The 115,343-nt window shown below is 63.1% G+C and carries 90 protein-coding genes, 1 tRNA gene and 10 pseudogenes (2 of these 101 running past the window's edge); 51 read left to right on the top strand and 50 right to left on the bottom strand.

Annotated elements, in window-relative coordinates; all coding sequences use genetic code 11:
- On the top strand, positions 1 to 881 hold the 3' portion of the coding sequence (locus EJ074_RS11450) for an acetoacetate--CoA ligase (RefSeq protein ID WP_129553375.1). Its footprint begins 1,078 nt before the window's first position; only the last 881 of its 1,959 coding nucleotides appear in the window; the start codon falls outside the window, past its left edge; it ends in the stop codon at positions 879 to 881.
- Positions 882 to 1,202: 321 nt separating this feature from the next.
- On the opposite strand, the gene EJ074_RS11445 is transcribed toward EJ074_RS11450, so the two are convergent.
- Complete coding sequence (locus tag EJ074_RS11445; RefSeq protein ID WP_129553374.1) at positions 1,203 to 4,961, bottom strand: PAS domain S-box protein; 3,759 nt, start codon at positions 4,959 to 4,961, stop codon at positions 1,203 to 1,205.
- Positions 4,962 to 5,207: 246 nt separating this feature from the next.
- Here EJ074_RS11445 and EJ074_RS11440 point away from each other — a divergent pair, with 246 nt between their 5' ends.
- The 3 genes from EJ074_RS11440 (at position 5,208) to EJ074_RS11430 (ending at position 6,550) form a co-directional block, all read left to right on the top strand.
- A complete protein-coding gene (locus tag EJ074_RS11440) occupies positions 5,208 to 5,666 on the top strand; it encodes a phasin (protein ID WP_095809269.1) in 459 nt (152 codons plus the stop codon).
- Between the two features lie 343 nt (positions 5,667 to 6,009).
- A tRNA-His gene (locus tag EJ074_RS11435) sits at positions 6,010 to 6,086 on the top strand.
- Between the two features lie 158 nt (positions 6,087 to 6,244).
- Positions 6,245 to 6,550 carry a hypothetical protein gene (locus EJ074_RS11430; RefSeq protein ID WP_245454837.1) on the top strand — a complete coding sequence of 102 codons (306 nt, stop codon included), beginning with the start codon at positions 6,245 to 6,247 and terminating at the stop codon, positions 6,548 to 6,550.
- A gap of 363 nt (positions 6,551 to 6,913) precedes the next feature.
- Here EJ074_RS11430 and EJ074_RS11425 read toward each other — a convergent pair whose 3' ends face one another.
- Entirely contained in the window at positions 6,914 to 7,909 is a 996-nt protein-coding gene (locus EJ074_RS11425) for a LacI family DNA-binding transcriptional regulator (RefSeq protein ID WP_095809270.1), read from the bottom strand.
- Between the two features lie 184 nt (positions 7,910 to 8,093).
- Between EJ074_RS11425 and EJ074_RS11420 the strand changes: the two genes are divergently transcribed.
- From EJ074_RS11420 to otnC, 5 genes and pseudogenes are all read left to right on the top strand, one after another.
- Positions 8,094 to 9,410: an MFS transporter gene (locus EJ074_RS11420; RefSeq protein WP_095809271.1), complete on the top strand. Its 1,317-nt coding sequence runs from the start codon at positions 8,094 to 8,096 to the stop codon at positions 9,408 to 9,410.
- Positions 9,411 to 9,461: 51 nt separating this feature from the next.
- Positions 9,462 to 10,400: pseudogene (gene ltnD, locus EJ074_RS11415) on the top strand (L-threonate dehydrogenase); the annotation flags it as partial.
- A gap of 3 nt (positions 10,401 to 10,403) precedes the next feature.
- A complete protein-coding gene (gene otnI, locus EJ074_RS11410; protein ID WP_095809273.1) occupies positions 10,404 to 11,180 on the top strand; it encodes a 2-oxo-tetronate isomerase in 777 nt (258 codons plus the stop codon).
- Positions 11,181 to 11,183: 3 nt separating this feature from the next.
- Positions 11,184 to 12,446 (top strand): 3-oxo-tetronate kinase, encoded by a 1,263-nt coding sequence (gene otnK, locus EJ074_RS11405; RefSeq protein ID WP_095809274.1) that lies wholly within the window; start codon positions 11,184 to 11,186, stop codon positions 12,444 to 12,446.
- The gene (otnC, locus tag EJ074_RS11400) at positions 12,443 to 13,081 is read left to right on the top strand and encodes a 3-oxo-tetronate 4-phosphate decarboxylase (protein WP_095809275.1); all 639 of its coding nucleotides are present in this window, start codon (positions 12,443 to 12,445) and stop codon (positions 13,079 to 13,081) included. The genes otnK and otnC overlap by 4 nt, the downstream gene beginning before the upstream one ends.
- Positions 13,082 to 13,139: 58 nt before the next feature.
- On the opposite strand, the gene EJ074_RS11395 is transcribed toward otnC, so the two are convergent.
- The 5 genes from EJ074_RS11395 to EJ074_RS11375 all read right to left on the bottom strand — a co-directional run bounded on the left by EJ074_RS11395 (position 13,140) and on the right by EJ074_RS11375 (position 22,984).
- Entirely contained in the window at positions 13,140 to 14,762 is a 1,623-nt protein-coding gene (locus EJ074_RS11395; RefSeq protein ID WP_095809276.1) for a GNAT family N-acetyltransferase, read from the bottom strand.
- Between the two features lie 23 nt (positions 14,763 to 14,785).
- Positions 14,786 to 16,126 (bottom strand): HlyD family type I secretion periplasmic adaptor subunit, encoded by a 1,341-nt coding sequence (locus tag EJ074_RS11390; RefSeq protein WP_095809277.1) that lies wholly within the window; start codon positions 16,124 to 16,126, stop codon positions 14,786 to 14,788.
- A gap of 12 nt (positions 16,127 to 16,138) precedes the next feature.
- The gene (locus tag EJ074_RS11385) at positions 16,139 to 18,937 is read right to left on the bottom strand and encodes a type I secretion system permease/ATPase (protein ID WP_095809278.1); all 2,799 of its coding nucleotides are present in this window, start codon (positions 18,935 to 18,937) and stop codon (positions 16,139 to 16,141) included.
- Between the two features lie 21 nt (positions 18,938 to 18,958).
- A complete protein-coding gene (locus EJ074_RS11380; RefSeq protein WP_129553373.1) occupies positions 18,959 to 21,001 on the bottom strand; it encodes a type I secretion protein in 2,043 nt (680 codons plus the stop codon).
- Positions 21,002 to 21,136: 135 nt separating this feature from the next.
- Positions 21,137 to 22,984 carry a hypothetical protein gene (locus EJ074_RS11375; protein WP_095809280.1) on the bottom strand — a complete coding sequence of 616 codons (1,848 nt, stop codon included), beginning with the start codon at positions 22,982 to 22,984 and terminating at the stop codon, positions 21,137 to 21,139.
- Between the two features lie 610 nt (positions 22,985 to 23,594).
- On the opposite strand from EJ074_RS11375, the gene EJ074_RS11370 reads away from it, so the two are divergent.
- A complete protein-coding gene (locus EJ074_RS11370; protein ID WP_245420694.1) occupies positions 23,595 to 24,362 on the top strand; it encodes a response regulator transcription factor in 768 nt (255 codons plus the stop codon).
- 7 nt (positions 24,363 to 24,369) lie between these two features.
- Positions 24,370 to 24,852 carry a hypothetical protein gene (locus EJ074_RS11365; protein WP_095809281.1) on the top strand — a complete coding sequence of 161 codons (483 nt, stop codon included), beginning with the start codon at positions 24,370 to 24,372 and terminating at the stop codon, positions 24,850 to 24,852.
- Positions 24,853 to 24,938: 86 nt separating this feature from the next.
- On the opposite strand, the gene EJ074_RS11360 is transcribed toward EJ074_RS11365, so the two are convergent.
- Both EJ074_RS11360 and EJ074_RS11355 read right to left on the bottom strand, forming a co-directional pair.
- The gene (locus tag EJ074_RS11360) at positions 24,939 to 26,558 is read right to left on the bottom strand and encodes a GNAT family N-acetyltransferase (protein ID WP_129553372.1); all 1,620 of its coding nucleotides are present in this window, start codon (positions 26,556 to 26,558) and stop codon (positions 24,939 to 24,941) included.
- 193 nt (positions 26,559 to 26,751) lie between these two features.
- The gene (locus tag EJ074_RS11355) at positions 26,752 to 27,228 is read right to left on the bottom strand and encodes a transglutaminase-like cysteine peptidase (protein ID WP_095809291.1); all 477 of its coding nucleotides are present in this window, start codon (positions 27,226 to 27,228) and stop codon (positions 26,752 to 26,754) included.
- Between the two features lie 388 nt (positions 27,229 to 27,616).
- Between EJ074_RS11355 and EJ074_RS29665 the strand changes: the two genes are divergently transcribed.
- Complete coding sequence (locus EJ074_RS29665; RefSeq protein ID WP_165349910.1) at positions 27,617 to 28,030, top strand: hypothetical protein; 414 nt, start codon at positions 27,617 to 27,619, stop codon at positions 28,028 to 28,030.
- A gap of 344 nt (positions 28,031 to 28,374) precedes the next feature.
- Here EJ074_RS29665 and EJ074_RS11345 read toward each other — a convergent pair whose 3' ends face one another.
- Positions 28,375 to 28,557 (bottom strand): hypothetical protein, encoded by a 183-nt coding sequence (locus tag EJ074_RS11345; protein WP_129553371.1) that lies wholly within the window; start codon positions 28,555 to 28,557, stop codon positions 28,375 to 28,377.
- 925 nt (positions 28,558 to 29,482) lie between these two features.
- Here EJ074_RS11345 and EJ074_RS11340 point away from each other — a divergent pair.
- Complete coding sequence (locus EJ074_RS11340; protein ID WP_095808970.1) at positions 29,483 to 29,737, top strand: DUF768 domain-containing protein; 255 nt, start codon at positions 29,483 to 29,485, stop codon at positions 29,735 to 29,737.
- Between the two features lie 43 nt (positions 29,738 to 29,780).
- On the opposite strand, the gene EJ074_RS11335 is transcribed toward EJ074_RS11340, so the two are convergent.
- Positions 29,781 to 30,899, bottom strand: coding sequence for a P1 family peptidase (locus EJ074_RS11335; protein ID WP_095808971.1), 1,119 nt, complete (start codon positions 30,897 to 30,899; stop codon positions 29,781 to 29,783).
- A gap of 7 nt (positions 30,900 to 30,906) precedes the next feature.
- A complete protein-coding gene (gene xseA, locus EJ074_RS11330; protein WP_095809057.1) occupies positions 30,907 to 32,472 on the bottom strand; it encodes an exodeoxyribonuclease VII large subunit in 1,566 nt (521 codons plus the stop codon).
- Between the two features lie 132 nt (positions 32,473 to 32,604).
- Between xseA and EJ074_RS11325 the strand changes: the two genes are divergently transcribed.
- Positions 32,605 to 34,818, top strand: a complete 2,214-nt coding sequence (locus EJ074_RS11325; RefSeq protein WP_095808972.1) for an EAL domain-containing protein — start codon at positions 32,605 to 32,607, stop codon at positions 34,816 to 34,818.
- 4 nt (positions 34,819 to 34,822) lie between these two features.
- Here the strand turns inward: EJ074_RS11325 and EJ074_RS11320 are convergent, their stop codons facing one another.
- Entirely contained in the window at positions 34,823 to 35,779 is a 957-nt protein-coding gene (locus EJ074_RS11320; RefSeq protein WP_095808973.1) for a LysR substrate-binding domain-containing protein, read from the bottom strand.
- 177 nt (positions 35,780 to 35,956) lie between these two features.
- Here EJ074_RS11320 and EJ074_RS11315 point away from each other — a divergent pair, with 177 nt between their 5' ends.
- Complete coding sequence (locus tag EJ074_RS11315; protein WP_095808974.1) at positions 35,957 to 36,247, top strand: DUF1127 domain-containing protein; 291 nt, start codon at positions 35,957 to 35,959, stop codon at positions 36,245 to 36,247.
- A gap of 163 nt (positions 36,248 to 36,410) precedes the next feature.
- On the opposite strand, the gene EJ074_RS11310 is transcribed toward EJ074_RS11315, so the two are convergent.
- From EJ074_RS11310 to EJ074_RS11295, 4 genes are all read right to left on the bottom strand, one after another.
- The gene (locus tag EJ074_RS11310) at positions 36,411 to 37,388 is read right to left on the bottom strand and encodes a DUF937 domain-containing protein (RefSeq protein ID WP_095808975.1); all 978 of its coding nucleotides are present in this window, start codon (positions 37,386 to 37,388) and stop codon (positions 36,411 to 36,413) included.
- 139 nt (positions 37,389 to 37,527) lie between these two features.
- The gene (locus tag EJ074_RS11305) at positions 37,528 to 38,901 is read right to left on the bottom strand and encodes a glutamate--cysteine ligase (RefSeq protein WP_095808976.1); all 1,374 of its coding nucleotides are present in this window, start codon (positions 38,899 to 38,901) and stop codon (positions 37,528 to 37,530) included.
- Between the two features lie 104 nt (positions 38,902 to 39,005).
- Complete coding sequence (locus EJ074_RS11300; protein WP_095808977.1) at positions 39,006 to 39,740, bottom strand: 16S rRNA (uracil(1498)-N(3))-methyltransferase; 735 nt, start codon at positions 39,738 to 39,740, stop codon at positions 39,006 to 39,008.
- 31 nt (positions 39,741 to 39,771) lie between these two features.
- Positions 39,772 to 40,419: a hypothetical protein gene (locus tag EJ074_RS11295; protein WP_129553370.1), complete on the bottom strand. Its 648-nt coding sequence runs from the start codon at positions 40,417 to 40,419 to the stop codon at positions 39,772 to 39,774.
- Between the two features lie 85 nt (positions 40,420 to 40,504).
- Here EJ074_RS11295 and EJ074_RS11290 point away from each other — a divergent pair, with 85 nt between their 5' ends.
- Together EJ074_RS11290 and EJ074_RS11285 are read left to right on the top strand one after the other, a co-directional pair.
- Positions 40,505 to 41,203, top strand: coding sequence for a type 1 glutamine amidotransferase (locus EJ074_RS11290; protein WP_095808978.1), 699 nt, complete (start codon positions 40,505 to 40,507; stop codon positions 41,201 to 41,203).
- A gap of 284 nt (positions 41,204 to 41,487) precedes the next feature.
- A complete protein-coding gene (locus EJ074_RS11285) occupies positions 41,488 to 41,628 on the top strand; it encodes a hypothetical protein (RefSeq protein ID WP_124997890.1) in 141 nt (46 codons plus the stop codon).
- Here EJ074_RS11285 and EJ074_RS11280 read toward each other — a convergent pair.
- Positions 41,625 to 42,395 carry a metallophosphoesterase gene (locus tag EJ074_RS11280; RefSeq protein WP_095808979.1) on the bottom strand — a complete coding sequence of 257 codons (771 nt, stop codon included), beginning with the start codon at positions 42,393 to 42,395 and terminating at the stop codon, positions 41,625 to 41,627. The two genes, EJ074_RS11285 and EJ074_RS11280, sit on opposite strands and share 4 nt — an antisense overlap.
- A gap of 489 nt (positions 42,396 to 42,884) precedes the next feature.
- Here EJ074_RS11280 and EJ074_RS11275 point away from each other — a divergent pair, with 489 nt between their 5' ends.
- On the top strand, positions 42,885 to 43,475 hold the full coding sequence (locus tag EJ074_RS11275; RefSeq protein ID WP_129553369.1) for a flavodoxin family protein: 591 nt from the start codon (positions 42,885 to 42,887) through the stop codon (positions 43,473 to 43,475).
- Positions 43,476 to 43,634: 159 nt separating this feature from the next.
- Here EJ074_RS11275 and EJ074_RS11270 read toward each other — a convergent pair whose 3' ends face one another.
- Together EJ074_RS11270 and EJ074_RS11265 are read right to left on the bottom strand one after the other, a co-directional pair.
- Positions 43,635 to 44,771 (bottom strand): alpha-hydroxy acid oxidase, encoded by a 1,137-nt coding sequence (locus EJ074_RS11270; protein WP_129553368.1) that lies wholly within the window; start codon positions 44,769 to 44,771, stop codon positions 43,635 to 43,637.
- A 23-nt stretch (positions 44,772 to 44,794) separates the two neighbouring features.
- The gene (locus EJ074_RS11265) at positions 44,795 to 45,598 is read right to left on the bottom strand and encodes an FCD domain-containing protein (RefSeq protein ID WP_095808982.1); all 804 of its coding nucleotides are present in this window, start codon (positions 45,596 to 45,598) and stop codon (positions 44,795 to 44,797) included.
- A 209-nt stretch (positions 45,599 to 45,807) separates the two neighbouring features.
- Here EJ074_RS11265 and EJ074_RS11260 point away from each other — a divergent pair, with 209 nt between their 5' ends.
- The 5 genes from EJ074_RS11260 to glcF all read left to right on the top strand — a co-directional run bounded on the left by EJ074_RS11260 (position 45,808) and on the right by glcF (position 52,121).
- Complete coding sequence (locus EJ074_RS11260) at positions 45,808 to 47,130, top strand: DUF3422 family protein (RefSeq protein ID WP_095808983.1); 1,323 nt, start codon at positions 45,808 to 45,810, stop codon at positions 47,128 to 47,130.
- Positions 47,131 to 47,359: 229 nt separating this feature from the next.
- A complete protein-coding gene (locus EJ074_RS11255) occupies positions 47,360 to 48,856 on the top strand; it encodes an FAD-linked oxidase C-terminal domain-containing protein (RefSeq protein ID WP_095808984.1) in 1,497 nt (498 codons plus the stop codon).
- A gap of 208 nt (positions 48,857 to 49,064) precedes the next feature.
- Entirely contained in the window at positions 49,065 to 50,321 is a 1,257-nt protein-coding gene (gene glcE / locus EJ074_RS11250; RefSeq protein ID WP_095808985.1) for a glycolate oxidase subunit GlcE, read from the top strand.
- The gene (locus tag EJ074_RS11245) at positions 50,318 to 50,707 is read left to right on the top strand and encodes a DUF4870 domain-containing protein (RefSeq protein ID WP_095808986.1); all 390 of its coding nucleotides are present in this window, start codon (positions 50,318 to 50,320) and stop codon (positions 50,705 to 50,707) included. The genes glcE and EJ074_RS11245 overlap by 4 nt, the downstream gene beginning before the upstream one ends.
- An 88-nt stretch (positions 50,708 to 50,795) precedes the next feature.
- Positions 50,796 to 52,121, top strand: coding sequence for a glycolate oxidase subunit GlcF (glcF, locus tag EJ074_RS11240; protein ID WP_095808987.1), 1,326 nt, complete (start codon positions 50,796 to 50,798; stop codon positions 52,119 to 52,121).
- A 212-nt stretch (positions 52,122 to 52,333) separates the two neighbouring features.
- Here the strand turns inward: glcF and EJ074_RS11235 are convergent, their stop codons facing one another.
- Complete coding sequence (locus EJ074_RS11235; protein ID WP_095809060.1) at positions 52,334 to 53,074, bottom strand: L,D-transpeptidase; 741 nt, start codon at positions 53,072 to 53,074, stop codon at positions 52,334 to 52,336.
- Positions 53,075 to 53,287: 213 nt separating this feature from the next.
- Between EJ074_RS11235 and EJ074_RS11230 the strand changes: the two genes are divergently transcribed.
- Entirely contained in the window at positions 53,288 to 53,926 is a 639-nt protein-coding gene (locus EJ074_RS11230) for a DNA-3-methyladenine glycosylase I (protein WP_095808988.1), read from the top strand.
- A 95-nt stretch (positions 53,927 to 54,021) separates the two neighbouring features.
- Here the strand turns inward: EJ074_RS11230 and EJ074_RS11225 are convergent, their stop codons facing one another.
- The gene (locus EJ074_RS11225) at positions 54,022 to 54,261 is read right to left on the bottom strand and encodes a hypothetical protein (RefSeq protein ID WP_095808989.1); all 240 of its coding nucleotides are present in this window, start codon (positions 54,259 to 54,261) and stop codon (positions 54,022 to 54,024) included.
- Positions 54,262 to 54,468: 207 nt separating this feature from the next.
- On the opposite strand from EJ074_RS11225, the gene hisS reads away from it, so the two are divergent.
- From hisS to EJ074_RS11200, 5 genes and pseudogenes are all read left to right on the top strand, one after another.
- On the top strand, positions 54,469 to 55,974 hold the full coding sequence (hisS, locus tag EJ074_RS11220; RefSeq protein ID WP_095808990.1) for a histidine--tRNA ligase: 1,506 nt from the start codon (positions 54,469 to 54,471) through the stop codon (positions 55,972 to 55,974).
- Between the two features lie 178 nt (positions 55,975 to 56,152).
- Positions 56,153 to 57,274, top strand: a complete 1,122-nt coding sequence (locus EJ074_RS11210; RefSeq protein ID WP_095808991.1) for an ATP phosphoribosyltransferase regulatory subunit — start codon at positions 56,153 to 56,155, stop codon at positions 57,272 to 57,274.
- A pseudogene (gene hisG / locus EJ074_RS29890) lies at positions 57,271 to 57,957 on the top strand (ATP phosphoribosyltransferase); the annotation flags it as partial. The gene EJ074_RS11210 and the pseudogene hisG, both read left to right, overlap by 4 nt.
- Before the next feature lie 195 nt (positions 57,958 to 58,152).
- The gene (locus EJ074_RS11205) at positions 58,153 to 59,913 is read left to right on the top strand and encodes an AMP-binding protein (protein ID WP_150828321.1); all 1,761 of its coding nucleotides are present in this window, start codon (positions 58,153 to 58,155) and stop codon (positions 59,911 to 59,913) included.
- A gap of 166 nt (positions 59,914 to 60,079) precedes the next feature.
- Positions 60,080 to 60,703, top strand: coding sequence for a poly-gamma-glutamate hydrolase family protein (locus EJ074_RS11200; RefSeq protein ID WP_095808994.1), 624 nt, complete (start codon positions 60,080 to 60,082; stop codon positions 60,701 to 60,703).
- A 33-nt stretch (positions 60,704 to 60,736) separates the two neighbouring features.
- Here EJ074_RS11200 and EJ074_RS11195 read toward each other — a convergent pair whose 3' ends face one another.
- Positions 60,737 to 63,877 carry a multidrug efflux RND transporter permease subunit gene (locus EJ074_RS11195; protein ID WP_095808995.1) on the bottom strand — a complete coding sequence of 1,047 codons (3,141 nt, stop codon included), beginning with the start codon at positions 63,875 to 63,877 and terminating at the stop codon, positions 60,737 to 60,739.
- Positions 63,874 to 65,043: an efflux RND transporter periplasmic adaptor subunit gene (locus EJ074_RS11190; protein ID WP_095808996.1), complete on the bottom strand. Its 1,170-nt coding sequence runs from the start codon at positions 65,041 to 65,043 to the stop codon at positions 63,874 to 63,876. Before EJ074_RS11190 ends, EJ074_RS11195 begins: the two co-directional genes overlap by 4 nt.
- Before the next feature lie 80 nt (positions 65,044 to 65,123).
- On the opposite strand from EJ074_RS11190, the gene EJ074_RS11185 reads away from it, so the two are divergent.
- Together EJ074_RS11185 and EJ074_RS11180 are read left to right on the top strand one after the other, a co-directional pair.
- A complete protein-coding gene (locus tag EJ074_RS11185) occupies positions 65,124 to 65,345 on the top strand; it encodes a cysteine rich repeat-containing protein (RefSeq protein WP_095809061.1) in 222 nt (73 codons plus the stop codon).
- Positions 65,346 to 65,475: 130 nt separating this feature from the next.
- Positions 65,476 to 66,579: a calcium:proton antiporter gene (locus tag EJ074_RS11180; RefSeq protein WP_129553366.1), complete on the top strand. Its 1,104-nt coding sequence runs from the start codon at positions 65,476 to 65,478 to the stop codon at positions 66,577 to 66,579.
- Positions 66,580 to 66,655: 76 nt separating this feature from the next.
- Here the strand turns inward: EJ074_RS11180 and EJ074_RS11175 are convergent, their stop codons facing one another.
- Positions 66,656 to 67,564: a hydrogen peroxide-inducible genes activator gene (locus EJ074_RS11175; protein WP_129553365.1), complete on the bottom strand. Its 909-nt coding sequence runs from the start codon at positions 67,562 to 67,564 to the stop codon at positions 66,656 to 66,658.
- A 129-nt stretch (positions 67,565 to 67,693) separates the two neighbouring features.
- Between EJ074_RS11175 and katG the strand changes: the two genes are divergently transcribed.
- The 11 genes and pseudogenes from katG to EJ074_RS11120 form a co-directional block, all read left to right on the top strand.
- Positions 67,694 to 69,901: a catalase/peroxidase HPI gene (gene katG, locus EJ074_RS11170; RefSeq protein WP_129553364.1), complete on the top strand. Its 2,208-nt coding sequence runs from the start codon at positions 67,694 to 67,696 to the stop codon at positions 69,899 to 69,901.
- 286 nt (positions 69,902 to 70,187) lie between these two features.
- A complete protein-coding gene (locus EJ074_RS11165; RefSeq protein ID WP_129553363.1) occupies positions 70,188 to 71,477 on the top strand; it encodes an RsmB/NOP family class I SAM-dependent RNA methyltransferase in 1,290 nt (429 codons plus the stop codon).
- Positions 71,478 to 71,572: 95 nt separating this feature from the next.
- Positions 71,573 to 72,031 carry a PaaI family thioesterase gene (locus tag EJ074_RS11160; protein WP_095809001.1) on the top strand — a complete coding sequence of 153 codons (459 nt, stop codon included), beginning with the start codon at positions 71,573 to 71,575 and terminating at the stop codon, positions 72,029 to 72,031.
- Between the two features lie 4 nt (positions 72,032 to 72,035).
- A complete protein-coding gene (locus EJ074_RS11155; protein ID WP_129553362.1) occupies positions 72,036 to 72,674 on the top strand; it encodes a 5'-methylthioadenosine/S-adenosylhomocysteine nucleosidase in 639 nt (212 codons plus the stop codon).
- 71 nt (positions 72,675 to 72,745) lie between these two features.
- Positions 72,746 to 74,308 (top strand): glutamine-hydrolyzing GMP synthase, encoded by a 1,563-nt coding sequence (gene guaA, locus EJ074_RS11150; RefSeq protein ID WP_129553361.1) that lies wholly within the window; start codon positions 72,746 to 72,748, stop codon positions 74,306 to 74,308.
- 292 nt (positions 74,309 to 74,600) lie between these two features.
- Positions 74,601 to 75,085 (top strand): annotated as a pseudogene (locus EJ074_RS11145) (Arm DNA-binding domain-containing protein); the annotation flags it as partial.
- A gap of 39 nt (positions 75,086 to 75,124) precedes the next feature.
- Positions 75,125 to 76,114, top strand: a pseudogene (locus EJ074_RS11140) (CapA family protein); the annotation flags it as partial.
- 57 nt (positions 76,115 to 76,171) lie between these two features.
- Entirely contained in the window at positions 76,172 to 76,666 is a 495-nt protein-coding gene (locus tag EJ074_RS11135) for a helix-turn-helix transcriptional regulator (protein WP_129553359.1), read from the top strand.
- Between the two features lie 161 nt (positions 76,667 to 76,827).
- A pseudogene (locus EJ074_RS11130) lies at positions 76,828 to 77,778 on the top strand (DUF1403 family protein).
- A 2-nt stretch (positions 77,779 to 77,780) separates the two neighbouring features.
- Positions 77,781 to 78,002 (top strand): annotated as a pseudogene (locus tag EJ074_RS11125) (segregation and condensation protein B); the annotation flags it as partial.
- A gap of 182 nt (positions 78,003 to 78,184) precedes the next feature.
- Positions 78,185 to 80,947 (top strand): annotated as a pseudogene (locus EJ074_RS11120) (Tn3 family transposase); the annotation flags it as partial.
- On the opposite strand, the gene EJ074_RS30735 reads toward EJ074_RS11120, so the two are convergent.
- The 6 genes from EJ074_RS30735 to rnz form a co-directional block, all read right to left on the bottom strand.
- On the bottom strand, positions 80,940 to 81,581 hold the full coding sequence (locus tag EJ074_RS30735) for a hypothetical protein (RefSeq protein ID WP_348627027.1): 642 nt from the start codon (positions 81,579 to 81,581) through the stop codon (positions 80,940 to 80,942). The pseudogene EJ074_RS11120 and the gene EJ074_RS30735 overlap by 8 nt on opposite strands.
- A 46-nt stretch (positions 81,582 to 81,627) precedes the next feature.
- Complete coding sequence (locus tag EJ074_RS30730) at positions 81,628 to 82,155, bottom strand: hypothetical protein (RefSeq protein WP_348627007.1); 528 nt, start codon at positions 82,153 to 82,155, stop codon at positions 81,628 to 81,630.
- A gap of 69 nt (positions 82,156 to 82,224) precedes the next feature.
- Positions 82,225 to 83,457, bottom strand: coding sequence for a DNA ligase D (gene ligD, locus EJ074_RS11110; protein WP_245454874.1), 1,233 nt, complete (start codon positions 83,455 to 83,457; stop codon positions 82,225 to 82,227).
- Positions 83,376 to 83,996, bottom strand: a complete 621-nt coding sequence (locus EJ074_RS29885; RefSeq protein WP_207210067.1) for a hypothetical protein — start codon at positions 83,994 to 83,996, stop codon at positions 83,376 to 83,378. Before EJ074_RS29885 ends, ligD begins: the two co-directional genes overlap by 82 nt.
- A 427-nt stretch (positions 83,997 to 84,423) precedes the next feature.
- Complete coding sequence (locus EJ074_RS11105) at positions 84,424 to 84,891, bottom strand: metallophosphoesterase family protein (protein WP_129553358.1); 468 nt, start codon at positions 84,889 to 84,891, stop codon at positions 84,424 to 84,426.
- 9 nt (positions 84,892 to 84,900) lie between these two features.
- Positions 84,901 to 85,803: a ribonuclease Z gene (gene rnz, locus EJ074_RS11100; protein ID WP_129554041.1), complete on the bottom strand. Its 903-nt coding sequence runs from the start codon at positions 85,801 to 85,803 to the stop codon at positions 84,901 to 84,903.
- 527 nt (positions 85,804 to 86,330) lie between these two features.
- On the opposite strand from rnz, the gene EJ074_RS11090 reads away from it, so the two are divergent.
- Positions 86,331 to 86,573, top strand: a complete 243-nt coding sequence (locus EJ074_RS11090) for a hypothetical protein (protein WP_129553356.1) — start codon at positions 86,331 to 86,333, stop codon at positions 86,571 to 86,573.
- A 2-nt stretch (positions 86,574 to 86,575) separates the two neighbouring features.
- On the opposite strand, the gene EJ074_RS11085 is transcribed toward EJ074_RS11090, so the two are convergent.
- Entirely contained in the window at positions 86,576 to 87,025 is a 450-nt protein-coding gene (locus EJ074_RS11085) for a cupin domain-containing protein (protein ID WP_129553355.1), read from the bottom strand.
- A 175-nt stretch (positions 87,026 to 87,200) separates the two neighbouring features.
- On the opposite strand from EJ074_RS11085, the gene EJ074_RS11080 reads away from it, so the two are divergent.
- A complete protein-coding gene (locus EJ074_RS11080) occupies positions 87,201 to 88,307 on the top strand; it encodes a LuxR C-terminal-related transcriptional regulator (protein ID WP_129553354.1) in 1,107 nt (368 codons plus the stop codon).
- A gap of 171 nt (positions 88,308 to 88,478) precedes the next feature.
- On the opposite strand, the gene EJ074_RS11075 is transcribed toward EJ074_RS11080, so the two are convergent.
- The 8 genes and pseudogenes from EJ074_RS11075 to groES form a co-directional block, all read right to left on the bottom strand.
- A complete protein-coding gene (locus tag EJ074_RS11075; RefSeq protein ID WP_129553353.1) occupies positions 88,479 to 88,922 on the bottom strand; it encodes a hypothetical protein in 444 nt (147 codons plus the stop codon).
- Positions 88,923 to 89,359: 437 nt separating this feature from the next.
- Positions 89,360 to 89,863, bottom strand: a complete 504-nt coding sequence (locus EJ074_RS11070) for an Hsp20/alpha crystallin family protein (protein ID WP_129553352.1) — start codon at positions 89,861 to 89,863, stop codon at positions 89,360 to 89,362.
- 26 nt (positions 89,864 to 89,889) lie between these two features.
- The gene (locus EJ074_RS11065; RefSeq protein WP_129553351.1) at positions 89,890 to 90,294 is read right to left on the bottom strand and encodes an Hsp20/alpha crystallin family protein; all 405 of its coding nucleotides are present in this window, start codon (positions 90,292 to 90,294) and stop codon (positions 89,890 to 89,892) included.
- 10 nt (positions 90,295 to 90,304) lie between these two features.
- Positions 90,305 to 90,742, bottom strand: coding sequence for an Hsp20/alpha crystallin family protein (locus EJ074_RS11060; protein WP_129553350.1), 438 nt, complete (start codon positions 90,740 to 90,742; stop codon positions 90,305 to 90,307).
- Between the two features lie 797 nt (positions 90,743 to 91,539).
- Positions 91,540 to 92,869, bottom strand: a pseudogene (locus EJ074_RS11055) (Do family serine endopeptidase).
- Positions 92,870 to 93,025: 156 nt separating this feature from the next.
- Positions 93,026 to 93,256 carry a hypothetical protein gene (locus EJ074_RS11050; RefSeq protein WP_095809072.1) on the bottom strand — a complete coding sequence of 77 codons (231 nt, stop codon included), beginning with the start codon at positions 93,254 to 93,256 and terminating at the stop codon, positions 93,026 to 93,028.
- Positions 93,257 to 93,316: 60 nt separating this feature from the next.
- A complete protein-coding gene (gene groL, locus EJ074_RS11045) occupies positions 93,317 to 94,945 on the bottom strand; it encodes a chaperonin GroEL (protein WP_129553349.1) in 1,629 nt (542 codons plus the stop codon).
- A gap of 61 nt (positions 94,946 to 95,006) precedes the next feature.
- Positions 95,007 to 95,321 carry a co-chaperone GroES gene (gene groES, locus EJ074_RS11040; RefSeq protein ID WP_129553348.1) on the bottom strand — a complete coding sequence of 105 codons (315 nt, stop codon included), beginning with the start codon at positions 95,319 to 95,321 and terminating at the stop codon, positions 95,007 to 95,009.
- Between the two features lie 339 nt (positions 95,322 to 95,660).
- On the opposite strand from groES, the gene EJ074_RS11035 reads away from it, so the two are divergent.
- The 3 genes from EJ074_RS11035 to EJ074_RS11025 all read left to right on the top strand — a co-directional run bounded on the left by EJ074_RS11035 (position 95,661) and on the right by EJ074_RS11025 (position 97,960).
- Positions 95,661 to 95,993 (top strand): hypothetical protein, encoded by a 333-nt coding sequence (locus tag EJ074_RS11035; RefSeq protein WP_129554040.1) that lies wholly within the window; start codon positions 95,661 to 95,663, stop codon positions 95,991 to 95,993.
- Between the two features lie 26 nt (positions 95,994 to 96,019).
- Complete coding sequence (locus tag EJ074_RS11030) at positions 96,020 to 96,289, top strand: usg protein (protein ID WP_129553347.1); 270 nt, start codon at positions 96,020 to 96,022, stop codon at positions 96,287 to 96,289.
- A gap of 1,401 nt (positions 96,290 to 97,690) precedes the next feature.
- On the top strand, positions 97,691 to 97,960 hold the full coding sequence (locus tag EJ074_RS11025; protein ID WP_245454835.1) for a DUF982 domain-containing protein: 270 nt from the start codon (positions 97,691 to 97,693) through the stop codon (positions 97,958 to 97,960).
- 46 nt (positions 97,961 to 98,006) lie between these two features.
- Here EJ074_RS11025 and EJ074_RS30215 read toward each other — a convergent pair.
- Positions 98,007 to 98,263, bottom strand: a pseudogene (locus EJ074_RS30215) (hypothetical protein).
- A 216-nt stretch (positions 98,264 to 98,479) separates the two neighbouring features.
- Here EJ074_RS30215 and EJ074_RS11015 point away from each other — a divergent pair.
- The 3 genes from EJ074_RS11015 to EJ074_RS11005 are packed head-to-tail and all read left to right on the top strand — an operon-like array spanning position 98,480 to position 99,829.
- Positions 98,480 to 98,947: an Hsp20 family protein gene (locus EJ074_RS11015; RefSeq protein WP_129553346.1), complete on the top strand. Its 468-nt coding sequence runs from the start codon at positions 98,480 to 98,482 to the stop codon at positions 98,945 to 98,947.
- Entirely contained in the window at positions 98,928 to 99,497 is a 570-nt protein-coding gene (locus EJ074_RS11010) for an NADH dehydrogenase ubiquinone Fe-S protein 4 (protein WP_348627006.1), read from the top strand. The genes EJ074_RS11015 and EJ074_RS11010 overlap by 20 nt, the downstream gene beginning before the upstream one ends.
- 26 nt (positions 99,498 to 99,523) lie before the next feature.
- Positions 99,524 to 99,829: a DUF982 domain-containing protein gene (locus tag EJ074_RS11005; protein WP_129553344.1), complete on the top strand. Its 306-nt coding sequence runs from the start codon at positions 99,524 to 99,526 to the stop codon at positions 99,827 to 99,829.
- A gap of 460 nt (positions 99,830 to 100,289) precedes the next feature.
- Here EJ074_RS11005 and EJ074_RS11000 read toward each other — a convergent pair whose 3' ends face one another.
- Positions 100,290 to 100,961 carry an outer membrane protein gene (locus tag EJ074_RS11000; protein WP_129553343.1) on the bottom strand — a complete coding sequence of 224 codons (672 nt, stop codon included), beginning with the start codon at positions 100,959 to 100,961 and terminating at the stop codon, positions 100,290 to 100,292.
- A 387-nt stretch (positions 100,962 to 101,348) separates the two neighbouring features.
- Between EJ074_RS11000 and EJ074_RS10995 the strand changes: the two genes are divergently transcribed.
- Positions 101,349 to 101,567: a hypothetical protein gene (locus tag EJ074_RS10995; protein ID WP_129553342.1), complete on the top strand. Its 219-nt coding sequence runs from the start codon at positions 101,349 to 101,351 to the stop codon at positions 101,565 to 101,567.
- An 819-nt stretch (positions 101,568 to 102,386) separates the two neighbouring features.
- Here EJ074_RS10995 and EJ074_RS10990 read toward each other — a convergent pair.
- The 8 genes and pseudogenes from EJ074_RS10990 to EJ074_RS10955 form a co-directional block, all read right to left on the bottom strand.
- Positions 102,387 to 103,397 carry an IS110 family transposase gene (locus EJ074_RS10990; protein ID WP_129553341.1) on the bottom strand — a complete coding sequence of 337 codons (1,011 nt, stop codon included), beginning with the start codon at positions 103,395 to 103,397 and terminating at the stop codon, positions 102,387 to 102,389.
- A gap of 73 nt (positions 103,398 to 103,470) precedes the next feature.
- Positions 103,471 to 104,012: pseudogene (locus tag EJ074_RS10985) on the bottom strand (MBL fold metallo-hydrolase); the annotation flags it as partial.
- A 208-nt stretch (positions 104,013 to 104,220) separates the two neighbouring features.
- Positions 104,221 to 105,720, bottom strand: a complete 1,500-nt coding sequence (locus EJ074_RS10980; RefSeq protein WP_129553340.1) for an efflux transporter outer membrane subunit — start codon at positions 105,718 to 105,720, stop codon at positions 104,221 to 104,223.
- Positions 105,721 to 105,732: 12 nt separating this feature from the next.
- Positions 105,733 to 108,876 carry an efflux RND transporter permease subunit gene (locus EJ074_RS10975; RefSeq protein ID WP_129553339.1) on the bottom strand — a complete coding sequence of 1,048 codons (3,144 nt, stop codon included), beginning with the start codon at positions 108,874 to 108,876 and terminating at the stop codon, positions 105,733 to 105,735.
- A 4-nt stretch (positions 108,877 to 108,880) separates the two neighbouring features.
- On the bottom strand, positions 108,881 to 113,302 hold the full coding sequence (locus EJ074_RS10970) for an efflux RND transporter permease subunit (protein ID WP_165349908.1): 4,422 nt from the start codon (positions 113,300 to 113,302) through the stop codon (positions 108,881 to 108,883).
- Complete coding sequence (locus EJ074_RS10965; protein WP_129553338.1) at positions 113,299 to 114,450, bottom strand: efflux RND transporter periplasmic adaptor subunit; 1,152 nt, start codon at positions 114,448 to 114,450, stop codon at positions 113,299 to 113,301. Before EJ074_RS10965 ends, EJ074_RS10970 begins: the two co-directional genes overlap by 4 nt.
- Entirely contained in the window at positions 114,431 to 114,634 is a 204-nt protein-coding gene (locus EJ074_RS10960; RefSeq protein WP_245426243.1) for a hypothetical protein, read from the bottom strand. The genes EJ074_RS10965 and EJ074_RS10960 overlap by 20 nt, the downstream gene beginning before the upstream one ends.
- 106 nt (positions 114,635 to 114,740) lie before the next feature.
- Positions 114,741 to 115,343: the 3' portion of a hypothetical protein gene (locus EJ074_RS10955; RefSeq protein ID WP_129553337.1), read on the bottom strand. It continues 78 nt past the right edge of the window; only the last 603 of its 681 coding nucleotides appear in the window; its start codon lies off the right edge, out of view; the stop codon is at positions 114,741 to 114,743.

Raw genomic sequence — 115,343 nt, 5'->3', positions numbered from 1 at the left:
ATTTCGGCACCTCGGCGAAGTTCATCGATTCCGTCCGCAAGTCCGGTCTGAAGCCGATCGGCAGTCATGACCTTTCCAGCGTGCGCACCATCTCGTCCACCGGCTCGCCGCTGTCGCCGGAGGATTTCCGCTTCGTCTATGACGGGATCAAGAAGGACGTGCATCTGGCCTCGATTTCGGGGGGCACCGACATCGTCTCCTGCTTTGTGCTCGGCGTGCCGATAGAGCCGGTCTGGATCGGCGAGATCCAGGGGGCGGGCCTCGGCCTTGCCGTCGACGTCTGGAACGATGACGGCCAGCCGGTCCGGCAGGAAAAGGGCGAGCTCGTCTGCACCAGGGCGTTCCCCTCGATGCCGGTTGGTTTCTGGAACGATCCCGAGGCAAAGAAATACCAGGCTGCCTATTTCGAGCGCTTCGACAATGTCTGGTGCCATGGCGACTTCGCCGAATGGACGGCCCATGGCGGCATGATCATCCATGGCCGCTCCGACGCCACGCTCAATCCGGGCGGTGTCAGGATTGGCACGGCCGAGATCTACAACCAGGTCGAGCAGATGCCGGAGATCCTGGAGGCGCTGTGCATCGGCCAGGATTTCGACAATGACGTTCGCGTCGTGCTGTTCGTGCGGCTGGCCGCCGGGGTGAAGCTGGACGAGGATCTCGAGAAGCGCATCCGCGCCAGGATCCGCAGCGGCGCCAGCCCGCGCCACGTGCCGGCGAAGATCGTCGCGGTCACCGACATTCCGAGGACCAAATCGGGCAAGATAACCGAGCTTGCGGTGCGCGACGTCGTGCATGGCCGCGCCATCAAGAACAAGGAGGCGCTCGCCAACCCGGAAGCGCTCGAGCTGTTCAGGAACCTGCCGCAATTGGCGAGTTGACGTCGCCTCGGTATGGCTAACGAAATCTATCTGCCGAATTTACCTAGATTTCACGAGTGGTACACATTCGTAAATTTTTTCGCGGTCTGGTAAGGATTTGTTAACGGACGGCGCCGATAGTCGCGAGTAACTTGAGGGAGTAATCCCGTTCCTCGTCCCCCCGAGGATCAGATTCGCTCAAGCCCCGTTGTGACAGCAATCCCATTTTTCAAGGCGTCCACTGGACGCCTTTTTCTTTGCGCGCGATCTCCAGCCGAAGCGGGGTATTGCTTTTACGCAATTCCGGACGGAAAACCGCAAAGCACTTTTCCTGGAATTGCTCTATTCGGCCAGCACCCGCGTCGAAGGAAAGGCGACCTCCACCAGCGTGCCTTCGCCCGGCGTCGAGGTGATGCTGAAGCGGGCGCGGTTCGCCTCCACCATCGCCTTTGTCAGCGGCAGGCCGAGGCCGGTGCCGTCGCCGCGCCCGCGCTTCAGCGCGTTGATCTGCTTGAAGGGTTTCAGTGCCTGCTCGATCTCGGCCTGGGTCATGCCGATGCCGGTGTCGCGCACGCGCATGACCACGTCGCCCGAGGCCTCATAGGCGGTCGACACGATCACCTGACCGCCGGCCTGCGTGTAGCGGATGGCATTCGACAGGATGTTGAGGGCGATTTGGCGCACGCTGCGCAGATCCGCAACCACTTCCGGCAGGCGCGAGGCGAGGCTCGAGCGGATGATGACGCGCTCGCGGTTGGCCTGCGGCTGCATCATCGCCACCGTTTCGGCTAGCGTGTCGTTGAGCGACACCGCCTCGTAATCCATCTCCTGCTGGCCGGCCTCGATCTTCGAGATATCGAGCAGGTCGTTGACAAGATCGAGCACGTGATTGCCGGAACGGTTGATGTCGCGCAGATAGTCACGGTAGCGGTCGTTGGCGACCGGGCCGAACTTCTCGTCCACCATCAGCTCGGAAAAGCCGATGATGGCGTTGAGCGGCGTGCGGATCTCGTGGCTGATACGGGCGAGGAAATCCGTCTTCTGCGAGGACGCGCGCTCGGCCACGGCACGCGCCTGGGTAAGATCCTCCTCCGCCCGTTTCCACTGCGTGATATCGCGCACGACGGCGCAGAAGCCGCTGTCGTTGGGAAGACTGCCGATGGTCATGAACAGCGGAATGAAACGCCCCTGCGCTTCGCGCCCGATGACCTCGCGGCCGTCATTGAGCACGCTCGCCACGCCCGGCTCGGAAAGTCCGGTGAGGTAATCGCGCGCCGCGCGCTGACTCTCGATGGCAAACAGCGACGCGAATGGCTTGCCGGCGACCTCGTCGCTGTCAAAGCCGAACAGCGCTTCCGCCGGCCGGCTGATCGAGCGGATATTGCCGTCGCGGCCGATCAGCACAACGCCGTCGGTTGCGGTGTCGATGATGGTGCGCATTTCGGCGATGCGAGCCTTCAGCTCGGAAACATCCGGCTGCTGGCTCGGCTCGTCATTGGCGGCGCTCAAATGCGGCGCCTCATCCTCGCCCGAGCGACGCACCACCAGCATCAGCGCCTTGCCGCCGCGCCATGGCACCGAGCGCAAGAGCGCATCGATCGGGAATTCCTGGCCTTGGCGCGTCCTGAGCTTCAGCGATCGGTCGCTTTCGTCAGCCTCGCCATCGTCCGTGTAGTGGTCGGCGAAGAGCGCGCCCAGTCCGCCAGCATCGGCAAGATCCTCCAGTGCATCGTAGCCGGTGAGCTCCAGGAACGCTTCATTGGCGTAGTGCATCGCGTCACCGGAATGGATCAGCAACGGTACCGGCAGTCTTGCGATGATGGAGGTGTCGGGAGCCTTGGCTTCCTCTCCGGTGGCGAGGGCGGACGGCACGATGCCTTCGAGCTTCAGCGGCGGCACCTCGAGCCGCGGCTGCTCGGCCGGGGGCGCTTCCATTTCGGCCGGCTGCGCAGCGGCAGGTGAGGAGCCGTCGGCGTCGGCGCCGGACCAGTCCTCGCTGTCTTCGGCATCGCGAAAATCGTCGGCGGCCATGCTGTCGTCGTCAGCGCCTGCATCAGGCGCGCGGCGGCCGGCCGCTTCGCCGGTTGCTTTCTGGCCTGCATAGCTGAGCAGCGAGCCGGAGGCGGGCACCGCTCCGTCCTGGCCGGTGGATGTTTCGGCAGCATCCTCGGCGCCGTCGAGCCGCGCCAGATCCTTCTGATCTTCCGCCTCGGTTTCCGCTTCGGCTGTCTCGACGGGCTCGGGTTGCGCCTGGTCGCCGTCCGCTATGGGGGATTCCCGTTCAACCGCATCGGGCGCCGGTGCGCCGGGTTCGCGGGTGGTCGATTGCTCCGGAGCTGCCACTTTCCCTTGGGCGGCCTCGGCTTCACTTTCAACGCCAGACGCTTCGGCGGCGGCCGGCTCGGCCGGCAGGGAACTGTCCTTTTTCAGACGCTCGCCGATCTCTCGAAAGGCGCTGCGCTCCAGAACCGACAAGCCTTTTTCGATTGCTGGCTGCTTGTCGTTGGCCGGCTGCCGGTGCTCCGCCAGCCGGATCACCTTGTCGGCGAAGCGCCGCTCCGGCTTCGGCACGATTGTCAGCGCCGGCACCTCGCCCTCGAACGGATCGGCGGACGTCGTCGCCTCCGGTGCCGGCTGCTCGTCGGTCGGTTCGGCGGCGACAGGCGCTTCGCCGTTAGGGACAAGCGCCATGCCGAGCCCCTCCGGATCGACCACGGCGTCGCCGCTGCGTGCGACGCCGAAGCCGCGGAACCCCTCGAAGACGCGGCTGCGGCCGTAGACCGGCAACGCCGCCAGGTCGACAGGGATCTTCAGATCGGTGCCAGCCACCGGCCAGAGCACCGAACGCCCGGACCAGGTGTCGCGCCGTTCGAGCAGGCCGGCGATCTCGCCCGCCGCGTCAAGGCCGAAGGTGGTCGCCACATCCCTGAAATGGCGACCGATCACATCCGCGGCAGTCTTGCCGACGAGATCGGCGAATTCCGGCGACAGGGCGCTGAATCTGCCTTCGGCGTCGGTTCGCCAGACGAAGCGCAGCGGCGGCGCCGAGCGGTCGATTGTCCGGCTCGGGCCCGACTCGGACGATGGCCTGGTCTCGGCGTTCGAGGCCGGGGCGGCTCGTTCGGGCCGCCTGGCATCGTCGCCGCCCGCGTTGAAATACCAATGGTCGTGGGCGGGACCGGCATTTGCTGCCGTTTGTCCGGCCTCCGCCGCAGGCGGTGCATGGCTGGCCGAGCCTATCGGGCGGCTCGCGCCGGCGGGCTGCGCGTCCGTCGCGGATGGCTGCGGCACTGCATCGCCCTTTTCGCCGGCCGTTTCCGCCGCTGGTGTCTGGTCCCGAACCGGCTCGGCTTCCAGCCGGGCGCCCCCGGTTGCGCCAGACGCGGTTTCTGTCGCACTTTGGCCCTGATCGCCGCGAGCCTGATCGTCCTCGTGGTCGAGTTGAGCCTCGTCGATCACCACCAGCAGGTGGCGTTCGTCGGTCAGTCGTGCAAAGCCGGCCGGGTAGGAGGTGCCGGCGCCCGGAACAAGGCGCTTGACGATACGATCGCCAGCGCTCGCTACGTCCGCAACCAGCGCAGCCAGCGTTTCCGGTTTGATGCCGAGTGCATCGAAACCCTCGGAAGCCGCTTCGACGCCGCCTCCGGCGTCGATGAACGCGATGAAATGGCCGGCTTCGGTGAAGCCGCCAATGGCGCGGCTGGCGATTTCGGCTGCGCTGCGCGAATTGGTCTGCGCGGCCGGCAGCGCCAGCATGATTGCCCGTTCACCATCCGGCATCGTCACCGTGCTGGCGAGGAAGCCGACGGCGCGGCTCACCACGCCGCTCGCCAGCCTGACGGTGATGGCCCGGTCGCTGCCGATCTCGGGAAAGCCGCTGGTCGCCATGATCTGCCGCCGGGCGATCAGCGGCAGCCGCGCCGAGGAACCGATGATGGCCTCGATGTCGGGATAGCCGAATATCGCCGCGCCCGGTCCGTTGGCCCAGATCACCTGCTCGAGGTCTGCCGACAATATCGCGAGGGCGTCGCCGGCGGCGAAGCGCTGGCGAACCGCGTCAAGCACGGCGACGTCGAGGAAGGAGTAGCTTTCAGGCGGCATGCGCTGGCGAACCCTTCGAAGCGGGCATTTCAGTTAACGCTTTGTTAATAAAAGCGCAGGGGACGAAGGTCCACAATCCATGCGGTGCAACCGCCGAAATCTCTGGCCTCGTGGTTAACGGCAGGAGGGATTTTATGGTGCGCTGCAACAAAGATGTTGCAATGCACAAAAAAACCTCTATATTGCCACCATACATGAACGAGACGGCTTTCTGTCAAAGCCGCTACCCCTGAAAGGTTGGAAGAAATGTCCAAGATCAAGACTGCTGATACCCTCGGCAACGTTGAATTCCCGAGCTTCGATGCTTCCAAGGCCACCGACCAGATCCGCGCCTTCGCCGAGAAGGGCGTTGAGCAGTCGAAAGAAGCCTATGCCAAGCTGAAGACCGGCGCCGAGGAGACCCAGAAGGTTCTGGAGTCGACCTACGAGACCGCCAAGACCGTTTCCAACGACCTTTCGCTGAAGACCATCGCCGTGGCTCGCGCCAACGCCGAGGCCGGCTTCTCGCATCTGGAAGCGCTGATCGGCGCCAAGACGCTGTCGGAGGTCGTCGAACTGCAGACCGCTTTCCTGCGCAAGCGTGCGGAGATGACCGTCGAGCAGGCCAAGGAATTCCAGGCTGCCGCTTCGAAGGCCGTCGAGGACGTTTCCAAGCCGATCAAGACCGCGTTCGACAAGGCGGTGAAGGACATCAAGGCCGCCTGATCTCAGGCGCCAACGGCCAATGCATCAAAAGGTCGCATTTCGTCAGACAAATAGAAGTGCGATGAATTGATGCGATGAATACCCGATGGGCGGAACCTCCTCCCTCTGCTCTTCGGGGTGACCAGCCAGCACCTCCTCCCGCTGGCTTGTAACAGGAAAAGGCCGGCACCTCCTCCCGCCGGCCTTTTCTTTTGCCTTTGCCCCGCTTCTTGATCGGAGGCTGGCGCGGATGAGGACAACCGACCCTTTGCCTTGTTAAGGGCCTTGAATTAAAATTCGATAGCCCGTATTGGACGCATCGCCGAAGGACGGAGCGCAAAGCTTCCTCTCCACAGGCAGGCGTGCCGTTGTAGCTCAGTTGGTTAGAGCACCAGATTGTGGATCTGGGGGTCGCTGGTTCGAGCCCAGCCAACGGTACCATCGGCTTCCTGAATCCTCCGCACGCAGCCGCTCTCGAACCTGCGCGCCGCGCGGGCTCGCTATGGCGGCTGCTGGACGCTTCAGCAAACTGTCTGCGACCACAACGAGCGGCGGCTCAAGCCTTTCCTATGCGTCGAGAACCAGATACGCTTAGCTAGATGCGTGCCCAGGGTATCGACACCCCGATGACCACGATCGATCTCGGCCTGCAGTCGGCAATCGAGATCGCCAAGGGCGACCAGCTCAAGGCCACCGGCTCGCAGCGGCCCTATGACCAGGGCGTTGCGGAAGCGCTCGCCATCATGAACGCGCTGATCGGCAAGGAGACGCCGCCCTGGATCGCGGTTCAGTCGCTGCCCGTGGTGCAGTCCAACGTGCTCGAATCCTACAAGATCGTGTTCAAGAAGGATCCGCCGCCGGAATTGCTGGATGCCTGCAACAAGGCTAAGCCAGCCTGCAACTGACACCTCGCAAAGGCGGGTCCGGCCTGACCGGGCCCGCAACACAGGACGGATGAAGAAGACAACCGCGGACGGCGCGGGGTCCGGTCGGGCTCCCGAGTGGACGCACCGTCCGCGCTCCGCCTGGCAGCCGGCAGCTTTCGACCCGCGCGACCCAGGACCTGTCTGAGGCCGCGCTCTTCACCACGAGCCCCACGATGTTCGGACGCACAGCGGTCGTCTTTCCACCGGTTGGAAGGCCGGGCCGAAGCGGCGCGACAAAGCGCGTCGCTCTGAAAGCGATTCAGGCGACGCGCTTTAAGTTTTTGTTTGGATGCATGTCGTTGCCCCAGAACCGCTACACACGTCTGGGCGACATGCATTAGGTCAAACCGTTTCACCCGGCACAAGCAGGAAGCCGACATCGACCGTCTGAGCCGGCGCATCTTCCAATAGGAGTTGCGCCGCCAACTTTCCTATTTCCACACGCCGCGTGAGGATGCTGGCGATGGGCTGCGGGGTGTGGCGGCAGATATCGAGGGCATTGAACCCGATGATCGCGAGTTGGTCCGGCACGGAAATTCCCTTTGTCAGGCAATGGAAGTAGCCCCCCAGCGCAACGTCGTCGTTGGAAAAATACACGGCCTGGATGTCAGGGGATCGGTTTAAGATGCTCGCCAGCCCTTCTTTTCCCACGCTGACGGAGGAGGGCGCATTGCGGATTTGCAGATCTGTCAGCGCGAGCCCCGCCTGATTGAGCTGATCGACAAACCCCTCGAAGCGTTTTGCGCTGCGGGTATCGCGGTCCATGTCGTGCCCGACATAAGCGATACGGGTGTAGCCTCTCTCGACCAGATAAGCCGCGGTAGCCCTGCCAGCCGAGCGATGCGAGAACCCGACCGCGATGTCGAGGGGTTCCCCGTCGATGTCGAGCAATTCAAGGACGCGACAGCCCGAGGCGCGAAGCAGTTTGCGCGTTCCTTCGGTGTGTTCCAGGCCGATAAGCATGACCGCTGCGGGCCGCCATGCCAGAACGGCCGCGACAAGGGCCTCCTCGCGTGCCAGATCATATTCGGTAACGGCAAACACCGCCTGCCTCTGCCGCAGCTCGAGCGCCCGGGTTACGCCGCTGAGGACGTCGGCGAATACGATGTTCGACAGCGAGGGCACGATGATGGCAACCAACGGCGTGCCCGTCGATGCCAATGCTCCCGCGATCTTGTTGGGAACGTAGCCGAGCTTGTCGACCGCCGCCATGACGCGGGCACGCGTCTTCTCGGAAAATGACCCATGATTGCGCAGCACGCGCGAGACCGTGCTTTCGCCCACCCCCGCCGCGTCGGCAACCTCGGCCAATGTGATCGGAGTGGTTTTCAGGTCCATTTGTCCCCCTTTGCGCGCCCAACGCAACGTTCGCAGGCATTCTAGAAAAAGGATTCGATTATTCAATGGCAGCGCTGCCAAAAACCGCTTGGCAGCGCTGCCAAAATTGTCTTAGAAAATGGCAGCGCTGCCAAAACGGGGCGCCGGAGGCGGGGACAGACCCCAATTTTATCGGAGGAGAGCAATGACGGTGCTGGATCAGGCATCGGCTGCCCGAACGGGCATGTCCGAGACCTTGGAGAATGCTGCTTACAAGAAAGTCTTCTGGAGGATCATACCACTTCTCATTATCTGCTATGTGGTCGCCTATCTCGACCGCGTGAATGTCGGCTTCGCCAAATTGCAGATGTCCGGCGAACTCGGCCTTTCGGACGCCGCATATGGCTTCGGCGCAGGCGTCTTTTTCCTGGGCTACTTTCTTTTCGAAGTGCCCAGCAATCTGCTCATGAACAAGATCGGAGCGCGGATATGGATCGCCCGCGTCATGATCAGCTGGGGCATCATTTCCGCCGCCTTCGCGTTCACTAGCTCGGAAACGATGTTCTACATCCTGCGCTTCCTGCTTGGTCTGGCCGAAGCCGGCTTTTTCCCGGGCATCATTCTCTATTTGACGTCCTGGTACCCGTCCCATCGGCGCGCCAAGATCATCACGACCTTCATGTCGGCCATCCCGGTGTCGTCCATTTTCGGCAATCCGCTCTCGGGCTGGATCATGGATGGCCTCCACACCTTCCACGGCATTTCCGGCTGGCAGTGGATGTTCCTGATCGAGGCCGTTCCCGCTGTCTTGCTGGGCTTTGTGGTTCTTTCCTATCTCGACAACGGCATCGAAGAGGCAAAGTGGTTGGACCGAGCCGAGAAAGATGTGCTGCTGGCCAATATGGAGGCCGAGAACCGGACCAAGACGGACAGCCCGCATAGCCTCGGCTCAACCTTGCGCGATGGTCGCGTCTGGCTGATGAGCCTCATCTACTTCTGCTTCGTGTTCGGCCAATACGGCTTGAACTTCTGGATGCCGTCTCTCGTCAAGGCTTCGGGGGTTGTCGGCAATTTCAACGTCGGCCTGGTCTCGGCCATTCCCTACATCTGCACGTTCGTTGCCATGCTTGTTCTTGGACGTTCGTCCGACCACTTCCGCGAACGCCGCTGGCATCTCGTCGTTCCGGCTATGTTCGCTGGTGTCGGTTTCATCGCCGCAACCACCGCGTCGAGCACCGGGTTTGCCATCGCGGCGCTCTCGTTGGCCGCTGCCGGTGTGATTACCTGCGCGCCCCTGTTCTGGTCCTTGCCGACCGCATTCCTGGCCGGCACCGGCGCCGCGGCAGGCATCGCCTGGATCAATTCGGTCGGCAATCTCGCCGGTTTCCTTGGACCGTTCATCATCGGCTACCTCAAGGACGCCACAGGCAGCAATGCCATTGGCATGTACGTTCTGGCCGCAGGGTTGGTTGTCGGCTGCATTGCAACGCTTTGCGTGCCGGCCAAGACTGTGAACCGCTGAACAAGCGCCTCCCCGCCGCCTGGCGCCGGGGAGGCAGCCCACTCGTCATTCAAGGATCATCATATGACAAGCCTTCAGGGAAATGGACAAACAGCCCAGGTGGTGGTGGTAATCGGCCTTGGAGCCATGGGCATGGGCATGGCCCTCTCGCTCAAGAGGGCCGGTCTCGATGTGATCGGCATCGATATTTCCGAGGATGCCGTTTCGCGCTTCGTGCAAGCGGGCGGCCGCTCTGCCCCGATCGCGGACGCCGCGAAGCAGGCCGACATCGTCGTTGCGGTGGTCGTCAACGCGGCGCAGACCGAAAGCGTCCTGTTCGGCGCGGACGGCATTGCGGATATCCTGCGTCCCGGCACCGTATTTGTCGCCTCCGCGACGATGGATCCAGCCGCTGCCCGCAAGCTTGCTTCGCAGCTCGAGGCCAAGGGCGTTCACTATCTCGATGCACCAATCTCGGGCGGAGCGGCGCGCGCCGCCAAGGGCGAACTGACGATCATGGCTTCCGGGACAAGAGCTGCCTTCGGCAGCGCGCGTCGCGCGCTCGATGCCATGGCCGCCAAGGTCTATGAACTTGGCGACGCCGCTGGCGGAGGCGCTGCCTTCAAGATGATCAACCAGCTGCTGGCCGGCGTTCACATCGCCGCCGCCTGCGAGGCAATCTCGCTCGCCGCGAAACTGGGGCTCGACCTCGACAAGGTCTATGAGGTGATCACCGGATCGGCCGGCAATTCATGGATGTTCGAAAACCGCATTCCCCATGTGCTCGCCGGCGACTACACCCCGCTCAGCGCTGTCGACATTTTCGTCAAGGATCTTGGCATCATCCAGGACATGGCGCGGTCCGAACGCTATCCCGTGCCGGTGAGCGCTGCTGCGTTGCAAATGTATCTCGCTGCCAGTGGCGCCGGCATGGGGCGCGACGACGATTCTTCGCTGGCGCGCCTTTATGCGCAGCTTTCCGGCGCCACGCTGCCGGAAAAGACGAGGTGAGCCATGCCTGCCTTCGCTGCCAACCTGACGATGATGTTCAACGAATGGTCGTTCCTTGATCGGTTCGACGCTGCCGCCGAGGCCGGCTTCTCCGCTGTCGAGTATCTGTTTCCCTACGATTTCAAGCCCGAAGATATCCAGGATCGGCTTGTCCGCAACGGCTTGACCCAGGCGCTGTTCAACATGCCGCCGGGCGACTGGGCTGCCGGTGAGCGCGGCCTCGCGTCCCTGTCGGGTCGCTTCGACGACGTCGCCGCAGGCGTGACCCGCGCGCTTGCCTATGCCGAGGCCACCGGCGTGAAGAACATTCACCTGATGGCCGGCCTGGCGGATGCCGGCGATCCTCAGGCACGGTTCAACTATCGTCGCGCGGTCGAGCATGCCGCTGATCGGCTCGCCGAAAGGGGCTTGAATCTACTGCTGGAACCGATCAATGGGCGCAACATGCCCGGCTATTTCCTTAACGATTTCAATGCGGCGGCGCAGTGGATCGGCGAGCTCGGCCTCGCCAACGTGAAGCTGCAGTTCGATATCTATCACTGCCAGATCATTCATGGCGACGTGACGACACGCCTGCGCACGCTGATGCCGATCAGCGGGCACGTGCAGATCGCCAGCGTGCCGTCCAGGCAGGAGCCCGACAGCGAAGAACTCAACTATCCTTTCCTGTTCGCCGAACTCGACCGGCTCGGTTACAGGGGCTATGTCGGCTGCGAGTATCTTCCTCGCGGTCGAACGACCGACGGCCTGGGCTGGTTCGAACCTTACAAACGGGGATGATCGATGGGCATTCTTCTTGGCGTCATCGCAGACGACTTCACCGGCGCGACCGACATCGCCAGCATTCTCGTCCGCGAGGGAATGCGCACCGTCATGTCGATCGGCGTGCCCGCGGCAACATTCGACGTTCATGACGCCGACGCCGTCGTCGTTGCGCTGAAGTCCCGCACCACCCCTGTAGCGGATGCCGTTGCGCAATCCCTCGATGCGCTCCGGTGGCTTCAGACGCGCGGCGCTGAGCAGATATTCTTCAAATACTGCTCGACCTTCGACTCTACCGCGAAAGGCAACATCGGTCCCGTTGCCGACGCGTTGAGCGACGCCCTCGGGGCCGCAATTGCGGTCGTGTGTCCGGCCTTTCCCAAGAACGGCCGGTCAGTGTTCAACGGTCATCTTTTCGTCGGGCGTCAACTGTTGCAGGATTCGCCGATGAAGGATCATCCGCTGACGCCGATGCGCCGCTCCGACCTCGTCGCTCTGATGGCGGAACAGTCGGCCCATGGCGTCGGCCTCGTTCCACACGAGGTCATCTCCGCGGGCGATGCAGCGATCTCCGAAGCTTTTGCCGCGGTCGCCGCGACCGGACAACGCTATGTCGTGGTGGACGCCATCCATGACGATCATCTCCGCTCCATCGGGCGCGCCATACGCGGCCACAAGCTCGTCACCGGTGGTTCGGCGCTCGCCATGGGCCTGCCTGCCAATTTTGGCATTTCGCCACGCACGCCGGTGGAGACGACGATCACTTCCAGGGTGCCGCCACGGACGGCAATTCTGGCCGGAAGCTGCTCTGCCGCAACCCGCCAGCAGCTTGCCAGGGCCAAGGCCCTTTGGCCAAGCCGCAGGATTGACCTGGACGCCGTGGCCGACAAGCGTCCGGTGGTGCAGGAAGTCCTTTCCTGGGCGAAAAGCCAGCCCGCCGACCAACCGGTTGTGATCTACGGGTCCGCCGACCCCGCCGAGGTGGAGGAGAACCAGGCACGGTATGGCAGCCTGCAGGCCGGCGCCATGATGGAGCACACGCTGGCCGCTATCGCCGAAGGTCTCGTGGCGGATGGCGTCGGCCGGCTGCTCGTCGCAGGCGGAGAGACTTCGGGCGCGGTGATTTCGGCGCTCAAGGTGCAGGGACTTTCCATCGGCGCCGAAATCGCGCCTGGCGTGCCATGGACGACGACGCTTTCCGATCGGCCGTTGCAGGTGGCGCTCAAAAGCGGCAACTTCGGTGGTCCCGATTTCTTTGAACGCGCCTTGGATATTCCCGCATGAGCGACGCCAAAATTCGCGACCAGATCGCCGGCTATGCGAAATCGATGTTCGACCGCGGCCTGACCGCCGGATCGACCGGCAATATCAGCGTCCGCCTCGACGATGGGTGGTTGATGACCCCGACCGGATCGTCGATGGGAACCATCGATCCGGCACGCATCGCCAAACTGGATGCGGCGGGGCGGCACATCTCGGGCGACGCGCCCACCAAGGAAGCGTTTCTGCATCGTGTCATGTATGAGAAGCGGCCAAGGGCGGGCGCCGTCGTCCATCTGCACTCGACACATTCTGTCGCCGTCAGCTGCCTCTGTGGCCTCGATCATGACGACGTGCTTCCGCCGCTTACCGCCTACTATGTCATGCGCGTCGGCCGTCTGCCTCTGGTCCCCTATTACCCGCCCGGCGATGAGGCCCTGGCCCAGGCGGTTGCGGAGCGGACTGCCGACAGCCATGCCGTGCTCCTCGCCAATCATGGACCTGTTGTTGCCGGCGTCGACCTTTCCGAGGCTGTCTACTCCGTCGAGGAACTCGAGGAGACGGCCAAACTGTTCCTGCTGTTGCGCAATGAGAAGACGAAACCGTTGAGTTGCGACGAGACGACCGAACTGCAGAGGCGCTTCCCCGCCAAATGCTAGAGCGGAACGTTCACGGAAACGCTGAACCGCTCCATCTCTTTGTTCTGATACAGGCGCTTCAGCCGCCCGCGTGCTCGAAGATCGGTGGGCTTGCTATCGCCGGATCCAGCTTGAGGTAGCAAGGGTTCGCGTCCTGCTTCAGCCTTTGCAGTTGGATGCGTGCCTTGGCACGCAGCACGGGATCGATGGGACGATCGGACCCATCCCGCACCACGCTCAGGAGCTTCGCCGCTTCGTCGGTCTGGCGAAGCTGGGCCAGGCTGCGGCCGAGCCCGTATTGTGCTCCGGGGAGTTCGGGATCGAGTTCGAGCACCTTGCGGAATGCCTCCGCGGCATCTGCGTGGCGGCCTAGAGCCTGGAATTCGATAGCCAGCCTCGACCAGGCCTTCACCGATCTTGGCGCGATCGCCACGAGCGACTGGAAAGTATCGGCGGCCGACCAGTGATCGCCCCTGGCGCCAAGCAGCTGACCCAGGCCATAGAGGGTGCGCGCGTGGCGGGGATCGACTTCCAGAATCTGGCGATAGCCGATTTCGGCGTTGGTGAAATTGCCGGCCTCGTGGGATTTGGTGGCCTGCTCCAGCACGCTGCCGACAGATCTGGCATCCAGCCGGTCACCGAGATTGCGGCCGGTCCTGGTCTTGACCAGAACGCAATGGATGGCGGCCTCGTCGACACCGTAGGAATATTTGTAGGGCTCGTTGCCGCGCAGGAAGTCGTAGCTGCGGAAGCCCAGTTCGATGGCGCGGCGGATGCAATAGCCGTGCAGGACCAGTCCCGATGGAACATCGTTGGCAGTCTCGTCGCGTCCGGCGAGATGGAACAGCATTGCCTTCTTCACCGGGTCGACCAGGAACGCCAGACCACCAAGCGGCTTGTCGCCCTGCCACAGGATCGGCAGGAACAGCGTCCCGCTCTCAAACGCGTCCTTGAACAAGATGCGGTTGGACCGCAGCAGGCCAGGCAGGAGATTGCCTTTTCGCGGCGCCCATTTGATGCGCCACATTTCGAGGATGATGCCGATGTCGCGGTCGATCGTCGAGGTGTCGGCATGGGTGATGCGGAACTCCTCGGACCTGTCGAGCTTGCGCAGGAAACGCCGGATCTTCTGGCGCGTGTTCGAGCTGGTCTTCTGCTCGAGATAGCTGTCCCAGTCGTCGGGCAAGTCGATAGCCGGGCAGATGCAGTTGTCGACATTGTCGGTCTTGTTGACGCGCGACACCCTCTGGCTGGTGAGCCGCGCGTCGGCGAGGTTGTCGAGCAGCAGGCGACGCCGCTTCTCCGACATGCGCAAATTCTCCAGATGCAGCTTGGCCCAGTTCATCTTGAGTAGATGTCTGGTAAGGGCAGGGATCGCGCGGCTGGCAAAAGCCGGCGCGCAGACGATGCCTGCGTAATCGGCCGCGTAGTTGCCGGCCATGTTGATCTCGTTGTGGCAAAAGCCGGTTTTCTTGTTGAGCCGGGTGCGCAGCCTGAGCGGCAGCAGGGCGACATAGGGCGCGCCCTGCGGTCCCTGCCGTGCCGCCAAGATCGACCAGGCGCCTTCATAGCGTCGGACATAGGACGAGATGAACGTCCAGGACAGGAAGAACTGGGCCTCGGGATCCTTCTCATAGAGATCGTCCCAGTTCTGCTTCAGCCCGTCCAATGCCTCGCGTGTCGTGACGACGTCGATATGCATGATCCCCCCAATTCCCTCGCTGATCACTGCTCCATGAAGGCTCTTGCCATGCTGTCGGCGATCGGTTTCGTCAGATAGCTGAAGAATGTCCGCGACTGGGTTTGCACCAGGATCTCCGCGGGCATTCCGGGCGTCGGCGAGAAGCCGTGCACCTTCGCCAGTTCGCTCGCCGGCAGCCGGACGCGCGCCAGATAGACCTCCTTGGGCGTCGGGCCGCTCATCTCCGGCAATGCATCGGCCGAGACGTAGTAGACTTCGCCTTCGAGAACCGGCGTGGTGCGCCGGTTGAGCGCGATCAGCCTGATCGAGGCGCTCTGCCCGACCTTGACGTTGTCGATGTCGGTGCGCGGAACCTGCGCCTCGATGACCAGAGGCACGTCCGAGGGCAGGATCTCGAGGATCGCCTTGCCGCTCTCGATGACGCCGCCGGCCGTATGGTAGTACATGCGGATGATCGTGCCCGGCACGGGAGCGTTGATGGTCACGCGGCGCAGCACGTTCTCAGCCTCTCGCGACTGCTCGCGCACCGCATCCAGTTCTGCCTCCAGGCTCTGCAATTCCTGCAATGCCGCCTGCCGATAGGTGTCCTTGGTCTGCGTGATCTGCTGCTCGAAGCGCACGATCTGTTCGCGGTTCTCGGCAACCTCGGCCACCATCTTGCCGATCTGGCCTTCCGCATCTGCCATCGCGCGCTGGATCGCCTTCACCTCGGTTCCGCGGATCAGGCCCTGGTCGAGAAGCTTCTGCTTGCCCTGATACTCCTCCTTGAGGAACTGCAGTTGGCGGCGTACCGACGAGATCTGCTCCTCGATCCCCTCGTTGCGGAATTCCATCGCCTTCTTGTTCTGGTCGAACAAGGCGATATCGCTGTCGCGCTTGCGCTGCACAGCCTCGAAGTTGACCTGCTGGCTCTCCATGATCGGTGCGATCTCCGGGTCATATCGGTTGTCGAGAATGATCGCAGGGAACTGGACCTTGCCGCTGCCTTGGACCTCGGCATTCAGCCGGGCCGCGATTGCCTCGAGCCTGGCCTTGCGCAGGAACAATTGCCGCTCGTTCGTCTGCGCGGCGGTTTCGTCGAGCTTGATCAGCGGCTGGTCGAGGCTGACATGGTCGCCTTCATTGACCAGGATCTCCTTGATGATGCCGCCTTCGAGATGCTGGATGATCTTGTTTTGCCCGGTGGCGACGAAACTGCCCTGGGCGATGATGGCGGATGCGAGCGGCGCCGTGGATGCCCAGGTGCCGAAGCCTCCGAAAGCCATGGTGATGAGCACCACGCCGAACGCCGTCTGCTTCCAGATCGAGCGCGGCACTTCGGAATACCATTCTATGTCGTGAACTTTTGCGATGTCGGTTGTCATGGGGTTGCCGAGCTACTGGATCTGATGACCGAACGAGCCGCCTTCGATGCTCAGGCCGCGATTGGCCAAAGCCTGCAGAACATCCTGGCGCATGCCGAACAGGGCGACGGTGCCGTTGACGAGCAGGAGGATCTTGTCGACGCTTTTGAGCAGCGACGGCCGCTGGGTGATGGTGATCACTGTGATCTTGTTTTCCTTGGCGTGCTGGAGCGCCCGCTCGAGTGCTGCGTCGCCCGCCGCATCGAGGTTCGAGTTGGGCTCGTCGAGCACGACCAGGCGGGGGTTGCCGAAAAAGGCGCGCGCCAGCGCGACGCGCTGCTTCTGTCCGCCCGAAAGCGGCGCCCCGTCGGCGGCCACGAAGGTCTCGTAGCCATGCGGCAGGGTTGAGATCATCTCATGGACGTCCGCCAGTGCTGCGGCCTGATAGATATCGGCATCGGTCGCATCGTCGCGCATGCGGGCGATGTTGGCTTTGATCGAGGCGGGGAACAATTGCACGTCCTGAGGCAGGTAGCCGATGTTTTCGCCGAACTGGCGCGGATCCCAGTTGCGCAGATCCATGAGGTCGAGCCGCACATTGCCGGAAGTGGGCAGGATCGAGCCGACCAGCATCTTGCCGAGCGTCGTCTTGCCGGCGCCCGAATTGCCGATGATGGCGAGCGAGTCGCCCGGCGAGAGCGCGAACGAGATGCCGTTCAGCACGACGCGCTTGGTTCCCTGGGGCACGAAGAGAAGCCGTTCGACGTCGAGACGCCCCTCGGGCCGTGGCAGGTTCAGCCGTTCGAAATTGAGCGGGGACGACTGCAGAAGCGATGAAATCCGGCCATAGGCGGCGCGGGCATGCACGACGTGGTTCCAGCCCTCGATGGCGCCCTCGATCGGTCCGAGCGCCCGGCCTGCGATGATCGATGCGGCGATGACCATGCCGCCGGTGAGATGGCCGTCGATTGCCAGATGCGCGCCCCAGCCGAGCATCGTCACCTGGGTGAGGAGCCGCACCGCCTTCGACAGCGAGGCAAAGACAATGTTGCGGTCCTGCGCGATGACCTGCGCGCGCAACGAATTCGCCGTGTCCTTGCCCCAGATCTTCACCGCCTCGGGGATCATCGCCAGCGCGTTGATGATCTGGGAGTTGCGCGACATGGAATCGAGATGGATGTTGGCCTTGCTCTGGTGCGCGTTGGCCTCGCTGAAGATCACCGCCGTCGCGCGCTGATTGAGCAGGGTGATGATCAAGAGCAGCAGCGCCGACGTCGCGACGATGAAGCCTTGATGCGGATGGATGAGAAACACCGCCAGCATCATGACGGGAGCCATGGGCGCATCGAGGAACGACAGCAGCGTGCCGGATGTGAGGAATGTCCTCAGTTGCTGCAGGTCGCCCAGCACCTGGTACTCTTTGCCGTTGCTGTTGAGCGAGGCCCTGGCAGCGGCACTCAGGATCGGCGCACCCAACTGCGCCGCGACTTCGACCGCCGTGCGCATGAGGATGAAGCGGCGCAGCGCGTCGAACACCGCCTGCAGGACGACCGCGCCGACAATCACCACCGTCAACATGATCAATGTGTCGCCGGAGCGGCTGGTGAGGACGCGATCCGAAATCTGGAACAGATAGATCGGGATCGCCAGGACCAGCATGTTGCACGCGACGGTGAACATCATGACGATCAGCAGGTTCTTCCTGACTGCTCCGAGCCCCGCCTTGAGGGCGGCGCCGAAATCGACAGGCCCGAGGCGTTTGTGAAAGCCGCCGCCACCGCCACCGCCGCCGCGTCGGCCGTTATCGTCCACTCCGCCGGGAGGCGATCCGCCGTGATGCGGCTGCCGGGCCTTTATCGGACCGGTGTCGCCCTCGATGGTGACCATACCCGGCGCCGCTTTCGGAACATCTTTCATTTCGCAGACGAGCGGTTTTGCTGGAATCTCCGGTGCCGCCTTGGTCTGCGGCTCGACGCGCCCTCGCGGACCGGCGTCCGGATTGGCCAGCTTCGGCTCGGACGGAGCGCTTTGCGCCCCGGCTGGCGATGCCTTTTTGAGATCCGGCCCGGCAGCCTGTTCCAACGCCGGCTGCTCCTTTGCCGCAGTTGGTGTGGACGGCGCATCCTGTCTTTCCGGCCTCGGCGCGCTCTTTGCCCCCTGTGCTGACTGGACGGGAGCCGCTTGCGGCTTCGGCACAGCGGGTCCGCGCATGGTCGCAGTCGCGCTCGTGTTCAGGCTTGGCTGATGAGCCCGCGCCGCAGGTTGAGGCCAGGACGCCAGGTCCGCTTTATCGACGGTGAGCGCTGGCCCGGCGATTGGCTTTCCGGCCGGCGTCGATGCTGCTGTTGGATGCATGGCATTGGATGCGCCCCGCGCCAGGCTGGTCGGCGTTGTCGCCTGCTGAACCGGACCCGCTGTCTCCGCCGGCTGCTTCTCCACCATGGCGGGGGCGGGCCGGGTTGCTGCAGCCTCCTTTTTTCCGATTGCCGCAACTTGCGACGTAGGGGCGGCGGCGGGCGCCGCATTCGCGGCCTCCGTGACCGGCCCGGCTGCCGGCGCCGGCCGCGCAGCGAGCGACGCTGTTCCGGTTGGCGCCGCCCCGGCGCTTCTCGCCTGCGGGCAATCCGCCACCTCGTGCAATTGGCCGACGACGGTGTCGATCGCCTTGATGGTCCGTTCGATGGCCCGTTCATCCTGCTCCAAGGCGCTCGCGAGCGTCTTATGGAGCGTCGTGGAGGCCGGCTTGCGCGATGCCCGCTGGCCCTCCTGCTGCATGTCTGCTTCCAGGTCTTGGGAAAACGATTCCCACGACAGATCGCGATCGTCGGTCATGATATCCCCCCGGATCTCAGATCAACCCAATATCGTCTGCATTCCGTCGGCCGGCACATGGTCCGGCGTCGGCGCGATCGGATGGTCCGGTTGCACCGCGTCGTCGCTGGCCTCGTCAGCCAGGAAGGCGACCGCCTCGTTGACCAGTGCGTCCGGATTTTGCGCGCCGAGTTCCGGATCGCAGGAGATGATGTCCGCCTGGATCAGGATCTCGTGCGAATAATGTTCGCCGCCGACATAGGTCTTGTCCGTTCCGTCGACATCGACAATGCCTGCGAAGTTGGCCACCTGGTTGCCGCCGGTGGTGACGGTCCATTCCGCTTCCGGGTGGGCAACGAACTGATTCATCGCCAGCGCGACCTGATCGCTGTCGCCCAGAACATTCGTCTGCGAGACGTATTGGAGATTGATGAGGTCGCCGGAGATGTAGAGGACCCGCAGGGCCCCTATGCCGGCGAAAGCTGGGTCGCTGAGAATGTCGCTGGGATCGGCGTCCTTGCCGGCGGCCAGATCCTGTGCCGCCTTGAGATAGGAGGCTGGCAACGCCTCGTAGTGGTTCTGCCCGCCGACATTGATGATCGTGGCGTCGTTCCACAGCAGGTTGCCGGCGGTCGAGCATGAACCGGCTCCGGAGGTCTCGAACCCATCGACCGCGCCGATGAGATCGTTGTCGAGCAGTATGTTGAGCTGCTGGATGATGTTGGCGTCGTAGACGTTCCCGCCGATGATGATCAGGTCGTAATAGTGGCCTAGTTCCTCGAGCGTCATGCCGTTGATCGTCGTATTGTCGCCGGTGCTCACCATCGTCCTAACGCCCGAGGAGGACAGGATCGTGGTGTCGTTGTCCGTCACGAAGCTGTATTGCTGGATCCAGTTGCTGATGATCAGGTCGCCGGTGACCTGCGTCACCACCCAGGCTGCGGGAAATCCGCCCGACGGGTTCGCCGGCTGATGATCGGCCGACGGATCGATGTGCTTGAACGCCGCGATGTTGAAGCTCTCGTCGGAGCCGTTTGCCAGCGACCATCCATTCAGCGCAGGACTCACCAGATCGGTGTCGCAGTGCACGTTGATTTGAACGATGGCATTGATTTCATAGCTGTTTCCGATAGCCGCGACGACAGATGCCGTCGTCCAGTTGTTGGTCAGCACGGCCGAGTTGATCAGCGTGTTGCCGCCGGTCTCCACCTCGACGCATGAGTCCAGCAAGCCGTTGCCCCACCCCGACATGAAGTCGGAGGAATCGGGCGGCGTGTTGTAGTCGTGCATGTCGGGGCCGCTGTTGTCGGCCGGTTCTTCCTGTTGGTCCTTGAGAAAGTTGAGATGATCCTCCGCCTTCGGCGCGTCGGCGTCGTCGACCAGTTGTCCGTTGACGTAGGTTCCCAAGATCGGGCCTGAAGCCGCGTCCGGATGCAGGACGAACACGCCCGCTTGCTCGCCCGAACTGTCGCTGTAGGCTTCGATCCGCTCGCCCGCGCTGACGATGGTGGCCGCCATCTCCGCTCCGGAACCCGGCATCGCCAGATCGTCGAGCGGCGATATTTCGACCGCGCTCTGCATCAGCGCCGCCAACTGGGCGCCATCGCCGATTGACGGCGTGAATGTCAGGCCGTGTCCTCCGGCGCCGACATAGTCGTTGTCGGACAGGCGGATGTCCTGGTTGATGAAAGCGGCGACAGCGCCTGGAGGTTCGACATGCGGCAAGATCATGCCGCCGCCGACGCCTTGCAGGTGCGGAAGATGGAAATGATGCTGCCCGGGGCTCAGATGCCCGTGCATGTGGATTTCGGGAGGCGTGTACCAGAAGCTCGAGCTTACGGTGTTCAGCACCAGGTCCGGCTTCAAGCCCATATACGGAACGTGCGGATCGAAATCGTCCAGCGCGTAGGGCGCCTTGACGTTTATGGTGCTATTGGGAAGGTCGGGGGCTTCTTCCTTGCTGGCCGCGGTGATCTTGAAATCGTCGTATGTCTTCAGCTGCCGCGCTTCCTCGACCGATATTTCGAACATTCCGATGAAATGCGATATTACCTCGGAGATCTTGTCCAACTGCATGGCGTACACGGGTTGCCTCCGTATCTTGAGATCATTCGCGCTCGGTCGGGGCGGCATGTCTCCCGGATGTGAGGACCGCGCGGAAAAATTCCGCGCAGTCCCAAGCTGGCTGACTTCTTCGAGAAATCAGCTGTGTACGATCAATCACGTCCCGGTGTGGTCACCGGCATCCTCGCCTGTGAGCGTGTTGTGGAAGTCGCCGCCAACCACGGTCTGGTCGACCAGGTTCTCCTGCAGGTTGGCGCCCATCACGATCTGCTGGTTGAAGGCACTGACGTCGATGAGGCCGTCGGCCGAGGAATGGGTGGTGCCGGTCACGTAGCCGTCATCGCCATTGTTCGAGCCCCAGGTCCCAGCGTCGCCGCCGGTACCGCCGTCGCCATTGTAGGCGTAGCCGCCAGCACCACCGGCGCCACCGTAGCCAGCGGTGGTGTATCCACCAGTAGCGTCGCCGCCGGTCCCATCCGCCCAGGCACCGCTCAGGGCATGGCCGCCGTCTCCGCCAAAGGCCGTTGCGAACCCGCCGAGGCTGTCGCCGCCATAGGCATCGCCACTGGTCGCCGCGCCGCCGGTTCCGTCACCGCCCGTCCCGCCGGCGCCGCCGGTCCCGGAACCCGAGCCGGAGCCTGAGCCCGAGCCCCAGCCTGCGCCGAGCGCATCGCCGCCGTCGGACTCGGAATCGCCACCGATGGAATGCGCGTTGCCGCCGTCCGCGTCGGCATTGCCGCCGTCAGCGTCGGCACCGCCGCCGCCGCCACCGCCGCCGCCGCCGCCACCGCCGCCGGTGGCGTCGCCGGCGGTGCTCGTGGCGTCGCCGCCTTCACCGAGTGTCAAGATCGGCACGATCGGCACGAACTGGTCGACACCGTCGCCGCCATCGGCCTTAGCGTCGCCGCCGCTGACGTCGCCGCCATCGCCACCATCGCCGCCATTGCCGCCATCGGCCTTGGCATCGCCGCCGTCCGCCTTGGCGTCGCCAGCATCAGCCTTGGCGTCGCCGCCATCCTGCGACTTGGCATCGCCGGCTTCCGCTGCGCCGACACCCAGGCCCAGCCCGAGACCCAGCCCGAGGCCGAGGCCAGCGCCGCCATTGGCGTTCCCGCCGTCGCCGTAGCCGCCCTTGGCGTCGCCGCTATCGCCGTCGCCGGCCTTGGCATCGCCAGCGTCGGCCTTGTTGTCGCTCTTGCTGTCGCCCCCGATAGCCGCGCTCAGCGCCAGGCCGCCCTTGCCGTCGCCGGCCTCGACGTCGCCGGACTTGGCGTCGCCGCCATTGCCGCCCTCGCCGCCATTGGCCTTGGCGTCGCTGCCGCCGTCGGCGGTGCCGCCGCCGGCCGAGATGCCGTCACCGGCTTCGGAGTGGCCGCCCTTGGCGTTCAGATCAAGCTTGAAGTCCGCGTCGTTCTTGACGGTCGCGTTGTCGAGCTTGTCGTTATCGTACATGTTCAAGGTCTGGTTGATGATCGACGCGGTGTTGGTGCCGGCGCCGGTCATCGAATTGTTCAGTATGTCCTTGAAGGTGACATCGTCGCCAGGATCGTAAGTGACGTTGCCGTCCTTGTTGTTGATCATGGTGTCGATTTTCATGTCGCCGTTGGCATAGATGTCGGCGAAGTCGTCGTCGGAATTGCCGAGCTCGCCCTCGAGCTTGACGCCGACGTCCACGTCGACATCGACCTTGGTCTCGTTGACGTTCTTGTTCTCGTTCGAGTTCTCGTTCTTGGACTCGTTCGAGTTCTTGTTTTCATTCTCGTTCGACGCCTTGTTCTCGTTTTCGTTCTCGTTCGAGGACTTGTTGTCGTTCGAGTTGTCGTTGTCGCTCTTGTTTTCGTTCTCGTTGGACGCCTTGTTTTCGTTCTCGTTCTCGTTCTTGGCGTCGTTGGTGTTGCGGTTCGTATTCTCGTTGTCGCCGCCGCCGTCACCGATATCGAATTCGCTGTCGACGATTTGCAGGCCAAATGCGTTGATGTTGTTCTTGTCGAGGTCGAGAGACATGGTCTTGTCCTCAGTTGGCCGCGACTGCCGAACCGCATTCTTCTCTTACGCGGCTTTGGGCTTGTTCGCGGAGGTTGCGTTTAATGCGGGGTGATGGATTGTCGGACCGAGGGGACTGAGGTCCGAAATCCGGCATCGTGACTGGTTGGTTGAGTACCTCCCTTTGACCTGGGGAAAGGCGGCCCGATCAGGCAAGACTGGTCGAGCGCCGGCTCACTACCGAACCGGTCGTTCAAACAGGCGAGGCCTGGAGGTTCCCCCAATCCCATGTGGAACGGGTCAAGTCTGTGGCCAGAGGGGGGTGATTGTAAGCTGACAGTTCGGGCTAGCCCGTTCGAGAGCATGCCGCAAAGTACTCTCTGCCGCGATGAAAAGGCCGGATTCGCCGTGCATCGAACTCGAAGCGACCCCGGCGGAAATCGTCCGTCGGCGGGGGAATGGCGAAATCAGGTATAGCTCATCTGAACTATATCAGGGTGATCTAATTTGGTGTATAAGTCCTTAAGGCTAGCTGTTCGTGGGGTGGAGGCCCCTGTATCGCAGAAGGATAAAAACAAAAAATCTTCAATATCGGTCTATGGGTGGGGTGGCAACCATGTCCAGAGTCAATATGGGCAGCGCCGTGGGTAGCGGTGCGGGCGAAAGTTGGGCGCGTAGAATTCTTCTGACCGTTTCCTCGGCTGACAGTTTTCCGGAATGTCTCGTCTACGCAATCGAAAGGGAATTTCCTTCGATAGTGGTCGAACAGGTTGCAAGCCTGGAAGCCGCCAGCGGCGCATTTGAGCATCCTGTTTGCTTGATACTTGTCGACGCTGAATTCCTCCACGACATCAGCGATCATGCTGCCGATCTCACCCAGATGCATCCAGCCGCGCCGATCGTGCTGGCGCAGCACGACAGCCGCGTGCCGGTTTCCGTTCAGGACGTGCTCGACCTGAAGATCGTGCGCAGCGTATTGCCGATGGATTTGAAGCTGGACGTCTGGCTGTCGGTCATCAGGCTGATGCTGCGTGGTGGCGAATACTTCCCGTTGGCGATGTTCCAGTCACATGCGAACAGGCTGTCGGACAAGGCCCCGGATCATTCGCCGCGGGCCGAGCAATCCGTGCAGGACAGCCCGGATTTCGACGAGATAAGCGAGCTCACCGACCGGGAGTTCCAGATTCTCGAAATGGTGGCGCGCGGCTTGCAGAACAAGATCATCGCCGCGGCTCTTCGGCTGTCCGAGCACACAGTGAAGATCCATCTGCACAACATCATCACGAAGCTCGGCGCCCATAACAGAACGGAGGCCGCCGCGGTGTTTCATGCGCGCAAGGATTCCTTTTACAACGGCATGGAGCGGCCGAGAGCCGGCGTCGCCCAGTCCTCGCCATGAGCCGGTGATGCCGCGCTTTCAGGAGATCCTGCTGCTTGTTGGCCAATTGAACTACACATGGACCAACACTGAGAGCCTGCTGATCTACCTGATTGCCGGCCTCGCCAAGGTCGACAAGGAAACGGCGATCATTATTTTCCTGACGCTGAACACCACGCGCGCGCGCATCGAGCTGGTCGAACGGCTCGCGAAGATGCAGAAAACGCCGTCGGCCTGCCGTCAGGCGGTGCTCGCCGTCACCGGCAAGCTGACGCGCCAGGCAAAGCTGCGAAACAAGTACAGCCACTGCATCTATTCCTTCGACGAGAGCGGGACGCATGGCAGCACGCAGCTGATGCGCATCGTCGACGGCAAGGACGACGTAAAATACGGAAAGATCGAAGCGCTTGATGACAAGGAGATGGGCCGGATCCACGATTCCATCGAGGACATCAAGGAGATCAACAAGGATATCTGGTCGATCGTTGTCGACAATTCCTTCCCGCGATGATGTCGCGCGAAAGTGTGCAGCGGTTTTGCGAAAACGACATGCACAAAAACAAAGATCTAAATTAGGCCGGCGAACAGGCCGCGTTCTCACGCCTGTTCGGCGCGGCTCTCGGCGGCCTTCAGCATCGTGGCGCGGAGCGCTAGCGCCCGACCGTGGTTCGGCTCAAGTCCGATGCAATGGTCCAGGCTTGCGAGCGCGTCCCTGGCCCGATCGAGCTTCGCCAGCGCCAGGCCGCGATTGTAGTGCGCAGCCGGGACATCCGGCCTGATGCCGATGGCCTCGCTGATCTGCTGTTCGGCCTCGCTGTACCTGCGTTGCTGCAGCAAAATCACGCCGAGCAGATAGCGGACATCGAAATGCGCGGGCTCGATATCCACGATCTCGCGATACATCCTCTCGGCCTCGGCCAGGTTGCCGGCCTCGTGCAGGCGTGCAGCCACGCTCAGGTTCCGCGGCAGAAGGGACCGGCGCGTTTCATCCAGTTGCCGCAGCAGCTGCAGCGCCCCGGCCTGCGCCGCATCGGCTTCAAGGATTTGCCGGCAGGCACGCACGGCGCCGTCGAGATCGCCCGCCTGATGCAGCGCTTTCGCCCGTGCAAGCACGACAGGCAGGCTGCGCGCCTCCAGCCTGCCTCCAAGATTGCGGCGGCTGGCGGTGCTCACCAGCAGGCACTCCACCCGACGCTCGAGGCCGCCGAAATCATATTTATAGGAAAAGTCTCCAGTCTGCAGGTCGTAGACAGTGAAGCCGTTCTCGATGGCCCAGCGCATGCTGTAGAGGTGAAGCGCAAAGCCGGGCGCCGGCTTCCTGATGGTCATGTCGCGGCCGTTGAGCATGCCGATCAGCGACCGGTTCTTCCTGTCGATCAGGGTTGCTTGCACGCCGATCGGCTTCTCGCCCTGCCAAAGCACCGGAAGATAGAGAGCATCGTCCTCGAAGGCGCATCGCAGCATGTTGCGGAAATTGTTGATCATCGCCTGCGGCAGGCCGGGATGGTATCGCGCTGCCAGTTTGGCGCCCCACTGGTTCTCCCAGAACCGAAGCAGGATCTGCAGGTCGCGCTCCAGTGTCGCCGCGGTAACGTCGGTCACACGGTATTCAGCGGCATCGTCGATCGCCCGCAATGTGCGCCGCGCAGTCTTGCGCGTCGCAGGTCCGAGCCTGCCGTTGAGGAATTCTTCCCAGTCGCCAGGCAGGTTGACATAGACATAGACGTCGTGATCGATGCCGTCGCCGTCGTCAGGCCGCCTGACTTTGCCCGTCAGGAACTCGGGGGCGGGAAACGCGCTCAGAAAACCGCGCAGCCGCCGCGGCGACACGAAGATGATTTCGAGATGCAGCCTGGACCAGTTCAGCTGCTTGGTCGCCTCGGCAAAGGCGCGGATGCCGTCCTCCTCAACGTCCGGATCGCAGATGAAGCCGGCATAGCAGGCGAAATAGCCGCCGCCCGTTCTCAGTTCATTGTGGAACGCACCGTCCCTGGTTCTCTCGGTGCGAAGCTGGACCGGGAAGAAGCCGACATAGTCGGATGAACCCTCTTTCCGGACGGCCAGCACGAGCCATTGATAGCGAAGCCGTTTGAACCAGCCTGCTATCCACGGCCAGGACATGAAGTATTGCGCTTCCGGATCCGCTGCGTAGACGGCATCCCAGTTGCTTCTGAGGCGAACGAGCGTGTCGAAGCTGTCGATGACGTCCACGCGCATGGCGCTGACCTTTGCTCAAGGAGCGCCGGCGAACGGGCGATGGTCTCAGGTGTTCCCCCAACCCCCGGGGCGGCGCCAAGGAATTGATGCTGATGCTCCCATGGGGAGACCAGCCCATACAAGATGATCAAACGATTGAGCGTCGGCGCGGAAACGCGCCAACCGAGTGTTGGCTTTGGGGCATGCAGGCCGATCAGGATTCAATCCGCAGCCACTTGCCGCTTTCGGACTGCGACTGCCGGGCAAAGTAGCGGTAGGAGGTCTGCGACCAGTTCCGGACGGCGCCGGTGCGATTGTCGAGGATGAGGTCGCCCTTGTCCGTGCGCACGGTCAGCACCGTATGGCCGGCGCCGCCGAGCGTCGCCACCGTCAGCAGCAGGGCGGACGCGGGCCAACCGCGCTTCATCAATTCGCTCTTCTTCAGGATCGCGATGTCCTCGCAGTCGCCTTCCTTGCTTGGAATCCGCCAGTCGTCGCCGAGCCCGGCGGAAGAATCGTTGCGCTCCCTGATCCCGGTATTGATGGAGCTGTTCACCCGACGCAGCTCGGCCATGCGCTGGTCGGTAAGCTTCACCTGCTTGACGTGCCCCTCGGGACTGCAGAGCCGCGCCTGCCTGGCGCAGAAGCTGCGGGCCGCCGGCGGGGCAAAGGCGTAGCCGTTGGTGATCATGATGGCGCGGCCGGAGGCATTCGTGGTTTCGCTGCAACCAGCCAAGGCAATGGCTCCGGCAACAAGCGCCACAAATCGAATCAAGACCTTCCCCTCGGGTTGCTGGGTCAGGATCATGTTCGCGCGAATTGGGGTAGATCAACCATCGCCATTACTATTTGCGCAGATTCTAAAACAATGTATGCTTAACAAATTGTTTCCGGTGGTCGGAAACTTTGACATAGCGCCCAGTTTGGGGACGGGAGCGCGTTTTTCCCTTCAGGAGGAAGAGATGCACCTGCACCCATCCTGCGCGAGCAGGGCTCGCGCAATTCTGCTTGTCTCGTCCGCTCTCATAGCGGCGAACCTTGCAACATCCGCTTCGGCACAGAACAGCATTCGGCCGCGCATGACCGCGGCCCAATGCCAGCCGCTGATGGAATCCAACTACGCCCTTTGCTGCATTGCAATCAACCGCAACAGCATTCTGTCGCGCGCCCAGCTCGACCAATGCCCACCCCTGACCACATCCCTGATCGCTGCCACCCTGGACAAGGAAGGCGGCGGCTCGGGCGGTGGTGGTGGCGGCGGCTCCAGCGGCGGCGGTGGCGGCGACGATGGCGGCGGCGGGGATAACGGCGGCGGGGACAATGGCGGGGGCGACGGCAGTGGAGGCGGCGCCGGCTCCGGCGGCAGTGGCGGCTCCGGCGGCAGCGGGGGAGCGGGCGGCTCTGGCGGCAGCGGCGGGTCCGGTGGGTCCGGCGGCAGCGGCGGGTCTGGCGGCTCCGGCGGCAGCGGCGGGTCTGGCGGCTCCGGCGGCTAAGTCCACCCAAAGAGCGTCTAGCGGTCTGGACTTGCGGACGTCAAGCTCAGGGCGCACAGCCATCAAGCTGGTCTGCTTTGGACGCCTGTCGGGTGACCGAGATATCGCTTGAAAATACTGGCGGGCACCTGCCTCAGGCGCCCGCCGGCTCTTTCGGAAGCACCCGCAAGCACTCGGCGTCGACGCGCGGTTAAGTGGTTTACGTCACCAAGGTGCGGAGTCCGTCACCAAGGTGCGGAGTCCGTCACCAAGGTGCGGAGTCCGTCACCAAGGTGCGGAGTCCGTCACCAAGGTGCGGTTTCCGTCACCAGAGTGCGGTTTCCGTCACCAGAGTGCGGAGTCCGTCACCGGCGTTGCGGCCTGGCCATCGCCAGCCCCTTTTCCAGGGCCTCTTTGAGATTTGCCGTGTAGCGAGCGGTGTCCTCGAGGCCACCGAAGAAGTTTATGCGGTGGATGTCGCCCTTCTTGCTCATGACGATACCCGCCGCCCGCAGGGTTTCTTGAACTGACTTGTAAGTCATTTCCACCGTTCCTCCTGCCTTCGCAGTTACAGCGTCGCTGCTTTCTGTAACGAAACGGTGGCGGCGACTGTGAAAAGCCCAACATATTTGGCTGCGGCTGATGCACCTCGCCACAAGCGTGCGGCGGCTCTGCGACAACGACATGCATCAGCATACAGACGTAAGCGTGGCTTAGATCCGTTTCAGCGCGCCGCACTTTAGGCATATGGAGCTAGGTCCCATCGAGCTAATTGAGCACGGGGCAAAACAAGCTCACTATTGTCCTTGCCGGGGCCAGCAAAGACTCCAAAACCCACCAATGTTGCCCTCGGCTGTTTGCCGAAACTCGCCTTCTTCCCCGAAGCCCGTCGGCAGGCAAGGCGGACCCGATGTCCCCAGGGTCCGCCTTTTGGGGACATGAGCCGACCTGATGGCATTTGGCCTCGGAGTCTCTTCCCCGCGTCTGAAATTGTTTGCGCGAGATGCATCAGGCACGGACGTACACGCCGCCGGAGTCGTTCACCGCGATGCCCCTTCAAGGGTCGATCGAAAGGACTGTGGCGGTGCATGCCGAGGCTGCCGAACCGAATGAACAAAAGGTAGCAGAAGGGGAGAGTCGACATTGCGTGAGGATATCACTATATAGCGGCGGCTTCCGGGCGGCACAGCGGGGTTGGCGGGCCGCGAAACGTTCGCGCATGGTGATGAATGTCGGTCTTGGTGCCGACGAAAAGGCAAGAAGAAACAAAGGCATAGCGCGAAGCGCAACCCAGCCAACGGTGTCGATGACTGAACGTGCCTCTTCAATTTCCCATATTTTCCGCTCTGTGGACCTGGGGCAGGATGCCTTGCCCTCCGGGCCCGACTCGGTTCGAATGGGGTATGCATTCTCGGGCGGGATGCTGATGTTTATGTTGACCAACCGGCATAGCCGCTAGGGAATAAGCAAAGTATGAGTGAACACGCGATCGAATTCCTGCGGGGGTGGATTGGCGAAAAGGTCCATTGCCAGCCTTCGCCAGCCAAGATCGAGAAGCAGGCCGAGACCCTGGCCAAGGAATGCTGCGCCAAGGCCGCCGAGGAAGGCATCCTTCTGGAAGACATCCAGGAAGAAGTCGGGGACATCCAGGAACTGATTGCTTCCCGGCTCGAGGAAGCCGCGGAAGAGAACGCGCACGAGACGGAGTCGGACAAGCCGTCCGATTGAGCCGCCGCTCCCGGGCACGTCCCACCTGGGCTGAGCGCGAGGCTTAGCCGAATTTCTCCTTCAGCCACGTCCTGGGCAGCGCCGGCACGAAATTGCCGTCGCGCCCGGTCATGTCCTCGTTGGCGACCAGCGCATTGAGGATGGCTTCCTCCACGCCCTGCACCACCGCGTCGAAGAACGGATCGATGTCGACGTCCGGGATGAAATCCGCATGTGCCATCCGCCCTGATGGCGCCAGCGCGGCCCCGGGATTGGCGGTCGAGAAAGCGAGAAAGATATCGCCCGAGCTGTGATAGCCATAGCCGCCTGTGATAGCGATGCCGAGCGGCACCCGCCTGGCGAGCCGCTTCATCTGATGCGGCAGGAACGGAGCGTCCGTGGCGACGATGGCGATGATCGAGCCCTTTTCGGCGCGCGGCGTGCTTTCGCGGAGCGCTGGCTCGACCAGTTGCGGTCCGACGCGCCGGCCGCGGATGGTCAGATTGCTGCGCCTGCCGAAATTCGCCTGGACGAACACGCCGAGCGTGTAGCTGGAGCTGTGCCATTCGACGATGCGCGAGGCAGTGCCGGAGCCGGCCTTGAAGCCGAACGAGATCATGCCGGTACCGCCGCCGACGCTGCCTTCCTCGATGGCGCCACCCGTTGCGCTGTCGAGGGCCGAGGCGACATGGCCGAAGCTCACATGGTGGCCGTTGATGTCGTTGAGGAAGCCGTCATAGGTCTCCGCCGCCACCGGCAGGCCCCAGGCGCTGTCGAGCGCCTCGGGCAGCACTCGGCTCATCCAGCGCAGCGTGCCGTCGCGCGTGAGGCCGCAGGAATGGGTGTTGGTGATGGTGACCGGCAGGTTGAAGGCGCCGGTCTCCTCGATGAGGTGCGATCCCGTCAGCTCGCCATTGCCGTTCTGGCTGAAGACGCCGGCGAAGACCGGCGTGGCCAGCGCTTGGCGGGGCCGCGGCAGGATCGCCGTCACGCCGGTGCGCACCGGGCCCGCGCCGACCTGCAGCGGGCCGTCGCCGGCAATCAGCGTGGTGTAGCCGACCGTTACGCCCGGCACGTCCGTGATGGCGTTGAAGCGGCCTGGCCTGCCGTCGAGCGTCACGCCGAACGAGCGCAGCCTTGGCTTGCCGGTTGGTGTGCTGCGATGCGGGTCGTGGCCGATCATGCCATCCTCAGAACAGCGAGCCCTGCTTGCCCGGCTCCTTGGTCCTGACCGGCGACTTGGCGGCCATCTTCGGGCGCGCGCCGCCGCTGGTGGCGATGGCTTCGGCGTTGCCGTCGGCGAATTCGATCTGCAGCGCCGAGCCGGGGGCAAGGTCCGCCGCCCGCTTGATCACCGCCCCCTCCGCGTCCTTCACCAGCGCGAAGCCACGCGCCAGCACCGCCTTGTGCGACAGCGTCGCGAGCAGCCGGTCGGCCTGCGTCAGCGCCGCGCGCAGCCGGTCGAGCCGTCGCGCCAGCGCCTGGTCCTGGCGGCGCGCCAGCCCGGCCAACATCTCGGCCTGTGCCTTCTGCCGCCTTGCGATCGGCGCCGGCGACAATCTTGCCGCAGTGCGTTTGAACCGCGCCCGCCTTTCGCGCACGATGGCGAAGAAGGCCGCCCGCGCGCGGGCAATATCGCGGCCTGTGAGCGTGCGCGCCTCGTTGATGCGGCGCGACAGCGTCGCTGGCGTCAGTCTCTGCTGCTCCAGCCTTGCGCGTTTGCGCTCGATATTCACCATCAGCGCCCGGCCGAGTCGGCTGGTCGCCTCGTCGAAGCGGCGGCGCGGCAGGGCCAGCAACTGGTCGGGCGACGGCAGCGCTCGCGCAGCCGCGCGCACCGCCTGGCGCTTGCGCTCCAGATGCCGCGAGGTGCAGGCATTGAGCCGTGCGCTGAGGCCCGCGAGCATCGCCTCCAGTTCGGCCTTGACCGGGACCGCGATCTCGGCCGCGCCCGTCGGCGTCGGCGCCCGCATGTCGGCGACAAAGTCGATCAGCGTCCAGTCGGTCTCGTGGCCGACGGCCGAGATCACGGGAATGCGCGAGGCCGCGATCGTGCGCGCCAGCCCCTCGTCATTGAAGCCCCAGAGGTCCTCGAGGCTGCCGCCGCCGCGCGCCACGATCAGAAGATCGGGCTGGCGGATGGGGCCCTCCCAAGCAAGGGCATTGAAACCGTTGACGGCGGCCGTCACTTCCCTGGCCGTCGTCTCGCCCTGGACCCTCACCGGCCACACCAGCACAGCGAGCGGAAACCGGTCCCTGATGCGGTGGAGGATGTCGCGGATCACCGACCCGGTCGGCGAAGTGACGACGCCGATCACGCACGGCATGAACGGTAGCCGCCGCTTGCGCCCGGCCTCGAACAGGCCTTCCGCTTGCAGGCGGCGCTTGCGTTCTTCCAGCAGCGCCATCAGCGCCCCGGCGCCCGCCGGCTCCAGATTGTCGATGACGATCTGGTAGTTGGATTTGCCCGGATAGGTCGTCAGCCTGCCGCTGGCGATCACCTCCATCCCTTCCTCGGGACGGAATTTCAGCCGGCTCATCGTGGTCTTCCACACCACGGCCTCGATCCGCGCGCGGTCGTCCTTCAGCGCGAAATAGGCATGGCCGGAGGAATGCGGACCGCGATAGCCGGAGATTTCGCCGCGCACCCTCACATTGCCGAAAGCGTCTTCGACCGTGCGCTTCAGGGCGCCGGAAATCTCGCTCACTGTGTATTCGGTGGCGTTGCTGCGTGATTCGGGAGCGGCTTCACTCATGCTTGGATTGGGGAGCGGATATCGGCCCCAGTCAAGGCGCCGATCCATCCCGGCGCCCAATCCTCGCTAATATTATAACGCGATCTTAAGCCTGATTTGGTTTCACTCGCGGCAGGAGAATCGCCAGGACGCATGAACGAAGGCCCCAACAGCAGCCCCTTGACGCGTCAAGTGACGTTGACCGTGCTGGCACTGGCTGCCTTTGCGCTGGCCATGGTCGTCGGATTTGGCATCTATGCGACCGCACAGGCCGATCACGTCTCGCTCGAACGGCAGAAGATACCGATCGCCAATAGTCTGAAGGACCAAATCGCGGCTGTCCAGCGCGAGCAGGAAAGCGTGACCGTCTGGGACGACTCCGTCACCAACGTGAAAGCCGGCAACGAGCCCTGGATCGAGGAAAATCTCAGCGTCTGGATGTACACCTATTATGGTCACAACCGGATCTACATACTCGACGCCGCGAACCATCCGGTGCACGCCATGCGCGACGGCAAGGTGCTCGCCCCGGCCGTTTATGGCGAGGACGAGCCCGAACTGCAGCCGACGATCCAAAAGCTGCGGGCCATGATCGCCGAGCCGCCGAAGCAGGAGGCCTCTGCTGGGCCTGCCAAGCTGGTCGCCGGGGATCTGGTCTCGCTCGGCGGAAAGCCTGCGATATTGAGCGTCATGCCGCTGGTTCCGAGCAGCGACCGGGTGACCCAGGAGCCCGGCAGCGAATATCTGCATGTGTCCGTCGAGTTCATAAACGACGCCGTTATCGCCAGGATCGCCGACAAGTACCTGCTCGACGGCGCCCATCTTCTGTCGCTCTCGCAGCCGGTCGGCAGCGCCGCGGTGCCGCTGGTGGACAGCCGCGGCATCATCCTTGGCTATCTCGGCTGGGACCAGGAGCGGCCCGGCCTCACCCTCGTGCGCAAGATGGGGCCGGCCTTGCTGATTGCCCTACTTGTCGGGGTGGGCGTTCTGGCGTTCCTGCTGCGCCGCCTGCGTCGTGCGTCTTCGGCATTGCAGACCAGCCAGGATCGCGCGCAGTATCTCGCCTTCCACGACACGCTCACCGGCCTGCCCAACCGGGCGCTCTTCGACGACCGTTTGCGGCGTACGCTGCTGTTTGCGAGCCACGACGCGGCGAGGGTGGCACTGCTCTACCTCGACCTCGACCGTTTCAAGCATGTCAACGACACGTTTGGGCATCCCGCCGGCGACGAGTTGGTCCGCCAGACCGCGGCGCGGCTCAGACAGACGATCCGCGAGATCGACACCGTGGCGCGGCTGGGCGGCGACGAATTCGCCATCATCCTGCTCGATGTCCGGGATGTCAGAAGCGCCGAGGATGTTGCAGAGCGGCTGCTGCAGAAGCTGTGCGAGCCGTTCAAGCTCGTCGACGACCAGGTCTTCGTCGGGGCCAGCATCGGCATCGCGCTGTCTTCGGGCCCGGAGACCGACGCCGACGATCTCCTGCGCAAGGCCGATATCGCGCTCTACGAAGCCAAGAAGAACGGGCGCGGGCGCTATCAGATATTTGCCGGCGATATGGACGACCTCCTGCTGCGCAAGCGCAAGGTCGAAGCCGAGCTGCGCAAGGCACTCACCGGGGCAGGCGGTATAAAGCTCGCCTATCAGCCCGTCTTCGCGGCTGACGGCCGCACGATACTCGGCGCGGAAGCCCTTGTCCGCTGGGGCCACGAGGTGCATGGCGCGCTGCCTGCGGCCCAGTTCATAGCCATTGCCGAGGAGCGCGGACTGATCGGTGAACTGGGCAAATGGGCGCTGTTGGAGGCCTGCCGCTTCGTCGCGGGCACCAAGCTGCCCTGGGTGGCCGTCAACGTCTCGCCGATGCAGTTGCGCGACGTCGGCTTCGCCGAACAGGTCGCATCGATTCTCGCGGAAACGGGCTTGGACCCATCCCGCCTGCAGCTCGAAATCACCGAGAACGTGCTACTCGAAAACAACGACACCGTCAGATCGGTTCTCGCCGATCTTCGCGGTTCGGGCGTGGGCGTCGTGCTCGACGATTTCGGCACCGGCTATTCGTCGCTCAGCCATCTGCGCCGCCACGCCATCGACAAGCTGAAGATCGACCGGTCCTTCATCCGCCTTCTCGACGAGGACGATAAGGCGACGGCCATCGTCAAGGCGCTGATCGAGCTTGCACTGGCATTGAACGTGGACGTCACCGCCGAGGGGGTCGAAACCGACGCGCAGAGAACGCTGCTCGTCGGCATGGGCTGCCACCAGTTGCAGGGCTTCCTGCTCTCGCCGCCCCTGGAGCCCGGCCAGTTGCTGGCGCTGCCCGCCCTGTCGTCCGGTGGTGCTCCTGATTGGACGGCTGCCCGCGCCTGATCGCTCACCAGCCAGGCAGGATCTGGCTCGATTTTGTCCGCTTCATCCTGGCAAAGGCGAGCGCGGCGAAGTCGAAGCTTCCCGCCTCCTCGCCCAGCGGCACCGAAATGTTGTCGAGGCTTTCCGCAATGTGGCGGGCGAGCGCGTCGACGATCTCGGGCTGCGAGGTCTGCCCGCGCATGAGGCCGATGCGGCAGTCGGGCAGGGCACCGAAGCCGTCGGCTTCACCAAGCACGCGCATGCCCGGCCGCAGCGCGCATTCCGGCAGCACCGAGATTGCGAGGCCGGAAAGCACGGCCGCCGTGATGACTGTGGCCGAGAAGCTGGAGAACAGCACGCGGTACTCGCGATTCTGCCGATCGAGCACGTCGACCGCCGCCCGCCGCCAGATGCAGTTCGGCCGGCCGAACGCCATCGGCAGGATCTCCTGCTCATGCGTGGCATGATTGGCCGAGGTGACCCACAAAAGCGGCTCGCGCCGGACCACTTCCGACTGGCCGCGCGTATCGTTGTGCGTCACCAGCGCGAGATCGAGATTGCCGCGCTTGATGTGCTCGACCAGCCCCGGCGTCGGTTCGCAGACGACGGTCAGTTCCACGCGCGGATTGGAGCGCGAGAAGCGCGCCATGATCTCCGGCAGGAAACGGTCGGCATAGTCGTCCGGCGTGCCGATGCGGATCGTGCCTTCGAGCCGCTGGTCGTCGAAGGCGGCGAGCGTCTCGCGGTTGAGATAGATCAGCCGCCTGGCATAGGAAAGCAGCCTGTCGCCTTCCTCGGTCAGCTTGTTGGTGCGGCCGTCCTTTTCGAACAGCGGCTTGCCGATCCGCTCCTCAAGCCGGCGCATCTGCATCGACACCGCCGACTGCGTCCGGTGCACTTCCTCCGCCGCGCGGGTGAAGCTGCCGGTGTCGGCGATCGAGATGAAGGTCTGCAACTGATCGAGATCGAGCGGCGCTTTCATCGGTCCAATCCATCATTGATGTTGATGCTACAGATTAAAAACATTCGTTGGATTAATCAATCCGGTGATGGCAAATTGCGACTGTCCACATGACATCATGTGTATCGAGACCGGAACGGCGCTTTCTCCCAGGCGCCGGTTGAACGGTTTCGTCGCTCGACTCCGAAGGAGACTGACATGACCACGATCGAATTCGCTTCCCAGACCTCGCGCATCACCACGCGTCCGGCCGTTGCGACGCGCGTGCTCAATGCGGTTGCCGACGTGTATCGAGCCTGGAAAAATCGCCGCGCCTTCTATCGCCTTGGCGAGATGACGGATGCCGAGCTTGCCGATATCGGCCTGACACGCGCCGACCTCCACGTCGCCATCGACGTGCCTTTCGGCCGCGATCCGACGGCAAAGCTGCGCGCCATCGCCAGCGACCGCGCCGACACGGTCGAGGATCTCGCCCGCAGGGTCGCCTGAACAGGCCGGAGTTCGTTTTGCCGGTCGCGCTGAACTTTATCGAGGGCCGGCGCGACCAAGCTTCTGCAGGCTCCCACACTCCCTGCCGGTTCCCCGCCGGCCCGCCTGCACATTGCCCGGTCCCTTGCGGACCGGGCATTTTTTATTGGAGGGTGAGCCGCCCCTAGCGCCGGTCCATGCCGCGCTTGAACTGGTCGAAAATGCTCTCCATGCCCTTCTGATACTCGTCGCGCTGCTGTGCGCCGGCCTCGAACATTTGGCCAAAAATATCGTCGAACGGGTTTCGCGGCCGGCCGCTCGGGTTTGTTTTCGGCTGTGATGCCTCGGGCTGCGGCGCCGGCTGCGCGCCGGGCATGCCGAAGCTGCCGCCTTGGCGCAGCATCTCCTCGAACATCTTGCCGAACGGATTGTCGCCATAGGGGCTCTGCGTCTGTTGGGACTGGCCTTGCGGCTGCGAACCGCCGCCGAACATATCCTGCAGCACCTTGCCGAACGGGTTGCCGCCATAGGGGTTGGGTGCTTGCTGCGGCTGACTTTGCGATTGCTGCGCGCCGCCCCCGAACATGTCCTGCAGCAGCTTTCCAAATGGGTTGTCGCCGTAAGGGTTGGGGGCCGGTTGCGGCGACTGGCGCTGCACGCCGCCACCTGCCTGTCGCATCATCTGTTCGACGATTTCGCCGAGCGGATTGCCGCTGCCGCCAAATCCGCTGGCCTGCATCTGATTGTTGGTCTGCTTGAACAGCCCGCCCATCATCATGGAGGCCATCGCCGGCAGCATCTGCTGCAGGATCTGCTGGCTGAGTCCGGTCGCCTGTGCGGCTTGGGCAGCGATGGCGCGCGACAACTCCTTCGAGCCGAACAGATGGCCAAGAATGCCGTTGCCCTCATTGATGCCCTGCGGCGAAAAGGCCCTCGTTGCGTCTTCGAAATATTTGGCGTGCTGGCCGCTCGCCATTGCGCTCATGAAGGCGCCGAGGCCGTATGGGTCCGCGGTGTTGCGCCGAAGCCCTTGCGAGAACGCCGGCAGCAACGCCTCAACCGCCGCCTGGGTCTGTTGCATGGAAAGCCCGAACTGCTGGGCCATAGCCTGCATGCCGGCGCCGTTCTGCGCTTGCGTAAAGATGTCGAACAGGGACGGCATTGGCTCTCCTCCGCAATGTGGTCGCGGAGAGCCTAGCGCATGACCCTGAAAATCGGAATCGATTTTCAGAAGGGGTCACGCTTCTGACGCAACGCTCTCCTCTGCGTCTTCGACCGAAGCGGCGCGAAACCTAAGCCGGTCAATAGGCATATTCCATGAACACCGGCTCGATCGAACCGCCCCAGCGCGTATGGTAGGCCGACAGCATCTCCTCGGCGCTGGTGGTGCCGCGCGCCACGACCTCGTCGAGCGTGTTGAGGAACGAGGTCTCGTCATAGCCGTCGCGGTTCTTGCGGGCGCGGTTCTTCAGCCCCGTGCGTGAGATCGCCAGCACGTCGCGCGCGACTTCGCGCAAGGTGGTGTTGCGGAACGGCGCCAGGATGCCTTGCTCCGGCACCGCGTTGCGCATCGCCAGAGCCTCCTGATAGGTCCAGCTCGAGGTCAGCGCCTCGGCGGCGTCCAGCGCCTGCTCGTCGTAGAGCAGCCCGACCCAGAAGGCGGGCAGGGCGCAGATGCGCCGCCAGGGACCGCCGTCGGCGCCGCGCATTTCGAGGAAACGCTTCAGCCGCACGTCGGGGAACAGCGTCGACAGATGGTTCGCCCAGTCGCCCATTGTCGGCAGCCCGTCGGGCACCTGGCCGCGCGCGGCTCCGGTCATGAACTGGCGGAAGGTGTAGCGCGTCATGTCGTGATAGCGCCCGTCGCGGATGACGAAATACATCGGCACGTCGAGCGCCCATTCGACATAGTCGGCGAAGCCGAAGTCGGGCGAAAAGCAGAATTCGAGCATGCCCGAGCGCTGGTTGTCGGTATCGCGCCAGATGTCGCCGCGCCAGCTCTGCAGCCCGTTCGGCCGGCTCTCGGTGAAGGGCGAGTTGGCGAACAGCGCCGTCGACAAGGGCTGCAGCTTCAGCGAGACCTGCATCTTGCGGCGCATGTCGGCTTCGCTTTCGAAGTCGAGGTTAACCTGGATGGTGCAGGTGCGGTACATCATGTCGAGGCCCTTGGTGCCGACCTTCGGCATGTAGCGCGTCATGATCTCGTAGCGCGACTTCGGCATCTGCGGCGTCTCGGGGAGCGACCATTTCGGGCTGCCGCCGAGGCCGAGGAAGCGAATACCAAGCGGCTCGGCGATCTCGCGCACCTGTGCCAGATGCGCATTGCCTTCGCGGCAGGTCTGATGGATGGACTCCAGCGGCGCGCCGGACAGTTCGAACTGCCCGCCTGGCTCCAGCGAGATCGCACCCTGGCCGGTCGGCTCGACCAGGCCGATGATGCGGCCATCATCGATGATCGGGTCCCAGCCGAGCTTTTCCTGCATGCCTTCGAGGATGGCGCGGATTCCGCGCTCGCCGCCATAGGGCACCGGCGCGTTGCCGTCGACATAGAAGGGGAACTTCTCGTGCTCGGTGCCGATCCGCCATTGCTCGCGCGGCTTGTTGCCGGCCGCCAGATAGGCGACGAGCTCGTCGACCCCTTCGATGGGCCGGAAATCGGTTGTATCGCGCGCCATGGAAAGCCCTCCGCAGCGGCTAGCACGCCGCCGGGCGCTAGATGGACGAAATGGCAGCAGCCGATCAAGCAAAAAATCCTGAGCCAAGCCTCAACGGGATTTGATCACCAGTCGCCGACTGTGGCCTGCATCACCGCAAGTGCCGCCACCGCGGCCGTGTCGGCGCGCAGGATGCGCGGCCCGAGCGGAATGGCGGAGACGAAGGGCAGTGCCCTCAGCATCCTGCGCTCGTCCTCGGAAAAACCGCCCTCCGGTCCGACCAGCAGCGCGAGTTTCTTCTCCTTGACGGCCCGGAGGCCCGGCAGCGGATTGTTGGTCGAGGCGTCCTCGTCGCAGAAGATCAGCCGGCGCTCCCTGTCCCAGCCGCCAAGCAGCCGCTCCAGCTTTTCCGCCTCGCGCACCTCCGGCACCGCCAGGATCCCGCACTGCTCGGCCGCCTCGACGACATTGGCGCGCAGCCGCTCGATGCCGGGCTTGGCCACTTGCGTATGCTGGGTGATGACCGGCTGCAACACGCCGGCGCCCATCTCGACTGCCTTCTGCACCAAATAGTCGAGCCGGCCTTGTTTCAGGGGTGCAAAGCAGTAGACAAGGTCGGGCAGCGGCGGCTGCGACCGTTGCCGCTCCAGCACCTTCAGCCGGACGGCCTTCTTGGATTTGCCCGCGATCGCCGCCGACCATTCGCCGTCGCGGCCGTTGAACAGCAGAAGTTCCGCGCCTTCGCCGAGCCGCAGCACATGCGCGAGGTAGTGGCTTTGCTGCTGTCCGGCGTCGAACTCGAAGCCCGCTTCGAGGTCGTCCGGCACGAACAGCCGCTGCATCTTGTAGTTGGCACGCATGGCGGAGGAATGGGCGAGGCGGAGGGGATCGTCAAGGGTCGGCGGATGGATGCCAGACCGGCGCGTAGCCTTGCCGCAACACCGAAACGGTCGTGGCAGGCGTAAGCAGCCGCAGTGGCCTGCCGGCAAGGCCGTTGAACGCCATGCGAGCGACATAGCCGGCGAACGACCACTCGAGGGCTTTGCCGGCGCGCAGCGCATAGGCGGTGTTGCCGTCTGCCACGATCGCCCCGTCAGGAAGCCCGCACAGTTCCTGCACGGAAACGACAGGCGGCCGACCACCGGATGCCGGCCGTTCCGTGTGCAAGCGCCTGTCGAGCATTGGTGCACGCGGTTCGGCGATGCCGAAAGCTTCGCCGAAGCGCCGCACGAAATCGCTTGCCTCCTCGCGTCGGCAGAAGAAGCAGGGCCGATGGCCGGCGGCCAAAGCCGTCACCTCGTCGAGGAAGAACAGCTCGGTCCAGCCGGCTTTGCCGCCGGGCCTGTTGCGGCCCATGGGCTCGCGCCGAACGTTGCGGAACTTGCAAGCGCAGATGATCCAGGCCTGCAAGGCCCAGCGCTTCTTGAGAAGCGTCTTCGTTTCCGGATCATGAATGATGCCGCGATTGCCCATGAACAGGCCGCGCTCGGGCACGGCATGGATGGCGCCGAACGGATCGACCCGGTTCTGCAGTGGCATAGGCTTCTCCCCGGCACGCATCTTGGCTGAAATGCTGGCGGCATGATATCGCTCGCCCCAGCATTTCATGTCAGCAGGATTTCCCATGCGCGTGCTGGTGGTCCAGAACTACGACAATACCGGGCTCGGCCAGCTTGGCGCCGCGCTTACGGAGGCGGGCGCCGACATCGACCTGCGCCGTCCCTACCAGGGCGATCCCCTTCCGCAGGACGCGGACGGGCATCATGCCATGGTGGTGCTGGGCGGCGGCCAGAATGCCCTGGCCGATGCCGACTACCCTTACTTTCCGGCCCTGCTCGAACTGACGCGCGATTTCGCCGGTAAGGACCGATCGGTGCTTGGTATCTGTCTTGGCGGCCAGCTCGTGGCCCGCGCCTTCGGTGCCGAGAACCGCATCGGCGGCGCAAATGAATTCGGATGGCGCGGCGTGTCGCTGACCGCGGAAGCCATATCCGATCCGGTGCTTGGCGCCTTGCCGCAAAAATTCCCGATCTTCCAGTGGCATGACGACACGTTCGACCTGCCCGAAAACGCCATAAGGCTCGCCGGCAACGATGTCGCCGAAAACCAGGCTTTTCGCCTCGGCCGCGCCGTCTACGGATTCCAGTTCCACTTCGAGGCGGACAGCCCAATGGTGCGGGACTGGAGCGCGTCCTTTGCATCGATCATTGCCGAGCGCAATCCTGACTGGAACGAGCGGCTGGACGACGAAATAGCCCGCAGCGGACCGGGCGCCGACGCCGCCGGAATGGCTATTGCCCGCGCCTGGGTGGCGACCATCTGAATATCGCCCGTGCTCCGGGCAGGCGTGACATAATTGGCACGCGGCGCCGGTTCTGCCTGGGGAAAACCCGCTTCATCCTTGGCTTGTGCTCGCGCCTCATCCTAGAAGGCGCGCGCTCTGTATCGAGCGTGCATCCGCGATGAACCTCTTGTGTGATCCGCGCGACACACCGGCGATACAGAAGCTGCTTAGAAGCGCGAAATCGTCGAAACATTGAGACGCATTTTATCGTTTCAACGCATTGGTAACCGCCTCGTGCACAGATGCAGAAAGCTCAACCAGAGATGACGTCCGTGAAAGCAGCGCTTTTGTCCTTTGTCATGCTGTCTGCCATCGTCGTATGCGGCCTCGGCATTTATTCTGCCGACGCGGCCAACAATCATCAGGCCGTCGACGGCTACGGCGTCACCGCCGCGCTTCGCTAGAACGCCTTTCCCTCCACTGTCAGGATACGCTTTTCCGCGCCGTCAATGGCGAGCGCGCTGAGCCTTCCCGACTGCCAGGCAAGCGTATCGACATTGACGCGGTTGGCCATCACCTCGGCTTCCGGCACGGGCGTGTGTCCGTGCACGATGACCTTGGGGAAAAGCCCGGGATGATCATGGAACGCGTCGCGGATCCAGATCAGGTCGTCGCTGCTCTGGCTTTCGAGCGGCACGCCCGGCCGGATGCCGGCATGGCAGAAGAAGAAGTCGCCGAAGGTCGCTGAAAAGGGCAGGGACTTCAGGAACTCGACATGGCTTGGCGGCACCGCGCCCACCAGTGCCGCATGCCCGTGCAGCAATGTCTCATCCGACCTTCCAAACCAGCCGCCGCCTGCCGAAAGCTTCACGCCATAGGAAGCTGCCGTCTGGACGCCGCCATTGCGCATGAACAGACCATCCGGATCGGGTCGGTCCAGAAACTCGAGGAAGCCGATGTCGTGGTTGCCGGCAAGCATCAGATTGCGCGTATCGCGTCTCCGCGCCTCGATCAGGAAGTCGATGACCTCCTTGGAGTGAAGGCCTCTGTCGGTGTAGTCGCCGAGATGGATGATGCGCCAGTCGCTCGGCGGCGCATGTTGCAGTTCGCTTTCGATCCGGCGGTGCATGGCGGCGAGCAGGTCATGGCGGCCGTGCACGTCGCCGATGGCATAGAGCCGCATGCCTTCCGGCCCGCGCGCGTCGAGATAATGTATGCCGCTCTCAGTCAAGGCTCGTCTTCGTGTTTCATCCTCGCGGCGAAGCTAGACCCAACGGGTGAACAACTCCTAGCGCAGGTCGCTCAAAACTGCGCAGCGGTTTGGGCGACATGCGCAAAAACCTGAACCTCGACGCCTGAAGCCACTTCAAAGCCATGTGTTTCGGCGTGCAAGTTTGATCCCGTGAGAGGGGTTATCGGCTCCAATATTGACCCCCGGAGGAGCGGCAGCCGCGGCCCAGGATTGGTCCGTGGCAGGGTGCTCTTGATGGCATCCTTGCATCGAACGAGGCAAAGGGCCAATTATCTCGGGCGCAAAGACTTCGTCGTGCTCGATGAACTTGGCTATCTGCTCACCGACCTTAGGGGTCAATATTGTGATCCGGAAAATTCAAAGGTAAAGAGCGAGTATCGTCGACTTTGAAGCCATCGGTGGGGATACTCAAAACTTCGCCCCGTGCCACTCGGTATCGAGCTGTCACGCCTGACTAGGGATCCTCATATGGACAAAGCGACGACCATCATTGGAATAGACTGCAGCCCACGCGCGTCAAGTAACTCAGCCCGGATGCTCGGCGAGGTTCTTCGCTCGCTCGAGACAGATCGGCGGGTGAAGGTCGTGGAACAGGTGCGTCTGGCCGATGAGCGTATCGACTGTCTCGGGTGCGAGCAGTGTTATCAAAGGTTCGGACACCACGGCGACGGGATCGATCGTGTTCTGTCACTCATGAAAGAGTCGGACGTGATTCTGATGGCTACTCCAACCTGCTTCGGAATGCCGCCGGCGCTGGGCGTCGTCTTGCTCGACAGATCGGATCCCCTGTGGCGCGACGGACAACAGCTCAAAGGAAAACTCGGAGCGGTCATCGTCAACGGCGCCACCGATCCCGCGGACGATCCGAGTGTGCGCCTATGCGCGGACAACATGATCAGGTTTTTCGAACAGCACGAGATGCCCTGCGTCCAGCCGGTCCATCTGGGGGGAACGCTCGCGTATCCCGAGCAACGGTTTCCGGACCCGCTCCCCGCCGGGACGATGGGCGTTCTCGAGCAATTGGCTGACGAGATCCGGCAGTGGGTCGGGAGCAGGTGATACCGGCACATCTCTTGCCTCCTCGCGTGGTGAGACACGAGGGGCCCAAACATGACCAATCTTCCCACCCGACTTTCGGGAACACCTGAGTCTCGGCCGGTTATCGCGTTGCGTCCATAAGGGGTCGATCTTCAACGCCGTTTGACACAGAGCCACGCCTCAGCGACGAAGCTGATCCTTGCCCATGTCCGTTACCAGGCGCTTTCCGCACAGCGCCAGCGTCACGTCCATCTCCTTGCGGATGATTTCGAGCGCCTGGGTAACGCCCGCCTTGCCCATGGCGCCGAGCCCATAGAGGAAGGGCCGTCCGATATAGGTGCCCTTGGCCCCGAGGCAGAGCGCCTTGAGCACGTTCTGGCCCGAGCGGATGCCGCCGTCCATATGCACTTCGATTTGGTCGCCGACCGCGTCGGCGATTTCTTCCAGCACCGAGATCGACGAAGGAGCGCCGTCGAGCTGGCGCCCACCATGGTTCGAGACGATGATCGCGTCGGCTCCGGTCTTGGCCGCCATCAGCGCGTCCTCTTTGTCGAGAATGCCCTTCAGGATGAGCTTGCCGCCCCAGCGCTCCTTGATCCATGCGACATCCTTCCAGGACAGCTGCGGATCGAACTGCTCGGTTGTCCAGGACGACAGCGAGGCGACGTCGCCGACGCCCTTGGCGTGTCCGACGATGTTGCGGAAAGTGCGACGCTGGGTGCCGGCCATGCCCAGGCACCAGCGCGGGCGAATGGCCATGTCGATGATGTTCGTCAATGTCATGCGCGGCGGCGCCGTCAGCCCGTTGCGCACGTCCTTGTGGCGCTGGCCGAGGATCTGCAAGTCGAGCGTCAGCACCAGCGCCGAGCATTTCGCCGCTTTCGCCCGGTCGATCAGGTTGAGCACGAAATCCTTGTCGCGCAGCACATAGAGCTGGAACCAGAACGGCTTCTTCGTGGCCGAGGCGACGTCCTCGATCGAGCAGATGCTCATCGTCGACAGCGTGAACGGCACGCCGAACTCTTCGGCGGCCTGCGCCGCCAGCATCTCGCCGTCGGCATGCTGCATGCCGGTCAGCCCGGTCGGCGCCAGGGCCACCGGCATCGCCACCTTCTGGCCGATCATGGTCGTTTCCAGCGAGCGGTTGCTCATGTCGACCAGCACGCGCTGGCGGAACTTGATCTTGCCGAAATCCTCCTCGTTGGCGCGGTAGGTGCTCTCGGTCCAGGCGCCGGAATCGGCATAGTCGAAGAACATCTTCGGCACGCGGCGGCGCGCGAGGTCCTTCAGGTCGGCGATGGTCAGGATGTCGCTCATGATTGTCCCCGCTTGATCGGTGCTTAGGTGGGTTTGCCTGTGGGTTCGACGTCGCCGGGTTCCGAGCGCTGCCTGAGCCTCAACCGAGACACGCGCTGCCAGTCGCCGCTGCGTTCCGCTTCCGCCATCGAGCGCTCGACATAGGTGATGTGGTCCATTGCCGCCCTGCGCGCCGCGATAGGGTCTGCGGATTTGATCGCGGCATGGATCGCGCGGTGCTGCTGAAGCAGCGCCTCGCGCGCGCCGGGCACGGTGAAAACCAGAAGACGGTTCTGGAACACGCCCTCGGACAGCAGCCGGTAGCAGGAACGCAGTGTATGCAGCAGGATGATGTTGTGCGCGCATTCGCACACCGCATGATGGAACTCGACGTCGATTTCCGCCTCGTCGTCGAAGTCGCCGGTGCGGTGCGCCTCGTCCATGCGCGCCATGATGCGGTCGAGCAGGGCGAGATCCTCAGGTGTGGCGCGACGTGCCGCGTACTCGGCCGCGACGCCCTCGATCTCGCGCCGGTACTCCAGATAGTCGGTCACCGCCTTGCGGTGCGTGGAGATCAGGTCGGTCACCGGCTTGGTGAAAAGCTGGCCGATGACATCGGCGACATGGGTGCCGCCGCCCGGCCGCGTCGTCAGCAGGCCGCGCGCTTCGAGAGCCTTCAGCGCATCGCGCAGGATCGGTCGCGACACGTCGAACTGGCGCGCCAACTCGCGTTCGCCCGGCAGCCGGTCACCCGTGCGCAGCACGCCCTCGAGTATCAGGCTCTCGATCTGCTGCACCACCTCGTCGGCGGTGCGCGAATGCTCGATCCGGGAGAAGATGTCGCTCAACGAAAGGCGCCTGGGGAACGGAATGGATGGCGCCCAGGTTAAAGCGTCTGTCGTCAACTGGTCAAATTATTTATCCAATTCCCCCAGGCCGGTCGGCTTCCGTTGAGCGCCTTTCATCGAGGTCTGCCAAAAATTTGCTGTTTACGTGTCACACCGATTGCCCCATGAGGGCCGGGTTGCACGAACGGTCGAAACCAGGGGGACCAGCCGTGTCGGACGAGACGTCCAATCTCCAGTTCCAGCCGCGCGCGCAGGGCAGCGTCATGGGCTTTCCGGCCCATGAGGGCCGGCCCGGCGCGCTGGGCGAGGTCCATGCCCGCCCGCATCCGCTGGTCGAGAAGCCGCGTGTGCTGATCCAGCTTTCCTTCATGACCGAGGGCGGCTCCGGCGTCGACCATGCCGTGCTGTCGGAATTGTCGCGGCGCCTCGGTATCGCCGCGCCCGAGCGGCATGCCCGTCATCACGCGATGAAGTGGGGCAAAGGCACGCTGCGCTGGGAGCGGCATACGGAATTCTCGACTTATCTGTGGGAAGGGCCGCTTGCCGAGCACGGCCGCGGCCAGGAGGATTCACCCTTCGGCAATGGGTTCTCGCCGCCGGGAACCGTGATTTCCGGCATCCGGCTCGAGATCCGCAAATGGACGCAGGCGAGCGAGAAACTGATCGCCGGCTTCGACCCGACCAGCCTGTGCTATTCGCTGGTCGAGCGAGGCGCAGCGGCCATTGTCACCGACTTCCGCCAGGATGGCGACGGCATGACCCGCATCCTGCTGCTCGATCGCGGTCTGACTCCTGCCCGCACGGGGGCGCTGTCGCAGCGGCTTATCGACATCGAGACCTATCGTACGCTTGCCATGTTGGGCCTGCCCTTGGCGCTGACCCTTTCCGGACGGGCGCGGCGCATCGAGGACCGGCTGGCGCTGACCACGGTGGAAATGAAGGCGGCCGAGACCCGCGACAGCCAGACGTTGTTGGCTGATCTGACAGAACTGGCGGCTGAACTGGAGGCCGACGCGGCGTCCAGCCTGTACCGCTTCGGCGCGAGCCGCGCTTATGACGGCATAGTCACCGAGAGGCTGGAGGCACTGGAGGAGGAGGCCGTGCCGGGCTACGACACCTGGGGTGGCTTCCTGCAGCGACGCATGGCGCCGGCCATGCGCACCTGCCGTTCTGTCGAGGAGCGCCAGGCCAATTTGTCGCGCAAGCTCACCCGCGCCACGACGCTGCTGCGTACCTGGGTCGATGTCGAGGTCGAGAAGCAGAACCGCGACCTGCTGGCCTCCATGAACAACCGAGCCAGGCTGCAACTGCGCCTGCAGCAGACCGTGGAAGGCCTTTCCGTCGCGGCCGTGTCCTACTACGTCGTCGGCCTGATCGGCTACGTTGCCAAGGGCGCGTCGACCTTCGGCCACGCCTTCGCGCCGGAAGTCGTCACCGCAGCATGCGTGCCGGTCGCGGTGCTGCTCGTCTGGTGGGGCGTGCGCCGCGTGCGCCGCATGCACTCCGAGCCGGGCAAGCATCCGGGCGAATAGCCACGCAATCTCCTCTCAATGGGGGAGAAAGGCGCCGCTTCACACGCTTATCCCACTCCGTTCACCTTGTGCGCGACCCTGGCTGCAAGGAGAGGCGCTGCCAGCGGCAGATTGCCGCTGCGCGGCGTTGGCCAGCGCTCGCCGCTCCATTTCGAGCAAAGCAGCATTTGCAACGAAGGCTCATAGCTGGTAAAAGATTTTTACCAGTTACGCGACATGAGGCTGCCCGATGTCCGGCCTTGCCATGCCAAAGCCCGATGCCGAGACGATGCGCCGCCGCGCCGAGATCGTTGCCGACATGCGCATCATCGTGCCCGGCGAAGGCGTCGTCGACACGGCCCACGAGATGCGCGCCTTCGAGACCGATGGCCTGACAGCCTACCGCCAGCTGCCGCTGGTGGTGGTGCTGCCGGAAACGGTGGCGCAGGTCTCGCGGGTGCTGAAATACTGCAACGACCGCAACATCCGCGTCGTGCCGCGCGGCTCCGGCACCTCGCTCTCCGGCGGCGCGCTGCCGCTCGAGGACGCGGTGCTTCTGGTGATGAGCCGCTTCAACCGCATCCTTGCGATCGACTATCCGAACCGCATCGTCATCGCCCAGCCGGGCGTCACCAATCTGGGCATCACCACCGCCGTCGAGCAGGAGGGCTTCTATTACGCCCCCGATCCATCCTCCCAGATCGCCTGCTCGATCGGCGGCAACGTCGCGGAGAACTCCGGCGGCGTGCATTGCCTCAAATACGGCCTTACCGCCAACAATGTGCTCGGCGTCGAGATGGTGCTGATGAATGGCGAGGTGGTGCGCCTCGGCGGCAGCCATCTCGACCAGGAAGGCTACGACCTGCTCGGCGTCATGACCGGCTCGGAAGGTTTGCTTGGCGTCGTCACTGAAGTCACCGTGCGCATCCTGAAGAAGCCCGAGACGGCGCGCGCGCTGCTGATCGGCTTCCCGACCAGCGAGCAGGGCGGCCAGTGCGTCGCCGACATCATCGGCGCCGGCATCATTCCGGGCGGCATGGAGATGATGGACCGGCCGGCGATCCACGCCGCCGAGGATTTCGTCCATGCCGGCTATCCGCTCGACGTCGAGGCGCTGCTGATCGTCGAGCTCGACGGGCCGAGCGTGGAGGTCGATCACCTGATCGGCTTGGTCGAGGCGATCGCCTATCGCAACGGCTCTACCACCTGCCGCCTCTCCCAATCCGAGCAGGAGCGGCTGAGCTTCTGGGCCGGACGCAAGGCGGCGTTCCCGGCGGTAGGCCGCATCGCGCCCGACTACTACTGCATGGACGGCACTATCCCGCGTAAGGAACTGCCGCGCGTGCTCGCCGGCATGCGCGATCTTTCCGAGAAATACGGGCTGGGTGTCGCCAATGTCTTCCACGCCGGCGACGGCAATCTGCACCCGCTGATCCTTTACGATGCCAACGTGCCGGGCGAACTCGACAAGGCGGAGAATTTCGGCGCCGACATTCTGCGCCTGTGCGTCGAGGTTGGCGGCGTGCTGACCGGCGAGCATGGCGTCGGCGTCGAAAAGCGCGACCTGATGCCGGAAATGTTCAACCAGGTCGATCTCGACCAGCAGATGCGGGTCAAATGCGCCTTCGATCCCAACCATCTGCTCAATCCCGGCAAGGTCTTCCCGCAACTGCGCCGCTGCGCCGAACTCGGCCGCATGCACGTGCATCGCGGCCAGGTGGCGTTCCCGGACATTCCGAGGTTTTGATGGGGGCTCAACTTCGCATGTTGGCGTTCTGTCGCGCCCCCCTCTGTCCTGCCGGACATCTCCCCCACAAGGGGGGAGATCAGCCTTCATCTCGGCCATCGCCAATCTTCAAAGTTGCAAGAAAGGCGCGGTCGCAGAAGCTGCCAATCTCCCGCCAAGTGGGGGAGATGTCCGGCAGGACAGAGGGGGGCGCGAAGGAACGCAGCCTATGACCACCTTCACCCCATCCTCATCCGCCGAAATCCTCCCCACCATCCAATGGGCGGCCGCCGAAGAAACCTCCCTCGAAATCCTCGGCCACGGCTCCAAGCGCAACATCGGCCGTCCGCTGCAGACCGAGCATACGCTCGACCTCTCCAAGCTCACCGGCGTCACGCTCTATGAGCCGGCCGAGCTGGTGCTTTCAGCAAGGGCCGGAACATCTCTCGCCGAGATCGACAGGCTGCTCGCCGAAAACGGCCAACAGCTAGCGTTCGAGCCGATGGACTATCGCGCGCTGCTCGGGGGCGAGCCGGGCAGGGGCACGATCGGCGGGGTGCTGGCGGCGAACCTGTCCGGTCCGCGTCGGCTCAAGGCCGGTGCGGCGCGCGACCATATCCTCGGCATATCGGCGGTTTCCGGCCGCGGCGAGGCCTTCAAGTCGGGCGGCCGAGTCGTCAAGAACGTCACCGGCTACGATCTCTCCAAGCTGATGGCCGGAAGCTGGGGCACGCTGGCCGTTCTGACCGACGTCACCTTCAAGGTGCTGCCCGCGGCCGAGACCGAGGTGACACTTGCCATTCGCGGTCTGCTCGACGATGCGGCCGTGTCGGCCTTGGCGCTGGCTCTCGGCTCCAGCGCAGAGGTTTCGAGCGCCGCGCATCTGCCGGAGCGGATCGCCGCGCGCGTAGCCGGCGGCAAGCTTGGCAGCGATGCCGCGACGCTGCTGCGCGTCGAAGGCTTTGGTCCCTCGGTCGTCTACCGCATCGAGGCGCTGAAACAGCTGCTTGGCAAGGCCGGCCCGCTGGAAGAGATCGCGGGCGAGGGCTCCACAACCCTGTGGCGCGACATCCGCGATTGCGCGCCCTTCGCCGATGGCGGCGCCCGACCGGTCTGGCGCGTCTCGATGGCGCCCTCGCAGGCGCATCACATGGTGATGGCGCTGCGCATGCAGGCTGCCGTCGAGGCCTTCTACGACTGGCAGGGCGGGCTGGTGTGGCTGTCGATGCGGGAGGCCGACCCGGACGCGGCGTTGCTGCGCGGATTGATCCGCAAACATGGCGGCGGCCACGCGACTTTGGTGCGCGCCTCGGCTGCGCATCGCGCAGCCCTGCCGGTGTTCGAACCGCAGCCGCAGCATCTGGCGGCGCTGTCGGCGCGGCTCAAGGCCGAGTTCGATCCGAAGCACATTCTCAACCCCGGCCGCATGGCGCCAGGTTCCAGCTCTGCTACTCTTGCCCAGTCAAAGGAGGGAGCAGCATCATGAGCAACGCCAATTCAGGCCCGGGCACGGGAGCGCGCCAGACGGACCGCTGGCTCGAGCCGGGACAGACCAACGCGCTGGTCATCTACATCCTCTACCTCGCCAGCCTTGTCATCGGCGTAACCGGCATCATAGGCATCGTGCTCGCCTACATCAACCGCGGCAAGGCGGGCGGCTTCGTCGAAAGCCACTACACATTCCTGATCAGGACCTTCTGGATCGGCCTTCTCTACGCGCTGATCTCGGTGGTTCTGATGATGCTGGCGATCGGCTTCCTGCTGATGTTTGCCGTCGCGGTCTGGTTCATCGTTCGCTGCATCCTGGGCCTGCAGGCGCTGCAGCGCGGCGAGCCGGTCAAGAACCCGCAAAGTTGGCTCCTCGGTTCATAAGGCATGATCCCGAACCTAAGGTCCGCGACCTTGAAAAGCTGGAACCGGTTTTCGGGAAAGATCATGCTCAGCTATTAAGGACATCTCGGTGCAGACCAATTTCTCAGCCTCGCAGCTTGCCGATCCGCACGTCGCGGAATCGGAAAAGATCCTGCGCAAATGCGTGCATTGCGGCTTCTGCACCGCCACCTGCCCGACCTATGTGACATTGGGCAACGAGCTGGATTCACCGCGCGGCCGCATTTATCTCATCAAAGACATGCTGGAGAACGGCCGGCCGGCGGACAAGGAGATCGTCACCCATATCGACCGCTGCCTGTCCTGCCTTGCCTGCATGACGACTTGCCCTTCGGGCGTCAATTACATGCATTTGGTCGATCATGCCCGCGCCCATATCCATGAGACCTATAGGCGTCCGCTGCTCGACCGGCTGACGCGCGCCGTGCTGGCTTTCGTGCTGCCCTATCCAAGCCGCTTCCGCGCCGCGCTGAAGCTGGCCGGGCTGGGCCGGCCGTTCATCGGCCTGTTCGAAAAACTTCCGGCGCTGAAGCCGGTCGCCGCCATGCTGAAGCTCGCGCCCTCGTCGATCCCGACGGCGTCGCCAATGGCCTCGCCCGGCGTGCATGCCGGGCAAGGCGCAAAGCGCGGCCGCGTTGCCATTCTTACCGGCTGCGCGCAGTCGGTGCTCGATCCCGCCATCAACGAGACGACCATCTCCTTGCTGACGCGACTCGGGGTCGAGGTCGTGGTGCCGGAAGGCGAGGGCTGCTGCGGCGCGCTCGTCCACCATATGGGCCGCGAGGAGGCAGCCCTTGCGTCCGCCAGGCAAAATGTCGACGCCTGGACGCGCGCCATCGAACAAGGCGGCCTCGACTCCATCATCATCACCGCTTCAGGCTGCGGCACGACGATCAAGGATTACGGCTTCATGCTGCGCCTCGATCCGGCGTACTCTGAGAAGGCCGCTCACGTGTCGAGACTCGCCAAGGACATCACCGAATATCTCGCCGCCTTCGATTTGCCCGAGCCGGTGCGCAAGCCGGGCACCATCGTCGCCTATCATTCCGCCTGCTCGATGCAGCACGGCCAGAAGATCACGCGCCAGCCGAAAGAGCTTCTCGCCAGGGCGGGCTTCATCGTTCGCGAGCCGCGCGAAGGTCATCTCTGCTGCGGCTCGGCCGGCACCTACAACATCCTGCAGCCTGAGATTTCGGCAAAGCTGCGCGACCGCAAGGTGAAGAACATCGAGGCGACCGGCGCTTCAGTGGTCGCCACCGGCAATATCGGCTGCATCACCCAGATCGGTTCGGCCGCCAAGCTGCCGGTGGTGCATACGATCAAACTGCTCGACTGGGCCTATGGCGGCCCGAAGCCCGAGGGCGTTGCCGATGAACGACTGGTCGCAGCGGAATAGCTATCCGCGTTGCCTCCACGGCGAGCTTTCGTGCGGTGGGAAAGGAAAAGGGCAGCGCGGTTGCCCGTGCTGCCCTTTCGCGACCGGCCGTATCCCCACACGGCCCGTCCCCCGTTAACCCGCTGTCACTCTAAGCACGTCTCCCAGAGGCGCGCTATGGCTTGAAAGCAACAGCACGCGCCAAAAACGACTGCCGCGCGGATTGACAGTTCCTAAATCACCACCACGGTCGTTCCGATGTTCACGCGCTCGTAAAGGTCGACGACGTCCTCGTTGCGCATGCGGATGCAGCCCGACGACACCGCGCCGCCGATCGTCCATGGCTGGTTCGTGCCGTGGATACGGTATTCGGTGGTGCCGAGGTAGAGCGCGCGGGCGCCCAGCGGGTTCTCGATGCCGCCGGCAAGATAGGTCGGCAAATAGCGGCCCTTGGCCGCCTCGCGCTTGATCATAACGGCTGGCGGGCGCCAGTCCGGCCACACCCTTTTGTCGGTGATCTTGTGCGTGCCCGACCATTCGAAACCGGGCTTGCCGGTGCCGACGCCGTAGCGGCGCGCCTTGCCGTCCTTCTCGACCAGATAAAGGAAGTTGTCCTTGGTATCGATGACGATGGTGCCAGGTTTCTGCGGGCCGTCATAGGCGACTTCCTGCGGCAGGTAGATCGGATTGATCTGCGGCCGCGCCGCCATGCGCTTGGCAGGCTGGCCTACGGCCGCGGTCCGCTGCTGGCCGGGCTGGGCCTGGAGAAGCCGCCGCAGCGGCTGCTGGGTCGCCTGCCGGGTCGGGCGCACGATGCCGGGCGCGTGGCCGAGCTGCAGCACCCAGGGCGCCGAAAGGTCGGGGCTCACCATCACCGGCGGCACGTCGGCATAGCGGTCATTGGCAAGCGAAGTCGTCGCGCCAGCGGCCAGAACCGCAATCGCGCCGACCAGGGAACAAAACGCTGTCTTCATCTGAAAAGCACCTTGATCGTCGAACCCGTCCGGGAGCGGGGCTCCTCGGGTTTCGCGATCCTTGGCGCCGAGCGGCAACCGAAACATGAATCGGAATGCGTAAAATGCCGACTTGTCAGTAAACCTTTTGGTGTGGTTACCGACCGGTTCAGGAATCTGGTAAAGCCGGCGTAAAGTGGCCGCTGCGGCGCGTTAACAAATGGATTTCTGGCAATGGGAAATGAGAATGCCGGCCTGCTCGATGGCCCCGATGGCGTTGCGCGCTGCTTCTGGCACGGCAACCTGCCGGACTATCTGCATTATCATGATCGTGAATGGGGCAGGCCTGTAGCGGACGACCGCCGGCTGTTCGAGAAGATATGCCTCGAAGGATTTCAGTCCGGTCTCTCCTGGCTCACCATCCTGCGCAAGCGCGAGAACTTCCGCGAGGCTTTCGCCAATTTCGACTTTGACAAGGTGGCTGCCTTCACCGAGCAGGATGTCGAGCGCCTGCTCGGCAATGCCGGCATCATCCGCCATCGCGGCAAGATCGTCTCGACCATCAACAACGCCAGGCGCGCCCGCGAGATGGTCGATGAATTCGGTTCTCTGGCCGCCTGGTTCTGGAAATTCGAGCCCGGTCCCGACGAGCGGCCTTCGATTGTCGACCTCGCGCATCTGCGTGCCAATCCGACGACGGCGGTCTCGGTCAGGATTTCGAAGGAACTGAAGAAGCGCGGCTGGAGCTTCGTCGGCCCAACCACCGTCTACGCTTTCATGCAGGCTATGGGCCTGGTCAACGACCATCTCGAAGGCTGTGTGTGCCGGGCAGAGGTGGAAGCCGAGCGCAAGACATTCAAGCGGCCGAAGTGAGCGCTTTTCCCTTCTCCCCATTCACGGGGAGAAGGTGCCCGAAGGGCGGATGGGGGGCAGCGCCGACCGTCGAGATCTCCCGGCGAATGACAAGCTCAGACGCCGCTGGCGCTGGTCAAGAACAGCCCTGCGAGGATAGCCGCAAGCGCGGCGAAGACCGGATAGACCACCATCAGGCCGGTCACCAGCGCGTCGCGCACCGTCGGCTTGCGCGTCTCCGCCGCAACCTCGAATGGCCCGGCCGGCTGCTGCGCTGCCTTGAGCGGGGCAGTGCCGGCAGGCCGCAGCCTGGCGGCCGGGTTGCCGCTGTCGGTAATGTCTTGCGCCGTGATCATGACCCGAACCCTTTGTTTCGGTGCGCTTTATGCTCTGGGATTGTGTCGGCAGCATGCCGCGCCGGTGGCGGAATTGTTTCGTTTTCGACGTGATTTGTTTCGAGGCAGGCACCCTTGCCGCACCAAGCAGCATCGGTTAGGACACGCGCGCCTTGGAATAGGAAATTTCCCATCCATGGCGCGTCACGAAACACCGAGTAACCACCCATGGCCGACAAATCCGAAAAGACGAAAGCGCGGCTGCCGCGCGGTTTTGCCGACCGCAGCGCCGAGGACATCCGCGCCGTCGAGAAGATGATGGCGACCATCCGGGGCGTCTATGAACTCTATGGTTTCGAGCCGGTCGACCAGCCGATGATCGAATACACCGACGCGCTGGGAAAATTCCTGCCCGACCAGGACCGGCCGAACGAAGGCGTGTTTTCTTTCCAGGACGACGACGACCAGTGGCTGTCGCTGCGCTACGACCTGACCGCGCCGACGGCGCGCTTCGTCGCCGAGAATTACGACCGCCTGCCGAAGCCCTACCGCAGCTACCGCTCCGGCTGGGTGTTCCGCAACGAGAAGCCCGGCCCAGGCCGCTTCCGCCAGTTCATGCAGTTCGACGCCGACACCATCGGCACGCCGGGCGTTGCCGCCGATGCCGAGATGGCGATGATGATGGCCGACGTCATGGAGGCGCTCGGCATCAAGCGCGGCGACTACGCCATTCGCGTCAACAACCGCAAGGTGCTGGACGGTGTGCTGGAGGCGATCGGCCTTGGCGGCGACGAGAATGCTGGGCGCAGGCTCACGGTTCTGCGGGCCATCGACAAGCTCGACAAGCTCGGGCCGGAAGGCGTGACGCTCCTGCTTGGCCCGGGACGATGGGATGGCGGCAGGGAAGGCGAAGGCGATTTCGCTAAGGGCGCCGGGTTGAACGACGCACAGGCCGAAGCGGTTCTTCTGGCGACGGCAAGGAACGGCCAGACTGGCCAGGATTCCAGTGTCAGCGCAAATGCCGTCTATCAGGAAGGCGTCGGCGAACTTGCCACGATTGAAGCCCTGGTCAGAGCGGCCGGATACGGGGAAGATCGCATCGTGATGGACCGCTCCGTCGTGCGCGGCCTGGAATATTACACCGGCCCGGTGTTCGAGGCCGAGCTGCTGGCCGAGATCCCCAACGAGGACGGCCAGGTCGTGCGCTTCGGCTCGGTCGGCGGCGGCGGCCGCTATGACGGGCTGGTCTCGCGCTTCCGCGGCGAGCCGGTGCCAGCGACCGGCTTCTCCATCGGTGTCTCCAGGCTGATGACGGCGCTGAAGAACCTCGGCAAGCTCGATACCTCCGATGTCGTCGCCCCGGTCGTTGTGCTGGTCATGGACAAGGATACGGAAAGCCTTGGCCGCTACCAGAAGATGGTGGCGGATCTCCGCGCCGCCGGCATTCGCTCCGAGATGTATCTCGGCGGCGCCGGCATGAAGGCGCAGCTGAAATATGCCGACCGCCGCGGCAGCCCGGCCGCCATCATCCAGGGCGGCGACGAGCGCGCCAAAGGCGAGGTGCAGATCAAGGACCTGATCGAGGGCGCGCGCCTGTCGGCCGAGATCACCGACAACGCCGAATGGCGCGCCGCGCGGCCGGCGCAGGTGACGGTGGCAGAGGGTGAGCTGGTTGCCGAGGTTAAGAAGATCCTGGCGGCGCAGGCGGCCGATCGCGCGAAGGGTGGCGCTTGAACACCCCCCTCTGTGCTGCCGGACATCTCCCCCTCAACGGGGGAGATTGGATGTTGCCTATGCTTTCGCCAATCTCCTACGGAGAAGAGAAGGTGCCGTGCTTTGAGCTGCCAATCTCCCCCCTTGAGGGGGAGATGGCCGGCAGGCCAGAGGGGGGCGCCTCGCGCCCCGCCTATCCATGACCTCCCGCTACCCCGCCATCGCCGCCGACATCACGGCCCTCTTCGCCGAACGCGACACCCATGCCGTGGAAGTGGCGGTGCTGCAGCCGGCCGATCCGTTCCTCGACATGGCGGGCGAAGACCTGCGCCGCCGCATCTTTCTTACCGAGAGCGAGACCGGCAAGACGCTGTGCCTGCGGCCCGAATTCACCATTCCGGTCTGCCTCGACCACATCGCCAGCCAGGCCGGCACGCCGCGCCGCTATTCCTATCTCGGCGAAGTGTTCCGCCAGCGCCGCGAAGGCGGCAACGAGTTCTTCCAAGCCGGAATCGAGGATCTCGGCGACCGCGACACCGCAGCGGCGGATGCCCGCTCGCTGGCCGACGCCCATGCGCTATTGTCGTTGGTGTTGCCTGGGCAGCCGCTCGCCATCACACTCGGCGACCAGACCCTGTTCGAGGCGGTGCTGGCGGCGCTCGGCCTGCCGCGCGGCTGGCGCATGCGCCTCGCCCGCGCCTTCGGCTCGGCGCAGATGCTGGAAGCGGCCCTTGCCGATCTCGCCAATCCGCCGCGCAACAGCCAGCTCTCTGGTCCGGTGGCGGTGCTGGTGCTGGACGGCGACGCGGAAGCTTTGGCCGCGCATATCGCCGCCGGAATGGAAGAGGCCGGCTTGTCCGCTTCCGGCGGTCGCGCTCCCGCCGACATAGCCAGGCGGCTGATCGAGAAGGCGCAACTGCGCAGCGTGCGGCTCTCCGACGAGGCGTTCTCCGCCTTGAAGGGTTTTCTAGAGATCGACGTCGCGCTCGATGGCGCGACCGAAGCGCTGGACAAATTCGCCGCCGATGCCGGCCTGTCCCTGGGATCTGCGCTGGAGAATTTCGCCGCCCGCGTGCAGGCGATCGAAGTGCACGGCCTGCCGATGGCGACGATCCGCTATGATGCCGCCTTCGGCCGCCCGCTCGACTATTACACCGGTCTCGTCTTCGAGATCGCCGCGGACGGCGCTGATCGCCCTCTGGCCGGCGGCGGTCGCTACGACAGATTGTTGACGCTGCTCGGCGCCAAGAGGCCGATCCCCGGCGTCGGCTTCTCGGTCTGGCTCGACCGCATCGAGACCCTGCGGGAGCGCGCGCGATGATCACGCTGGCGATTCCGTCCAAGGGCCGCCTCAAGGAACAATCGCTTGAGGTGCTTGCCAAGGCCGGTCTGGCGGTCACTTTGCCGGCAGACGACCGCAAATACCGTGCCCGCATCGATGGCCTCGACAGTGTCGAGGTGGCCTTCCTGTCGGCGTCCGAAATTGCCGGCGAAATCGGCCAGGGCGCGGTCGACCTCGGCATCACGGGCGAAGACCTGCTGCGCGAAAACCTGGCCGACTGGGAAGCGCGCGCCGAAATCGTCGCCCGTCTCGGCTTCGGCCATGCCGATGTCGTGGTGGCGGTGCCGGATATCTGGCTCGATGTCGACACCATGACCGACCTCGACGATGTCGCCGCCGATTTTCGTCAGCGTCACGGCAGGCGATTGCGGATAGCCACCAAATACTGGCGGCTGACGCAGCAGTTCTTCTCGCTGAAACACGGCATTCAGGTCTACCGCATCGTCGAAAGCCTCGGCGCCACCGAAGGGGCGCCGGCCGCCGGGCTCGCCGATGTCATCGTCGACATCACCACCACCGGCTCGACGCTGCGCGCCAACCACCTCAAGGTGCTGGGCGATGGTGTGATCCTGCAGTCGCAGGCCTGCCTGGTGGCGTCCAGGAAGAGACGAGATGTAGCGGACGAAGCCGTCTTGCGCGATATTGCGACCAAGATGAGCGCCCTCCCTCCCCTTGAGGGGAGGGTGTCTCGCGAAGCGAGGCGGGTGGGGTCGTCTCACGTCGAGCACTTTCGTAATCCCTGCCGCCCTCCACCTTTCGCGGCCTTCCACTCTCCGCTCGCGTATAGGCGTACCATTGTCGGGTTTCCACCATCCCGGCAGGCTGATAGGTTGGCTAAATCCCGGGAGGAGACGGCGATGGCGATCAATCTCGACGAGCTCAAGAACGCCACCAATCTGCGCAAATCGCGCAATAGCTTCATCGCTCCGGTGGACGGCAGGGCGCATGTTTCCGGCGACCGATCGGTGCCCTTGCTCGACAAGACCATTCCGGAGCTGTTCTCCGATACGGTCACCAAATACGCCACGCTCGACGCTGCCGTCTTCGTCGGCCAGGACAAGCGCTTCACCTGGAGCGAACTATCGGACGCGGTTGACGCCTTGGCCGCCGGATTCCTGGCGCTCGGCCTCGAAAAGGGCGACCGGGTCGGCATCTGGTCGCCGAACCGCTGGGAATGGCTGGTGACTCAGTTCGCCACCGCCCGCATTGGCCTCATCCTGGTCAACATCAACCCTGCCTATCGGCTGACCGAGCTGGAGTATGCGCTGAACAAGGTCGGCTGCAAGGCGCTGGTCACCGCGGCCAGCTTCAAGACCTCCGACTACCTCGGCATGATCGAGACGCTGGCGCCGGAGATCGCCAAGGCCGAGCCCGGCAAGCTCAACGCAAGGAAGCTGCCGGCGCTGAAGATCGTCATCCGCATGGACGACGACAACTCGCCCGGCATGTATAATTTCGGCGACGTGCTCGCCATGGCCGGCCGCGACGAGCACGACAGCCTCGACCGCATCTCGGAAGGCCTCAAGCCCAGCGACGCCATCAACATCCAGTTCACCTCCGGAACGACGGGCGCGCCGAAGGGCGCCACGCTCACGCATCACAACATCGTCAACAACGGCAATTTCGTCACCGCGGCGATCAGGCTCGGTGTCGACGATCGGCTTTGCATTCCGGTGCCGCTCTATCATTGCTTCGGCATGTCGATGGGCACGATGGGCTGCGTCACCAAGGGCGCCACCATTGTCTTCCCGGGCGAAGGCTTTGACGCCGGCGCCACGCTGAAGGCTCTGGCGCAGGAGCGCTGCACTGGCCTCTATGGCGTGCCGACCATGTTCGTGGCCATGCTCGACCACCCTGATTTTTCGAGCTTCGATCTGTCCAGCCTGCGCACCGGCATCATGGCCGGCTCGCCCTGTCCGATCGAGGTGATGAAGAAGGTGGTGTCGCTGATGCATATGGCGCAGGTGACCATCGCCTACGGCATGACCGAGACCAGCCCGGTGTCCTTCCAGAGCAGCGTCGACGATCCTCTGGAAAAGCGCGTTTCCACCGTTGGACGCATCCAGCCCCATGTCGAGGTCAAGGCGATCGACGCCGACGGCGGAACCGTCGCGGTCGGCGCGCCGGGCGAGCTCTGCACGCGCGGCTATTCGGTGATGAAGGGCTATTGGGACGACGCCGAAAAGACCCGCGAGGCAATCGACGCCGACGGCTGGATGCACACCGGCGACCTCGCCACCATCGACGCCGAGGGCTATTGCAACATCGTCGGCCGGGTGAAGGACATGGTCATTCGTGGCGGCGAGAACGTCTATCCGCGCGAGATCGAGGAGTTCCTCTACCGCCATCCCAAGGTCAAGGAAGTGCAGGTCTTCGGCGTTCCCGACGACAAATATGGCGAGGAGCTCTGCGCCTGGATCGTGCCGAAACCCGGCCAGGTCGCGACCGCCGAGGAGATCAAGGCCTTCTGCGCCGGCCAGATCGCGCATTACAAAGTCCCGCGCTACATCCGCTTCCGCACCGAGCTGCCGATGACGGTGACCGGCAAGCCGCAGAAGTTTCTCATGCGCGAGGCGATGATCGAGGAACTGGGCTTGGTGGCGCAGAAGACGGCGTGAAGCAGGATCGACCGGAAGATATTGAGCCTTTGGGGAAACGCGCCTAAAGCAATTCCAGGAAGTCCGGAATTGCGTGAAAACAAACGCTTAGAGCGGATCAGCGATACTGCGAAAGCTGAACAGCTCGAAGACGCGAACCTGCCGACCGTGCGTTTTTGGAAGAGCTATGGAACAGGAGTTCCCAAATTTCGCGGCGCTGAAAATCGCCAAGACCGAGAACATAGACTATCGAATAGTCGTCCGACGTGGCGCGCGAAGCGGCAGCGCGATCGTCATCGCTCCTCATGGCGGGAAAATCGAACCCCGCACATCCCTGATCACTCAGACGATAGCCGGGAGCGATCTCGACTTGTATTGCTTTGAAGGCCTCATGCCGGAAAGCAATCGAGAGCTGCACATAACGTCGAGGAACTTCGACGAGGAAACTGCGCTCGAACTGTTGCGAACGAAGTCCACCGTCGTTTCTATCCACGGTCGACACGATCGGGATGACCCCTCGACGGTCTACATGGGTGGAAAGGACGCCGCGCTGATTTCAGCTATAGTCTGGCGTTTGCAGGAAGCCGGCTTCAGCACGCAAAGGGATAACCACCCGTTTCCAGGCATTGACGATTTCAACATTGTCAACCGTGGATTGACGGGGAAAGGAGCGCAACTGGAGATACCCTTCACGCTGCGCCAGCGACTGGCGAACGAGCCAGAGCTTTTGGACAGATTCTGCACGGCGACGCGCAAAGCAATCCAGGCGTTCGATGCTGAAAACGGTGTTCAGCCCCCGATCGTGTCTTGAAAAATGCCGACGACGGTTTGAGCGGAAGATACTCTAACCCGGAAGCATCGCCCGCTTCGCCTTGCGCTCGGCGCGCCATTCCTCGAACCGCTGCAGGATCACGAAGAAGGCGGGCACGAAGAGGACGGCGAGGCAGGTCGAGGCGATCATGCCCGAAAACACCGTGATGCCGATCGATTTGCGTGCGCTCGCGCCCGCGCCCGTCGCCAGCACCAGCGGCGCCACGCCGAGAATGAAGGCGAAGGAGGTCATCAGGATGGGGCGGAACCGGGCGCGTGCAGCTTCGATCGCCGCCTCGACGATCGGTCTGCCGGCGGCGCGCAACTCGCGCGCGACCTCGACGATCAGGATGGCGTTCTTGGCCGACAGCGCGATCAGCAGGATCAGGCCGATCTGGACATAGAGATTGTTGTCGATGTGGAGCCCGTTGAGCACCAGCACGGGGCCGACCAGCGACATCGGTGCGGCGAGCAAGATCGAGATCGGCGCCAGCCAGCTCTCATATTGTCCCGCCAGTACCAAGTAGACCAGCAGAAGCGCCATGCCGAACACCAGGTAGATCTGGCCGCCGACGAGCTTTTCCTGGAACGAGAGCGCCGTCCAGTCGTAACCGGTGCCGGGCGGCAGCGTGTCGGCGGCGGCCGCCTCCATCAGTTTGATCGCATCGCCTGATGAAAAGCCCTGTGCCTGCACGCCGAGGATCGAGGCAGAGGGATAGAGGTTGTAGAGGCTGATCAGCGAGGGACCGACGCTTGGCGTGACGGTTAGCACGGTGCTGAGCGGGATCATGTCGCCGCTTTGGTTGCGCACCGTCAGGCGGCCGATGTCCTCGGGCGAAAGACGGAACTGCGCATCGCCCTGCACATAGATCTGGAACACGCGCCCGAACTTATTGAACTGGCTGACATAAGTGGAACCGAGATAGCCGGCCAGCGTCTGGAACACCTGGTCGGTGGTCAGCCCGAGCGTCTGCACCTTCTCGCGGTCGAACTCGACCTGGTACTGCGGCACGTTGGACCGGAACGTCGCCGAGACGCGCTGGATGCCCGACTGCGTCTCTGCCGCCCTCGTCAGCGCGTTGGCGGCGCCTTGCAGCTTGGCCAGGTCGAAGCTGCCGTCACGTAGCTCGATCTGCATGGTGAAGCCGGCGGCGTTGCCGATGCCCTGGATCGGCGGCGGCGGCAGCACCAGCACGTTCCCGTCCGCCATGCCGGACAGATTCTTGTTGAGCGTCGCATAGAGCGAGGCGAGATCCTCGCCCTTGCCGCGCACGCTCCAGTCCTTGAGGATGATGTAGGCGACGCCCGCATTGGCGAGCGTGGAGTTGTTGTCGAGGGCCGAGAGGCCGGCGATCGTCACCACTTGGTCGACCCCCGGCGTGGCCTTGGCGATGGTCGAGACCTGCTGCAGCGTGTCCTGCGTGCGGCCGAGCGATGCCCCGTCGGGCAATTGCACCGAAGCGAGCAGATAGCCCTGGTCCTCGATCGGGATGAAGCCGGTGGCGACGCGCGACATGCCGTAGCCCGCCGCGCCGATGATCAGCAGCGCAATGATGCCCATCACCGTGCTGTGACGCACCATCGATCCGATCAGGCGCGCATAGCTGTTTTCCGCGCGCTGGTAGAGGCGGTTGAAGCCGCGGAAGAAGGCGTTGCGTTTTTCGAGCGCCACCGGCTGCCTCAGCCAGGTCGCGCACTGCGTCGGTTTCAGCGTTGCCGCGTTGACGGCGCTGATGAGGGCCGTCGCCGCGATCACCAGCGCGAATTGCGCATACATCTGCCCGGTCAGGCCAGGCAGGAAGGCGGCCGGCAGGAACACCGCCATCAGCACCAGAGTGATGCCGATGATCGGCCCGAACAGCGCATTCATCGCCGCGACCGCCGCGTCGTGGCGCGACATGCCGCGTTCCATATTGTGCGCAGCCCCCTCGACCACGACGATGGCGTCGTCGACGACGATGCCGATGGCGAGCACGATGGCGAACAGGGTCGACAGATTGACGGTGAAGCCGAGCGCAAGCATGGCCGCGAAGGCGCCGATGATGGTCACCGGCACGGTCGTTGCCGGCACCAGCATCGCCCGCCAATCCTGCAGGAAGAGCAGGATGACGATCAGCACCAGCACCGCGGCCTCGAACAGGGTCTTGTAGACCTCGTCGATCGCCTGGCTGACGAAAATCGTGGTGTTGAAGGGGATCGAGTAGGCAAGGCCTTGCGGGAACTCGCCCGACAATTCCTTCATCCTCGCCTCGACCTTGCCGGCCACGTCGAGCGCATTGGCGCCCGGCGACAGGAAAATGGCCAGGCCGGCCGCCTGCTGGCCGTCGAGATTGAAGAACTGCCCATAGGTCTGGGCGCCAAGCTCGACCCGGCCGACGTCGCGCACGCGGGTCAGGTCGCCGTTGGCGCCGGTCTTGACGATCACCGCGCCGAACTGATCGGGGTCGTCGAGACGGCTGGACACCTCGATCGTGTATTGGAAGGACTGCCCGTCGGGCGCCGGCGGCGCACCGACCTGACCCGCAGTGACCTGCTCGCTCTGCTGCTGCAGCGCCTGGACCACGTCCTGCGTGGTCAGGCCGCGGACCTGCATCTTCTCCGGGTCGAGCCAGACGCGCATCGAGTACTGCCCGGCGCCGAACACGTTGACGTTGCCGACGCCCGGAATCCGGGAGAGTTCGTCCTTCAGGCGGATCGTCGCATAGTTGGCGAGGTAGAGGCTGTCATACTGGCCGCTTGGCGACGTCAGCGTCACGATCTCGAGGATGGAGGTCGACTTCTTCTGGACGTTGACGCCCTGCACCTGCACTGCCTGCGGCAGGGACGCCAGGGCGGTGGACACGCGGTTCTGGACGCGCACCTGCGCCTGGTCCAGATCGGTGCCGATCTGGAAGGTGACGGTCAGATTGTAGCTGCCGTCCGACGCGGCGAATGACTGCATGTAGAGCATGCCTTCGACGCCGTTGACCTGCTGTTCGATCGGCAGCGCCACCGTGTCGATCACCGAGCGGGCGCTGGCGCCGGGATAGCGTGTCGTGACCGAAACCGTGGGCGGCACCACGTCGGGATATTGCGCCACCGGCAGGCCGAACAGCGAGATCAGCCCGACGACGACCATGAGGATCGCGATGGCATTGGCCAGGACCGGGCGTTCGATGAAGAATTTGGAGATCATTGCACAGCGCCGTCGGCTGCGGCCGCTTCCAGCGTCTTCACCTGCGGCTCGATCTTCTGGCCCGGCACGGCCGTGAGCAAGCCGGAGACCAGGACGCGATCTTCCGCCGAGATGCCCTTGGTGATCACGCGCAGCGTACCGACGAGCTGGCCGATCTCGACCGGGCGCTCCTCGACCACGTCGTCCTTGCCGGCGACGAGCAGGTAGCGGCCTCTCTGGTCGCTGCCGATCGCGCGATCGGGAACGAGCAGCATGTCGGGCTCTTCGCCCAACGGCACGCGGACGCGCACGAAGTAGCCCGGCAGCAGCGCCCGATCGTCGTTGGGCAGCACAGCGCGCACCGCAAGCGTGCCGGTGGCGGCTGTCACCTCCGGCGCTGCAAAGTCCAGCATCCCCTTATGCGGGTAGCCCGTCTCGTTCTGCAGACCGACTTCGACCGGTATTTTCTTCAGATCCTGTGAGGTTATCCCGCGCTTGGCCATGGCGGCGCGGATGCGTAGCACGTCCTGCTCCGAAACGTTGAAGTTGACGTAGATGGGCGCAAGCTGAACGATGGTCGCCAGCGTGGTGGCGCTGCCGGCGCCGACGAGTTGCCCGATCGAGACCTGGCGGGCGCCGACGATGCCTGCAAACGGCGCCTTGACCTCTGTGTAGCTCAAATTCAGCTGGGCCTGCTGGACGTCGACCGCGGCCTGCTTCTGCTTGGCGACGTCGACGTCTGCCGCGGCAGCGGACTGATCGAGGGTCGATTGCGAGATGATCTTCTGCGACAGCAACTCCTGCTGCCGCTTCAGGTCGGCTCCGGACTGCTTGGCCGAGGCATCGGCCGAACCCTGTTCGGCCTGGGCTTGGTCGAGCGCCAGCTGGTAGGAAGCCTGCTCGATAAGGAACAGGCGCGTGCCTGCCTTGACCTCGTCGCCGTCCTTGTAGTCGATTTCCTGGATGAAGCCCGAGACACGGGCAACCAGCGGCGTCGTGTTGATCGCGGCGGCGCTGCCGGTGGCATCGAGATAGGGGGTGACGTTCTGCTTCACCGGAACCGCGACGTCGATCTTGGGGGGTGGCGGCGGCGCGTAACTGTTTTCTTTGCTGCAACCGCACAGTAACGTTGCTGCAAGTGCGAATAAACCTGCCGTCGGCGCGGCTCTCCCCCAGGCGAAAACCATTTTGCCCCTCTGAATACTTCGGTATATATATCGCATTGTTATGGAATTGGGTGAACCTACCTTTTTTGGGGGAGTTTGTCATGCGGATTGCGTTGGGCGTGCTTTTTGTGGCAACTCAGATTACCGCTACAGTGGCGCTGGCACAGACGGCGGCGGAGCGGGAAGCCTGCCAGGCCGACTATGAGAAGTTCTGCAAGGGCGTGGAACAGGGTGGCGGCCGCATCATCAAGTGCCTGAACGATCATCTGAGCGACCTGGCGCCGCAATGCCAGAAGGTCGTCAAGGAGAACACGCCCCAATAGGCCGCCGCGCTTTCCCGATGACAGGGCGGGATCATCGAATGCCGGCCGGCAACGGCTTTCGCAGGACACTTGGCTGGATGCCCCCACGCAAGCTTGCGCAAATGCCCAAGACAGCAACGCCAAGGCCGCGATGAGCGAATTCGGGCGATCGGTGGTCTCTCGGGTGATGCCCGCCGCTGCCCTGGCCATGGCTCTCGCAGTCAGGGTCGGCGGGCTGTCGGTCGAGCAAGGATCGCTGGAGATCAGGATTCTGGTCGGCGCCGTTTCGACCGCTATCATGTTCGTCACCATTTTCGTGGTGCTCGATCACGCCGAGGCGGTCGCCCGGCGCGTGGGAGAGCCGTATGGAACGTTGGTGCTGACCTTTGCGGTGACGGCGATCGAAGTGTCGATCATCGTCTCGATGATGCTGCACGGCGAAAACAACCCGACGCTTGCCCGAGAATCGGTTTTCTCGACGGTGATGATCACGTCCACCGGCGTCGTCGGCATCTGTCTCACGCTCGGCGGCTGGCGCCATCGCAAGCAGGCCATCGTGCGGCAGGGAACCAGCGCCTATCTGGCGGTTCTATCTGCGCTGACGGTGATGACGCTTATTCTGCCGACCTACACGCGAACCACGGATCCGGGAACGTTTTCAGCCGCGCAGCTTGGCTTCGTCAGCGTGCTTTCGGTGTCGCTCTACGCGTGCTTCGTGTTCGCGCAGACGGTCCGCCACCGGGATGATTTCGTTGAACAGCACGAACCCGAGCATGCGGCCCGAACTGCCGCTCACGAGGGCGTCGCGGCCAGCGCGCTGCTCCTGTTCATTGGGCTGATCGGTATCGTGATGCTCGCCGAGCAGGTTGCCGCCAGCGTTGAAGATGCGCTCGTCGCCTACCAGTTGAGCCAGGCCGACGGCATCGTCGGCGCATTGATTGCCGGGCTCGTGCTGATGCCGGAATCCATTTCGGCCATCCGCGCCGCGCTCAACAATGAGCTGCAGCGCGGCCTCAATGTCGCGATGGGTTCGGCCTGCGCGACGATCGGCTTGACCATACCGGCAGTGGCAGCCGCCAGCCTGCTGACGGGAAGGGGACTGACGCTCGGGCTTCCTTCCGTCGATATCGTGCTTTTGGTGCTGGCGCTTTTCATCTGCAGCATCAGTTTCAGCACCGAGAGGACGACGTTTCTGACCGGTGCGGTTCACCTGATCGTCTTCATGACCTTCGTTTTCCTGATAGCGATCCCATGAAAGCTTGAGGTGAGCCCATTTCAAACAGTCACCACACTGACATGTGCTGACCGGCGGGCACATGCAAAAGCGCGCGTTATGCCGCCAGCACCGCCTGACCCAGCCCGCGGATGATCTTCGCCAGTTCGACGCATTCGTCCTGGCGCACCTTGTTCTTCCGCCAGGCCATGCAGATCATGCGCTGCGGCATCGGCTCCTGGAACGGCACGATCCTGAGATCGGGCATGACGCCGGCCGCACTTGCCGCCATCTCCGGGACCAGCGTCACGCCCAGCCCATGCGCCACCATCTGCAAGAGCGTGGTGAGGCTGGTGGCACCGTAGCTTGCCATTGCCACCGGCCGCACATTGCCGCAGACGGCCAGCGCCTGCTCGCGCAGGCAATGTCCTTCCTCGAGCAGCATCAGCCGTTCCAATGCGGGGCTTTCCGGCGGCACCGGCGGCGAAGCGAAGGCCGGATCGCCGACAGGCACCGCCAGGAAGAACCGGTCGGGGAAAAGCTCCTCGGTGACGAGGCCCGGATAGTCGAGCGGCAAGGCGGCGATGAAGGCGTCGAGCCGCCCCGAGGCACTGTCCTCGATCAGCGAGGCCGTCACCGCCTCGCGCAATTCGAGCTGCAGGGCAGGGAAATGCCGCCTGAGCTGCGGCAGCACATGCGGCAGCAGATAAGGCGCGACCGTCGGGATAATGCCCAGCCGGAAGCGGCCTTCCATGACAGGCCGGCCGCGCCGGGCCGTCGTCTCCACCTCGCGTATGTCGGCGAGGATGCGTTCGATGCGCGGCTGCAGGGCAAGCGCTTCGTCGGTCATCCGCACCGTCTTGCCGCCGCGCTCGAACAGCAGGCAGTTGAGCCGCTCTTCCATTTCGGCGATCTGCGCGGAAAGCGCCGGCTGGCTGACGCCGGCGAGCTTTGCGGCGCGGCCGAAATGCAGCGTCTGCGCCAGCGCGTCGAAATAAAGCATCTGCCGGACGGTGAGGCCAATCATAAGAAAATCCTATCGGAAAAAACAGGAAAGGCAATTTGTCTTTATCGGCGGCCCGGCCTAGTCTGGAATCATTCCAGAGTGGCGTGGCTCTGCGCCCGCCCGGATACCTCGGCAAAATCGGAGACTAAGATGGACGCGAAAACCGACGACAACAGCGCGGGCAAATGCCCAGTGGCGCATGGATCCGCCGGCCGGACCAACCGTGACTGGTGGCCGAACCAACTCGACCTTGGTGTTCTCCACCAGCAGTCGAACCTCTCGGACCCGATGGGCGAGGACTTCGACTACGCCAAGGAATTCCAGAGCCTCGACCTCGACGCGGTGGTCAAGGACCTGCACCATGTCATGACGGATTCGCAGGACTGGTGGCCGGCCGACTTCGGCCATTACGGTCCGCTGTTCATCCGCATGGCCTGGCACAGCGCCGGAACCTATCGCATCGGCGACGGCCGCGGTGGCGCCGGCGCCGGTCAGCAGCGTTTCGCACCGCTGAACAGCTGGCCGGACAACGCCAATCTCGACAAGGCGCGCCGGCTGCTGTGGCCGGTCAAGCAAAAATACGGCCGCAAGATCTCCTGGGCCGACCTGATGATCCTCGCCGGCAACGTCGCGCTGGAATCGATGGGCTTCAAGACCTTCGGCTTCGCCGGCGGCCGCGCCGACGTGTGGGAGCCGGAGCAGGACGTCGACTGGGGTTCCGAAACCAAATGGCTTGATGACGAGCGCTATTCGGGCGACCGCGAGCTGCATGGCCATCTCGGTGCAGTGCAGATGGGTCTGATCTACGTCAATCCGGAGGGACCGAACGGCACGCCGGATCCCGTCGCCGCCGCGCGCGACATCCGCGAGACCTTCCGCCGCATGGCCATGAACGATGAGGAAACGGTGGCGCTGATTGCCGGCGGCCACACTTTCGGCAAGACCCACGGCGCCGGTGATGCCTCTCTGGTCGGCGCGGAGCCGGAAGGGGCCGGCATCGAGGCGCAGGGCCTCGGCTGGTCGAGCAAATATGCCACCGGCATTGCCGGTGACGCGATCACCTCCGGCCTCGAGGTCACCTGGACGACGACGCCGACCAAGTGGAGCAACAATTTCTTCGACAACCTCTTCAACTTCGAGTGGGAGCTGACGAAGAGCCCGGCCGGCGCCCAGCAGTGGACGCCGAAGGGAGGCGCCGGCGCCGGCACGGTGCCGGACGCGCACAATCCCTCGAAGCGCCACGCGCCGGCGATGCTCACCACCGATTTGTCGCTGCGCTTCGACCCGGCCTATGAGAAGATCTCGCGGCGGTTCCACCAGCATCCGGACCAGTTCGCCGATGCCTTCGCCCGCGCCTGGTTCAAGCTCACCCACCGCGACATGGGACCGATCGTGCGCTACCTCGGCCCGCTCGTGCCGAAGGAAGAGCTGATCTGGCAGGATCCGGTCCCGGCAATCGATCATGAGCTGGTGAGCGAGCAGGATATCGCCGCGTTGAAGGCCAAGATCCTGGCCTCCGGCCTGTCGGTATCCGAACTGGTCTCGACCGCCTGGGCTTCCGCCTCGACCTTCCGGGGCTCCGACAAGCGCGGCGGCGCCAATGGCGGTCGCATCCGCCTCAGTCCCCAGAAGGAGTGGGAGGTCAACCAGCCGGCTCAGCTCTCGAAGGTGCTGGCCAGCCTCGAAGCGATCCAGCAGGAGTTCAACGCTGAGCAGACCGGCGGCAAGAAGGTCTCGCTCGCCGACCTCATCGTGCTTGGCGGCGCCGCTGCGGTCGAGAAAGCGGCGAAGGACGGCGGCAACGAGGTGAAGGTGCCTTTCACGCCCGGCCGCATGGACGCCTCGCAGGCGCAGACGGATGTCGAATCCTTCGCGGCGCTCGAGCCGAAGGCGGACGGCTTCCGCAACTACGTCGGCGGCAGGCTGCCGATGTCGGTCGAGGCGATGCTGGTCGACCGGGCGCAGCTGCTGACACTGACGGCGCCCGAAATGACGGTGCTGGTTGGCGGCCTGCGCGTCCTCGGCGCCAATCACGGCGGGTCGAAGCATGGCGTGTTCACCGACACGCCCGGCACGTTGAGCAACGACTTCTTTGTCAACCTGCTCAGCATGGCGACAATCTGGGATCCGGCATCCGAGCCGGGCTCGGACGAGGTCTATGAAGCGCGCGACCGCAAGACCAAAGAGATCAGGTGGACCGGCACCCGCGCCGACCTGATCTTCGGTTCGCACGCGCAGTTGCGTGCATTTGCCGAAGTCTACGCCTCGGCGGATGCCAAGGCGAAGTTCGTCAAGGATTTCGCCAAGGCGTGGACCAAGGTGATGAACCTCGACCGCTTCGAGATCGCCTCGAAGTAAGGTCTCATCCTCCCAAGAGAAAGGCGCGGGTTCATGCCCGCGCCTTTTTCGTTCAACCGAAGCAGTTTCAGGAAAACTGTACCGCGTTTTCCCTTCGAAATCGCTTCCATCCAACGAAATCTCGGTCCTTCTCGAGACGCCCGCCTGGGCGACGGACCGCAATGATGGCATCGCGGTACCGATCCTTTGCCATGGCAATAGTGGTTACCGCAACAGAACTGTTTCAATCCTTGCCTGAAACGCTTTATGAGCGGGCCAGAAGCAATCTGCGGGATAGCGAAACAAGATGCGACTGGGCGGAAGGCTGGCGGCGGCCATCGAAGTTCTGGAAGACATCGGCCGGCGACATCGGCCGGTGGCCGACGCCTTGCGCGATTGGGGCCTGTCGCATCGCTTTGCCGGCGGCGGCGACCGTGCCGCCATCGGCAACATCGTCTATGACGCGCTGCGCCGCAAGCGCTCGGCCGGCTGGCTCTTCGGCGAGGACACGCCGCGCGCCATCGGTTTCGGCGCGCTGCTGCTCGAATGGAGCCAGACGGCTCAGTCGCTCAACGAGGCGCTGGACGGCGACAAGTTCGCGCCGCCACTGCTGAGCGCGGCCGAGCTGAAGGCGGTTGCCAGGCAGAGCTCGCAGGAGGCGCCCGACGCCGTGCGGGCCGATGTTCCCGACTGGTGTGCGCCGCTGCTTGCAAGGGTCTATGGTGACGCCTGGATCGGCGAGGGGGCAGCGCTCGCAATGCGCCCGCCGCTGGACCTCAGGGTCAACACGCTGCAGTCTGATCGCGACAGGGTGCTTGCCGAACTCCAGGGCACCGGGGCCGCGCCTGCCGCAATCGCGCCGCTCGGCATCCGCATTCCGCCGATCGACGGCGACGGCCGGCATCCCAATGTGCAGGCCGAACCCGCTTTCCAGAAAGGCTGGTTCGAGGTGCAGGACGAGGGGTCGCAGATTGCCGCGGCGTTGGCCGGCGCCGAGCCTGGCATGCAGGTGCTCGACTACTGCGCCGGCGCCGGCGGCAAGACGCTGGCGCTGTCGGCCGAGATGGACAATCGCGGCCAGCTGTTTGCCCATGATGCGGAGAAAGTGCGTCTGGCGCCGATCTTCGATCGCATCCGCCGGGCGCACAGCCGCAATATCCAGGTCGTGCGCAAGCCCGCGGACCTCGTGCCGCTAGCCGGCCATATGGATCTCGTGCTGATCGATGCGCCCTGCACCGGCAGCGGTACCTGGCGGCGGCGCCCCGACGCCAAATGGCGGCTGACCGAGAGGCAGCTCGAAGCGCGCAAGGCCGAGCAGCAGGCGATCCTCGATAGCGCGCAGACATTCGTCAAAACCGGCGGACTGCTCGTCTACATCACCTGCTCGGTGTTCGACGCCGAGAACGGCGAACAGATCGCGGCTTTCCGCGAACGCTACGGCAACTTCGTGCCGGTCGATCACCGCCAGCTCTGGGACGGTTCCTTCCCCGGCCATGAAGGCGCGGCACGCATCGCCGATAGCGGCGGCATCTCGCTGTCGCCCGCCTTGAGCCGCACCGATGGGTTCTATTTCCACGCTTTGCGCAAGGTGGGCTAAGGATCGCGTCGTTTTGCTGCACTGCAGCATCAGGAGATTGCCTGTCCCGCCTGCCTCTGCAATAAAGCTGCGCCGGCAAAAGTGAGGCGAGGGCCATGGCAGCCAAGATCGTACCCGCTCCCGATTATGAGGAACGCGTCAGGGTCTCCTTTGCCCGCCAGAAGGCGATGGCCACCATCGGCGCCGAGCTGACGCTGGTCACGCCCGGCATCATCGAGATCGAGATGCCCTATGCACCAGAGCTTACCCAGCAGCACGGTTTCCTGCACGCCGGCGTCATTTCGACGGCGCTTGACTCGGCTTGCGGCTATGCGGCGTTCTCGCTGATGCCGCAGAATTCGAGCGTGCTGACCATCGAATTCAAGGTCAATCTCCTGGCGCCGGGCAGGGGCGAGCGCTTCCTGTTTCGGGGCTCGGTCACCAAGCCCGGACGCACCATCGTCGTCGCCGACGGCCAAGCCTATGCATTCGCCGCCGACGGCGAGGCGAAGCTGATCGCAACCATGACCGGCACCATGATGACGGTGGTCGGCCGCGACGGCATCGAGGGGTGATCTCATGGCAAACACCGCGCGGATAGCGCAGAAATCCGTTCTCTTCGTCATGGCGGCCGACGCCGAATATGGGCCGCACCTCAAAAGACTGTTCACGCCGCTCATGATCGGCGTCGGCCCCGTCGAGGCCGGCGTTCGCCTGGGCGCCGAGCTCGCGGCGTCGAAGGGGCAGGGCGCGCTCCCCGATCTCGTCGTCTCGCTGGGTTCCGCGGGCAGCCGAACCCTTGAGCAGGCCGAGATCTACCAGGCGGTGTCGGTCAGCTACCGGGATATGGACGCTTCGCCGCTGGGCTTCGAGAAGGGCGCCACGCCGTTCCTCGACCTGCCGGTGACCGTGCCGCTGCCGTTCGTCATCCCCGGCATCAAGAGCGCCACGCTTTCCACCGGCGGCGCGATCGTGACCGGCAACGCCTATGATGCGATCGCCGCCGACATGGTCGACATGGAGACCTTCGCCTGCCTGCGCGCCTGCCAGTTGTTCGGCGTGCCGCTGATCGGCCTGCGCGGCATTTCGGACGGCGCCTCCGATCTCCGGCATGTCGGCGACTGGACCGAATATCTGCACGTCATTGACGAGAAGCTTGCCGCCGCCGTTGGGCAGCTTGAACAGGCCATCCTGTCCGGCGCGGTTCGCCTCGCCTGAGGCTGGAAAGGACCGAAAGCCGCAGCGCGCAACCCATTGCGCCGACTCGTTTCTTTCTCTAAAGGCTCGCCATGACGACAGCCAATCATCCCGACTCCGTACTGATTGTCGATTTCGGCAGCCAGTTCACCCAGCTTATCGCCCGCCGCATCCGCGAGGCCGGCGTCTTCTCCGAGATCGTGCCGTTCCAGTCGGCGGAAGCTGCTTTCAAGCGCATGAAGCCGAAAGCGGTAATCCTGTCCGGCGGCCCAGCGTCGACCGGCGACATCGGCAGCCCGCGCGCGCCGCAGATCGTCTTCGACGCCGGTGTTCCGGTGCTCGGCATCTGCTACGGCCAGATGGCGCTCTGCGTGCAGATGGGCGGCGTCGCCGAGAGCTCCAACCACCGTGAATTCGGCCGCGCCTTCGTCCACATCGAGGAGGAGAGCCCGCTGTTCGAGGGGCTGTGGGCACCAGGCCAGCGTCACCAGGTGTGGATGAGCCATGGCGACCGCGTCATCGAACTGCCACCGGGCTTCGAGGTGTTCGGCAAGTCGGAAAGCTCGCCCTTCGCCATTTTCGGCAATGTCGAGCGCCGGATGTACGGCATCATGTTCCACCCCGAGGTGGTGCATACGCCGGATGGCGCCAGGCTGCTGAGGAACTTCGTCCACAACATCGCCGGCATCGAGGGCGACTGGACGATGCGCGCCTATCGCGAGCACGCCGTCGAGGCGATCCGCAAGCAGGTCGGCAAGGGCAAGGTGATCTGTGCGCTGTCGGGCGGTGTCGACTCCTCGGTCGCCGCGCTGCTGATCCACGAGGCCGTCGGCGAACAGCTGACCTGCATCCTTGTCGACCACGGCCTGATGCGCAAGGATGAGGCGCAGAGCGTGGTGGAGATGTTCCGCCAGCACTACAATCTGCCGCTGATCCTGGTCGACGCTTCCGATCGTTTCATCTCGGCGCTGGAAGGCGAGTCCGATCCCGAGAAGAAGCGCAAGACGATCGGCCGCCTATTCATCGAGGTCTTCGAGGAAGAGGCCAAGAAGCTCGGCGGCGCCGACTTCCTGGCTCAGGGCACGCTCTACCCCGACGTCATCGAGAGCGTCTCCTTCTCCGGCGGCCCGTCGGTGACGATCAAGTCGCACCACAATGTCGGCGGCCTGCCCGAGCGCATGAACATGAAGCTGGTCGAGCCGCTGCGCGAGCTGTTCAAGGACGAGGTCAGGGCGCTGGGCAAGGAACTCGGCCTGCCGGAGAGCTTCATTGGTCGCCATCCCTTCCCGGGTCCCGGCCTTGCCATCCGCTGTCCGGGCGGCATCACCCGCGAGAAGCTGGAGATCCTGCGCGAGGCCGACGCCATCTATCTCGACGAGATCCGCAAGGCCGGCCTTTACGATGCCATCTGGCAGGCGTTCGCCGTGCTCTTGCCGGTGCAGACCGTCGGCGTCATGGGCGACGGCCGCACCTACGAGTTCGTCTGCGCGCTGCGCGCCGTCACCTCCGTCGACGGCATGACGGCCGACTTCTATCACTACGACATGAACTTCCTCGGCGCCGCCGCCACCCGCATCATCAACGAAGTGAGGGGCATCAACCGCGTCGTCTACGACGTCACCTCAAAGCCGCCCGGCACGATCGAGTGGGAATGATTCAGGCCTAGCCGAACGCCGCCGAATTTACGCTAGAGTGCGATCTAACTAACTGAAATCAATAATATATTATGCCGGCAGCTTTCGCGGGTTATCGGTATGCATTGTTCGGCGTTGTCGGACCAGCTGCCGGTCCTCCGCCATATTGCCACGATGGATTTTCGACAGTACCGTCACGTCATAGAAGGCTGATGACGGTACTTTTTTCAGACTAACGATCTGAAAACAAAGAAGATTTCCGCCAAAAGCTCTCAAAAAATCCGATGACGGTACTTTTGCAAAGGTAGTCGGCATGCTGACGGACGTTACCCTTAAGGCATTGAAACCAAGAGATAAAATCTACAAGGTAGCCGACCGCGACGGGATGTATGTCCGCGTGATGCCGAGTGGCGCTATCTCTTTTCGCCTGGACTACAGGCTCAACGGTCGTCGCGAGACCGTCTACCTCGGGAAATACGGGCGTGATGGAATCTCTTTGCTGCAGGCCCGGGAAAAATGCCTCGATGCCCGTCGAGCGGTTAGAGAAGGTCGCTCTCCCGCCATCGAGAAGCAGCGGGACAAACGGCGGCTGAAAGAGGCAAAGAGCTTTGGCCAATTTGGAGAGAAGTGGCTGACCCTGGCGCCAATGGCGGACAGCACTCGCTCAATGCGCCGGTCAATCTACGATTCTGCCGGTTTGGCGCAATCGACTGCTGACCGAGATCACACCAGACGACCTTCGTACCCAGTGTGCCAAGATTGTCGAGCGCGGAGCGCCGGCAACCGCTGCGGGATGTCGGCTTCAACGCTCTTGCGCTTGCGAACAACCACGCGTTCGATCTCGGACCCCACGGTGTTCTTTCAACACTTGATGAGGTCGAAGCGCGTGGTTTCCTGTATGCGGGGATCGGGACCGACGAGACCGAAGCCGCCAAACTCGGCCGGCGCAAACTGGGGGAGAGGCAGGTCTCTCTTCTCGCGGTTGATGCCGGCCCAGGTCCGGCCAACATTTATGCCGAGAACCGAACGGCTTCCCGGCCAGCCCGCCCAGGCGTCAACCGGCTGAAGACGATTCGCAAGATCGCCGTGCCCGACGGACATTTCAGGAGACTGGCAAGGCTTGGCAGCCACCTGCAGAGCTCGCATCTCGAACTGACCAACTATGCCCAACCGGAGGATCCGCCGGCGCTAGAAAACGGCAGCGAGATCAACTTCTATGGCACTGTTTTCACGCAGGCAGTAGACTTTGGCCGCCTGATTGAGATCGATCCCCAGAGTGCAAGCGTTCATTTATCTGCTATCCGGCAGGCCGCTGCTCAAGGCGACTTCGTCATTGCATATCTGCATCATCACCATTGGGAACCCGGTTGGCAGGACGTGCCCCGCTGGGTGCAGGCCTTCGCCCGCACATGCGTCGATGCTGGCGCCAACCTTTTCGTCAGCCACGGCGCACCCGTTCTTCAGGCGGTGGAGGTCTACAAAGGCTCCCCGATCTTCTACGGTCTGGGAAATTTCCTCTTCCACGTCCATCCCGATGAGGGCGAATGGGATCCTCCGGAAGTCTGGCAGAGCATTGTCGCCGCTTGCCGCTACGGTGCCAACGGAGTCCTCGAAAACATAGACCTTCTGCCCGTCGTGATCGGAGAGGTAAGCGAGCGCTCGGGATCCAAAACTGGTGGCAAATTGGTTCCCGTCCCGGCCGCCGGACACGTGGCACGAGATATTCTGGAGGGGTTCGCGACCCGCTCGCGTAGCTTCGGTACCGGCGTTGAAATATCAGGATACTTCGGCAGCATAATTATGCCGGCAGCGCGCAAATTCGGCTGACCATTCGAGTGCGTCAGTTTTCTATCTCAGAACGACTCGGTGGAGCATCCGAAGGCATTGTCAAAGCTGAAGCGTTCTACTTTGTTCCGGGTAACGCCAACACCGGAGCTCGGGCATCATCCTCACCCCGCCGATGTTTATGTCGGCAGGCAGATCGCAATGGTTCGAGTGCAATCAGATGTGTCCCAAGCTCAGCTTGCCCGATCGATTGGCATCAGTATTCAGCAGCTCCAAAAATATGAGAACGCAAGGAACCGAGTAAGCGCGTCCATGATCTACGAGATTGGCAGGTCGCTGGGTGTGCCCGTCAGCCGCTTTTTCAACGGCCTTCCGGAAAATGGTGAGAGTACCCGCGAGGCTTCAGTTCTGCCGGTTGAGCGAATTGACTTCATTGCCAGCGCTGAGGGACGGCACCTGATCGAGCGTCTTGTTCAACTCCCTCCGCGAGTCCGCGCTCGCGTATCTGCTCTGATCGCAGCAATAGGGGAAGAATTGGCTATCTCTCGATATGAAGAAGGACAGTCACACGGCCGTCAAACTGGCGTTAGCTGATCGCCAGCCGCGTTATGCCCAGAACCGCCAGGTTCTCATTGTGCCTCATGGCTAAGCGACTGATAAGGCAACATTATCATTCGTTTTGTGTCGCCGACAAGCTGTGCGTTTTGGCGCGAAATTGATGGTATAAAGCGCACGGGCATTTTACCCTCAAAATCATGATTCGCCTCGATCCAGCGACCGCCAATGTTGCTCCGCCACCGACCGTGCCGGGTTGGGCGCTCGAGACTGTTGGCGTTCCGCATGACGCCGACGCTGCCTTCCGGGCCGGCGCCGCGCTGGCTTCTCTCGACAGCCAAGCCCGCGCGCAGCCTGCCTGGGCCGGCGCCTGGCGCCAGCGGCTGGCGCTGAAATGCGCAACCGCCAGCATGCGGCTCGCCGGCCGTGCCGAGGATGAAGCTGCCCTGCGCGACGCATGGCAGCTTTGCCCGGCTGGCGCCGATCCCGGTCCCGCCGGCGCCATTTTTGGCGCCTGGCGCCAGCTGACGCTGCAGCCGCCGGCGGTCAGCGCCGATCGGCTGGCGAAAGGGACCGAGCTGCTCGGGCTCGCCTGAGACGACGCGGCGCTCGCTGACCTCTGCACGCAGATCCAAGACGTGGCGGGCTCGCAGCGGCCGGCGCCGTTCGCCGCGGCGGCAAGCGCCGCCCGTGTCGTCGCCATGCGCCCCGATGCCGAGCTTTTTGGCTGGTGGCTCGCCGACCTGGTGCTGGCGAAGAGCCTGCGCTGGCCGCGGCCGCTGCCACTGCTGATGGCGCAGGCTTTTGGCCCGGCTTTTCGCACTGAAGGCGGCAAGCGCATCCGACCCGGGGACAAGAATTTTGAGCGCGCGGTCTGCCTGGCGCTGGTGCAAGCGGCGGCGGAGGCCTGCCGGCTGGCCAGCGAACTGTCGCGTCGCGCCGAGAAGCTTCTGGCGGTGGCGCCAAAGCTGCGCGCCAAGGGCGCTGGCGACGTGATTTTTTTGCTGCTCAATGAAGATGCCGTCGCCGGATCGCTGACGACCAAAAACCTGTCGCGCTTCGCCGCGCGACGCCTGTTCGAGCGGCTGCAGCAGCTCGAGGCCGTGCGCGAGCTGTCGGGCCGCGCCAGCTTCCGGCTGTTTGGGCTGTAGCGATGAGCCAAGCCTCCGTCCGCCGCAAGCCTGACGATCAGCCGGCGCTGCTCGACACCGAGCTCGAGCACCTGCCGCCGGAACTGCGCTGGCGCGAGTGGATGGGCCGCGTCGAAGCCGTGATCTTCGCGGCCAGCGAACCGGTGCCGCGCGAGGTGTTGGCGCGGGTGGTGGGAAGAATCTGCAATCTCGACCTCGTCATCGACGACATCCGCGCCGAGCTGGGGTCGGAACAAGAGCAGTGCGAAATCGTACGCTAAGGGCGAACGGATCATGAACTCTACTGTAGTGCGGCTGTGCAGCATCCGATCCCTGTGGATTGCCTTCGCAGAGCCCCAATTTTGATTTCTTCGCCCGTCCGACTCGACAACGCTCCCGGCAGATTAGTCGTGGATGGAGTTGGGCGATGGGTAAACGGAGGCTTCTCAAGGTTCAGGATCGACAGAGGCTTTTCGATATACCAACCGATGAGGACGGCCTCACCCGACACTATTCGCTGTCGTCGGCCGACAGGCTTGAAATTGGACTTCGCAGACGAGAACACAATCAGCTCGGATTTGCCGTTCAGCTCTGCTTGATGCGATATCCAGGCAGGGTGTTGGCGACCGATGAAACTCCGCCTCGCGCAATGCTAAAATACGTTGCCGAGCAGATTGGCGCCGACGCTGGAACGTTTGCGCTTTATGCACGCCGTGAAGAAACGCGTCGCGATCACATTGCTCGCTTGATGGTCTATCTGGCCGCGCGGAGCGCGACGGGGCAAGACCGTAGAGCTGCGCTGTTGGCTGGAATTCAGGCCGCCACGATGTCCGACGACGGTGGCGCGATAGCGAGTGCTACTGTCGCCATGTTTCGTGAACGCGGATCTCTTCTGCCGTCAATCGACACAATCGAGCGGATCGGTCTTGCCGCCCGTGCCATTGCCCGTCGGCGGGCGGAGAGAGCGCTGATCGAAGAAATTTCGGTCGAAACGCTTCAATCATTAGATAAGCTGTTGGAGGTTCACCCGGCCATTGGCCAAACGCGCTTTCATTGGCTGCGATCAGCGCCGGATGCGCCAGGTGCGTCAAACCTGGTCGGGCTGACCGAACGGATCGCCTTCCTGCGCAAGCTAGAAATCGATCCGAAATTGCAGATGCGCATATCGTCTGGACGGTGGGATCAGATGATCCGTGAGGGCAACGCCACACCGGCATGGCTGGCCAACGACTTCAATGCCAGCCGTCGACACGCGCTGATCGTGGCGCAGATTATCAAGCTCGGCCAGAAGCTCACGGACGATGCAGTATCGATGTTCATCAAGCTGATGGGTCGGCTGTTCTCGCAAGCCAACAACCGCAAGAAGCAGCGGCACATGGACTGCAGGCCGGATACCGCCAAAGCGCTACGCATGTTCCTGGACACGATCACAGCCCTTCAGTTCGCGAACAACTATGGCCGGAACGCATTGGAGGTTCTCGATCAGGAAGTTGGATGGCACCGATTGCTTCGGATGAAGCCTGAGCTTGAGTCGATGGTCGAGGACAACGAGGCGTCGCCTTTGACCTTAGCGGCCGAGCAATATGCGACAGTCAACAAGTACGCCGGTGCGTTTCTGGAAGCGTTCACATTCCGCTCAGCGCGCCGCCACGATCCCCTTCTTGCGGCGATTTCGCTGCTGAAACGGCTCTATGCCGAAAAGCGGCGCACCCTTCCGGATCGCGTCCCGGTCACCCACCTCAGCCAAGGTGATCGACGGCTAATTCTCGGGCAGGACAAGCCCGATCGCCGTCTCTATGAGATTGCAACGCTCGCGGCTTTGCGAGACCGGCTTAGATCCGCGGACATTTGGGTCGATGGCAGCCGATCCTTCCGACCGATCGACGAGCACCTGATGCCGCGGTCAACGTACACCATCCTGAAAGATGAAGATCGCCTCGGACTTGGTGTCCCACAAGACGGCGCGGCGTGGCTCGCCGAAGCGCGGCAGATGCTCGACTTCAACCTGAAGCGCCTGGCGCATAGGGCACGATCCGGGAAGCTCGACGGTGTTCGTCTCGAAGGTGGAACGCTTATCGTCACGCCGGCACCTGGCGAAGTTCCCGCAGCAGCCGAGGACCTGAATGCCGAGATCAGCGAGCTCTATCCGTTGATCGAGGTTCCAGATCTCTTGAGGGAGGTGCATGAATGGACCGGCTTTGCGGATTGCTTCACCCATGTTCGCACGGGTGACACTCCGAGGAATGTCTCGGCCATGCTGGCTGGCGTACTGGCCGATGCAACCAACCTCGGTCCGAAACGGATGGCCAGCGCATCCAAAGGCATCAGCGCCCACCAGATCAGCTGGATGCGTACCTTCCACGCCCGGTCGGAGACCTACCGAGCAGCCCAGGCCTGCGTGACGGACGCACACACCCGCCATCCGCATTCCCGCCTTTGGGGCAATGGCACGACGTCGTCATCTGATGGCCAATTCTTCCGAGCAAGCGACCGCGCCGCAAAGCGCGGAGATATCAATCTACATTACGGCAGTGAGCCCGGATCGAAGTTCTACAGCCATCTGTCAGATCAGTATGGCTACTTCAGCATCCTGCCCATCAGCCCGACCGAAAGCGAGGCCGCCTTTGTGCTCGACGGACTATCCGATCAGGACACAATCCTCGAAATACAAGAGCACTTCACCGACACCGGCGGCGCGAGCGATCACGTCTTTGGCCTATTCGCTCTGATCGGCAAGCGGTTCGCACCGCGACTGCGAAATCTCAAAGATCGGAAGTTCCACACGTTCGAGAAAGGCGATGCATACCCGGCGCTGTCAAACCACATCGGGGCGCCAATCAACACCACCCTGATCCTCGATCACTGGGATGATCTGCTTCATCTGGCGGCATCGATAACCACACGTGCCGTTGTGCCCTCGACGATCTTGAAGAAGCTCTCGGCGTCACCGAAGGAAAGCCAACTGGCCAAGGCTCTTCGGGAACTCGGCCGCATTGAGCGCTCGCTTTTCATGATCGAATGGTACTCGAGCTCGACATTGCGCCGGCGTTGCCAAGCCGGCCTCAACAAGGGCGAGGCAGCGCACAAACTCAAACGCGCAGTCTTCTTCCATGAACGTGGGGAACTCCGCGACCGGTCGTTCGAAAGTCAGGCATTCCGCGCATCGGGCCTCAATCTTGTCGTCAGCGCGAGGCCAGGATGTCCGCCTCTATGCCCTTCAGGATGCGGAATTTTCCACCATACTTGTTGTTCAGCCGATCAGCTTCGCGGTGCTGTTCAGCAATCTCCTGCAACGTGAGCCCACCCGCATAGTGAGCGGACTGTGAATGGTCAGCGACACCATAGTACTCGAACCCGCGCTTACGGGTCGCTTCAGCCATTGCCTCGAGCGTCTCGGTTCCGTCGGATGCGGTCGTGTGAGAATGCAGGATCCCATGCAGGTCTTCGTCCCGGACGAGGGTGGGGAGTTGCCGCCTCGCTGCCCGCTCAATCTCGTCCCTGCCTTCGCGCAGTTCAGGTTCGATGAGCTGGAGGTCCAACGCTTCGTAAATTTCCTCTTCTGTCGCTGACGCAATCAGCTTTCTGCCGCGATAGAGTCCATCGGATTTGAGGGCGACCCCCCTCTCGGCCGCGTAGCTCCTCAACTGCTCAAGATGGGCCGCCGAACCGGTGGCTTCGAGGAGGCTCGCGCCAAAGTGCTTGTTGTCCGTGACGACAAGCCTGAGGGTGGACTGCTCGATTTCGGTCCGCCTCTTCCCAAGCGCGACCAGCGCCAGGTCGGCAACAAGTTCGCAGCCGCGCCGGAAATCACCGGCGATTTCCACGCGCGAAAACTCGGGATGCTCTTGCTTCAAAGATATGACCGCATGCTCAAGGAGCGCCGCGGCCTTGTGCAGGTGAAGCTGTGTCTCGCCGCTTCGAGCGATGGCCAGGTTCTGCAGGATCTTTGTCTGAAGCGAAGCGCCGAGGCCTTTGACTGGCCGGACTGCGATCTGCCTTTGCTGCGGCTTCGAGGTCAGCCAACGAGTTCACGCCGAGCGCCTGATGAAGCTTCAGGATCTTGTCGGGCCGAAGCCCCGGTATAGCAAACAGCTCCAGAACCCCCGCCGGCACTTCCTCGCGCAGCTTCTCAAGGCTTGGATGTGTGCCCGTTTCATAGAGCTTGCGAACGATGTCCGCGATCGCGTCGCCGATCCCCGGGATTCTGGTGAGGGCGCCCGCGGCGATGATCCGATCAAGCGGCTGCGACAACGCAGCCAAACTATCGGCAGCGCGCAAGTAAGCTTTGGTGCGATAGGGATTGCCTCCGCGAAGCGATGTGCGATGTGCATATTCCCTCAAGAGGCTGGCGGCTGTCCGCGGATCCGTTTTTGCCATGGTCGAGGCAAACGGGACCAATGTCCGCGGGTTCCAATCAGGCGCACGAGGCGAAGCCTTGATCCAGTCTTTCTGACGTCGAGGAATAGGCTACAGATTTGGCAATAACTGGTCGGCTCGACCCCATCCCGCCAGGGATTTGCTGGCTGCGCGTTTCTTCAATTCACGAGCATCCCCGACGTGGAAATGCGAAGGCGCATCAATCGTCTTCATTTCCGCCCAGGTGATGGGCGCGGCGACGGGAGCGCCTGGCCGTGACCTCGCGCTGTAGGGCATGATCGCGGTCGCTCCTCGCTGGTTGCGCAGATAGTCGACAAAGATCCGTCCCTTCCGCTTCGCTTTCGACAACACGGCCGTAAAGTGAGAGGGATCGGTCTGGGCGACCGCCTGCGCCAGCCCCGAGGCGAAGGCCTTCACCTCGGGCCATTCGGCCTGGGGTGTGAGCGGGGCGATCACATGGACGCCCTTGCCGCCCGTCAGCATCGGGAAGGTGGTTAGGCCAAGCGATTTCAGAATATCCCGGAACTTGAACGCGGCGGCACGCACCGCCTCGAAATCCAGCCCCTCGTCGGGGTCGAGATCAAACACCAGACGGTCGGCCTTCTCGACGTCTTCGATGCGCGCTCCCCAGCCATGGAACTCAATCGTTCCCATCTGGACACAGGTCATCAGCCCCTCGGCATCGTCGACGTAAAGATAGGGCTCCTCATGGCCGTCCCTTTCAGTGATTCCGACGTGATGGACCTTGTCGCCGAAGCTGCCGGCGTCATGCTTCTGGAAGAAACACTTCTTCGCCCGGCCTTGCGGACAGCGAACAAGGCTGATCGGCCTGCTGCCGGCCCAGGGAAGCATGATCGCGGCGACGTCGGCGTAATAATCGGCAAGCTGTCCCTTTGTGATGTTGGATTCGGGGTAAATGACACGGCCGCGATTGCTGATGGCAATCGAGCTCGTCGCCAGCGCCGGCAGCGTCGCGGTGTGATGTTCCGTCTCAAGCGCAACGGCTTCCGGCTTCTTGTCCTCGCGCAGGCCGAGATAGCTTGGGTGACGCAGTGTCCCTTCGTTTGTCATCTCGGTATAGGCGATCTCGGCGACCAGCTTCGGACGCAGCCAGCGCGCGCCGCGAACTTCCGCGCGTGGTGCTTCGACGGTGGCGGCGCTCTGCTCGAGCGGCGCCATAGTCTTCATCAGACTGGCCATCTCTGCGGTATCGAAACCGGTCCCGACCTTGCCGGCAAAGCCTAGCTTTCCGCCGTCATGGACCCCAAGGATAAGCGATCGAAACGCGCGATCCTTGTCTGACGGCGTCCAGCCGACGAGCACGAATTCCTGCTGACGCACTTGATCTTCAGCCAGCTTCCATCCCGGGCCCCGACATAGTCCGAATCCGCCAGCTTCGAGATAACCCCCTCGAGGCCGGCGTCGCAGAAGCGGTTCAGCAATTCCTCGCCGCGGCCCTGGATATGATCGGAGTAGCGAAGGATGGCGTTCTTCTCCGGCAGGATTTCCTCCAGTTTCGCCTTGCGCTCCAGGAGCGGAAGCCTCGTCAGGTCTTCGCCGTCGAGTTGGAGCAGGTCGAAGGCATAAAAATCGATGCTTGCCGGATCGCCCTTCAAGGCGTTCTGGAGCGCCTGGTAACTCGATCGCCCCGCGGCGTCGATGACAACGGCCTCGCCATCGATGAGCGCGGATCTAACCTTGAGCTTGCCTGCCTCCGAAAGGATAGAGGGGAAGCGCCCGGACCAATCCAGGCCGGAACGTGTGTAGGCACGCGCCTCTCCGCCGCCGATGGCGACGAGAATACGGTAGCCGTCGTATTTCATCTCGTGGATCCAGCGATCGCCGGCGGGGACGGTGTCCACGAGCTTTGCGAGCTGGACGGCCGAAAAGCGGGCGGCCCAAAAGTGGCTTGGTCTTGAGGTGGCTTCGTTTGACGAGCGCGCAACCCGTCGACTGCCTTTCGCTTGGTCACCTTCACCGCCCCATACTCAAGAGGAATGGCCTAATCGCGTCCAACGCAGGACTGCTTCTTTAGTTTCGACGCTCGGGGGGCGGGTGCAGTTCTCCGATTTCCTGAACCGCAGAAAGGGCAGATCTGGTTTGTCGTCAGGCAGCATATGACGTGCCTTCGACGTCTGCCCGTTTACGCTCCGAAAGTGGCATAGAAGGCATTGCCGAATTCTTCATTCCTCGCATTTCGAGAAGTCAACTTGGGGTGATTGGTCGCGCGTGGACGCCTTCATTCAGCCGATGCGTCTAGCCTGCATGCGATCGCCTCGAGCCCGCGCCTTAGCGGCTACTTAGATCCTGAATGGCCGGCTGTAGACCGTCAGGCGTGATATCAACCGTCGCAAGCGTGATCGGCAACTTGAAACGACGGTGACCGGCGCTGCCCGGATTAAGGTAGAGCACACCGTCAACGGTTTTGAGTTTCGGCACATGGGAATGGCCCGACACGACCATGTCGATACCAAGTGCTGCTGGTGAGACTTGCAGTGTTTTCAGATCATGGAGGACGTAGAATGTTCGGCCCGCCAGCCGCACCAAGGCCGTATCGGCGTAGTTCGCAGCCCACTCAGCTCTATCGACGTTTCCTCTGATCGCGGTAACCGGTGCGATCTGCTGAAGAGCGGGAATAATGTCTGGACTGCCAATGTCCCCGGCATGGATGATGTGGTCGACCCCGGTCAGGCGTCGTTCCGCTTCAGGCCTCAGCAGGGCATGCGTGTCAGAGATGATGCCTATCCTGAATGTCATTGTCGGCCGTTATATGATGACATCGAGATCAGCCGCAATTCGGCTGTTCGGAAATGTCCGCACGGCTTCCGCGAGGATTTCTTCGTCGGCATAGCGGCCGGAGATGTGCGTCAGAATGAGTTGCTTCACGTTGCTCGTCGCTGCCAGAGATGCTGCCTGCGCAGCCGTGAGATGACCATAGTCGCGCGCCATGGCCGCATCCCGTTCCAGGAAGGTGGCCTCGATCACCAGAAGATCGGCACCGCGGATATGTTCCGCGAGATCATCGGTCGACTCCGTATCGCCAATGATGACCAGCTTCTTGCCTCCTTCCAGCGGTCCGAGCACGTCTTTGGAGGCAACTGTTCGGCCATCCGCGAGGGTTATAGACCGGCCTTCTGCCAGTTCCTTCCTGATTGGGCCGTCTGGCACGCCCAGAGACGTGAGGTGCTCGGCGCGAAGGTGGCGGCGCGGCGGAGTCTCGAGCACGAAGCCATAGCTGTCTGTGTCGCGGTGACGAACCGGAAAGCAGTCGATCATGAATTCGTCTGCGTCGAAAAACCGGCCGGGCGTCAGCGGCTCAAGCCTTAGTGGGATCGGCGCTCGTCCTTCGCCCCACAGACCGGCGAGCATGTGCGCAACCACGTCGAGGGTGTCCGGGCCTCCATGGACGGTCAGGAGATCGTCGCTTTGCCGCAACCGGAGTGTCGAGAACAGCCCGGGGATGCCGAGGATATGGTCGAAATGCGCATGGGTGAGCAACAGGCGGTGAAGCCGCCTGAAGCCAGCGCCGCTGCGCAGCAGCCGGCGTTGAGTGCCTTCCCCGCAGTCGACTAGAATTCGGTGGCCTCCCGCCTCGACAAGCAGGGCAGGGTGATTTCGCTCGGCAGAGGGTACGCTGGCCGAGGTGCCAAGAAACGTCACTCTGAAAATCATCGAGCAAGTCTAGCCGCGAGCGGCGAGGCCTCAAACCGGGCAAATCACGCGGCCAAGTCTGCCGTGGCCGTCTTTGGACTATTTCGACTCCACGCCCCGCTCGGGCTTTATCCCTGTGCTTTCACCATCGCCATGGACGAGGTCGCGGTCCCAGTCATTGGTCTTGTCGGGTGTCTTGGCAGCCGCCTCCTGGGTATCCCGCTCTTTGTCCTTCCGGGGTCTCGGACCTGGCATGTCCGGCGATGATTTTGGTCTCATTGTTTGTCCTCTTCGGGCGCTCAATCCGAAACAGGGCGGGGTGAATTAGGTTCCGCTGGCTTCGGCTGACGGTGGGACTGCAGCGGCACGTTGCGCGACATCATCGGGAGCAAGGGCCTTTGTGATGGTCAGGCATGAGACCTCCTGAAAATGTGTAGGAATATGTTCTTGTTTTGTTCCAACGAGTCAACAAAAAAAGATGATTGCAAGCGCGAGCGACGGCGATATCATCCCGTCTCGCCCGTAGCTTTTTCAAGGAGGAGGCTATGTTGTATCCCGGCCATGTTGTCATGGACGACGAGCTTGCGATGCTTGCGGGCGTCCATCAAACCCTCTGCCAGGAGCGCGGGATTGAACTCGACAGCGTGCGTGGGCAGAGGCTTGCGGCTCACCTGTTCAAGATGTTCCTCAACGGGCTCACCGAGCAGGAAGAACTACTGCACGCGGCGCGGAACCGTGGGCCGCTCGTACCGCCGGAACAAGCTTTCCAGCAGCCGCTTTCGACTTAGTCCTAAGGTCCAGCGACGACCAGGGGTGGCCCGGTAATCTCCATGTCGAACTGGGCGGCGATCGCTTTTATTTCGGCGAGATCGCGCGGAATCTCCAACCCTAAAGCGGCAACCGCGGGGAAAAAGCCTTCGAGACCACCGGGTGACAAGATGGCGATCCATCGCGCACGCTCAGTGACAACGAACGCGTGCTCGACGCCAGCAGGAATGTAGACCATGCTTCCGGCGCTGCGTTCGAAAGTCTCCCCGGCGCGCCAGAAACGCAGCCGCCCTTGGAGTATGACGAAGATTTCGTCCGCCTCAAGATGACGGTGGCGCGGCGGTCCGTCCCCCGGATCGGCATCGGATGCAAATGCCCCGAACTTGCCGCCGGTCTCTTGCGCCGCCAGGAGCGTTTCGTAGTGCGTACCGTTCCAATCGGTTTGAGTGCTAGGTGCTGCCCGTGTTTGCATCGTCGCCACATGCGGTTGGAGTGAAGCTTTGATGACATGGCGATAGCTACACGTTGAGCTCGGGCAGGCGCCTCCTATGAACCTATGAGATGCGGCGACGAACGGTTGTCAGCAACGCCGGCTTCCGGCAAACTGCAAATCCCTTCAGGTGAGGGAGCGGTGAAATCCGGCACACATGCACGACTTCGATGGCATGGTCGGGCAGATCTATGATGCCGCGACCGAACCCGGCCGCTGGCCGCAGGTTCTTGAGACGCTGTCGGATTTCCTCGAAGGCGCCGCCACCAAGCTCACGTTCCAGAACGCAAGGACGCTGCGCAGCGAAGCGAATTCGGTCCGCATGCCGCCCGAGGCGGACCTCACGTATGCGCAGTACTACTACAAGACCAATGTGTTCCTGCCACGCTTTGCCAGGCTTAGCGCCGGCACGCTGATCCCGATTTGGGACCTCCTGCCGCGCGAGGTCTACCGGCGCTCCGAGTTCTACAACGACTTCTGCCGGCCCGGCGACATGTGCCACTCGATCGGAGTGGTGCTGGCCAACGAGCCGGACATACGCGTCGTGTTCACCTGCGGACGCGCCGAGGCGACAGGCGAGTTCGAGCCCGAGCATATCGAGCGGCTGCGCCGCATCGGGCCGCATCTGGTCCGGGCGGCGAGAGTGGGACTGCGCCTCTCACGTTCCGAGATCGCCAGGAGCGCCAACGTCGAGGCGCTCGACCGTATTGCCCAGGGCGTGCTGGTCGTAGCAGCGAACGGCGAGATCCTGTTTGCCAACCGGGCGGCCGAGGCGCTGCTCACCGAGGCCGACGGGATCAGGATCGAAAAATCGGCACTGCGCGCAACCAGGCCCGCGGATGCGCAATTTCAACGGTTGATTGCCACGGCCGCGGAACGGTTGGACGCCGCGGGCGGCGTAATGACGCTCGCGCGGCCGGCACCGCGCCGACCGCTGAGCGTACTGGTCGCGCCGCTCAAGATGGAGTTGAAGTGGTTCGTGACCGCACGCCCCGCCGCGGTCGTGTTCGTGTCCGATCCGGACAGCGCGCCGCGGACCGCGCAGGACCAGTTGCGCAATCTCTATCGGTTGACGCCGGCCGAGGCGGCCGTGGCCATCGCGATCGCCCGCGGTGAAGGACTTCAGGCGGTCGCCGACGAGCTTGGCATCAGCCTGACCACGGCACGCACCCACCTGCAGCACGTATTCGAAAAGACGGAGACGAGGCGGCAGGCGGAGCTGGTGCGCCTCATCGCGGCGAGTGGGGTTTACGACCGAGAATAGCTGGATCGCAGCGAGGCTCGCCCAAGCAGGTCGCAAGAGCCTCTGAACGACGTCGCATGCACGCGGACGCAGGGGCCTGATCCTCACTACCCGCTCTGCAAGCCTGCCGGCCGGCTTGCGCCCGCAAAGCTGATACGGCCACCGGAGTTGGTTGAACATCGAGCCCAGGCATCACCGCCTTCGGGCAATCATCTCGACCGGCGCAATCAGGCCGGCTGCAATGCTTTCGCTCATGTTTGGGACCATCTGGGGCCGCCGCGCTCCCATGAGTGTCTGGACGCCCAGGACTGTCCGCCCTGTTGCCGCCTGGGCGCGCTGCCGCGCGAAATAGTCAAGCGCAACGTCACGCCGCTGGCGTTCCGACAAGATCTCGAACCCTGCCGCGGAAAGCGCGTCGCGGTACTGCTCTGGGGCGGCGATGGCGTTCGCATCGGCCGTACTCGCCCCAGATATCTGCTTCCAGGAAATCGGAACTGCGGCGGGCGCGCGGGAGTGCGGTTTATTCGCCGTTTTTTCCTGGTTGCCGACTGCAGCGTGCCCTTGATGCGGAAACACAAATTTGACCAGGCGTAGCTTCCGGCACACAAGGTATGTATGAATGCTTTGAATGGGCACGCTATTCCCCCCGAAGTAAGTCAAAAAATCGCAACAAAAGCCGTTCGCTGCGGCTTGCGGTCACGAGAAGCTTTCAGCCCCAAATGTATCTCAAGCATTCGCTAGGAGATTGTCAAACGGCAGGCACTTGCTGGAAGGAAATCGACCTCTCCTCGGCACGATTTCGATCAAGCTCTTATCGGGCCAGATCTCGAATCCTCATAGAAGTCCGCTATCGCCGGTCAGGATACCGGATCTGCCGATCGGTTACAGGGACCCATCCCAGCCATTAGAATGCCTGCCGGAGCCCCCGGAACGGAGCAAGATCCACGGACGTCGAAAACACACAAAGCGCTTCTTCATGTTCGCCTTTTGTGCTTCGAAGGTTGTCTAAAGGTAGCCTGGAACGGCTGCAGCATACGAGATGCGACGGATTTATTCCGTCGCATCTCTTGACGTTAGGTACCCTTCACCTCGATCTTTTTTACGCGCGACAGTGCTTCTTGAGTCTTCGGCAGCGTCACGGTCAGAACGCCGTTTTTGAACTCGGCGTTGACCTTGTCAGTGTCGACACCTGAAGGTAGCGGGATAGAGCGGTAAAACGATCCGTATGATCGCTCCGCCAAGTGATAGCCCTTTTTGCTCTCTTCTCGCCCGCTCTTCCTTTCTCCCTTGATCGTGAGTGCGCTGTCCGTCAGCGAGACATCGACCTCCTTCTGATCGAGTCCCGGAAGCTCCACCGAAACCTCAAGCGCGCTCTCGGTCTCGGCGATATCCGTTCGCGGGCCGCCGGCATCCCAGCGACCAAAAGCACCAAACGGTTGATCGAACCGCTTCCAGAAATCCTCGAAGATGCGGTTTACATCGCGCTGCAGGGAAAAGACGGGATTTTCTTCGTCCCGCTTTGCGATTTCGCTTCCCTTATTGTTGTTACCCCAGGGAATCAGGTCTCTGATCTGCATTGCCAACCTCCTTTTTCCCAAACGAACTAGGCCATCTTGAGTTGGATCTTTCTCGCCTTTGCAGGTGCGGCCTTCGGGATGACCAGCCGCAGGACGCCGTTCTTTTGGGATGCCTCGATACCGTCCCGATCGATGTCTTCAGACAGAGTGAAGACACGCTCATAATCGCCCGAGGCATATTCGGCGTAGACTTGTCGATAGTTCTCGTGCGGCTGGTCCGCCGCGTAGCCGCGGATCGCCAGTGTCCGCTTTTCGAGCGTGATGTCGACCCCATCCGAAGCGACGCCGGGCATATCGACGAGAAGGACAACATTGTCCTGTGTCTCATAAATATCGGCCCGAGGGACAAAAACCGCGCGCGAACGGGTCCGTTCGCTGCCGTCAACTTTGCTAGGGACCTGGCGCTCGGTCGTTTTCAGTTCTTGAGCCATCTTCGCCTCCTTATCCCTTGATCTGGATCTTCTTCGGCCGATCCGCCTCCGGCCGGTGCAGTTCGACTTCGAGTAACCCGTTGGCGAAACGAGCCTCGACCTGCTCCGGATCGACGCGGAATGGCAATTGTACAGTCCGGGAGAAGCTACCATACGGGAGCTCGCGTCGGTGCCAGACAGACTTCTCGTCCTCGGTCGTCGGGGATCCGCGTTCGCCTTTCAATGTCAGCGTGTTGTCGCGGACCGTGAGGTCGACATCGCCCGGCGCCAACCCGGGCAACTCAGCGGTCACGGCCACACTCTCCTCGCCCGCCCAAAGGTTGATTGGCGGAAATTCTGGGGCGGTTGCGGCCGTCATTCCGGCCAAACGCTGATTCATTTCCTGTTGCATGCGCCGCATTTCCAAGAACGGGTCGAACCCCACGCGGCCGAAATCTGATAACAGCATGTGCATCCTCCTTCGATTCGCGGTCACATATGTGCTGGGCTATGCGCCATGCACGTTCATGCCGTAGCCAGAATCCATCGGAGGCGTTGGGGAAGAGATGACCACCGGCCAAGACCGAGACGGTTGATCGCGCACACGCGAGAAAGAGGGTTCGGCAGACCCGGAACACATCCTCCTTGCGAAGCGATATGAACCGCACCCGGTACGACATCAGCGAACGTCGTTCCCGTGCCTGGATCCGATTGTGGCATCCGGCAAAAATGAGGTAGGTGAGCAGGCCGAGCCTTTCAAGGGCTCAATCATGTTGGGCGAAGAAACCTTAAATCAAGCAATCAGCTATCGTTCGCGGCGCGGCTGACGATTGAAGTGCCGGAAATCTCAGTTCATGCGCGTGAGCGGATCGTAGTTTTGCGATCTGTCCATTAACGGCACGATGGGCGGCGGCGACCGCGTGCCTTTGGCATGAGCCAACCCAACATCGCTAGGCGTCGAGTTCTTCCCGACCGACTAAAGCCCGGCCCTAGCGGACAAATCCAGTTCAATCTGTATTGCTCCGCAGGGAGGCATGAAGTGCATGCTCGCCTTCATCGTAGTAGCTCCGCGGCGCGTTAAGTGAGTATGCGGAGCTTCTCATGACTATTCGCGGCATAGGCAACTTTGCATTGCCCTCCCACGGGTCAGACTCTGGCGGTTGATCTGGCACTAAGACACGTAGTACCTGCTGCCGTTAATTGCTGCTGCTCTATAATGGGCGTAAGCCGTTTGGACGCGATCAGCCCCCCTCGGGCGCGCTGCCCTCAGGAAGGCACCACCAGAAACAGCTTTGCTCCACCGCGAAACAGATCCATTGCAATCGTCCCGCTTGCCTCGCGCAACGCAGCTCTCAGTTCGGCCACTGAGGCAACCGGTTTCCGATTGATCGCGACGATGACGTCGCCGGCGCGCAAGCCCGCTCGGGCCGCGGCGCTTCCTTCGTCGACTTGCGAGACAAACACATTGCCCGCCGCGTCCTGGGCGCCTTCCAGAGGGTCCGGCTGCGATGGTGCGGCGGCTGCCGCGTTCTCCGGCGCGATACGAATGGTCACGCTCTTGCGGGCGCCATCGCGCAGATATTCGACGGCCACCTCCGATCCGACCGGTGTCAGACCGATGCGGTTCCTCAGATCGGCTGAGCCGGAGATCGGATAGTTATCGATGCTGACGATCACATCGCCGGCCTGCAACACGGCATGGGCGGCCGGAGAACCGCCTTCGACGCTGCCCACGACGGCGCCCGAACTGTCGGTGAGTTTGAGTGCCTCCGCGAGGTCTGGCGTGAGGTCCTGTACAGCAACGCCGATGCGGCCTCGGCGCACTTCGCCATGGTCGATCAGCTGTTTCATCACCGATGACACCATGGCGATGGGGACAGCGAAGCCGATGCCGACATTACCGCCGGCCGGCGCTATGATCGCGGTATTGATGCCGACCAGCTTGCCATCCGTGGTTACGAGCGCCCCACCCGAATTTGATCGAGGCATCGGTCTGGATGAAATCCTCATAGCCCTCGATGTTGATGCCACTGCGGCCGAGCGCGCTGACAATCCCTGACGTCACTGTCTGGCCAAGACCGAAGGGATTGCCGATCGCTACAACAGAGTCGCCCACCCGAAGTGTATCGGAGTTGCCGAAAGGAAGAGCCGTGAGCCTGGTCGCCTTGATCCTCAGCACGGCGATGTCGGTCGCCTGATCGCTTCCGACAAGCTCCGCTTTGAAACGACGACGATCCTTGAGCGTCACCGAGATATCACTGGCATCGGCGACGACGTGATGATTGGTCAGGATAAGACCCTTGTCGGCATCGACGATAACGCCGGAACCGGCGCTCAGCCTGGGCTGCGCCTCAGGCATGTTGAAATAACGCCGGAAGAAGGGATCGTTGTAGAGCGGGTTGGTCTGCCCAGGCGAATTCGAGGTGACGGCAATATTGACAACCGCAGGCGCCACCTGGTCAAGGATGTCCGGCAGCGGTCGCTGGGTGGTGGTGCTGACGACGGGCGCGGCTACTGCCGGGTACGCCGGCATTGGAGTTAGCGCGAAATAGAGTGCGGCGAGCACGCCGATGTAACTTGACGATCGCACAGTCATTTTTCGGCCCCGAAACGTAGATTGCTCCTCTCGGCGCGGCCAGCTGGCTATCGGGTCTGCCTTGATGGATCGGACCCCATTGTCCAATCCGTCAATTCGTGCCGGCGTGCACCAGTTCGATTGTCAGAACCGCCGGCCATCCCGGGCGCGGCGGCATCAGCTCGCTGAAGGTGCGATTTCTGGGCTCGGTTTGGTGTCTGTGAGTTTGCGAGCGGCAAGAAACATAATCGTATATGCTGCTCTGCGTCGGTCCCAACCCGCAGCCTCGGTTCTATCAAGCAAGTCGTCCAGCACCGGGTCGAGCGCAACCTTCAGGTCCGCTTCATAGTTCAGATCGGTGACCCCTCGTGAGGGCGGGGGGACTACGTTTAAGTTCATCATGTTCATGGCTGTACCCATCTGTCACGAGTGTCCGCGCCCCGTGGGCGCGGACACTGCCATCTCTCGTCAGAAATCCATGCCGCCGCCAGGCATTGCCGGAACCGCGGTTTCCTTTTTCGGCTTCTCGGCAACCATCGCTTCGGTGGTCACCAGCAGGCCGGCAACCGATGCCGCATCCTGGAGTGCGGTCCGCACCACCTTCACCGGATCGATGACGCCCTCGTTGTAGAGGTCGCCAAACGCGTTGGTCTGTGCGTTCCAGCCCCAGCCGAACTCCGGCTTCTCGCGCAGTTTGCCGACGATGATCGAGCCTTCCGCGCCGGCGTTCTCGGCGATTTGGCGCACGGGCGCCTCGATCGCGCGGCGCACGATCTCGATACCGTGCTTCTGGTCCTCATTCTCGGCCTGCACGCTGTCGAGTGCCTTGGCCGCACGAAGAAGTGCCACGCCGCCACCTGGCAATACGCCTTCCTCGACCGCAGCGCGTGTCGCATGCATGGCATCGTCGACGCGGTCCTTGCGCTCCTTGACCTCGACCTCGGTCGAGCCGCCGACACGAATAACGGCGACGCCGCCCGCAAGCTTGGCCAGCCGCTCCTGCAGCTTCTCGCGGTCGTAGTCCGAGGTTGTCTCCTCGATTTGCACCTTGATCTGGCTGACGCGGCCCTGGATCTCGCTCTTCGAGCCGGCGCCGTCCACGATGGTGGTGTTCTCCTTCTCGATCACCACCTTCTTGGCGCGGCCCAGCATGTTGAGCGTGACATTCTCAAGCTTGATGCCGAGATCTTCGCTGATGGCCGTGCCGCCGGTCAGGATGGCGATATCCTCCAGCATCGCCTTGCGGCGGTCGCCGAAGCCCGGCGCCTTGACGGCCGCAACCTTCAGGCCTCCGCGCAGCTTGTTGACCACCAGCGTGGCCAGAGCCTCGCCCTCGACATCCTCGGCGATGATCAGCAGCGGCTTGGCTGACTGCACCACGGCCTCGAGCACGGGAAGCAGCGCTTGCAGGTTGCCGAGCTTCTTCTCATGGATCAGCACATAGGGCTCTTCCAGCTCGACGCGCATCTTGTCCTGGTTGGTGATGAAATAGGGGCTGAGGTAGCCACGGTCGAACTGCATGCCTTCGACGACTTCCAGTTCGGTTTCGGCGGTCTTTGCTTCCTCGACAGTGATGACGCCTTCGTTGCCGACCTTTTGCATCGCTTCGGCCAGGAAGCGGCCGATCTCGGCATCGCCATTGGCCGAAATCGTGCCGACCTGGGCGATCTCGTCATTCCTGGTCACCTTGCGGGCGTTGGTTTTCAACTCCTGGACAATTGCCTCGACCGCCTTGTCGATGCCGCGTTTCAGATCCATCGGGTTCATGCCCGAGGCAACAGCCTTGGCACCTTCCTTGACGATTGCCTGGGCAAGCACCGTGGCCGTCGTGGTGCCGTCGCCGGCGATGTCGCTGGTCTTTGAAGCGACCTCGCGCACCATCTGCGCGCCCATGTTCTCGAACTTGTCTTCGAGTTCGATCTCCTTGGCGACGGTGACGCCGTCCTTGGTGATGCGCGGGGCGCCGAACGACTTGTCGATGACGACGTTGCGGCCCTTCGGGCCGAGTGTCACTTTCACCGCGTCGGCGAGGATGTTGACGCCGCGCAGCATGCGCTCACGGGCGTCGGAATGGAATTTGACTTCCTTGGCAGCCATTGGATCACTCCTTGCTTTAGGCAGCTTTCATTGACTGAGTTGCGGTTCGATCGAAGCCCGGTCAGGCGGCTTTCTTGACCGTTGCGGTCTGCTCGATCACGCCCATCACATCGCTTTCCTTCATGATGAGCAGGTCTTCGCCATTGAGCTTGATCTCCGTGCCGGACCACTTGCCGAACAGAATATGGTCGCCGACCTTTACGTCGAGGGCGACAAGCTTGCCGCTTTCGTCACGAGCGCCCGGGCCGACGGCGATGACTTCGCCTTCCTGCGGCTTCTCCTTGGCAGTGTCGGGGATGATGATGCCGCCGGCGCTTTTCTCCTCGGCCTCGATGCGGCGGACCAGGATACGGTCATGCAATGGACGGAACGTCATATCGTTCTCCTTCGGGACAAACAGATTTTTGAGGTTCCTCCACACCGGACCGGCAATATCGGGCCGGTGCGGGGCGCCACGACCTTTTTCAGGCATCGCGCGCGTATCGAGCTAGTTTTGGTATTTTCGGGTTTCAAGGGGTCGCTGGAAAATTTTTGGCACTCTGCATTCAAGAGTGCTAGAGACGTGAATTCATACAGCTATTTCCGCCAGGCGCGAGATTTTCTGGTCTTGAAATTCGATCCGAACTCCACGAAATTTTTTGCGGCTGGAGTCCCGAAAGGGGTCACTGCAACAACCAACGATGCCAAGGAGATTGTTACGAAGCGGAGACCATCGATGGAACCGTCGAAAAACATATCCTCGATCGCCCCTGAAACCTCTGATCCTTCGCTTGACCGCCTGCTGTTCCCGGCGAGGCACTTCAATCATCCCGACGAGGTGGTGGGCGACCGAACGCTCGACATTCAGGAAAAGCGCGCGATTCTTGCCTCATGGGCGTCGGATGCCTGTGCCGTCGAATCCATGCCTGCGCTGCGAAAGCCACCGGGTGCCGCGAGGCCTGTGACGTTTGACGCCGTCATGGATGCACTTCGCCGCCTGGACAATAGTCGTGGCGAGGTTGGCTGTGAACGGCGGGCCCAAGGACGCCCGCAACGCCTCGACGCCTGAACGACGCACTTGAGAAGGAGAGAAGCATGGTCAGCAGGGAGTTCCGGCTGCAGATGGAGGGCTACGGTCTCACAACCGCGGAGATCCACTACCATATCCCCGATCATCCAAGCCTGTTGCAGCTCTACGTTTGGCAGGAATACGATCTCGCACCGGAATTCCCGACCCTGAAAAGGTTTCTGGATCATTGGGAGCGCGAACTCCAAGGCGCCCTCCATTCCGTGCGCGTCGCCCATCATCGCTTGATAAGGCCTTCCGAATGGAAGGCGGCCGACGGCATCTTCACCATTCAATAGCCGGCGCGCGCCCGGGTGCCGGGTCATGACTGCCAATTCACGTCCGTCTGGCCATGGCGGCTAGCGCCACCCGTGCCGGTGCGGAGATGCACCAACAATTCTCCGCGAGAGAGATGGTTCTGCACAATCGTCACGTGTTTCGCAAAGAATGGCCTGTCCGATGCGATGGCTCTTAGGGGCCGCCGAGTTAGCCGGCTTAGTGTGACCTGTTCGACCAGGCGTCGCCGACGATCCAGGCGGCGAGGCTGATTATGAGCAAGACTATTGATGCCATGAGGGGCATGAAAAGCCATGAGCGAAAGCGGCAACCATTCGGCGTTGAAAAGGTAGCTCATCAGCTCTTTAAAGGACGACAACGGCAATCTCCATTGCCAAGTGGGCGTTCTCCATCGAACCTGTTCGACAGTTCCTTCCGTCTGACACGCCCACTCTGCGGTCACGCAATTTGGGCATGATCATATAGGTCTCTCCGAGCGTCAGCGCAGCGGGGAACGAACAGACTTAAAACAGACAGTCCCCGGCTCTGGCGGCGTCGATCGACGGCTGGGGACGATCCGCAGGATGATAAGGATTGTCGAAGTGTGCTTTGCCATCGCCGCGGCTCAATTCGCCCTAGCGACATCTTCTCAGGAGCACGACAGGCGACGATGCCGTTCCAACATGAGCAGACGCTGAGGTCCACGCCGGGCTGTGATGCCCCTGGCGCGGCGCGTCGAGGGACGGAGGCGCAATGTTGGAGACGCCCAGCTTCTGGAAACTGTGATCGTGCCATTTGGCGGTTGAATGCGGCGGCTTCTTCCGCCGTATTGAAAGCTCTTGCGGTCACCGTGTCGTCAGCCGACAGAATGATCGCGAGATACGAAATCCCACAGTTGGCGGGCTGTATACCACACAGGCGGTCTTCTTGCTGATATCCTAGTTGTACTGACTCATGCGCTGGTTATACCCCATTGCTTGACTTGACCAAGCTATTGGCGAGGAAAGCGTGATCGTCCTTCGGAAGCGCCGTTCACCCGAATGCAAAATCCAGACCGCGAGCAATCCGGATTTCTCCTGCCCCAGCATGATCGAAGGAAACCCAATAATGCCGCACCAAGAGCGCTGGCCGCTCGGTTGGCATCTTCCTTCATTTGGAAATGGGTGCTTCCAATATCTCTCGGTGGCGAGTGCACTTTTCACTGGTTGGAGCGGAAGGACGTAGGGAGGCAGCTGTAGGCAATAGAGTCCGTTCCTGTGCTGGCCCGCTGTGGCGTTCGACGGGCCCCTTGCCTATTGGCTTTAGCCGCTCGGCATCATTCCTGCTCCACTGTTAGAAGGGAGGTCACCCATGGAAAGCGGAACTTTCGAACAAGCGATTTTCGTCAGGGACGATGGTTTCGTTCTCCGAAGAATCGTTGTGTGATGGATGCGATAGAATTCTTGGAGGAATGGCCGGTCGACAGGCGAGGTCTCCTTCACGCGGCGGCATGTGAAACATACTGTTCCGCGTACGATGGGCGAAAGTCGGTCGAGGCGGCACACAAGATCTTTACGACTTGGGCCCGCAGGGTCGGTGTGACCGAGGATGTCCCAGTGGCGGCCCCCGATGAGCAAACGAAACCCACTGCCAGGCGCGGGCTTACAAACTTGGATCTCAAAAACGTAAAAAGTCTAACGGTACGCCACCCTTGAAAGATCGTGGAGACCTGGCTTTGGATCACCATAGACGGCATCGTAGTCAATGGCCGTCGCCCCGATCTTCTTGGATCGGATCCGTCAGGTCGCCTTCGTCGTCAGGTTCGATCAGGTCGATTAGCGCTGCCACCCGTGTTCCAGGCAACGGTCGCCCCAGGCTCATCAATGCCTCATCACCAAAGGCCCATGCCCCGCCTCTCTCAATTCATCGAGCGAGGCGCCGAATGCGATGATCTCCGCAATTGTTACGTCGTCCACGGGTCCGAGGACCGAAAGAACATCTTGGCGTGTCACGGTCATCCCTTTTCCTCCCGTCGAAATACCAGAGAAGGACATGGGTATTGGATGGAGGCCTTGCTAGCGGCCCGTTCGCATTTCAGCGGCCCTCTTGACGCCGCGGAAATCGATGCCCAACTCATCATTGTCGGTTGCCTTGGCATGGGACCGATTTGTCAGGGAGCGCCGCAGCTTCTTGGCGTTCCCTCGTATCTATGTTGCTCCAAGGAGGATGTAGCTATGAGAACCAACCTGGACTTTTCTCCTTTCTATCGATCGAGCATTGGATTTGACCGGATCTTCAGTATGCTCGAAAACGCCAGTCCTTCGCAGAATGCCGACAACTGGCCGCCGTACGACATCGCGAAACTCGGGGAAGACGCCTACCGCATTGTCCTAGCGGTCGCCGGTTTTAGCGAAGACGAGCTTACGATTACGCATCAGCCGAATGTGCTCGTGATCGAGGGCGCCAAGACAGAGACCAGAGAGGTCCATTACCTCCATCATGGCTTAGCTCTGAGGTCGTTCGCGCGCCATTTCGAGCTGGCCGATCACGTGACCATAGTCGGGGCCACATTAGAAAACGGTTTGCTGACCATCGATCTCAGGAAAGAAATTCCGGAGGAGATGAAGCCGCGTCGAATTGCGATCGACGTCGAGACCGGCAGGAAGGCGACGTCCCAGCGCAATGAAAGCGCAGCCGCCTAGTCTTTGGTGGTCGGCAGCCGAGAAGGTGCAGACAAGCACCACCCAACGACAACGGATGAGGGACGCGAACTCAGGCCCGGGGGCGCGAACGTGCCCCGGCCTTGGCAGATGGGCGAGGGCGCCAATGACGGAATTATTTGCAGCAGCTAGGCAGAGCCGGCAGGCCAGGAAACGGTGTCCTGTGGTCGTCGCCACTCCGCTCCCAGTCTCCTGCCAGGCTGCCGCGAGGATCTTTCGGCCCAGCCGTTCGGTCATGACGTCGGCGCGGGTCACCTCCCGGCCGTGGCGTCTCGTGTTCGAACGGCGAGGCCCGCCCGTCATTGAACCCCTGATGGGCTATTGCGGCGGCGGTGACACGCTGACCCAAGTGCAGCTGGATTTTCCCAGCGTGGACGCAGCCGTCGACTTCGCTGAGAATCAGGGACTGGACTACGTCATTCGGACCGATCCGGCCGAGAGGCCCCGACCAAACGTTCGAGACCCTTTCGGAAAAACGGCAGCACGCTCCGTCCCCCTGCAACATCAAAGGCGAGAGGTGAAACAACGGTAATTCATTGGAATCTCAGGGAGGCAACGATGAGAGGTCTGGCTTTTCTGGTCCCCGTCCGGATCAAGACCAACGACGAGGTCCACGACATCAACACAGTGCGAGAGTCGCTCGTGTTCTTGAATCAATGGCCGAAACCGCGGCGCGGACCGGTATACAGTTGCGCAGTAAGAAGTTGCAACGCCGCGATTGCCGGGCAGATGACAACCGATCAGGCACGGCAGGCATTTGTCGGCTTCGCCAGAATCGCCGGGATCCTGGCCAAAACCGATTTGTCTGCGGCGCCCGACGCAAAAGTAGCAGAGAGGCCACCGAAAGGTGAAGGCTTCTCTTGAGAGCCTGGCGAAGGCCTTCGGCTAACGGCGATATGGCACCGCATCAAAAATTTCAGCGAACTTCGCGATGGAGGCGGTTGACCCGCAGCCATGGCCGTTGACCTACAATAACCTGATCGAGCGCAAAGCGGTAGAGATCGCGCCAATCAGAGGACAGAGCAGCCCAATCGATATCCAAGCCTTGGCACGGTTCACAGCTTCGCCCATGCGCAGGATAGGCAGGTAGAAATCCACCCATGTGCCCTGCACGTCGAAGGTAAGCGCACGAACCGTCTCCAGCGCCCGCGTGTCGTCTCAGCTTCCTTCCACACTGAAACCCTGCACCGAGGCATGGCGGAGAATATGTTCGCCCCCGGAGGAACTTCACCCGACCGGTGATGCCCGGCTTCGCCCATTGCGTTGCGCAAAGAAAAAGCCCGTCGCGGTTTTGCGACAGGCTCTCTATTGGGACTTGAGAGGACTAGAATTTGTAGGCGATGCCCAGCCGAACTTCGTTGGTCTTCAGATCGACATCAGCATTGACCGGATCACCAAACGATTCTGAACCGAAGTCAGTATAGCGATACTCGGCGCGCAGCAGCAGATTGTCGGTCATAGCGTAATCCAAGCCCGCGCCTATCGTCCATCCTGTGAACGTATCTCCGAACGAGGGCCCACCGGCATTGCTGCTTACGTCGATGTCGCCAAATGCAACGCCACCGGCGATATAAGGGAGAAAACGATCAACGGCATATCCTAGGCGAAGTCTTGCCGCCCCGCTCCAATTGAGTTCTTCGGTGGCGATGGTGCCCGGAATTGGCACACCGGGAGCGGCGAATATTTGGCCGCTGCCATCAACACCCGCAGACACGAAGTCCAGTTCCGCACCTATCACGATGTTGCTCGACATCTGATAGTTGTAACCGGCGTAAACGCCTCCAAGGAATCCGTCAGGATCTGTCTCGACAAAGCCCGGACCACCGATTTGGTCTATGTCGCCATCACCCCAAGCATAACCCGCCTGAAGGCCGATATATCCGCCTGTCCAGCTAAAAACCGGCGCGACATCGGGGACTTGCTGGACGATAGCATCGGCAGCAAACGCCGAGGACGCCAGCAGAGACAACGACAAACCAAGAAGCAACTTCTTCATCGACAATCCCCCTGTAACCTACCCTTTCGTAGCAGAGCGCGCCGCTACGTGCAGTCGTATTTCTGCCACACTAGAACCAGATTTGCGCTTGAGGTTGGATTTCCTCGCCAGGCGAGTTTCTTTCAGAGTGCAGCACCATCGCACCGACCACGTCCCAGGGCGGCAGGGAGATGGACGCCCCTGAAAGGATAAGGGCGCTCGCATTTTGCACTAATCGCGTGATTTCTAATGTGATCGTAGATTTCACTGCACAGGAAGGTGCAATCCCTCGCACCGAGGGTGAGTCCCCAAGTCCCTGCACCCGCCGTCGACTGCGGATGGACCAGCGACGGCGGGAGCGGCGGCGCACGGGCTATTCCGACTCTCACCGAAAACCCTGCAGCGAGGATGCCGAAGAACATACTCGCAGCGCAAGAACCGGACGCGTCCCGTAATGTGAGGCTTGACCCACTCGACGTCATCGCGAAGGCGCTAGAGCGGGATGAAATTGGCTTGATTCGGGACTGCACATTGGAAGCAGTATCGATAGTCGCGCCGAAGCGCCGCCGAACCGTGCTCAAGCTGCTCGGCGCCGCGATCCGTGACCTTACGCAACAGCAAGAATAATGCCGCCAGCACACCACCTCTCCGGACATGATCACTACTCGTCGGTCCCGTGTCGACTTCGTCGACGCCATCGATGGCTTTGCCCCGTGTTCAGACCTATGCCGCTTCAAACGTGAACGACTCATCTCAACCCTTCCGTGACGTTCCGATCCAACCGGACGAGCGTCCGTCTTGGGCGCGGCAACGAGCGGAAACTGGATCGAATCGACGCATACGACTATGTCGGAGCCAAAGGAAGGCGATGCGAGCTCAAAGGCGCAACGCGCCCAGCTCCCTTTGTGCGGCGACGAGGTCGACGATTGGATACCTTGTGTCAAATGCGCGGATCACCGCTTGCAGAGCAGTCACCGCCTCATGGACACGACCTTGTCGTGCCAGAACTGGTGCTAGTTGTGTTGTGGCGCGAAGCTCGAAGAGTCTCGCTTGCTGCCGACGGGCTGTAGCAATCGCTGCTTCGAACAGGGGCGTGGCACCCGTCAGGTCACCTCTGTCCGCGGCGACTTGGCCACGAAGCCGGATGCAATTCTGCCAGGTAGGACGCTTCATCGGTATCAACAACGAGCGTATCGATGTCAGACGGCCCTTTAATTGCGGGTAGTTGTCAATTCGAATCTCGCATTGCCATCGCCGGGGTCATGGTCCTTTCCGAGGTCGAATGCCTCATGATGATGTTCGGGTCGGGCGCCTCAACGTTTCCAACGAGATGCAGATGAACTGCTGTCAGCCGTTTGACCGAGGTCGCCGCAACCACCGTCCCGGCGGGGACATCACGAGTTCCGCGTTGATAGCAGCCCGAGAAGTCGTTTGGGATGGAGTCGGCTAAGCCATCTTTTCGTTACCCCACTCAAAGCTGGTGCCGTCAACCCAAATGCAATGAAGGAGAACGGCGATCTTCCGTGCGATCGCCACCTTTGCCTTCTTCAAGCCGATCCGTCTCGACAGGCGCATCCCCCAGGCTTTCAGCGTGGACCATTTCTTCGTCCGGTGCAGGAGCACGTTGGCCGCCTCGTACAGATAGGTTCGCAACAGTCGATCTCCCCAACGTGAGACGCGGCCATTGATATCCGTTTCACCGGACTGCCTTCGTCGTGGAGTCAGGCCGAGATAGGCTCCCACGTTGGCGGCCGAGCGAAAGCGCGAGGGATCGTCGATCGTGTGGCGGAAGGTGAGCGCGGTCACCACGCCGATGCCGGGGACTGTCATCAGCCGCCGTGTGGTTTCGTCTTCACGAGCGAGATGCCGGACCTGCCGATCAAGTTTCTCCTGTTCACAGCAGACTTGCTCATGGACAGACAGAAGCGCCGGATGCCCGTCAGCAACCAGTTCCCAAACCTTTCGCCGGAACTGTGACCCAATCGCTCGACCGAACTGCAGCCCGTATTCCTTCAGCATGGACCGTGTCTGGTTTTCGAGATCGCGACGGATCTCGACAAGTCTTGACCGTGCCACGAGCATGGACCGGGTGGCCTGACTCTCTGCGCTCTTGACCTTCACTTCCCGATACCAGCCGACGCGAACCAACTCGGCCAGGCCGCGGGCATCGTTCTCATCGCTCTTGTTCATTCGGACTGAAAGCGCTGCCTTTGCATGTCGAGCATCAATGCAGACAACCGGCAATCCGACCCGTTTAAGCTCATGCCAGAGCCAGCTCGACATGGCGCCCGTCTCGAATCCGATGCGCTCGGCGTGAGGCGCACGTTTACGCAGCAACTCCGTCAAGGCTCCCGGATCGGACTTCGCCTTTCCCTGGAACACCGTCTTTCCAGCATCATCGACCACGCAAACGCTCGTCTCTCGCTGCGACACATCCAATCCGACATATTGCTTCACTGCGGCCTCCTTGATCTCAATGGTCGGCGGCTTTTGCCGTCAGCCGAGTCTTCGTCAAAGGAGCGACGGCAGCCAGGTCGGCGTCGCGGACATGGTCCGCAAGCTCATCGGTCGACTCCGCATCGCCGATGATGACCAGCTTCTTGCCTGCTTCCAGCGGTCCTAGCACGTCTTCGGAAGCAACTGTTCGGCCATCCGCGAGGTGATGGACCGGCCCTCCACCAGTTCCTTCCTGATTGGACCGTCTGGCACGCCGAGAGACGTGAGTGCTCGGCGCGAAGGTGACGGCGCGCTCGTGTCTCGAGCACGAAGCCGTAGCTATCGGTGTCGCGGTAACGAACCTAAAAGCAGTCGATCATGAATTCATCCGCGTCGAAAAATCGACCGGGCGTCAGCGGTTCAAGCATTAGCGGATTGGCGCTCGTCCTTCACCCCACAGACCAGCGAGCATGCGGACGACGACGTCGAGGGTGTCCGGGCCTCCATGTACGGTCAAGAGCTCTTCGCCGCTTTGCCGCAACCCGAGCGTCGAGAACAGGCCGGGGATTCCAAAGATATGGTCGAAATGGGCATGCGTAAGCAGCAGCGGTGAATCCGCCTGAAGCCGGTGCCGCTGACTGGCGCTGCGTGCCTTGTCGCGCCGCGGCGAAGCTTCTGGTCCGCGATACCCTCCGATCCAGCTATTCGTACCGACCGTTTTCGCCTGCGAGAACAACGTTGTTCGAAACATATGCGGAAATCACGTCTGCCATGAGTTCCAAAATTGCATCTTTCGAGGCGTCGTCGGTCATTTCTCTCTCCTCTGATTGACCGTGCATCTTGTTCACTTCGCCACGGCTCTTGACGCGAAGCGTGGCCCAGTCGTGACATCGATGATCTCTGGTGTCGTGCTGTCGACGCCGCCGTCCCAGCCGCCGCCGAGCGCCTTGTTCAATCCTATATAGTCGGTGGCGATCGACACTCGGCTTTGGATCAGAGTGTCATCGGCTGAGTAGGCCGATCGCTCGGCATCCAGCACATCGAGAAGGCTCGTCTCGCCCGCCTTGTAGAGCGTCCGTTCCAGCCTCGCGGCTTCGCCATAGGATTTCGCGGAAGAGGCGAGCCTGCCGTTTCTGATGCGCTCCTGCGATAGTGAAACCGTGGAGTTCTCCACGTCTTCCAGCGCGGTCAGCACGGCGGCCTTGTATGCAATGAAGTACTGGTCGCGCTGGGCTTTGGCGACGTCGACGGCCGCCCGCAACTGGCCGCCGTTAAACAGCGGCACGCTGAGCGACGGACCGAACGACCAGCCGATGGTGGAGTTCTTGCCGAGATCGCCGAGCTTGAGGGATGTGGTGCTGATGTCGCCGGTCAGGCTGACGCTCGGATAGCGCGCCGCCTCGGCCTGGCCGATCTTGGCGGTGGACTGCGCATACTGCCGCTCGGCCATGCGCACGTCCGGACGGGTGAGCAGGATGTCGGCCGGGATGCCGGTCGGGATCGGCAGGCGGGGCGCTGGGATCGGCTTGGCGCGCTTCAGCCGCTCGGTAAGGGCCGCCGGCGGCCGGCCAGTCAGCACCGAAAGCCGGTGCACGGCTTCGGCGTAGCTTGCTTCCAGCGTCGGAATCTCCGCTTCCGTGCTGCTTGCCTGTCCCATGGCCTTGGCGACATCTGCCGCCGTCGCGGTGCCGGCCAGGGCCATCGTGCTGGTAAGCTCGGCGGTCTGCTTTTGTGACGCAGCCGAGCGCCGGGCCAGCGCGACGCGGGTCTGATAGCCGCGTGCCTGGATATAGTTGGAGGCGACATCACCGACCAAGGTCAGAAGGGTCGATCGCAGGTGTTCCTCGGAAGCGTCGACGCCATAGCTGGCGGCCTCGACGCCGCGGCGGTTCGCGCCGAAGAGGTCGAGTTCCCAGCTGGCATCGAAGCCTGCCTGGTACTGGTCATAGGTTGTGCTGGTTGCCGTGCCCGAGCTGGTTGCTGCGGTCCTATTGCGGGTAGCCGAGGCCGAACCCTCGGCGGATGGTAGCAACTTGCCCACCGACTGGCGGTAGCTTGCCCGCGCCTCGCGGATTTTGGCATTGGCGGTCGCGACATCGAGATTGCCGGCGACCGCTTCCTCCACGAGCGCGTTCAACTCGGGATCGCGCAGGCGCTGCCACCATTGCGACAGCTGCACCGGCTTAGCCGGCTTCACCGCCTTCTGCCCGCTCCAACTCGCTGGCATTACCAGAAGAGACTTCTGGTAATCCGGACCGACGACGCATCCCGAGAGCAGGGCAGCGGCAAACGCGGGCAAAAGAAGCCCCCTCGCGGTCGCGAGACCGCGTTCAAAACCTGGCATGGAAAGAAACCTCTATTCTTGAGTGGCTGTGGCTGGGGTCCCGTCCGTATCCTGCTTGGTCGCCTTGCCCTTGAAGATGCGGCGCACCCTGACGAAGAGAAGCGGCACCAGGAAGACGCCGATCACGGTCGCCGCGATCATGCCGCCCATCACGCCGATGCCGACCGAGTTCTGCGCGCCCGAGCCCGCGCCGCTGGCGATCGCCAGAGGTGTGACGCCGAGGATGAAGGCCAGCGACGTCATCAGGATGGGCCTCAGGCGCTGTCGCGCCGCTTCGAGCGTTGCTTCGACCAGGCCCATGCCTGCCGCCTGCCGCTCAATGGCGAACTCGACGATGAGGATGGCGTTCTTCGAGGCAAGGCCGATCGTGGTGAGCAGGCCGACCTTGAAATAGACGTCGTTGGTCTGGCCAAAGAGGGTGGCCGCCGCCAGCGCACCGAAGATGCCGATCGGCACCGACAGCATCACCGCGAAGGGGATCGACCAGCTTTCGTAAAGCGCGGCAAGGCACAGGAACACGATCAGCGCCGAAATCGCGTAGAGCGACATCGCCTGGTTGCCGGAAAGCTTCTCCTGATGCGACAGGCCGGTCCATTCATGCGAATATCCGGCGGGCAGTTGCGCGACCAGCCTGTCGATCTCGTCCATCGCCGCGCCTGAGCTTTGGCCGGCGGCCGCGGCGCCCTGGATCTCGACCGCCGCCGAGCCGTTGTAGCGTTCGAGGCGGGGCGATCCGTAGGTCCAGTGGCTGGAGGCGAAGGCCGAGAACGGCACCATGGCGCCGCTGGAGTTGCGGACCTGCCATTTGTCGAGATCTTCCGGTTGCATACGGAAATCCGAGTCCGACTGCAGATAGACCGGCTTGACCCGTCCCCGATCGATAAAGTCGTTGACGTAGTCGCTGCCCCAGGCGCTCGACAGCGTGTTGTTGATGTCGGCGAGGCTGATGCCGAGCGCGCTGGCCTTTTCCTGGTCGATATCGACCGAAAATTGCGGCTGGTCCTCCTGGCCGTTGGGGCGTGTGTTGGCGAGCAGCGTGCTCTTCCCGGCCAAGCCGAGCAACTGGTTGCGCGTCTGGATCAACGCCTCATGGCCGGCGCCATTGACATCCTGGAGGTAGAAATCGAAGCCGTTGGTGTTGCCGAAACCCTGGATTGCCGGTGGGGCGAGGGCGAAGACTTGGGCATCCCTGATCTTGGAGAAGGCGGCCATGGCGCGGCCGGCGACCGCAGACACGGAAAGAGCCTTGGTCTTGCGCTGGTCGAAATCCTTCATCCGCACGAAGGCGATGCCGACATTCTGCCCGGAGCCGCCGAATCCGAAGCCGGAAGCCGTGAACACGCCTTCGACCGCGTCCTTCTCCTCGTTGAGATAGTGGTCGGTCACCTGAGCCAGCACGCGCTGGGTGCGGTCCTGCGTCGCGCCGGCCGGCAGTGAAGCGCTGGTGATCAGGATGCCCTGATCCTCATCCGGCAGGAACGAGCTCGGCAGACGGGCGAACATCCAGCCCATGGCAACGACGATGGCGAGGAACACGGCAAGGAAGCGCCAGGAACGGTTGATGATGCCGTGCGAGCCGTCGCGGTAGGCGATGGTGCTGCGATCGAACATGCGGTTGAACCAGCCGAACGGACCCCTTTGCGTCGCATGGTCCTTGGCCGGGCGCAGGATGGTGGCGCAGAGCGCCGGCGTCAGCACCAGTGCCACCAGCACCGAGAGCACCATCGCCGAGACGATGGTGACCGAGAACTGCCGGTAGATGATGCCGGTGGATCCGCCGAAGAAGGCCATCGGCACGAACACGGCCGACAGCACGGTGGCGATGCCGATCAGCGCGCCGGTGATCTCGTTCATCGATTTGCGCGTAGCCTCCTTCGGCGGCAGGCCTTCCTCGTGCATGACGCGCTCGACATTCTCGACCACGACGATGGCGTCGTCGACGAGCAGGCCGATGGCCAAAACCATGGCGAACATGGTGAGCGTGTTGATCGAATAGCCGAAGAAGGAGAGCACGCCGAATGTGCCGAGCAGCACCACCGGCACGGCGATCGTCGGAATGATGGTGGCGCGCAGGTTCTGCAGGAAAAGCAACATCACCAGGAACACCAGCACGATCGCTTCGGCGAGCGTCTTCACCACTTCCTCGATCGAAAGCCGCACGAAGGGTGAAGTGTCATACGGGTAGACAACCTCGACGCCTTGCGGGAAGGTCGAGCTCAGGCGATTGATCGTCGTGCGTACAGCTTCCGCCGTGCTGATCGCGTTCGCGCCGGTCGCCAGGCTGATGGCGACGCCGGCGGCCGGCTTGCCGTTGTAATGGGCTTGGGTGGTGTAGCTTTCGGCGCCGATCTCGACCTTGGCAACATCGTTCAGCCGCACCAGCGAGCCGTCGGTATTGCTCTTCAGGATGATGTTGCGGAACTGCTCGGCGGTCTGCAGCCGGCTCTTCGCCGTCACCGTGGCGTTGAGCTGTTGGCCCTTGCGCGCCGGGAGCCCGCCGAGCTGGCCGGCCGAGACCTGCGTGTTCTGCGCCTCGACGGCCGTGGCGACATCGCTCGGCATCAGCGCGTATTGCGCTAGTTTGTCCGGGTTGAGCCAGATGCGCATGGCATAGCCGGAGCCGAAAAGCTGCGTCGAGCCGACGCCTTCGACACGCTTCAGCGTGTCGTTGACGGTTGAGTCGACATAGTCCGCGAGGTCGGTCGAGTTCATCTTGCCGTCGCTGGAGACGAAGCCGATGACCACCAGGAAGCCGGTCGAGGATTTGGAGACGGTGATGCCGTTGTTCTGGACGACCTGCGGCAGCTGCGACTGCACCAGCTGCAGCTTGTTCTGCGTCTGCACCTGGGCGGTGTCCGCGTTGGCGCCGCTGGTGAAGGTCAGCGTGATCGAGGCCTGTCCGGTCGAGGTCGACGTCGCCGTCATATAGTCGAGATTGTCGATACCGGTCATGCCCTGTTCGATGACCTTGGTCACCGAGTTCTCGACGGTCTGGGCGTCGGCGCCGGGGTAGGTGGCGCTGATGTTGACGGTGGTGGGAGCGATCTGCGGGTATTGCGAGATCGGCAGCGACTGCAGCGCCAAGAGGCCGCCCAGCATGATCACGATGGCGATCACCCAGGCAAAGATCGGCCGGTTGATGAAGAATCCCGACATCGCTTCAGTTCCCGGTTGCGCCAGAGGCCGGCTGCTTGGCGGCACCGGCGGCATTGCCGCTGGTGGCGGTCGCCGAGGCGGAGCTCTGCTGGCGGTCCTTGATCTCGCCGGTCGTTTCGTCGATCGTCACTTCGACCGCTGTCGCGTCGCCTCCGACGCGCACCAGTTGCAGGCCCTCGACGATGACGCGGTCGCCGTCGCCGACGCCCGAATCCACCAGCCAGTTGTTGCCGACGCCGTTGCGCACGCTGAGCACGCGCTGCTCGACCTTGCCCTGGGCATTGACGACCATGGCCGCCGCCTGGCCCTTGGGGTCGCGGGTGACGCCCCGCTGCGGCACCAGGAAGCTGTTTTGGGCGACGCCTTCCTCAACGATGGCGCGCACATACATGCCAGGCAGCAGCAGGCGGTCGGGATTGGGGAACTGGGCTCTGAGCGCGAAGGTGCCAGTCGACTGGTCGACATTGGCGCCGGCGAACTCCAGCTTGCCGTTCTGCGCGTAGATGGTGCCGTTGTCGAGCTTCAGCTTGACGCTGACATTGGTCCCGCTGAATTTCAGCCGGCCTTCGTTGATCGCCTGGCGCAGATTGAGCAGGTTGGTGCTGGACTGCGTGACATCGACATTGATCGGATCGAGCGAGCGAATGGTGGTCAGCACAGTTTCCTGGTTGGCGGTGACCAGCGCGCCCGGCGTTAGCGAGGATTTGTCGATGCGCCCGGCGATCGGCGCGGTGATCGAGGTGCGATCGAGGCTGATCTTGGCGGTTTCGACGCTGGCCTTGGCGGCTGCGACGTCGGCCAGCGCCTGCGCCAGCGTCGCGGCGGCATCATCGTAATCCTGCTTCGAGACGACGTTCTGCTTCAGCAGCCCGGCATAGCGGTCGAACTTGGCCCGGGCGGTGGGCACCGCGGCTTCAGCCTTCTGCTGCGTCGCGACGGCGCTGTCATAGGCGGCCTGATAGCTCGCCGAGTCGATGACGTAGAGCGGCTGCCCCGCCACCACCTCGGCGCCTTCCTGGAACAGCCGCTGCCGGATGATGCCGTCGACCTGCGGGCGTACCTCGGCCACGAGCGAGGCAGCGGTCCGGCCCGGCAGCTCGGCGGTGATCGCGACCGATTGCGGATGCAGGGTGACGACGCCGACCTCAGGCCTGCCGGCGCCTCCCATGCCGGCGGGCACCTGGCTCTTCTCCTGCGAGCAGGCTGCAAGCAACAGCGCGGCACAAAGCGTTCCTGCCCAGGCAGACAGGCGGCGCGGCCGCGCCAGCGAAAGAGAACGATTAGGCTGGATATACATTGACAGTTCTTTCACTGGGATTGCGGCCCTTGCCTGATCGGTAGCGCCGGGCGCTTCGACCAACAGCTTGCGGAGGTGACGGGCGAGGAAACGCTGGATGTCATCCATGAAGGAGTAGACCACCGGCACGTAGACGAGGCTGAGCACGGTCGAGGAGATGAGCCCGCCGATCACGGCGATCGCCATCGGCGCACGCGTCTCGGCGTCGGCGCCGATGCCGAGCGCGATCGGCAGCATGCCGGCGCCCATGGCGATCGATGTCATGACGATGGGCCGGGCCCGCTTGCGGGCAGCATCGAGCAGTGCCTCGAAGCGGCCCATGCCATGCTCCTTCTCGGCGACCAGAGCATATTCGACGAGCAGGATCGAGTTCTTGGCCGCGATGCCCATCAGCATCAGTATGCCGATCAACGGAGAGACGCCAAGCGCCTTGCCGGTAATGAGCAGGAAACCAAGCGCGCCGCCGACCGAGAGCGGCAAGGCGACCAGGATGGTCACCGGTTGCACGAAGCTGCGGAAGAGCAGCACCAGCGTCAGGTACATCAGGATAATGCCTGCGGCGATCGCGGTCGCGAAGCCAGAAAACAGCTCCTGCATGCGTTGGGCATCGCCGCGCGCCAGCTCATGCACGCCCTGCGGCAGGCTTTTCATGATCGGCAGCGCGCGAATGGCGGTGGTCGCCTGGCCGAGCGTCAGGCCGGAAAGATCGGCCTCGACCGTGGCGCTGCGGCTTCTGTCGACACGGGTGATGCTGTTCGGGCCGGCGTTGAAGCCGATATCGGCGGCGGCGCCGAGCGGTACCGTGCCCCTGCTGCCGGTCAGCGGCAGCATGGCAAGCTTCGCCGGATCATCAATGGCGCCGTCGGGCAAGGTGACGATGATCGAGACCTGACGGTCGCCGAGATTGAATTTCGCCAGGCTGGTGTCGGTGTCGCCGATGGTGGCGATCTTGACCGTCGCGGCGATCTCGGTCGGCGTGACGCCAAGCTCGGCCGCCTTGGCGCTGTCGGGGCGCACGATGAGCTCGGGCTTGGTGGTGGCCGCGGTCGACGTCGGATTGATCAGCCCGGGAACCGATTTCATTGCGTCGATTAGCGCATCGCTAGCCTTTGCGAGGGCTTCGCCATCGTCGCCGACCAGCGTGATCGACACCTTGGCGCCGGAGAAGCCGTCGGCGCCGAACTGGATTCGGGCGCCCGGGATGTCGTTGAGCTTCGGCGAAGCCTCTGCCTCGAATTGCTGCTGGCTCATCGTTCGCTCGGCGCGCGGCTTCAGGTTGACCGTGACGGTTGCGGTCCGTACCTCGGCCGAGCTCGAGCTTTGGTTCGGTCCGCCGCCCGACGAGGCGGCCGTGCCGATCGTGGCAAACACGCTGTCGACGGCCGGCTCCTTCTTGAGCCGTTTGGTGATGTCCTGCACCACCGCCGTGGTCTGCTCGATGGTCGAGCCGGGCTGCAGCTCGACTGAGATCATCGAGCGGCCGCGATCCGCCGCCGCCATGAATTCGGTCGGCAAGTGCGTCGCCAGCATCATCGAGCCGGCGAAGAAGGCGATGCCGGCAAGAAGCGTGATCCAGCGATGGTCGAGCGCCTTGCGCAGCAGCCACAGATAGGCAGGTACCCAGGCCGGCATGTCGCCTTCTTCGTGGCCGCCGGCGCGCACCAGATAGGCGCCCATCAGCGGGGTGAGCATGCGCGCCACCAAGAGCGAGAACAGCACCGAGATGCAGACGACGACGGCAAAACTCAGGAAGAATTTGCCTGGAATGCCGGACATGAAAGCCACCGGCAGGAAGACTGCGACGATGGTCGCGGTAGTTGCCACGACGGCGAGGCCGATCTCGTCGGCCGCTTCGATTGCCGCCTGGTAGGCGCTGACGCCGGTCTGGCGCATGTGGCGCACGATGTTCTCGATCTCGACGATGGCATCGTCGACAAGGATGCCGACGACCAGCGAAAGCGCCAGCAGCGTGATGTTGTTGAGCGAGATGTTGAAGGCTGCCATCACCGCGAAGGTCGGGATCAGCGACAGCGGCATCGCCACCGCCGACACCAGCGTTGCCCTGATGTCGCGCAGGAACAGCCAGACCACGCCGATGGCCAGCAGCGCGCCCAGCCATAGAGCTTCGAGGGCGGCGTCGTAGCTTTCCTGGACGAAGCCGGACGAGGAGGTGACCTCGGTGAACTTTGCTGTTGTAGTCTTGGCGCCCATGTCGGCGATCGCGGCGCGGGCGGCCTTGACGACATCGATCTCGCTCGAGCCGACCGACCTGTAGACATTGAAGGCGACGACTTGCCGGCCGTCGAGATAGGCCGCCTGGCGCGGCTTTTCCCAGCTGTCGACGACAGTGCCGAGGTCGGACAGCTTGACGCCGCCGGCGCCGCTCAGCGCGATGCGGGTATCGGCCAGCGCCTCGACGGTCGTGGCGCTGGCCAGCGTGCGCACCGACTGCTCCTGGCCGCCGATATTGGCGCGGCCGCCGGGCTGGTTGACGTTGTTGGAGGCGAGCGTCTGGCTGACATCGCCGGCGCTGATGCCGAGAGCGGCAAGTCGGTCGGGATCGAGCTCGACGCGGATGACGCGGTCGACGCCGCCGGCACGGGTGATCTTGGAGACGCCGTCGACGCCGAGCAGGACCTTGGCGACGTCGTTGTCGATGTACCAGCTCAGAGCGTCGGGCGACATGGTCGGCGCCTCGACCACGAAGGTCAGCATCGAATTGCCGGTTGCGTTGACCTTCGCCACGACCGGCGTCTGGGCCGCGGCCGGCAGGCTGGACTGCACGCCGGAGACGGCGCTGCGGACATCGTTGGTGGCGGTCTCGGGATCGATGCCGAGGGTGAATTCGACGGTGGTGACGGAAGAGCCCTCGCTGATCGAGGTCGAGACGTCGTCGACGCCTTCGAGGGTCGCGACAGCGTTCTCGATGACGCGCGCCACCTGGACTTCCATTTCGCTCGGCGCCGCGCCCGGCTGCGCTACCGTGACGGTGACGGTCGGCAAGTCGATATCGGGCATGTTGTTGGTGCGCAGTTGCATGAAGCCATAAACGCCGGCAACGCTGAGCGACAAGAACAGCACGATGGTCGGAACCGGATTGCGGATCGACCAGGAGGAGATGGCGTTCATTGCGCCGGCTCCGCCGTGCTCGCGGCATCGGCCGCCTTCGTCTCGTCGGCGGCGACACGCACGAGGTTACCGTCGTTGAGGAAGCCGGCGCCGGCGACGACGACGCGGTCGCCTTCCGACAAGCCGCTTTCGATGGCGACGCGGTCGTTCTGGCGCGTGCCCGTGACGACTGGACGCTCGGTGACCTTGCCGTCATCGCCGACGACGAACACAGCCGGTTTGCCGGCATGCCAGACCAAGGCCGTTTCGGCGACGGTCAGCTGCCGGGACGCAGCCGTCTCGATCGTGACGCGGGCGAACATGCCGGGCTTAAGGCCCGAGCCGTCGCTGACGGCGACATAGACGGTGCCGAGCCGGATGGTCGAGTTGACCGTCTCGGCTATCTGGGAAACGCTGCCGGAAAAGGCGCGGCCGGATGCATCGACGATGTTTGCCGGCTGACCGGCCGAGATTGCCGCCAGGTCCTTTTCAGGGACAAGCACGCCGACCTCCAGCCTGCCGTCGCGGACGATCTTCATCAGCTCGGTGCCGGCCTGGACGATGGAGCCTGTCACAGCCGGCCTGCTGGAGACGATGCCGTCGAATGGCGCGCGGATGATCGTCCTGTCGAGTTGGGCCTGTAGCCGTTCGGTGGCGGCTGCCGCCTGATCGACGCCGGCCTTGCCGGTCTTGACGGCGGTCGCCTTGTCCTCGGCGGTTTCAGCGCTGACGGCGTTGCTGGCGAGCAGCTTGTTGGCGCGGGCCGCGGCCGACAGCGCGGAATCGAGGGTTGCCTGAGCTTGCGCGACGGCTGCCTTCTGCTCGGCGAGCTGGGCTTTAAGCAGCGAGTCATCCAACCTTGCGACGACATCGCCGGCCTTCACATGATCGCCCTCGGCCACCAGGACTTCGGTCAGGCGCAGGCCGCTTTCTTCGGCGCCGATCGTCGCTTCCTGCCATGCAGCCACCGTGCCGGTGGCGCTGACCGACGATGTCACCGTCCGGGGGACCACCTTCTCCACCGAAACGGTGAGCGCCGCTGCCGGCGCAGGCGTCTGCGCCGCCGGCTCGGGCGTGGCGCGGCCATAAGCCTTGAGCGCTGCGACGGCGGCCAGCGCGGCCAGCAAGGCCGCCAGAAGAAGATGTCTTTTACGCAATTTTGCGGTCATGATTTTCAGTGCTTGAAGACGAGATCGGAAGCGGCAGGCGGTAGGCGGCGAAGCTCAACCGGATCGCCCCTTTCAGCGCCTGCTTCGACAGGATCTTTTGCCTGGCACCGGCGCCGGAGCGTATCGGCAAGGGCGAGCCCAGCGAGGTAAGCAGCCGCAGCATCATCAGGGCTTCCCACATCATAACGCGGTCCATGCTTGACGGCGGTCGCGCCGACGCGTCCGCCAATTCGCAAGAGAACCGGCCGGCCCGTGAACGGGTGGATCAGCGGACCGGCCGGCGCAGACGGTCAGAGTTGCTCGCCATTCCGGGGTAGGGGTGGCTGAAGCTGTCCGTGCGGACCTCCGGGGCCGGCTGCGTTGTCCGGCGGATTGCCCCAGGGATCAGGGGGCGGGCCGTGCGGCCGATCCGCCGAAGCGAGGATTTCGAGCTGTTCGGGCGTCAGCTTGGTGCGCAGCACGGCGATCGCATTCTTCAGCTTGGCGGCCGAAGCCGCGCGTTTGGTGACCTCGTCGGCCAGGCGCTCCTGAAAGGCGAAGGGATCGCGTTGCGCCTGGCCGGGGCCACCGGGGGAACCCGGCCCGCCCGCCTCGGGGCCGGGAGCGCCGGGGCCACGGTCGAACCGCGGAGGCGCCAGCACCGCCTGCAGCGCGCTGGTATAGTCGCGCCAGGCATCGAGCTGCTCAGACCGGATGCCGATGCGGGTCTCGAGGGCCGAGAGCCGGGCGGCAAGCATTTCCGGCGGCGGCGGTCCCATGCGGCGGAAGCCGAAGCCTTCCGGCGCTTGCGGCTCGTGCCGCATCGGCCCAGGCGGGCGAGGCCAGGGCATCGGCCCCGGGCCCGTGTCGTCCTTCTGATTGATGGCCGGCGGCTCGTCGCCCGGTGCGGCGCC

The sequence above is a fragment of the Mesorhizobium sp. M3A.F.Ca.ET.080.04.2.1 genome, assembly GCF_003952525.1.
Taxonomy (GTDB): domain Bacteria; phylum Pseudomonadota; class Alphaproteobacteria; order Rhizobiales; family Rhizobiaceae; genus Mesorhizobium.
The sequence above is the reverse complement of the archived record's forward strand: the minus strand, read 5'-3'. Positions and strand labels throughout refer to the sequence as shown.

Excerpts from the sequence above, each read along its gene's own strand:
- EJ074_RS10960 (WP_245426243.1), bottom strand. The coding sequence starts at position 114,634 with ATGATGTGGGAAGCCCTGATGATGCTGCGGCTGCTTACCTCGCTGGGC.
- xseA (WP_095809057.1), bottom strand. The coding sequence starts at position 32,472 with ATGAGTGAAGCCGCTCCCGAATCACGCAGCAACGCCACCGAATACACA.
- EJ074_RS11005 (WP_129553344.1), top strand. The coding sequence starts at position 99,524 with ATGAGAGGTCTGGCTTTTCTGGTCCCCGTCCGGATCAAGACCAACGAC.
- EJ074_RS10975 (WP_129553339.1), bottom strand. The coding sequence starts at position 108,876 with ATGTCGGGATTCTTCATCAACCGGCCGATCTTTGCCTGGGTGATCGCC.
- EJ074_RS11025 (WP_245454835.1), top strand. The coding sequence starts at position 97,691 with ATGGATGCGATAGAATTCTTGGAGGAATGGCCGGTCGACAGGCGAGGT.
- EJ074_RS11340 (WP_095808970.1), top strand. The coding sequence starts at position 29,483 with ATGAGTGAACACGCGATCGAATTCCTGCGGGGGTGGATTGGCGAAAAG.
- EJ074_RS11440 (WP_095809269.1), top strand. The coding sequence starts at position 5,208 with ATGTCCAAGATCAAGACTGCTGATACCCTCGGCAACGTTGAATTCCCG.
- EJ074_RS11325 (WP_095808972.1), top strand. The coding sequence starts at position 32,605 with ATGAACGAAGGCCCCAACAGCAGCCCCTTGACGCGTCAAGTGACGTTG.
- EJ074_RS10965 (WP_129553338.1), bottom strand. The coding sequence starts at position 114,450 with ATGACCGCAAAATTGCGTAAAAGACATCTTCTTCTGGCGGCCTTGCTG.
- otnI (WP_095809273.1), top strand. The coding sequence starts at position 10,404 with ATGCCTGCCTTCGCTGCCAACCTGACGATGATGTTCAACGAATGGTCG.
- EJ074_RS11245 (WP_095808986.1), top strand. The coding sequence starts at position 50,318 with ATGAGCAACGCCAATTCAGGCCCGGGCACGGGAGCGCGCCAGACGGAC.
- EJ074_RS11355 (WP_095809291.1), bottom strand. The coding sequence starts at position 27,228 with ATGATCACCAACGGCTACGCCTTTGCCCCGCCGGCGGCCCGCAGCTTC.
- EJ074_RS11000 (WP_129553343.1), bottom strand. The coding sequence starts at position 100,961 with ATGAAGAAGTTGCTTCTTGGTTTGTCGTTGTCTCTGCTGGCGTCCTCG.
- EJ074_RS11175 (WP_129553365.1), bottom strand. The coding sequence starts at position 67,564 with ATGATTGGCCTCACCGTCCGGCAGATGCTTTATTTCGACGCGCTGGCG.
- EJ074_RS11225 (WP_095808989.1), bottom strand. The coding sequence starts at position 54,261 with ATGATCACGGCGCAAGACATTACCGACAGCGGCAACCCGGCCGCCAGG.
- EJ074_RS10995 (WP_129553342.1), top strand. The coding sequence starts at position 101,349 with ATGCCGAAGAACATACTCGCAGCGCAAGAACCGGACGCGTCCCGTAAT.
- EJ074_RS11270 (WP_129553368.1), bottom strand. The coding sequence starts at position 44,771 with ATGAGCGACATCCTGACCATCGCCGACCTGAAGGACCTCGCGCGCCGC.
- EJ074_RS11090 (WP_129553356.1), top strand. The coding sequence starts at position 86,331 with ATGTTGTATCCCGGCCATGTTGTCATGGACGACGAGCTTGCGATGCTT.
- EJ074_RS11425 (WP_095809270.1), bottom strand. The coding sequence starts at position 7,909 with ATGGACCTGAAAACCACTCCGATCACATTGGCCGAGGTTGCCGACGCG.
- EJ074_RS11295 (WP_129553370.1), bottom strand. The coding sequence starts at position 40,419 with ATGCCACTGCAGAACCGGGTCGATCCGTTCGGCGCCATCCATGCCGTG.
- groES (WP_129553348.1), bottom strand. The coding sequence starts at position 95,321 with ATGACGTTCCGTCCATTGCATGACCGTATCCTGGTCCGCCGCATCGAG.
- EJ074_RS11375 (WP_095809280.1), bottom strand. The coding sequence starts at position 22,984 with ATGTCTCTCGACCTCGACAAGAACAACATCAACGCATTTGGCCTGCAA.
- otnK (WP_095809274.1), top strand. The coding sequence starts at position 11,184 with ATGGGCATTCTTCTTGGCGTCATCGCAGACGACTTCACCGGCGCGACC.
- EJ074_RS11365 (WP_095809281.1), top strand. The coding sequence starts at position 24,370 with ATGCCGCGCTTTCAGGAGATCCTGCTGCTTGTTGGCCAATTGAACTAC.
- EJ074_RS11445 (WP_129553374.1), bottom strand. The coding sequence starts at position 4,961 with ATGCCGCCTGAAAGCTACTCCTTCCTCGACGTCGCCGTGCTTGACGCG.
- EJ074_RS11315 (WP_095808974.1), top strand. The coding sequence starts at position 35,957 with ATGACCACGATCGAATTCGCTTCCCAGACCTCGCGCATCACCACGCGT.
- EJ074_RS11035 (WP_129554040.1), top strand. The coding sequence starts at position 95,661 with ATGGAACCGTCGAAAAACATATCCTCGATCGCCCCTGAAACCTCTGAT.
- EJ074_RS11065 (WP_129553351.1), bottom strand. The coding sequence starts at position 90,294 with ATGGCTCAAGAACTGAAAACGACCGAGCGCCAGGTCCCTAGCAAAGTT.
- EJ074_RS11285 (WP_124997890.1), top strand. The coding sequence starts at position 41,488 with ATGACGTCCGTGAAAGCAGCGCTTTTGTCCTTTGTCATGCTGTCTGCC.
- EJ074_RS11310 (WP_095808975.1), bottom strand. The coding sequence starts at position 37,388 with ATGCCGTCCCTGTTCGACATCTTTACGCAAGCGCAGAACGGCGCCGGC.
- EJ074_RS11290 (WP_095808978.1), top strand. The coding sequence starts at position 40,505 with ATGCGCGTGCTGGTGGTCCAGAACTACGACAATACCGGGCTCGGCCAG.
- EJ074_RS11070 (WP_129553352.1), bottom strand. The coding sequence starts at position 89,863 with ATGCAGATCAGAGACCTGATTCCCTGGGGTAACAACAATAAGGGAAGC.
- EJ074_RS11210 (WP_095808991.1), top strand. The coding sequence starts at position 56,153 with ATGACCTCCCGCTACCCCGCCATCGCCGCCGACATCACGGCCCTCTTC.
- EJ074_RS11185 (WP_095809061.1), top strand. The coding sequence starts at position 65,124 with ATGCGGATTGCGTTGGGCGTGCTTTTTGTGGCAACTCAGATTACCGCT.
- EJ074_RS11300 (WP_095808977.1), bottom strand. The coding sequence starts at position 39,740 with ATGCGTGCCAACTACAAGATGCAGCGGCTGTTCGTGCCGGACGACCTC.
- EJ074_RS11320 (WP_095808973.1), bottom strand. The coding sequence starts at position 35,779 with ATGAAAGCGCCGCTCGATCTCGATCAGTTGCAGACCTTCATCTCGATC.
- EJ074_RS11420 (WP_095809271.1), top strand. The coding sequence starts at position 8,094 with ATGACGGTGCTGGATCAGGCATCGGCTGCCCGAACGGGCATGTCCGAG.
- EJ074_RS10980 (WP_129553340.1), bottom strand. The coding sequence starts at position 105,720 with ATGCCAGGTTTTGAACGCGGTCTCGCGACCGCGAGGGGGCTTCTTTTG.
- glcE (WP_095808985.1), top strand. The coding sequence starts at position 49,065 with ATGACCACCTTCACCCCATCCTCATCCGCCGAAATCCTCCCCACCATC.
- EJ074_RS11335 (WP_095808971.1), bottom strand. The coding sequence starts at position 30,899 with ATGATCGGCCACGACCCGCATCGCAGCACACCAACCGGCAAGCCAAGG.
- EJ074_RS11180 (WP_129553366.1), top strand. The coding sequence starts at position 65,476 with ATGAGCGAATTCGGGCGATCGGTGGTCTCTCGGGTGATGCCCGCCGCT.
- groL (WP_129553349.1), bottom strand. The coding sequence starts at position 94,945 with ATGGCTGCCAAGGAAGTCAAATTCCATTCCGACGCCCGTGAGCGCATG.
- EJ074_RS11155 (WP_129553362.1), top strand. The coding sequence starts at position 72,036 with ATGGCAAACACCGCGCGGATAGCGCAGAAATCCGTTCTCTTCGTCATG.
- EJ074_RS11060 (WP_129553350.1), bottom strand. The coding sequence starts at position 90,742 with ATGCTGTTATCAGATTTCGGCCGCGTGGGGTTCGACCCGTTCTTGGAA.
- EJ074_RS11165 (WP_129553363.1), top strand. The coding sequence starts at position 70,188 with ATGCGACTGGGCGGAAGGCTGGCGGCGGCCATCGAAGTTCTGGAAGAC.
- EJ074_RS11205 (WP_150828321.1), top strand. The coding sequence starts at position 58,153 with ATGGCGATCAATCTCGACGAGCTCAAGAACGCCACCAATCTGCGCAAA.
- EJ074_RS11370 (WP_245420694.1), top strand. The coding sequence starts at position 23,595 with ATGGGCAGCGCCGTGGGTAGCGGTGCGGGCGAAAGTTGGGCGCGTAGA.
- EJ074_RS11015 (WP_129553346.1), top strand. The coding sequence starts at position 98,480 with ATGAGAACCAACCTGGACTTTTCTCCTTTCTATCGATCGAGCATTGGA.
- hisS (WP_095808990.1), top strand. The coding sequence starts at position 54,469 with ATGGCCGACAAATCCGAAAAGACGAAAGCGCGGCTGCCGCGCGGTTTT.
- EJ074_RS11190 (WP_095808996.1), bottom strand. The coding sequence starts at position 65,043 with ATGGTTTTCGCCTGGGGGAGAGCCGCGCCGACGGCAGGTTTATTCGCA.
- EJ074_RS11080 (WP_129553354.1), top strand. The coding sequence starts at position 87,201 with ATGCACGACTTCGATGGCATGGTCGGGCAGATCTATGATGCCGCGACC.
- EJ074_RS11275 (WP_129553369.1), top strand. The coding sequence starts at position 42,885 with ATGGACAAAGCGACGACCATCATTGGAATAGACTGCAGCCCACGCGCG.
- EJ074_RS11360 (WP_129553372.1), bottom strand. The coding sequence starts at position 26,558 with ATGCGCGTGGACGTCATCGACAGCTTCGACACGCTCGTTCGCCTCAGA.
- EJ074_RS11010 (WP_348627006.1), top strand. The coding sequence starts at position 98,928 with ATGAAAGCGCAGCCGCCTAGTCTTTGGTGGTCGGCAGCCGAGAAGGTG.
- EJ074_RS10970 (WP_165349908.1), bottom strand. The coding sequence starts at position 113,302 with ATGAACGCCATCTCCTCCTGGTCGATCCGCAATCCGGTTCCGACCATC.
- EJ074_RS11085 (WP_129553355.1), bottom strand. The coding sequence starts at position 87,025 with ATGCAAACACGGGCAGCACCTAGCACTCAAACCGATTGGAACGGTACG.
- EJ074_RS11385 (WP_095809278.1), bottom strand. The coding sequence starts at position 18,937 with ATGACCGACGATCGCGATCTGTCGTGGGAATCGTTTTCCCAAGACCTG.
- guaA (WP_129553361.1), top strand. The coding sequence starts at position 72,746 with ATGACGACAGCCAATCATCCCGACTCCGTACTGATTGTCGATTTCGGC.
- EJ074_RS11160 (WP_095809001.1), top strand. The coding sequence starts at position 71,573 with ATGGCAGCCAAGATCGTACCCGCTCCCGATTATGAGGAACGCGTCAGG.
- EJ074_RS29665 (WP_165349910.1), top strand. The coding sequence starts at position 27,617 with ATGACCGCGGCCCAATGCCAGCCGCTGATGGAATCCAACTACGCCCTT.
- EJ074_RS11430 (WP_245454837.1), top strand. The coding sequence starts at position 6,245 with ATGCGTGCCCAGGGTATCGACACCCCGATGACCACGATCGATCTCGGC.
- EJ074_RS11255 (WP_095808984.1), top strand. The coding sequence starts at position 47,360 with ATGTCCGGCCTTGCCATGCCAAAGCCCGATGCCGAGACGATGCGCCGC.
- EJ074_RS11235 (WP_095809060.1), bottom strand. The coding sequence starts at position 53,074 with ATGAAGACAGCGTTTTGTTCCCTGGTCGGCGCGATTGCGGTTCTGGCC.
- EJ074_RS11305 (WP_095808976.1), bottom strand. The coding sequence starts at position 38,901 with ATGGCGCGCGATACAACCGATTTCCGGCCCATCGAAGGGGTCGACGAG.
- otnC (WP_095809275.1), top strand. The coding sequence starts at position 12,443 with ATGAGCGACGCCAAAATTCGCGACCAGATCGCCGGCTATGCGAAATCG.
- EJ074_RS11105 (WP_129553358.1), bottom strand. The coding sequence starts at position 84,891 with ATGACATTCAGGATAGGCATCATCTCTGACACGCATGCCCTGCTGAGG.
- EJ074_RS11050 (WP_095809072.1), bottom strand. The coding sequence starts at position 93,256 with ATGAACATGATGAACTTAAACGTAGTCCCCCCGCCCTCACGAGGGGTC.
- EJ074_RS11195 (WP_095808995.1), bottom strand. The coding sequence starts at position 63,877 with ATGATCTCCAAATTCTTCATCGAACGCCCGGTCCTGGCCAATGCCATC.
- EJ074_RS11200 (WP_095808994.1), top strand. The coding sequence starts at position 60,080 with ATGGAACAGGAGTTCCCAAATTTCGCGGCGCTGAAAATCGCCAAGACC.
- EJ074_RS11395 (WP_095809276.1), bottom strand. The coding sequence starts at position 14,762 with ATGCATATCGACGTCGTCACGACACGCGAGGCATTGGACGGGCTGAAG.
- EJ074_RS11230 (WP_095808988.1), top strand. The coding sequence starts at position 53,288 with ATGGGAAATGAGAATGCCGGCCTGCTCGATGGCCCCGATGGCGTTGCG.
- EJ074_RS11030 (WP_129553347.1), top strand. The coding sequence starts at position 96,020 with ATGGTCAGCAGGGAGTTCCGGCTGCAGATGGAGGGCTACGGTCTCACA.
- EJ074_RS11390 (WP_095809277.1), bottom strand. The coding sequence starts at position 16,126 with ATGACAACCGACATCGCAAAAGTTCACGACATAGAATGGTATTCCGAA.
- katG (WP_129553364.1), top strand. The coding sequence starts at position 67,694 with ATGGACGCGAAAACCGACGACAACAGCGCGGGCAAATGCCCAGTGGCG.